Genomic DNA, 114,601 nt, shown 5'->3' on the forward strand with positions numbered 1-114,601 from the left:
CTGCGTATCGATGATCGCCCTGTATCACTGCATGAGCGCACGTTCATTTCGTCCGCTGTGGATGCTGGAAGAATTGCAGGTTGCTTATGAACTGAAAATGCTGCCGTTCCCGCCCCGTGCTCATGCACGGGAGTACCTGGAAATCAATCCGTTGGGGACGGTGCCGGCGCTGATTGACGGTCAACTTCTGATGACCGAATCATCGGCCATGTGTGAATACCTTGCCGTGCGCCATAGCCCGGCAGACCTGCACGTTTCGACTAATGAACCGGACTTTGGGTTGTATCTGAACTGGTTACATTTTGGCGAAGCAACCCTCACCTTTCCGCAAACGCTTGTATTGCGCTACGACCGCTTTGAAACACCGCCACGTCGTATCCCTCAGGTAGCGGAAGATTACACACGCTGGTTTCTTGGCAGGCTCAGAGCCATCGACTCGGCGCTGGCCGGACGCACCTACCTCTGCCAGGAGCGATTCACTGCTGCAGACATATCGGTCGGCTATGCCCTGATGCTGGCCTCGTTCATTGGCCTGAATGAGCAGTTTCCAGAACGGGTTCAACAGTACTGGACTCGATTACAACACAGACCCGGTTATGAGAAGGCCTTGGCAGCGCAGTACCAAGCAGCAAAAGATCAGGGTGTGCCTGATACTCACTCCCCGCTGGTAGGTACATGATGCACCCGTCAAGAACCCTTCCCCCCACCGTGAGCAGGTTCAAAATACCCATCCCCTGTCAGCAATCGAACGAGACAGCCGGCACTGGTTCGGTGAGATGCCCTATTTGAACATGCGAGGGTCGTACATGAAGTCAAACACATCGACCACCTTGATCTGGCTGACCGCCGGATGATTGGGGTTGATCACCACATTACGCTCCAGCACCAACACTGCCGACGGCACGATCAAGCCAAGGTGAGTGTTAGCCTTCAGCCAGGTAGTGCCGAAGTCCATGCCTGGACGGTCAGCGGGAAGACTCGCCCAGCCTTCAGGCAAGGTTTTTGGATCAGGCTCCCAGTAAAGCGCGGCATCGGCGGGCAGCTCGAAGCAGGTGATCTTCATCGGGAAAGTAGGCTCGCCCCCCGCATGGACGAATGTTTCAAGGCAGCAGATAGCCGGTGTCAGTCCCATGTACACAGCTGGTACATCCTGATCGTTCCAACGCCCTCCTTCGATGGCAGCTCCCATACCTGATAGATCGGTCGCACGTTTCGCTTTCGCGATTCGCCAAGCCCGCATCAGGCTGCACCACCCCATTCTAGGGCATGCAAGACACGGCGAACCTGCCTGGCGCCTATCTCGGTTTCGCAGAGCATGATCGGTGCGGCACCGCCGAGCGCTTTATTGGCAGTCGACATCCATTGAGCCGCTTTCTCCTGGCTCTCAAAGACCTCCTCGGCCAGGTGACCCACTGTGGCGATCCGATCCAAGCGTTCGGAGGCAACGGAATCCAGGTTCTTGTGCTCACGCCGACGTCTTTCCAGTGTCGAGAAGGAGGCATTGAGCAGCGTTTCCAGATTGCGCTCATGGAGGTCGAAGGTCTGCCTGACCGCGTAAACGAGATAGGCGGGAAATCCCTCCCTGATCTGATTCAGCCGCTCGGAGTCCTTGAGAAACTCGCGGGCGGAACTGAATCGCCAAAAGGCCGCAATTCCGGCTTCACGAGGCTCTTCTTTGGTTTTGGTCGGACGCGGAGCAACCGTTGAAGCGCTCATCATCACTACCTCCAAATGAATAATTTTTTCAGTCAAATGAACTATACGCCATTTGCTTTCCACAAGGTACTGCCAATGAGCGGCAACTCATGAGGCCTGGTGCTGTGGGGTGCTCAGTCTGCCGGTGATTCGCATACTGCCAGTGCTCATCAGGCTGGCGGGAACCCGTTTCGATCCGAAACCCCGTCGTGTTCCCTGACTCGAACTGGAACAACCGGATTCAAATTTGCAGCGTCCCCCTGACCAAGGCTTCAAGCTTGGGCAAAATACTCGCTTCGTCATTGCCCAGAATGGCAATCGAAGCACCGCGCAAGCCTGCCGCCGAAGTGGCAGCTGCGTCACCGGCCAACGCCACCGGGCACGCGACGCCCATTTGAAGGGCGCGCAGGCGCTGGTGCGCATCGGCCTGCAGAGGCGCCTGGACCCACAGCACCAGCGCGGCGGGCTTCATCGCTTTACACAGCAACGGCAGTTCTTCCAGGGGCTGGCCCGGGCCCAGCACCTCGATGCGCAGCTGGTCATTGCTCATCAACACACCGGCACACAACAGCTCCAGTTCGTGTGCATGACCCGAGCCGTCTGCCAGCAGCACGCACGCACCCTTGCCCGGGTTCATCTGCAGTCGCAATAACAGCCGCGCACGCAGGAAGGCGTCCAGGAACAGCCACTGGCTGCGGCGGCCGAAAGCATTGCCGGCTGCCAGTCTGCGCCAGACCGGCAGCAGGATAGTCTCCAGCACCGTAGCCTTCGGGTAGAGGGTGAGCAGTTGCCCGTGAAGACGCTCCAGCTCGGCGCCATCAAACGCCTGGGTGGCGCGATGAATTGCCTCTTGCCATTGGACCAGGGGCGCTTCGACCGAGCCTGATCCAGCGATACCGGGGGTGTCCTGCTGGCGCACGAGCAAAGCGCCTATCTTGCTGATCGGCAGGCCCCGGCTCGTCCAGAGCATGATACTGCGGATATGTTCGACGTCCTGTTGTGAATACAGGCGATGACCGCCCACCGTGCGTACTGGTCGAATCAGCCCGTGGCGGCGCTCCCAGGCCCGCAGGGTGATCGGGTTGACGCCGGTCAGGCTGGCGACTTCGCGCATGGGGAGCAAGACGTCGTCGGAGGCGGATTCGCTGGGCTCGGTCATTGAAAGGGGGTGCCTGCTGAGTGTGTCGGCATTCTAAACCAGGCCCGGCACTTTTAAACCAGCCTCCATCGAAGACCGGCTCCTGCGCCCTGCCATCTAGGCATCGCTGTCGCTGACGACTACGCTGTGGGGCAAACCCACGAACCACCGCGAGCCCAGACCATGATCGACGCCAAACTCCTGCAACTGATGGTCGAAGCCTCCAATGACGGCATCGTCGTGGCCGAGCAGGAAGGCGATGACAGCATCCTCATCTATGCCAACCCTGCCTTCGAGCGCCTGACCGGCTACAGTGCCGACGACATTCTCTACCAGGATTGCCGGTTCCTGCAGGCCGACGATCATGCCCAGGCAGGCCTTGCGGTCATCCGCGATGCCATCCGCCTCGGTCAGCCCTGCCGCCAGGTGCTGCGTAACTATCACAAGGATGGCAGCCTGTTCTGGAACGAGCTGTCGATCACCCCCGTGCACAATGAAGCCGACCAGTTGACCTACTACATCGGCATACAGCACGACGTCAGCGACAAGATGGCCGCCCTGGAAAAAATCCAGGCACTGGAGAACGAAGTGGCCGATCTTCGCCGTCAACTGGCGAGGCTCGGTGGCTGACACCAGTTACACCACGACCGCCACAAAAAGTGTACAAGCATATTGACTTGTACAATTTTCGCCCTAGGCTACAGATAAACCTGTACAGTTTTGTCGACTTGTACAATTTTGCCTGGAGCCTGTCATGTCTGCCTATCTCCGCCATTTCGCTGACACGTTCGCCACGCTGAACGCTGATAGCCTGCACAGGCTGGGCGAGCTCTACAGCAACGACGTGCAGTTTCGTGATCCCCTGCATCAGGTGGATGGCTTGCCGGCACTGCGCGGTTACTTTGAAAAGTTGTACAGCAACGTCGAGGATATTCGCTACGACATCCTTGACGTGGATGAAACCGCGCCTGGCCACGGTTACCTTCGCTGGAACCTGCACTTTCGTCATCCACGCCTGTCCCGCGGCCGGCCGATCCGCCTGCAAGGGTGCAGCCACCTGAGCTGGGCACAACAGGTCTACCTGCACCACGACTACTTCGATGCCGGCGCCCTGCTCTACGAGCACGTCCCGCTGCTTGGCGGGGTGATCGGCTGGATCAAGGGCAGGCTGGCATGAGCCGCTGCTGGCTGACCGGCGCCAGCAGCGGCCTCGGTGCTGCCCTGGCCGAACGCCTTCTGGATCAAGGCCATGAGGTGGCCTTGGGTGGCCGGCGCGCGGAAGCACTGATGCCGCTGATGCTGCGCTACCCCGGGGCCCTGCTCGCCACAGGCGATGTGACTGAGCCACGCCAGGTCGAGGCGATTTGCGAGAATATCGAGCAGGCGTGGGGCGCGCTGGACCTGGTGATCCTGAATGCCGGCACCTGCGAGTACCTGGTGCCCGGCGGGTTCGAGGCCGAGACCGTCGAGCGTGTGATACGCACCAACCTGCTGGGGGTCAGCTACTGCCTGCAGGCGGCCCTTCCCCTGCTGCGCCGCGGACATCGACCCCACCTGGTCGTGATCGGTAGCTCGGTGACCTGGCTGGCGCTGCCGCGGGCGGGAGCCTATGGCGCGTCCAAGGCGGCCCTGAGGTATCTGGTCGAGTCCCTGCGCCTGGATCTACACGCCGAAGGCATCGATGTAACGCTGGTCAGCCCGGGCTTCATCGACACCCCGCTGACCCGGCGCAACACCTTTGCCATGCCACAAATCTGGAGCGCCGACCGTGCCGCGCGGCATGTGATCGCGCGCCTGACGCGCCGTCCGCTGGAGATCAACTTTCCACGGCTTTTCACTCTCGTCCTGCGCCTGCTCGGCGCCCTGCCAGCGCGTTGGCGCCTGGCCCTGGGCCGTCGCCTGGCGCGAACCGAACAGGAATAGCGGCACATGCGCATCGCCATCATCGGTAGCGGGATCTCTGGGCTGACCTGTGCCTATCTGCTGTCACGTCGTCATGAGGTGACTGTGTTTGAAGCGGCTGACTGGATTGGCGGTCATACCCATACGGTCGACGTCCAATGGCAGGGACAGCGTTATGCCGTGGACACCGGTTTCATCGTCTTCAACGACTGGACCTACCCCAATTTCATTCGCTTGCTGAATCACCTCGGCGTCGCCTCGCGCCCCACCGAGATGAGCTTTTCCGTCAACGATCCGCACAGTGGCCTGGAATACAACGGCAACAACCTCGACACCCTCTTCGCCCAGCGCGGCAATCTGCTGTCGCCGGGCTTCTGGGGCATGTTGCGCGATATCCTGCGCTTCAACCGCCAGGCGGTGGCCGACCTGGACGGCCAGCGCATCGAGCCCGGCATGAGTCTGGGCGATTACCTGCACTCGCGAGGCTACGGGCAGCGTTTCATCCATCACTACATCGTGCCCATGGGCTCGGCCATCTGGTCGGTCTCAAGGGCCGACATGCTGCACTTTCCGCTGCACTTCTTCGTGCGGTTCTTTCGTAACCATGGCCTGCTCTCGATCAGCCAGCGGCCTCAGTGGCGAGTGATCGAGGGTGGCTCGCGCAGCTACGTGCAACCGTTGTGCGAGTCCTTCAGCGAGCGCATTCGGCTAAATTGCCCGGTGCTGAGCGTGCGCCGGGACGACAGCGGGGTGACGATCGACAGCGCCGCAGGCCATGAGCGTTTCGACAAGGTGGTGTTCGCCTGCCATAGCGACCAGGCCCTGGTGTTGCTGGAGCAACCGTCGATCGCCGAGCGCGAGGTGCTCGGCGCCCTCGAGTATGCCGACAACGAAGTTCTGCTGCACACCGACACCCGCCTGCTGCCCAGCCGGCGCAAGGCCTGGGCCAGCTGGAACTATCGCCTCGGCGGACCCGCCCACGCCCCGGCGGCCGTGACCTACAACATGAACATCCTGCAGGGCCTCGACGCCCCGGTGACCTTCTGCACAAGCCTCAACCAGGGCGACAGCGTGGCCCCGTCGAAGGTGCTGGCACGCTTCAATTATGCCCATCCCCAATACAGCCTGGCCGCCATGGCAGCCCAGGCGCGCCAGGGTGAGCTGCAGGGAAACCAGCACAGCTACTTCTCCGGTGCTTATTGGGCAAACGGCTTCCATGAGGATGGCGTGGTCAGCGCACTGGACGTCGCCCAAAGCTTCGGGGAGCGACTGTGAACAGCAGCCTTTGCTACGGTTGGGTGAGCCACCGGCGCCTGGCGCCGCGGTTCCATGGCTTCCGCTATCGCAGCGGCATGTTCTACCTGGACCTGGACGAACAGGAACGGCTGCTGGGCCTGTCCCCGCTGCTCGGTGCTTCTCGCCTGGCGCCGTTGTGCTGGCGGGAAACCGACTACCTGCCGGCCTGGACTCGTCGCGGCATGCCCTTGAAGGATGCCGTGCGCGAAGTGGTGGCCAAGGCCCTGGGCCAGGCTCCGGGCGGCGCCATTCATTTGCTGACCCAGCCGCGCAGCTGGGGGATTTCGTTCAATCCGGTCAGTTTCTACTTTTGCCACGACAACGACGGGCTGCTGGCGGCGATTGTGCTGGAGGTGCGTAACACACCCTGGCGTGAGCGCTTTCACTACGTGTTGTCGGTGCTGCCCGGTCAGCCCCGACAGTTCTCGGTCAACAAGGCCTTCCATGTCTCGCCGTTCCTGCCGCTGGACATGCAGTACCACATGCGCTTTGACATTGACGGCGAGCACCTGCGCATCCACATGGAAAACCGCCGCGAAGGGCAAAAAGTCTTTGAGGCCGACCTGGCCCTGCGCCGCCAGCCACTGGATGCCGCCGCACTTCGACGCCACGTATTGGCCTTCCCCTGGATGAGCCTGCGCACCCTCGGCGCCATTTACTGGCAAGCCCTGCGCCTGTTGCTCAAGCGCACCCCGCTCTACACCCACACGCCCTGTCAGAGCAGCGAAACCCCTGTCATCGAGGAGTCCGAGCATGTCCGATCCAACCCTGAGCGTTAGCAAATCCTTTGGCCTGGCGCCGTTGTTCGGTGGCCTGGCCAGGAGCGCCGTGCTCTCGCAACTTCGCCACCTGCGCCAGGGCCGTCTGCGGCTGATCTGCCAAGGGCGGCAGTGGCTGTTCGGCGACATCGGTAGCACTCTGCATGCAGAGGTCGAGATCGTCGACGAGGCCGCCTGGAGCATGGTGGCTGCCAACGGCTCGATCGGTGCCGGCGAAGCCTATACCCACGGCTACTGGCGCAGTCCGGACCTGGCCGCGGTCACCCGCCTGTTCGTCGCCAACCTGGAGGTGCTCGACGCCCTCGAGGGCGGCCTGGCGCGCCTCGGTCGTCCGATCCTGCGCCTGCTGCACGGGTTCAACCGCAACAGCCGGCGTGGTTCGCGACGCAACATCCTGGCCCATTACGATCTGGGCAATGCCTTGTTCGAGCGGCTGCTGGACCCGACCATGATGTACTCCGCTGCAATGTTCGACAGTCAGGAGCAGAGCCTGGAGCAGGCCCAATTGAACAAGCTCGAGCGTATCTGCGCCAAACTCGCGTTGCGCCCCGACGACCATCTGCTCGAGATCGGCACCGGCTGGGGCAGCCTGGCAATCCACGCCGCCACCCGCCATGGGTGTCGGGTGACCACCACCACGTTGTCCGAGGCGCAGTACGCCCATACCCGGCAACGCGTCCAGGCGCTTGGCCTGCAAGAGCGCATTACCGTCCTGCGCGAAGACTACCGCGACCTCGGCGGGCGCTTCGACAAGCTGGTTTCGATCGAGATGATCGAGGCGGTCGGGCACCGCTATCTGCCGCTCTACTTTCGCCGCTGCGCCTCGCTGCTCAAGGACGACGGCTTGATGCTGCTGCAAGCCATCACCATCCGCGACCAGCGTTATGAGCAGGCCCAGCGCTCGGTGGATTTCATCCAGCGCCATATCTTTCCCGGCGGAGCCCTGCCCTCCTTGAGCGTCATGCTGCAGACAGCCAGTCGCCACACCGCATTGAACCTGGTGCACATGGAGGACTTCGGCCTGGACTACGCGCGCACGCTGCAGCACTGGCGCGACAACTTGCGCCAGTCGCGCAGCGCCTTGGTAGAACTGGGGTATGACGACACTTTCCAGCGCCTCTGGGAGTTCTACCTGTGTTATTGCCAGGGCGGTTTCGAGGAGCGCGCCATCGGTGTCGCGCAACTGCTCTGGGCAGCCCCGGCCGCCCGCCGCGCCTCGCTGCCGGCCGCCTGAATTGAGCCGGGCCTGGTTGATCGGCAACGCGCTGTGGATGCAGGCCGCCTGGTGGGCTTGCGTGCTGAGCGAGCGGCATCCCTGGCTGCTGCTGCCAGTGGTGGCGGGCTTGCTGGTGCATCTGGCTGCTTGCCCACGGCCGCGGGACGAAGCAACCACACTGGTCTGCGTGGGGCTGACAGGCTGGCTGCTGGATGCCGGCCTGGGTGCGCTGGGCGTCTTCGATTTTACCTCGCAACCCCTGCCCCTGTGGCTGGCCCTGTTGTGGCTGGTGCTGGCCAGCGGGCTGCGCAACAGCCTGGCCTGGGCGCGACGCCCGGTGTGGTACGGAGCGTTACTGGGCCTGTGCGGTGGCCCCCTGGCTTACCTCGCCGGCGCAAAGCTGGCCGGTGTCGGCCTGCCTTTGGGCACCCTTGGCACGACCCTGCTGCTCGCGCCGCTGTGGGCAGTGTGGCTGCCGCTGATCCTGCGCATGGCTGCACCCCGCGCGTGAATCCGTTTACGGCTGGCGACGGAAGAACAGCGTCACTTGTCCCACCTCGACGCCAAGCTTGCTCATGCTCGTGCGATTGATCATGGTGTCTTCGTCCATCAGGTACATCCAGTCGTCCATATCCACTTCCCAATGCCTGCCGTCGACCGGCAGGTCAAGGCGATAGCGCCAGCGCAGCGCGTTGCCTGCGGCCTCGCCGCTTGCCTCGCCGATGACGTCGTCCGCACGCCCACGCCAACGCCCGGCGCCGGCGGGCTGCAGCGTCCAGACCCGGCGCTGGCGCGTGCCATCGCTGTAGAGAAAACGCTCGTCGAGAATCAATTGCTGCCCCTCGAGACGGCTCTCGATCTGCACGTGGAAACGCTTGACCACCTCCCCCGAGCGATTCTGGAACATTCCCCAGGCCTGTACCGGCCGGGAGAAGAACGCTACCAGATCCAGCGCCGGTCGCTCCTGGGCGTAATGCTCCACGCCAACGTTGTTGCAGCTGGCCAGCAATAAGCAAACGAGCAGTACCAGTATTCGACGCATCTCAACCTCCTCAATCAGCCGGCCCGGTCATCCCCAGCAGTCGTTGACGCAACGGCTTGTCCCGCGTGCGCGGATCCAGCCAAATGTCGAAGAAGGCGCGGGCAAATACAGGGTCGTCGACCCGCCGGCGCAGCTGGCCGTCGACGTAGAACGTGCAGCCAAAGCCTGGGTGGTAGACCCCGGTAATGCGCATTCCGGGCCGGACATCGACGAAGGCTTCATGCATTTCATCGGACCAGCGCTGCAGGGTGGACTCCTCTGGACGAGCCGGTCCCATGCGACGCATTTCCTTGAGGCTGGCCTCAACCAGCGTGTCCCTGGAAAAGTCACGGTGATAGGTCAGTTCGAGCGCAAAGGGTTGATCCCAGGTCATCGGCAATCCCGGGCTCCACAACCGTGCGGTGTACAGGCTTATGCCGAACCAGGTGAAGTCGCCGCTGCCCACCAGGCGAGCATCAGGCAACGCGGGACGCCAATCCGCCCAAGCCGGTATGGCGAGTACCAGCAGCAACAGCCAGCATCTCGACAGGCAGTGTTTGAGAAAGCGTCTGGGATCGGCCAGGTTCATCAGCATCTCGGCTTTTGGGGAAAATCTATACAAGATTAGCTTAGTGTATAGATTTTACGCCCCTCCCTGTTGCTTACGGACTAACAAGGATCTTCCGTTCGTCGATTGCACCAACAAGCCCGGGAATCCGCTGAGTCCAGGACTCCTCGCCGCCTATCCTTAGTGAATCACTATCGACTTCACTGCTCATGCCTGACGCCCGCGCTTTGCCAGCACATTTCCTCAAGGCCGCGTGCTCTAGCTGAATTGTGATGGAGTTATGCCCATCGGCATGACCAGCCAGGAAGTTGAGCGTTTGGGCACCCGTTGCACAAGCCAGTGCAGGCGCACGCTCGGACGCTGGCGTCAGGGTCATTTCGCTGGGGGCTATCAACAGAATGCGTTTGGGCTTGAGCCTCGCCTGCCTCGCCCTGAAACCTGCATGCCAGAATGCAAACACGACTTCCCGTCAGGGGTTCTCGTTAACATGCAGAAGTACTCTCTAGACCGCCAGGACGGAGCATGGCACCTGATACAGAACATGTTCGGTCGTGCTGCCCAGCAGCTTGTCCATCCCATGGGACTGGATCCGGCCCATCACGATCACATCCACGTTGTGCTCATGGGCAAACTCGCTCAATGCCGTGACCGGATGTCCCTTGATCAAATGTCGACGATCGGCGGGCACCCCGAACTGCTCTGCCAACCTGAGGAACGACTTCTCCAAGTCACTGCGCAACGCTTGGGTAAGGTCGGCAAGCGTCAGGCCTTCCATGTCCGCAAGATAGGCGGCCGTGATATCGCAGGCGTACAGCAAATGCAGCTCGGCATTGCACTGCATGGCAAGGCTGCAAGCCTGCTTGATGATTCGCTCATTGAGTTCGTTGTCGGCTGATTCGCTGTCCGATACTTCGACCGCTGCTACAACCTTGCGGGGTAACACGAAGCCGCTCCCGCCCACCAGATAGACCGGTACCGCACAGTGACGTAGCAAGTGCCAGTCCAACGGGGTGAAGAAGGCCCGCTTGAGCGCGGACTCATGCTCAATCTCTTTGATCAGCATGTCGGGCTGCAGGTCCGTGACGTGATCGATGATGTCCTGCTTCATGTCCTCGGCCCACGTCACCTCGGTGGTCACCTCGATCCCTCTACCGTGCAGATTCTGCGCCTGGGTCTTGAGCCAATCGCGATGGTCCTGCAGGTAATGCCGCCGAGCGAGTTCCCGATCGCCCTCTTCAAGGAGCGACAACCATTTGAGCGAGGGGATCAGCGCCGCAATATGCAAACTCGCGCCGCTGGCCTTGGCCAGCGCTGCGGCATGATTCATGGCGGGGGAATGGCGCAGGACCGGGTTGATGATCAGTAACAGGCGTTGGTACTGGCTCATGATAAATCTCCATTCGATTCCGGCCATCGAGAAACGGCCTGGTTCAAGACTGCGCTCCCTCACCTCGCGCAGCTTGATTTACATCAAGCACACGCCAACCAATGCCGGCAAGCGCTCAGGATTGCAGCATCCTTCCTGGCTTGATCGCCAAGACACTGTACGGCGCCCGATGCAGGAGTCGCTCGGCCGTGGTGCCGAGTAATTTATTCAACCCCTTGCGCTGCACTGTTCCCATGACAATGAACTGGTCATTGAACACCCGATCCTGACCCTCATCGCGCAATACATCAATGATGGCCAGTACGTTGCGTGGGCGGGCATTCAGGAGCGTCGTCACCAAATGCACCGGCACAGGGCAATCGCACAGCAACTGCCAATCCAGCGGCGTGAAAAACACGCGTTGAACGCCGATTCTTCCTGGGCGTCCCTGGTGCAATCAGCGCATTTTGATAATTGAGTATTAGTCGCGCCCCCTCTCTAATGGCCTGAACTATCAACTCTTCGTTCATGCGTTCGAACATCTGGCTCTACTGTGTGCATCAGATCGAATGGGGTTTGTTCTGAGTATCCTTAGGTGAAAATCAACTAACTCAGCCGACCAGCTACCTGAGCTTAATACAGAATAACCACCATAATTAGCCATTGAGTTGAGCGCGCGGAAAACGCCCACAACAGAACAACTCGATTGAATCCGCCAAGGACGGAGGTATTCACTCGAGCGCAGTATTTCGCGAGAAGACAGGCGTATGCAGGCACGGCATTGAACGCAACAAGCAAGAAGAAACGCAGTTCATCCGACACCCAGTGTACCAGCCGCGTTACAACTCAATATAGATGCAATGGAACAACAGCACCAGCGCCATGGCGGCAACTTTCGCAGTTGCAAGAGCGATCAGCTGCTGTTGCGGTTATCAATGGCAGATCATTCAAGGGTTAACAATCGAACTGAGCGGGCGCAATTCGATGTTAGCTGTCGCGTGCGTGATGTCGGTAAGCGAACTTGCGGTTGGCGGGCGGGCAAGAGTTGGCCAGAGACACCTGTGCCAGCCGCCCCACACAAAACTGTACTTACGCACAGGAACACACTCATGCACACCATTCGCAACACCTTGGTGGTGGTGGATTCGCAGCAGTCCGAAGAGCTGATCCTGAACAGAGCCAAAATGATTGCCAGCGCCACCCAGTCGCACCTGCACCTGCTGGCCTGCGACAAGGGCGATCACCATTGCGCCTGCCTGGACGACATGCAAGGCGCCTTGGTACAGGAGGGTTACAGCGTCAGCGCCCAGCAGGCCTGGCATGGGAGTTCACACAAGACCATCATCGCCACCCAACAGGCGCAGGGCTGTGGCCTGGTGATCACGCAGCACCTGTCCGACTCCCCGCTGATGAAGGCCCTTCTCACCCCCGAAGACTGGAAGCTGCTGCGATACTGCCCCTGCCCCGTGCTGATGGTAAAAACCCCAAGACCCTGGACCGGTGGCACCATCCTCGCAGCCATCGATGCGGGGAGCACTGATGTAGAGCATCGCGTCCTGCATTCCGGCGTCGTTAGCCACGGCTACGACATCGCCGCGCTGGCCGGCGGCACGCTGCACATCATGAGCGCCCACCCCTACCCCATGCTGTCGGCGCCAGACCCCGTACTCCAACTCAAAGAGAGCATCGAGGCGCTCTATCGCGAACTTTGCAGGACATACCAGGCCGAATTCGACGTCAGCGACGAGCGCCTGCATATCGAGGAAGGTTCGGCCGACGTGCTGATTCCGTACATGGCGCACAAGCTCGAAGCCGTGCTCACGGTGATCGGTAGCGTCGCGCGTACCGGGCTGTCCGGCGCATTGATCGGCAACACCGTCGAGATGGTTCTGGACACCCTGGACACTGATGTACTGGTGCTCAAACCGGACGACATCATTACCCACCTGGAGGAACTGGCCGCCCGGTCAGCCAGTATCTCGACAGATACTGCCGCATTCTCCTGGCCGTACAAACACCATAACCATCGGCCACATACCTAGGAGCCAGGCTTTCATCAATACATTGGTGCCACGAGCTGAAAAAAGGCTGGGTCGATCCGGACTTCGATCCGGCCCGATGCCATCGGAATGCAACATGTAGGAGGTCATGCCCACGGTGTGGGTGGAGAGCGCCTCACCGTCCTACGAATCATGCGGCGGCCACTCGCTCGGTATTGCTGCTCACCTCGAATTGCCCCACCAGTTTCTGCAGCTTGTTGGCATTGAGCCGCACCGTTTCCGCACTGTTCTGCAGCACCACCACGGTCTGGCGCATTTGCGTGGAGCAGTGATCGACCTTGCTGATCGTCTTGCCGCAGTCGAGGCTGCGCTTGTTGAGCTGCTGAATGATGGCGAACATGCTTTCCACCGCCTGGTGCAACTGCACGTTTTCCGAGGAGGCATCTTCGGCCAGGCGCAGGCTGTTATCGACGTCCTTGACGCCCTCCTCCATGAAGCTGACGGCTTTTTGCGTTTCGTTCTGCAAGCCTTCGACCATGTGCCGAATGTCGTCGGCCGCCCGTGACGTGCGTGAGGCCAGGCTGCGGACCTCGTCGGCAACCACCGCGAAACCTCGCCCGTGTTCACCCGCCCGTGCGGCCTCGATGGCGGCATTGAGCGCCAGCAGATTGGTCTGGTTGGTGATGTCGCTGATCAGGCCGGTGATCTTGCCGATCTCGGTCATTCTGCTATCGAGCAACTGCACGCTCGAAGAAGAACGCTCGACGACATCGCGAATGGACTGCGTCCCTTCCTGCACGGCGAGAAATTGCTCGCGGGCGCGGGTGACCACTTCGTCCATCGCCTGTTTCATTTGTTCAGCGCTGGCAGAGGCCTGCTGGATCTCGCCCAACTGGTCTTCGACGATGATCATCATCCGATGCACCGCTTCGGCCACCTCGGTGGACGTGACACCGGCTTCCTGGCTGCGGCCCAGCATCATCTGGTTGGTGGTGCCGACGTTGCTGCTGGCCTTCACCACTTGCCCGACCACCGAGTCCAGGTTATCGATGAAACTGTTGATCCAGCGTCCCATATCACCGGTCTCATCGTTGGCCATGCGCTTGATGTCCAGACGCTGACGCAGGTTGCCCTCGCCTTCGGCGATGGTCCTGATCACGCTCGTCATCTCGTTGAGCCTTGCCGCGAGACGCTTGGGTCCGAGCCGGCTGAACAGCAGCGTGGCACACAACATGCTGAAGACCTCGACACTATCGATCACGCCCTGGCCCAGGCCGCTGTAATGCTGGACCAGGTAATTGCAGGCAAAGAGTCCGGTCATGGTCGCAACGTAGGGTTTCATCAGGCCGTGGCTGAGCGAGCGCCGGCGGTAGACCTCCTCCAGGTCGGCCTCGCACATCATGCCCCAGCGATCAGGTGAGCCTGGCAGCTGGAAGGTCACGCCCTTGCCGACTACCGGAATGTGCCGGTAGTCCGAGTAGCCGGGGTAAGTCACGAACAGGTTGGAGCCGGCGCGGATGGTTTCGAGTACGCCCGGGTGCAGTTGCTGGGTCGCCGGGTCGGTGAAGCGCAGCTCCAGTTCGGTGTGGCGCTGGATCTGCACGGTCTTCCAGGGGGTGTGTACACCGCTTTTGAGGTTCTCGCCGTGGCTGAAGGTGCCGTCCTCGAAACGCGAACGTGACAAGGCGGTTCCGGGCTCGATGGCCGGATCAAAACGCGATTGCGCCATGAACAGATAGTTGTCACCCGACTCGGCAAAAATGTGCCCGGCCTCGCGCTGGATGAGATCGCCCAACACATCGTTGGGCACGCGCCCGCAGAGGCAGCCCAGGACTTTTCCATTGACGCGCAGGGGCTGATAGAACATCAGCGTGACTTCGTCGTGGAAGCGCGAAGACGAGGGGCCGATTGGCAAGGTCAACGGATCGCTGTAAGGACCATGGAGGAACGGCGCTTTCAAGCCTTCAGCCAAGGCACGGGTGTGCTCGAGCCGGGTTTTGCCGCGGCGACTCCAGGTCGACACGATGACCTGGCCGCTGGCATCAACGACAAATAACTCGGAAAAATCTGCGGCCTGGTCGAGCTTGTCCGTTAGCGCAGTGCTGTCAAGGTTGGCGAAATCACGACCGAGGTTATCCGCCAGTTCCGCCAGGTGCTCCCACTGTTCCCGCGTCCAGTTCTGCAGCAACTGCACCCGGGTTTCAGCGATAGCCTCGAAGGTTTGTTCGATCACCGGGTATGCCGATCGATTGAGCCAGCACGACCAGCCCATCGAGAGTTTTCCGGCCTTGCCGAACCAGGGTAGCCAGCGCTTCTCGCTTGCGGACAACGGCATGAAATGACTTGATAGCGACATCCACTTAATCCACTGCGACATTGAGATGGCAATTGGACAGCAAATACCAAGCCAAGTCGTAAGCACACTAATCAATTCATCTCGCAGGCAAGAAGGTACTGGCTCCCGTGCCAGTCTTCGGCATTCACGTCCTCAAACGCCTGACGATGCTGCAGCCCGGCGTTGTTGATCAGAATGTCTATGGACCCAGGCGGTCTTCCAGCGCATCGATTGCCGTGTTTACAGGTCAGCTCACCAAAACCTGGGCACTGTATGCGAAGTCATATTGAGCCTTGATCACCAACTTCCAGGCACGGCTGGGATTTTCCTGCACTTGTCACCAAATGAAAAGAAACTGTCGCCGAATGCAGGGTCGCCGACCACGAAATCCGCGTAGAACACGTCGCGTATTCCTCTGATTTATATGCTCCACACCATAATAATAATCCGACCAGGGATCGCCCTTAATGCGCGTGAATTTGCCCGTAACCGACCATGAAAGACTGTTTCCCGCCGAACAACGCCTGATCTCCACCACCGACCTTGATAGTCGAATCACTTACTGCAATGACGCGTTTGTCGACATCAGCGGTTTCACCAACGACGAACTGGTCGGCCAGACCCATAACCTGGTCCGGCACCCCGATATGCCGCCTGGGGTGTTCATTCATATGTGGCACACCATCAAGCAAGGCAAACCCTGGATGGGGATTGTGAAAAACCGGGCGAAAAATGGTGATTTCTATTGGGTCAGTGCCTACGTCACGCCTATCTATGAAAACGGCCGCATGAGTGGCTACGAGTCGGTTCGCTCGGTGCCCACCCGCGACCAGGTGCGTCGGGCATCAGCGCTCTATGCAAGGATGCGTGCGGGCAAGCCGATCGTCGCGCTGAGTGCGCGGATTTTCCGGCCACTGCAGCACGGTTGGCCATTGCTGGTGGCAGGCGCGGTTTCGCTGCTGGCTGATCAGTGGCTGCCAAAAGCGTCGGCCCAGGGGGTGCTGGTGGTGAGCCTGGGGATTGCCTGGTACCTGATCGAGTCCCGACAACGCGGCGCTATAAAGCGCACCCTGGCCGAGCATCCGAAGGCATTTTCCGATCGGTTGGTCGCCCTCACCTACAGCGACAACCATGGTCCCCAGGGTCAACTGGACATGGCCATGCTCAGTGAGGAAGCCCGTTTGCAGACAGCCTTGAGCCGGCTCGTCGATGCCGGGGTCAGTGTCAAGGCCAAGGCGGCACAATCGTCCGAGCTGTCGGGATTGCAGGCGCAATCGCTCGATCGCCAGCGCAACGAAACGGATCAGTCCGCCGCCGCGATCTCGCAAATGGCTGCTACCAACCAGGAAGTGACGCAGAACGTCATCAATACCGCCCATGCCGCCTCGGAGGCTGACCAGTTGACGAGGGACGGCAGCGAATTGGCCGGGCAAAGTCTGCGCGCCATGGAGGCCATGAACGCGGCCGTCAATGAAATCGGCCAGGCGGTCAACGCGTTGGCAAGCGAGACGCAATCGATCGGCAGCGTCGTCGACGTGATTACGTCCATTGCCGAACAGACCAACCTGCTGGCGCTGAATGCGGCGATCGAGGCGGCGCGGGCCGGAGAGCAAGGTCGCGGGTTTGCCGTAGTGGCCGACGAGGTGCGATCCCTCGCCCAGCGCACCCGCACCTCCACCGAACAGATCCACGGCATCATTGCTTCGCTGCACGAAGGAGCTGATCGCGCAGTTTCGACGGCCACCCGCGGTGAGCAGATTTCCCGAGAAAGCATGCAGCGTGTCGAGGCGGTGCAGGCTGCCCTCGTCGGCATCAGCCAGGCCGTCAGTCGGATTACCGACATGAGCCAGCAGATGGCATCGGCGTCGGAAGAGCAAAGTCACGTGACTGAAGACATCAATCAACAGATCACGCGCATTGCGCAGCTGTGCGATCACAGTGCCGGACAGGCCAAGCAAGGTGCGGCCATCAGTCAGGACCTTGAAGAGATGGCCGAGTATCTGCACAGCCTGGCGGAGCGTTTTAACCGATAACCGTCAGTTCAGCGGCGGGCTGGCTCAGCCCGTCGCTGGTGCACAGGACTATGCAAATCCAAGGAACGACAGGACGACCACGACGACCACCACCAGCCCAACGATGTAAATAATGCTGTTCATCAGTCCACCTCTCAATCTGAACGGGATTGCGAAACGAGGGTGTGCCAACTTCCAGATTACCCACCTTCGCTTGTCACTCCATTCGACAACGCACAGGGCGCATTGTCCCAATCAGGCGTAGAGACACTATGCTTGTATGCAGCCAACCACTCCGGACATCGAAATGCTCGCCGACGAAACCACCCTTCTCCAAAGCTGGCACCACAACGCCCAGGCCTGGATCGAAGCTATCCGCAGCGGCGCCATAGAAAGCCGTCTGAAGGTCACGGACCAGGCAATCCTGCTGGCAATACTGGGCCGCCAGCCAGAGCGCGTGCTCGACCTCGGCTGTGGCGAGGGTTGGCTGTTGCGGGCACTGGCGGAACGTGGCATCGAGGCGGTCGGTGTGGATGGCGATGAGACGCTGGTCGAGGCGGCGCGGGCGGCGGGTTCTTCACCGGTGCATCTGGCCAGCTATGAACAACTGGTGGAGGCGAGAGTGGATGTTGGCCGCGACTACAACCTGATCTGCGCCAATTTTGCCTTGCTGCACCAGGACATCATCCCCTTGCTCGCGGCCACGGACGCCCTGCTCGCCCCCGACGGCGCGCTGGTGATCCAGACGCTGCATCCATGGACCGTGGCCGCGGGCGACTATCAGGATGGCTGGCGGGAAGAGACGTTCAGTGGATTCGACGGGCAGTGGCAACCCATGCCGTGGTACTTGCGAACCTTGTCCAGTTGGATCAATGCGCTGGACATGGCCGGTTTTCGGCTGGCCGGCCTTCAGGAGCCACAGCACCCGCAAAGTCCCGTGCCGCAGTCGTTGTTGTTGGTGGCCGAGTCGCGGCTGTAGAAGCTGGCTTGCCAGCGATGGCGGCATCACGGCCACCACCGCATCGCCAGCAAGCCGGCTCCTACAAAAGTGTGTGACTCCACAAATTCAACATACCCCCGCAAATCCTGTAGGAGCTGGCTTGCCAGCGATGGCGGCATCACGGCCACCATCGCATCGCCAGCAAGCCGGCTCCTACAGAGGTGTGTCACTCCACAAATTCAACATACCCCGCAAATCCTGTAGGAGCTGGCTTGCCAGCGATGGCGGCATCACGGCCACCATCGCATCGCCAGCAAGCCGGCTCCTACAGAAGTGTGTCACTCCACAAATTCAACATGGACCCGCAAATCCTGTAGGAGCTGGCTTGCCAGCGATGGTGGCATCACAGCCACTACCGCATCGCCAGCAAGCCGGCTCCTACAGAGGTGTGTCACTCCACAAATTCAACATGGACCCGCAAATCCTGTAGGAGCTGGCTTGCCGGCGATGGCGGCATCACGGCCACCATCGCATCGCCAGCAAGCCGGCTCCTACAGAGGTGTGTCACTCCACAAATTCAACATGGACCCGCAAATCCTGTAGGAGCTGGCTTGCCAGCGATGGCGGCATCACAGCCACTACCGCATCGCCAGCAAGCCGGCTCCTACAGAGGTGTGTCACTCCACAAATCCAACATACCCCGCAAATCCTGTAGGAGCTGGCTTGCCAGCGATGGCGATCCCACCGACGCCATCGCCAGCAAGCCGTCCTGTCCAACTTATTATTAATATTTAACGTCCCGGGCCGTGTCGCGGGTGTCCTGTTTGGTGTCGCGCTTGTCCTGGCGACAATCGGCACGGCTCTTTTCATCACCCTCTTTGCATTCTTCCTTGGTTTCCCTTGAGGCTTCGCGCCCTTCCTGCTTGGTGTCACGCGATTCCTGCCGTTGGTCAGCCTGGTCGGTCGCGTAGGCCGGCAACGACACGCCGTATACGCCAGCCGCGAGGGCCAGTGACGCCAGTGCAGCCATGTAAAACCTGCGAATCATGAGCTTTCTCCTGTTCAAGAGTACTCAATCACTGGTTTTTCCCGATCATTGACCGGAAACACACTTTCCAAAAAGATCCTCTGGAGTGGGAGTTTTAACGATAGTCGATACAGGCAACCCCACAAGCTCGGGGGCCTATACGGTCTAGAGCATTTTCTCCAGGCCGATCTTGTCGCTGAGCCAGGCCTTGAAGCTGCGCCATTTGCTGCCGGGCTCCTGGCGCAAGACACGCAGGCGGCCGTCGTCCTCAGCGATCCAGACCACTTCGCCGTTTTCCAGGCGGGCCTGGTAACTCACCGCTGGCGCCATGCCCTCAAGCGCCAGCTTGCGCACGTAGCCGGCCAGTTCAGGGCTGTCGACCAGCACCCCGACTTCAGTGTTCCACAGCACTGAGCGCGGATCGAAATTGAAGGAGCCGATGAACACCTTCTGCTGGTCGAGGATCATGGCCTTGGTGTGCAGGCTGGAGTCCGAGCCACCACTGAGGCCAAAGGAAGAAGAACCACCGCTGGGGTCGTCCGGTTGGCGCCGCAGCTCATAGAGCTTCACCCCATGTTCGAGCAGGCGCTTGCGATAAGGCGCATAGCCGCCATGCACCGCCGGCACATCGGTGGCTTCCAGTGAGTTGGTCAACAGGCGCACATCGACCCCGGCATCGGCACGCCCGAGGAGGTAGCGCATGCCGGATTGTTGTGGGACGAAGTATGCCGAGATCAGGATCAGCTCTTTATTGACTCTATCGAGCTCAGGCCGCAGTTGCGTGGTCATCAATAGCGCGCGAGCCGGTTCGTCGTCGGCCAGGACTTTGCTCGGGGCGTCCCACATCGCCGTGGCATTGGCCCAGATCAGCTCCTGACGCCAAATCGCCAGTTGCGGTTGAGTGCGGTAGGTCATGAGGTGGTCGTACAGGGCCTGGTTTTCGATACGCGTGCTCTGCAGTGATTGTTCCAGGCGTTGCCGACTCTCCTGCAAGTCTTGAGCTGTCGGCTTGACGATCAGGAAGTCACTGATCGACCGGCTCAGGGCGCTGTTCCAGTATTGGTCGAAGCTGTGGCCCAGTTGATCGGCGACCGGACCGAGGCACAGCAGGTCCATGTCGGTGAAGTTGAGATCGGGCTTGGCGTCGAAATACTCATCCCCCAGGTTGCGGCCGCCGACGATCGCCGCGCTGTTGTCGGCCAGCCACAGTTTGTTGTGCATGCGCCGGTGCTGCTGCGACAGATTGAGCAGGCGGCCCATGGTGCGGGTCACCAGTGTGCTGCGCCCCAGATGCAAAGGGTTGAACACGCGGATATGGATGTTAGGGTGCACGGCCAGGGTCGCAATGACTTCTTCCTGGCCATCGCTGGCGGTGTCATCGAGCAATACGCGAATCCGCACGCCGCGATCGGCCGCCAGCAGCAGTTCCCACACCAGCGCCCGGGTGCTCAGGCCGTTGTGCACGATGTAGTACTGCACATCGAGGCTTTTCTGCGCATTGCGGATCAACTCGGCACGCGCCCGGAACGCTTCACTGCTGTTTGGCAGCAGGCGAAAACCCGAGCGTCCCTCATGCTGGGCGGCCGCGGCCTGGATCGAACGCCCGAATGCCGATTCGCTGGCGGGTATGGCCTTACTGAACTCGTGGGGCAAGCGCGTTGGGGTGGCGCAGCCGGCGAGCAGCAGGGTGAGCAACAGCGCGGGGACGAACAAAGACATGGACAAGGGGCTCGTCCTCAACCTCGACGGGATGGGTGTTGACTTACTTCAGTAAAGCCCCGTTCAAGCGCGGTATTGCGATATTTTGCGATAGTTCCCGGCAGTGCCGGTTTTTTTTCATGAAGGCTATTGGCTTCCATGGATGAGCTACCATAGCTAAACCGTTTTTTTTCTTTCGGGAGAAGATTATGCATCGATTGGTTAAACCGTCGGATTATGTTCTTCAGACTGCAATGGACAAAATGGTGTACATCCTGCCTTGGGAACGCCGACATTGCCCTGGTAATCCTACGGATGAGCCTGAGCAAGGCGCCCTGCTCTATAACCAATACATCCTGAACTTCCTTCATGGCCTGGAACCTCGAACGCCGGGTGAACGAATCATTGAAATTGCGCAATGGTGCCTGGCGTTAGCCGGAGAGCCTGCCAGGGCCCTGGCCGATGATTTGTCTGCGGCCTACCTCAGTCGGTACAGCTTTGTGCTGGCTGATATCTCAAGATACGATGATGAATCGAGAGAACTTCGCGGGCACCTGGCGCTCTGGCCTGACGAAATAAAAAAGATGCCAGCCAATCTGGTGATGGCTTTGCGAGCCCGGGCTGCAGGCCTTTTGTTGGGCTGACGCCCGGGATAACCAGAAATTGGGGCAGGCCAGCAAATAGACAGCTGCTGGCGCTCCCCAAGTGGTCAGGTCGTGAGATTCGGGATAGTCTCTGAGCGACATTATTTCGAACAGCCGAGCCATGACCCGCGCAGAGTTTTCGCCAGACGTTGAAGCCATCCGCACCATCGATGCCGTTCCAGTCATCCTGAGCATGGTCAAGCATCTCACCGGCATGCGCTTCGCCGCGGTAGCGAGAGTCACCGAAAGAAGCTGGGTGGCCTGCGCCGTCGATGATTCAATCGATTTCGGCCTCAAGCCCGGCGGCGAGCTGGTCGTCGAGTCAACCATCTGCCACGAGATTCGCCAGCACCGGCAGCCCGTCATCTTCGGCCACGCCAGTGCGCACCCGGTTTTCTCGTTGCACCACACCCCCAGGACCTATGCGTTGGAGAGCTATATCTCCATTCCCATCATCAGGGCCAATGGCGAATTTTTCGGCACCCTGTGTGCCATCGACTCCGTGCCGGCGAATCTCGATGAGCCCGCGATCGCCAAGTCACTCACCCTCTTCGCCCAACTGATCGCGATGAGTCTCGACGCCCAAAGCCATCTGCAGGCGACGCAAACCGCACTGGTCAATGCCCATGAACACGCAAGGCTGCACGAGCAGTTCGTCGCCGTCCTCGGCCATGACCTTCGCACGCCCCTGAGCGCGATCCGGATGAGCGCTGATCTGCTGGAAACCAGGGCAACGGAAAAACGCTCACTGAACCTGATTGCAGCGATCCGCAATAGCTCGACTCGAATGGGTGCACTGATCGAGAACGTGCTGGATTTTGCCCGGGGAAGGATGGGTGGCGGGATTCCGGTCAAGCGCCAACTGGTCGATGACCTGGGTCGCACGCTCAAACTGACGCTGGACGAAGTACAGGCCTCTCACCCCGAAGCGAAATTGACCCACGACCTGGATGTTCCGACCGGCGTCTATTGCGACGCGCTGCGCATCAGCCAGTTGCTTTCAAATCTCCTGGGCAATGCAGTGACCCATGGCTCGACAGCGGAACCTATCCGCGTGCAGGCCCATGCCGAGGGGAATGAGATGGTCATATCGGTGAGCAATCAGGGTGCCCCGATTCCACCGGCGTTGATGCCATTGCTGTTTGAACCCTTTACCCGGTCGCAAGCTGGGCAGCGCGGCGAAGGCCTGGGCTTGGGACTTTACATCGCTGCCCAGATCGCCACCGCGCACAAAGGTAGCTTGAGCGTTACCTCGACGCTGGAAGCAGGCACCTGTTTCGTCGCAAGATTCCCGGCTGACTTCAAATGGATCAGTTGAATTTTTCTGAACTAACCTCCGTCTGCACTCCTCTCCCGCTTACCATCAAACCCATGAGAGGGGCAGGACGTCATGAGAGCACTCACCTATCACGGCGCGCATAGCGTCAAAGTCGACACCGTCCCCGATCCGGTTATCGAGGACAGCGACGACATCATCCTTCGCGTCACCGCCACGGCAATCTGTGGTTCGGACCTGCATCTGTATCGCGGGAAGATCCCGACCGTCGAGCATGGCGATATCTTCGGTCATGAGTTCATGGGCATCGTTGAAGAAACGGGCTCGGCCGTCACTGCCGTGCAACCCGGCGACCGAGTGGTGATCCCCTTCGTTATCGCTTGCGGCAGCTGCTTTTTCTGCCAGATGGACCTGTTCGCCGCCTGTGAAAAGACCAACACGGGGCGTGGCGCGATCCTCAACAAGAAAGCCATTCCATCGGGTGCCGCGCTGTTTGGGTTCAGCCACATGTATGGCGGCATCCCTGGCGGCCAGTCGGAATACGTGCGTGTGCCCAAAGCCAACACCGGGCCGTTCAAAGTCCCGGGCACCCTGTCCGACGAGAAGGTGCTGTTCCTTTCGGACATCTTGCCTACCGCCTTCCAGGCCGTGACCAACACCGGCATCGGCAACGGCTCGAGCATCGCCATCTATGGCGCAGGTCCGGTCGGCCTGTTGAGTGCAGCCTGCGCCAGAATGCTCGGTGCAGAACAGATTTTCATGGTCGATCACCACCCTTACCGCCTGGCTTACGCGCAGAAGACCTATGGCGTGATACCGATCAACTTCGATGAAGATGCCGACCCCGCCGACACCATCGTGCGCCAGACCAAAGGCATGCGCGGCGTGGATGGCGTGGTCGATGCGGTGGGTTTCGAAGCCAAGGGCAGCACCACCGAGACCGTGCTCGCCACGCTAAAGCTCGAAGGCAGCAGCGGCAAGGCATTGCGTCAGTGCATTGCAGCGGTACGACGTGGCGGGGTGGTGAGCGTGCCGGGTGTGTACTCCGGGTTCATCCATGGCTTCCTGTTTGGCGACGCCTTCGATAAAGGGCTGACCTTCAGGATGGGCCAGACCCATGTACAGCGTTATCTGCCGGAGCTTCTCGAACACATAGAGATGGGGCGCCTTAGCCCTGAGGTCATTATCAGCCATCGACTGTCGCTGGAGCAGGCCGCCGAGGGCTACAGGATGTTCGACAAGAAGGAAGACGATTGCAGGAAGGTCATCCTGACACCGGACGATAACCGGATTGCGTTGCCCGAGAGCGACGACACCGCCGCAGTCCTGGCGACCTGAGAATGCTCCCCGAAAAAGAGGACGAGATTTTCGTCCTCTTTCCAACTGTTGCTCAGGTTTCACACACCGCGGGTTGCAGGTCATCGCTTTTGCATGGCTCTTGCGACGTTTCCAGCAGCAACTGATCCACTACTTCGGCCAGGGCGGCATGAACATCCCCAGTGCTACGCAGGGCTCGTTGGTAAAGGTCTCGCTGCCGGTCTGCACTGGTGCCGTTGCGCAGAATTAGCCGGGCCTGGGCGAAGACGTTTTCCACACGCAGCTTGCGCGCCGTATCGCCAAGGATCTGCTGCGCCAGAAAAAGCCACTGCTCGGCCGAGAAGGTTCGATCGTACCCCTCAACAATGAATGACGCCTGTGTTCCATGGCGTTTCGCGCGCCAACGATTTTCCTTGAGGATCAAGCGGGACGTTTGCGAATAGGCCAACCCTGGTCGAGGTTGATCAATCGCATAGGCAACCAGCAAGCGAAACAATGAGGCAATGCACAAGGCATCTTCCAGCCGTGGGCAGGCATCCGTCATGCGCAATTCCAGGGTCGGATAGCGGCAAGCGGGCCGTAATCCCCACCAGCATTCGCTGGCCTGGGTGATGGTGCCGGTACGTATCAGCAAGGCGACGTAGGCGTCATAGGCAGGCGTATCCTCGAAGAACTCCGGAATGCCCATCCTCGGCCACTCGTCACAGGCTGTTTGCCGGTAGCTCATGAAGCCGCTGTCGGCACCGTCCCAAAAGGGCGACGAGCTGCTCAGTGCGAGCAAAAGCGGCGTCCACGGCAAGACTTCGTTCATGACCTGTATACGATCAAGGTGACTCGGAATTTCAACGTGTACATGCAGACCGCAAAGCAGACTACGCCGAGCGACCCGTTGATAGTCTGCAAACAGTTGAAGAAAGTGATGTTGCTCAGTGGGCTGTTGCACGCGCCAGTCAGCCAGAGGATGACTCCCTGCACAGAGCAGTCCCAGGTCATAAGACTCGAGCGAACGCCGCAGGCTTTTGCGAGCAGCCACAAGGTAGTCCCCTGCTTCATCCATGCAGGTGAAGATCGGCGAAGCCACTTCGATCTGGCCCTGGAACATCTCATAGGCGAAACAAGCCCCCATCGCCGCCTCGCACGCTTCAATCGAAGCCTTGGGTGGCTTATCGGTCATGCGCCGGGTGTCCAGATCGGTGATGAAGTATTCCTCTTCAATGCCGAACCTCAGCTGTCTGTCCATGGATGGGCCCTCAGTGATAGTCCTCTCCCGCTACGGCGCGCAGAAACGCCTCGTCCGCCTTAATTCGCAAATCGCGCCACTCTTGCCAACTGACAATGCGCTGGCGATCCATCTCATCCGATTGGCGCAGCAGTTCTTCGTGATAGGCATCGGGAGATTCCATGCGTAGCGCGATGTCATCGAGTGCTCGATGCCAGGCGTCCAGTGCACACAATCTTCGTTCCTGGGACGGCGTCAGCTGGTTCTTGAAGGCGTTCATGGCAGTGCAATCCCGGAGTCATTTCTGAATGGATCAACAGGGTTCGAGCCAGGTTCACGAGGGCCGACCAGAGGTGCCTGCTGCAAAAAGGGAGGCCGGCATTCGACCTCCCGCTTTGCATTTGACGCCTTAAGACGTGCCCAATCCGCGGGACAGATCCGCCGGTGGACTGGAGGCTGTGTGGCCATTCCCTTGCGGCTTCTCCACCTCTGTATGTTCCGTGGTTTTGGTTACCGTATCGCGCACCGCTTCGTAGCCCTCCCGCGCCTGCTGCTTGACCTTGTCGGCCAGCCCGGCGCTGGTCTTGCCCATGTAGCGCTGCTCGGTGGCCGTCGAGGGTAACGCCGCCCCCAGCATGGCTCCCAAGGCGATGCCCGCGGCGGCAACCATCAGCGGCTGTTCCTTGAGCAACTGGCTGACTTGATTGCTCATCACCTGCGTACTGCGCACCAGGCGGTCGCTGGCGTCATGTACGGCATGGCTGATGTTTTCGCCGGCAGCGCCCAGGTTGTCGCCCAGGTGCGCCGCTTTGTCTTTCACACTCTGGTAGCCCTCCTTCAAGGTGTCCGCCGTCTCGTGCAAATGCTCGCGCGCACTGTCGATGCCCTCGCCCAGGCCTTCGGTCCACTCCCCGACCTTGTTCCGTGTGGGGGCTACGGGATAAGCCGGACGAGGAGTCGGCGGACGGTTCTGGCTCATCATCAGCCATAACAGACCCACCGACGTCACTACCGCCGGGACGGGATTGTTGCGAACGCTGGTGCCCAGGTTGCTCAGGAACGTCGTGCCGTTGCTCTGCATGAAAGACAGCGCCTGGTCGAAAAACTGTCCCGGGGTGAATTTGCTTTCCAGCGCGTCGACGATGTTGCCGATGCTGGCACGCTGGGCATCGATTTCCCGCTCGATGGTCTCGGGGCTTTTCTGCGACTCGATGTCGAATTCAGTGGTCATGAGACTTTCCTCCGCAGCGCTTCCTGGTCTTTGTTCAAGGCGTCCAGCGTGCGATCAGGCTTGAAGTGGGACGGCTCGAACTGTTTTTTTCCGGACTGCAGCATGGCGAACCCCACGATCATCACCACGACACCAACGATGAGCGCAGCCAACCACGGCGCCATGAACATGCTCAAGGCGTAGACAGCGGACATCAGCAGGATGATGAACCCCGCCAGCAGCACGATCGCACCACCGGCGACACCGGCAATGCCGGCCTTCAGCGTCGTGAGGCTCTCCTGCAGCTCGGCCTTGGCCAACGCCAGTTCCTTGGTGAACAGCGCCGGCACTTCGCGAGTCAGCTGACGCAGCAGGCCGACGACCGAAGCGTCAGGCTCCGGGGTGGGCACCGGTCTGACGCCCGGCAAATCTTGATCTTCTCTGTTCATCACAGCGCTCCTTTATAGGGTGTGGAAGCGGGTGTCGAGTTCGTTGCGAAGTCTGATGGATGATCCTGTGCATTCGGCGAGGCCGGCGTGATGCCGGTGGCCAGGCCAGGGTTTTCATCAGTACGTGATGGAACGGAGGTTTCGTAGGGGCGTTGCGCGCCGAATCCACCTGACGGCGGCATTGAATGCCCTGCTGCCGGGTCGCCCGCATCGTTGAGCGTCGCTGCCGGCGCGGCCCCGGCCTTGAGAAAACGCGACAGGCCAAAGCCCAGCGCAATGCTGCCGGCAATGAACAGGGCCGGGTTGTTGCGCGCCAGCTCGGCGCCGTCATGCAGCAGCTGTTCCGCACTTTTCCCGCGCAGATTGCCCGCCAGCCCGCTCATGGACTCCGCCATGTCCGCGAGGTAGTCGGACATGCCCAGCCTGTCCTTGTCCTGCAGTTCTGAAACGAAGGATTTTGCCCCTTCGGCCAGTGCCTCTATCTGGTCTGCTGCCGTGTCACGGTATTGACCAAACTGTTCATCCGCCTGCTGTCTTGCTCCGCCAAGCGCCTCCGTTACGTTTTCCTTGAGGTGTTGAAAGTCTGGGGAGTCGGGTTTGTCTGCCTGGCTCCCGGTCGTGCTGTCTGCAGTATTCATGTCGTCCCTCGCCTTCTGATTGAAGAAAAAGCGTTAGCAGGGTTCGCCACGAATCAGCCGCAGCCCCCCCTACTGCTGATGACGGAGCGACGTCATGGGGAGTTCCAACAGAATGATGAGTGAGGGGTATATCTCGATCGGGCAGCAAATTTCCTGAACTGTTGCGCGCCGCAGGCTTCTATCGGTAGACCGCGTTGGTCATCCATCCCAGAACCTACTCCGGAGCGCTTGATCATGACGGATCAACCACAGAGCGACAGTGCATCAAGCCAAGAACGTCCCGCCAGCCGTGTCAGCGAGGGGCTGCCCTATCCGTTGGGCGCAACGTGGGACGGCTCGGGCGTCAACTTCGCGATTTTTTCCGCGAATGCCACGAAGGTCGAACTGTGCCTGTTCGACGCCGACGGCCAGGCAGAAATCGAGCGCATCGCCCTGCCGGAATTCACCAACGAGATCTGGCACGGCTACCTGCCCGACGCCCGGCCTGGAACACTGTATGGCTATCGGGTGCATGGCCCCTACGATCCGGCCAATGGTCACCGCTTCAACCCCAACAAATTGCTGATCGACCCCTACGCCAAGCAGATCTCGGGTGAACTGCAATGGGACGATGCGCTGTTTGGCTACACCGTCGGCCATGCAGACGGCGACCTGTCATTCGATGAACGCGACAGCGCACCTTTCATGCCCCGCTGCAGGGTCATCGACCCGGCCTTCACCTGGGGCAATAGCGCAAAACCCAACGTGCCTTGGGAAAATACGGTTTTCTACGAAACCCACGTACGCGGCTTCAGCAAACGTCATCCTTCGGTGCCAGAGCCTGATCGTGGCACCTTCGCCGCTTTCCACCAGAACGACGTGGTGGAATATATCCGCTCACTCGGTGTGACCTCCGTGGAACTGATGCCCGTGCATTACTTCCTCGATGACAACCACCTGCTGGAAAAAGGCCTGCGCAATTACTGGGGCTACAACACCCTGGGCTTCTTTGCCCCCCATGCGCGCTACATGGCGGGTCAGTCGATCGGCGAGTTCAAGATCATGGTCTCGCGCTTTCACAAGGCCGGGCTGGAGGTGATCCTCGATGTGGTCTACAACCACACGGCCGAAGGCAACGAGATGGGGCCGACCCTGTCGCTCAAGGGCATCGACAACGCCAGCTACTATCGACTGATGCCCGACGATGCGCGCTACTACATCAACGACACCGGTACCGGCAACACACTCAACATGAGCCACCCTTGCGTATTGCAGATGGTGACTGACTCCTTGAGATACTGGAGCTCGGAGATGGGCGTGGACGGATTCAGGTTCGATCTGGCGACCATCCTCGGTCGCGAGCCTGAAGGGTTCAGTGAGGGCGGTGGCTTTCTCGACGCCTGTCGCCAGGATCCGGTCCTGGCCAAGGTCAAGCTGGTCGCCGAACCTTGGGACTGTGGCCCTGGCGGTTATCAGGTGGGCAACTTCCCACCCGGGTGGATGGAGTGGAACGACAAGTTCCGGGACGTCTCCCGTGCCTTCTGGAAGGGCGACGATGACATGCTGGGCGACTTCGCCAAGATCTTTCTCGGCTCGGGCGAGCAGTTCAATCGGCGTGGTCGCAAGCCGGCTTCATCGGTCAATTTCATCACCGCCCATGACGGCTTTACCCTCAATGACCTGGTCTCCTACAACGAAAAGCACAACGAGGCCAACGGCGAAGACAACCGCGATGGGCACTCCGATAACAGGTCGTGGAACTGCGGTGTCGAGGGGCCGACCGAGGACCCTGAGATCATCGAACTGCGCTATCGGCAGATGCGCAACCTACTCGCCACGTTGTTCCTTGCACAGGGTACGCCCATGCTCCTGGCGGGAGACGAGTTTGCCCGGACCCAGGGCGGCAGCAACAATGCCTACTGCCAGGACAGCGAGATCGGCTGGATAGACTGGAATGTGAGTGAACAAAGCAGCGAGCTGCAAGAGTTTGTCCGCTACCTCATCGAGCTGCGCAACCGCCACCCATTGCTGCGGCGAAATCGTTTCTTCACGGGCGAGTATGACGAAAGCCTGGGCGTCAAGGACGTCAGTTGGTTGCAGCCGGGTGGCGAGGAAATGGGTGTGGAACAGTGGCATGACGGCAGCAACCGCTGCATGGGAATCCTGCTCGATGGACGTACCCAGACCAGCGGCATTCGCCGCGAAGGCGTGGATAAATCGCTGCTGATCATCGTCAACGCCCATCACGACGTGGTGAATTTCACCCTGCCGGAAGTGCCACAGGGCCAACAGTGGATTTTGCAGCTGGACACCAACCAGGCGCAGCTCGACCCTGGGGAATCGTTTTCGTTTGGCGATGAGTATCAGGTAACGGGCCGCTCGATGCTGATGTTCGAGCTGAAGAAACCTTCGACGAAAAAACGCAAGTAGGACGCCCCAGACAGGGGGATGTCCAGGCACGGCATTTGTGTACAACGCCGATAAACTGTAGGAGCTGGCTTGCCAGCGAAGGCGCCGGGTCAGTCGACATCGATGTTGAATGTCAGACCGCTTTCGCTGGCAAGCCAGCTCCTACAGGGGATCTTCGTCAGACCCGAGATCTTCGCAAAGCACGGAATTTGTGAACGACGCCGACCAATTGTGGGAGCCGGCCTGCCGGCGATGGCAGTAGGATGCCCCAGACAAGGGGATGTGCCAGGCACGGCATTTGCGTACAACGCCGATCAACTGTAGGAGCTGGCTTGCCAGCGAAGGCGCCGGGTCAGTCGACATCGATGTTGAATGTCAGACCGCTTTCGCTGGCAAGCCAGCTCCTACAGGGGATTTTTGCCAGGCATGGCATTTGTGTACGACGCCAATTGCCGTCACCCAATCACTCGCGCATACACTGATCTGTCGATGTTCCCCCCGGACAGAATCACACCCACCCTTTTGCCCCCCATCGTTTCACGCTCCTGTATAAGCGCTGCCAGGGCCGCCGCGCCTGCCCCTTCGGCGAGATTGTGGGTGTCGGTGTAATACACGCGCATGGCCTCGGCAATCTGCGCGTCTGTGACCGACACGATCCGCGCCGCACCTGCCGCATAGACGGCAAAGGCTTCAGCAATGGGCTTGCGCACGGCCAGGCCGTCGGCAAAGGTATCGGCTGACGCGGTTTCGCATATTGCACCCGCTTCAAACGACAACTTCGCGGCCGCCGCTTTACTTGAAACCACGCCCACCACCTCGGTTTTCAGGCCCAGCGCATCGCGGGCGGCGATGACCGCGCAGATGCCCGAGCCACAGCCAATCGGCACGTAGACGGTATCCAGGTCCGGCGCGGCCTTGAACAGCTCGAGCGCATAGGTCGCCACGCCTTTGACCAGCTCGGTGTGGAACGGCGGCACCAGGTAGAGGCCATGGGCGCTCGCCAGGCGGGCGGCCTCTTCCCGGGCCTCATCGAAATCGCGACCATACTCGACCACTTCACCGCCAAAGCCGCGCATGGCATTGTTCTTCTCCAGTGAGTTTCCCTGCGGCACGACAATCAGCGAGCGCAAACCCAGTGCGGTCGCCGCCAGCGCCAGGCTCTGGCCATGGTTGCCGCGGGTAGCGGTGACAATGCCCTGCGCCTCGGGATGGGTGCGCTTGAGCCAGTGCATGAAAGTAATGCCGCCTCGCACCTTGAAGGCACCGGTAGGCGTGTGGTTTTCGTGCTTGACCCACACCGTGCAACCCAAGCGCTCTGCCAGCAAGGGCCAGGCGTACTGCGCGGTGGCAGGCATTACCTGGTAGACCAGGCCGGCAGCTTGTTCGATATCGTCGCGAGTCAGTCTGTACATGAGGCGTCTCCCTGAGGTGTTGCCCAGTGTAGACACGGGCGCCACTGGCCGGCTTTCAGAAAACCGACCTGACTTTTGCGGCCTCTTTTCTCTACTATGGTGTTCATGAACCGTCACAACCGCCAGCAACCGCCCTTCCCGTCTGAACCGGTGCGCCGCATCGAGGCCGGGCCCTGGGCGATCGAACTACTGCCCGGCAGCGCCTACGCGACCCGCTATGTAGCGACTCAGTCGGCAATTGGCTTCGCTTTCGACAGCCAGCAAGGCCTGCACGCCATCGGCAGCGATCGGGTGTTGCCCTTCGTCGCGATGCCGAACGGCCTGGCGTTTGTCCCTGCGGGGTGTGATGTGTTGTCCGAATCCCCCACGGGCGGTGAGTACCTACGGGTGCTGCGCACCGACGGGTTGGCGCTGCCGGGGCATCGTGCCTTCAACAATCGCATCGATCCGCAAGCGACCGCCCTCGCCCTGCGCATGCGTGGCGCGCTTTTGCAGCCCAGAGTGGCGGACGATTGGGAGGCCTGGGCCCTCGCATTGGCTGAACGGGCCCAGGATGACGACGCGTTGTCGGCACCGCTGCAGGGCTCGATAACCGCCAGCCGCATGCGCTTGCTCGATGAATTCATCGACGCCGGCCTCGGCGGTCCGCTGGGTGTACAGGCGATGGCGCAACTGCTCGGATTGTCCGAAGGCTATTTCATGCGGGCCTTCAAGACCGCGACGGGTAGAAGCCCCCACAGTTACCTGATCGACCGCCGCCTCGCCAAGGCGCGGACCCTGATGCGCGACTCGACCGCGCGGCTGGCGGAGATCGCCCACGCCTGCGGTTTCAACTCCCAGGCGCACATGACGACCGCTTTCAAGCAGCGCCTTGGCGTGAGTCCGGCGCAGTTGCGTGAAAGCACGCGGTACTAGGCTCAAGCCAGCAGCTCGGTGATCCACCGGGCCTGCCGTGCAATCTCCTGCACCTTGTCCTCAGGCACCGCCTGCCGCGCCCGGCCGAAATGGCTCAGGGTCTTTTGCTTCACGCGCAGCATTCGCTGCCACTTGACCAGGAACGCCGGGCTGCGGGCCTGTATCTGCAGCGGGCCGAAGTACAGCTCCTCGGCGCTATACACCACCGGTCCGGTACGCTCGGCGACGATGATTTCGTAGTCGAAGCGATTTTCTCGCAGCACATCCTCCCAGAGGATGCGATAGCCATTGTCCATCAGCCATTGCCGCAGGGGCTGTTCGCCGCCATTGGGTTGCAGGATCAGGCGTTCCTGGCCGCTCAGGTGTGCCTTGCCGCTGTCGAGGATGTCGCGGATCGTCTCGCCACCCATGCCGCACAGGGTGATCGCCGTGATCCCGTCTCCCGGCTCGATCGCCGCCAGGCCATTGGCCAGGCGTACGGTGATCCGTTGCGCCTGGCCACTCTCGCGCACGGTGCGTTCGGCCGCGTGGAACGGCGTCAACGCCACCTCGCCGGCCACCGCCGCTGCGATGAGACCACGGCGCATCAACGCCACCGGCAGGTAGCCGTGATCCGAGCCGATATCGGCCAGGCGCGCCCCGACGGGCACATGCGCCGCCACGCGCTCCAGGCGCATGGACAATGTCTGTTCGTTCAACTGCAGCCCCTTTTTCACCGCGAACGTCCGGCACCTTTGGCCGAAACGGAGGCGATTCTGTCGGGTAATGCCGTGCATTTCAAATCCATGCGACAAGGGCGCCATGACTGTTGATCGGCCGCACGCCCGCCGGGGCCCCGGCCGTCTAGACTGATCAGGCACACCACAGGTTTCCAGCCGCCTGATCCAGGGGAAACGGGATGACCGCAATCACCGCGAGCCAATGCATGTCATGGGTCCTGCCCTCCCTTATCGCCATCAACCTGGTGCTGACGGCGGGATGTTCAGGCAAGTCGTCCACGGCCCGCTACTCGGCCTCGAACATGGGCTCAAGCTGCTATGCCAAGGCACTGCCCACTGCCGGCGAGGGTGGTCTCGCCTGGGGCAACACCTTGAGCATCGCGCGGCAGAAATCCTTGAATAACTGCATACGTTATGCCGGCCGGTCGGGTGGCACACCCCGTACCTGCCAGGTGGTATTGTCGGAGTGCAGGCATTGATCTGGCGGTGTTCGCTCCTGTAGGAGCGAGCTTGCTCGCGAAAAACGTCTGGACAACGCAGTCATTCAGACAGTTTGCGTCATCGTTGACGACCATCGCTGGCAAGCCAGGTTCTACAGCTTGACCGGGGTGCACCCGTGGAAGGCCGCCTTCGCTGGCAAGCCAGCTCTTACAGGGCCCTGGTCACGGCAATGCCCTTTCGTCCCAGTTGCTTGACCCCATACATCGCCTGGTCAGCCGCCTTGAGCAAGGTGTCGAGCGTCTGCCCATGCAACGGACACAGGGCAATGCCGATACTGCACGAGAGTGAAATCTCCCCCGCACTGGTAACGATTGACTGACCAATCGCCTCGAACATCTTCGAAGCCTTGACCTCGGCCATATCCGGGTCGGCCAGGTCGGTAACCAGCACCACGAACTCATCGCCGCCATAGCGGGCAACCGTGTCCCCCGTACGCGTGGCCCCCAGCATGCGACTGGCCAGCGCGCGCAAGACCTGATCGCCGACCTCATGGCCATACCGATCATTGATGTCCTTGAAATGATCCAGGTCGATCAACAGCACGGCAAACGGCACCCGGTCGCCCTTCCAGCGGGACAGCGCCTGCTCGAAACGTTCGGCAAACAGGTAGCGGTTGGGCAGATCGGTGAGCACATCATGGGTGGCCAGGTAGGCCGAGCGCAGGTGCTCGGCGTCTGCCCGCTCGAGCGCCTTGAAATGCCGGATCAGCAGCAGCGGGATCAGCACGAACGCCGCACCCAGTATCGCCAGGAGTGCCAAGGCTTGCCCGGTCAGGACGTCGGCCAGGCGCAACTGACGCTCGAACAGCAACGTCATCGGCTGCGAGGCACTGTGAATCTCCACCCGTTCTTCAAGCAGGGGCAGGAAAAAACCATCGATCAATCCGGCATCCGAGGTCCCCGTGGCGAAGACATGGCTTTCCGTGCCGGCGGCGGTCTGCAGCACCGCGCGGATGTGCACCCGCGAGTCGACGTTGGCATGAATCACGGCATCCAGCAGCGAGCCGGTCCTGATCAACAGCAAGGCGACCATGGTGCTGCCAAAGAAATTCGGTCGGGAGCTTTCGCGCACCCGTTCAGGCCGGTTGACCGATTGCATCAGAATGAACGCATCGCCGCCCTCGTACATGGAGAACACCGGCGAGACCACCGGCTTGGGATTGTTGTACGTGCGGGCCAGCGCATGGGACAGATAACCGACGGTTTCCAGCCTGACGCCGTAGATCGCATTGGCCTCCGACAGCACCGGGTACATGAACAGCACCGGCCAGGTCTCGCGCAGAAAGGCCTGGTGCCGGGCGGGTTGCCGAGTCAGGGTGGGAAAATCCTTGAGGGTGAAGTCCGGTCGCCAGGTGCGGCGCAGCAGCGCTTCGAAGGCTGCCTGTTCGGCCACCGGCACCGCGCGTGCCGCTTCGAGCATGTACAGATGCGGGTACGCCGACATCACCGCAGCGGCATAACGCGCCGCCGCTTCGGTATCGCTCTGGTCGACCGCCTGGAGAAAAGCGGAAAACCCGGCCAGTACCGCTTCGTTTGTGTCGAGCTGATTGCGCACGATGCCGGAAATGTTCTGCACGTATTCGGAAAAACGCGTTTCCCGCCGTTGCGTCTCGGACTTGAGCAACAACAGCGCAGACATGCCCATCAGGCCTACGGCCAGGAGAATGAAACCGGCGAAAGCACGGTGGCGTCTGGTCACTCGCGGCCCACCTCAGCGCTGCCCTTCTTTCTGCGCCGGGGCGGCATACCACTGGTCCCTGGGCACCCGCTTCTCAAAGTCCGGGTCGCCCAGATAGTGCGGCGACATGATCTGCACCTCGTACTCATTGAACACATCCTGGATATTGGCGTGCAACATGCTCAACAACACCGCGCGCGGGCGTGGCTGGCTGGGGATGGCCTGGGCCACGAGGCGGTATTCGGGATAGAAATCCGACAGGGCCGTCTGGAACACCTGCGCCGGTGGTTCAGTGAGGACGCCGGGAGTGCGCCGGGCCGCTTCCAGCAGCATCGCTTCGACCTGGCGCCACGGCGTGTCGTAGCCGATGGTCACCACAGTGTCGACCACGTAACCCGGGCCTTGCACGGTGCGCGAATAGTTCTTGGTGACCGTGGCGGTGATCATTGAATTGGGCAGCGTCAGCACCTCGCCCAGGCCGGTACGAATGCGCGTGGTGAACATGCCCAGTTCAGTCACCGTGCCTTCGTATTCGCCAATGCGCACGAACTCGCCGGGGCGCAAGGTGCGGGTGTAGGTCAGGATCAAACCGGCCGCCGCCTGCCCGACCACGCTGGTAGCACCCAGGGAAATCATCAGGCCGATCAGCACCGACAAGCCTTTAAACGCATCGGTGCCAGCGCCCGGCAGGTAGGGATAGGCCATCGCCAGGGCGAACAGCCAGATCGCCAGCGACGTCAGGCGTTGGGTCGGTTGCAAGGTTTCCTGGTTCAACCAGCTGAAGGTGCCGGGCGTGGCCATGCGCCGCAGGATCCGTCGGGCAAAGGCCGTGGTGCCCCGGGCAATGAAGAAGATTGCCAGGGCCACGCCCAGTCCCGGTATGGCGCCGACGATACCCTCGAACAAGTAACCTGCGACTTCCAGCAGGTAGTTGTTGAGGCTTTCACCCCAGGGCCGGGTGTAAGGAAACCGCGACAGGACAAAACCCAGCCATTCGTAGGTCAGCAGCAGCACGACCAGCCAGCGCAGTAACCCCAGCAAGCGGCTGACCAGCGGATACAGGTAGTTGGCATCGATCACCTGCACCCGCCCGACTTTCAGGGCCTGGGTGTGCCGGTGCATCAGGTCCGGCAGTTTCTTCAGCAAGCGGCGGCGCAGGTAGGCCATGCCCCAGAGCAAGGCGACATAAATACCGGTGGCAATCGCTGCGCCCGCCAGTGACCGGAAAATCAGATGCAGGCTGCGGGCTTCCCCGGTTTCGGCCACCACCTGGCGCAGCTTGTCGGCGGCACTTTCTGCCGCCTGCCTGACCGATTCGAACTCGCTGGCATCGACATCCTTTGGGGACACGATAAAAGCGCGCTTGGCACCCAGCAGCACCAGGTAGCTGTCCTGGACAGCATCGAGGGTGACCCGCAGGTCGTCCTCGTCATCCAGTGCTTCGTTGATCGCTGTCCTGGCCCGCTTGACCCGGGTCTGCGGCGTTTCACCCAGCAGCGCGCCACGAAACACCATGATGCTGCGATTGGCGATTTTCAGTTCCGCTGGCGTAGGTGCAGGATCCAGCGGTTTCGCCGCGTCCTCGGCCCACAGCAGTACCGACCAACACATCGCGAACATGACGATCAATGGGGTGAGCAGCCTGCTCCGCATGCATCGGTTTCCTTACGTCACAGGTTCTGGACAAGGGTACGTATCGCAGCGTAGTCCAGCGATGAGCGGTTGTCAGATAGGCGCCACTCAGTTGGGGTCGAGTAACCCACCGCTCCAGTTGCGCGACGGGCGGCTGCCGGTGAACTTCGCCACCCCCATGCCCTGGGCGATCAGGCGATCGCGATAGCGTGTGACCAGGCGCCCGGTCTGCTCGGCATACAGCACCACTTCGGAGGACGGATCGCCGGGGCGGCGCAGGATGCGTGCGAAGCGCTGACCTTGCTCGACCCGATCGCCCAGCTCCTTCTCGAAGATCAGCACCCCGGGCTGCGGCGCGAGAACGGTCTCCATGTGGCCCATCTCCAACGCCTCGACCGGCCAGTCGGCGGGCACCACCGTATCCTCAATGACCCCCTGGCCACAGAGCCAGGCGTAAAGCCCCTGGGCATCCTGTTCGGCGAAACGGTCGCTGACGTCGCCCTGCCCGCGCAGCTCCAGGGTCGCGGCCATGCGTTGCGCGGTCGTGCCCTCGCGCAGCCACGGGGCAATGATGGTTTCCTCGAAGGAGCCATCGTCGCCGTCATCCCAGATGATCGCCACGTCCATGCGCAGCGCCGCCGCCAGTTCACGGCCACGGGGCCAGAAACTGCGGTGCACATAAAGGTAGGGCAGCGCCTCGTCATCGGTGTGCAGGTCCAGCACCACATCCGCCGGCGCCGCCAGTTGCACCAGTTTCTGTTGCCACGCCTGGACGGCTGTAGAAGGTCGCTGCATCGCGGCCGACTGGTCGAAACCCCGGTTGAAGTTATGCCCGGTCGCATCGTGATAGCGCCCAAGAATCCGCCCCTGGCGAAACTGGTCGATGCCCAGCGGGTTGGCCTGTGGCACCACCGTCACACTGCCCTTGAGCCGGCCTTGCGACTCAGCCGCTTCAAGGCGTTGCATCAACAGATGCAGCACCAGCATGCCGGCGATTTCATCGGCATGCACCCCGGCCTGCAAGTGCACCTTCGGTCCACCTTTGGAACCCTCGAAGCGCCAGACTCCGACCTGCACCGGATCGCCATTGTTGTTGCGAACGCTGAACGAAATATCCTGCGCCATCCGTTTGTCCTCCTGTCATTGATCCGCGACACCCGTCCGGCCGCCATCGGGTTTGATCTCGTCCGCTTCGGGATAAAGGGGTTGCGACACGGAACATTCGGCGCCGACGACGTCCTGCGACGGGTGCCGACCGAAAATCATCGCCAGGGTGCCGCTGACTGCGATCAACCCGGCGCCGATCATCAACGACACATCCATCAGCGTGCCCCAGATCAGGCTCGACAGCAGGAAGGCCCAGATCAGCCCGGTGTATTCGAACGGCGCCAGCACGGTCGCGGTGGCGCGCTGGAAACTGGCGAACAGCAGGAATTGGCCGATGCCGCCCATCAGGCCGGCGCCGAGCATGCCCAGCCAGGCTGGAACCGGTGCCGGGGTATGGGTCCAAGGCAACGCCAGCGCCATGCAAATCACAAACACCACATTGGTGATCAGCATCTGCTCCAGCACCGAGGTCTGCTCGTCCACCTGGCGCAACTGGATATAGGTGAACGCCCAGCACATCGCCGCCAGCAGCGTCAGCACAATGGGCAGCGGATCGGCCATGTTGCTCGGGCGACAGGCGATCACCACCCCGATAAACCCGATGATCAGGGTGAACCACTGCCAACCGTTGACCCGTTCCTTGAGAATCGCCGTCGCCAGCACCGTGACCATGATCGGTGCCGAGAAATACAGGGTGGTCATCTCCGCCAGGGTCAGGTCGCGGGCCGCCGTGTAGTACAGCAGCCAGGCCGCGATCGACAGCAGGCCGCGCACCACCAGCAGCCGCCGGCTGGACGAGCGCCAGGCACGCCGCACCAGTTGCAGACGCCCGATCAGCAAACAGGCGAGCACCACCACCAGGGCGCGCCAGAACAGAATGGTGAACACCGAATAATCGGCCACCAGCCACTTGATGCCGGCGTCCTGCAAGGACAGGAACGCGTAGCCCAGGGTGCACAGGCCAATGCCTTGCAAGGAGCGGTCAACCATTGGCGTGCTTTTCATCAGGCGGACCTGCGAACCGGGGTGCCACGGCGCTCGAAGAAGGCGAACAGCGCCTCGATCAGGAACGTCAGGCACACGTAGACACCGGCCACCAGCAGCAACGGCTCATACACTTGCAGGGTTTGCGCGCGCACCACGTTGGCCGCGCCCAACAGATCGATCACGGCAATGGTCGAGGCCAGGGCCGTGGATTTGAGCAGCATCACGGTTTCCCCGGCCAGCGTCGGCAACAGCAGGCGCAGTGCCCGGGGCAAGCGCACCCGCAACAGGGTCTGGCGCGGGGTCATGCCAAACGCCGAAGCCGCTTCCATTTCGCCTTTGGGCACCGCCAGCAGGCCACCGCGGATCACTTCGCCGACATAGGCCCCCACCGACACCACCAGGGCGAACACGATGTACCAATAGCCGTCACGCAGGTACGGCCAGAGGAAACTGCCGCGAATCAGCGGGAACTGCGCAAACAGGCTGCCCAGGCCGTAGTAGAAAATGTAGATCTGGATCAGCAAGGGGGTGCCGCGGGTCACGCTGGTGTAGAACAGGCTGAGCTTGGCGATGACCTTGTTCTTCGAGATCCGCGCCAGCGCCACCAGCACCGCCAGGACAAAACCGAACACACTGGAAATCACCAGGATCAAAAGGGTCGTCTGCAGCCCTCGGACCAGCAGCGACGCGTATTCAACTATCCACGCTGGAATCATTTCATTCTCTCTGCCGATTTAGTCAGCAAGAGGCATCCAGCGACGAATGCGTCGCTCGAGCCGTCCCGACAGGTAGTTGGACGCCAGCGTCACCGCGTAGTACAGCGCCGCGGCCGTGAGGTAGAACAACAGGTAATGACGCGTCGAACCCGCCCCTTGCCGGGCGGTGTACAACAGCTCGTTGGTGCCGACCACGCTGATCAGGGCGCTGTCCTTGATCAGATTGATCCACAGGTTGGCCATGCCCGCCATCGCATAGGGCGCCATGATCGGCAGCGTGACGCGGCGGAACAAGCCGAAACCGTGCAGGCCGAAGGCTTTCGCCGCTTCGATCTGGCCGAAGGGAATGGCCTGGATCGCCGCCCGGAAAATCTCCGAGGCGTAAGCGCCCTGCACCAGGCCCAGCACCACGATCGCCGCCAGCGGCCCGCTGACATTCACCGCGTCGTAACCCAGGGTTGCCATCAGCGAGTTGAGCAGCATGGAGCCGACGTAGTACAGCAACAGGATCAGCAACAGCTCCGGCACCGCGCGGAACAAGGTCGTGTAGCCGCGAGCCAGCGCTGCAACGGGTCTTGGCCCACCCAACTTGAGGCAGGCCACCACCAGGCCGATGGCCAGCCCGACCACGAAGGCCCCGGCGGAGATCTGCAGGGTCATCCACAGGCCCTTGAGCAGCGCCGTGCCCCATCCCTGCTCGCTGAAACTGATCAAATCGAACATTGCTGGCATTTGAGTCTCCAGTCAGTGACCTCGAAGGCGCCACTTGCCCCCTGTGGGAGCGGGCTTGCTCGCGAAGGCGGTGTGTCAGTCGACATCATTGTTGAATGCCAATCCGCCTTCGCGAGCAAGCCGCCCCACAGGGGATATGTGTTCCGCCAGAGCTTCTATTCCAGGTCAGAACGCCGGCTTCACGCTCGTGCCGAAGTAGCTCTGGGACAAATCGTCATAGTCCTTGCTCGCCAGCAGCTCCTGGATGGCCTTGTCGAGTTTGGCCTTGAGCTCGGTGTCATCCTTGCGCAGGCCGGCACCCACGCCCTTGCCGAAGATCGGGTCGTACGGCACGGCGCCGAGGTAGGCCAGGTCCTTGGCGTCGGGGGTCTTGACGAAGGCGGCCATGGCGGTGCCGTCGGCCATCATCAGGTCGAGGCGCCCGGCAATCAGGTCGGCGTTGGCCGAGTCCTGGGTGTCGTAGTACTTCACGTCGGCGATTTTTTCGTAGTAGGTCTTCAGGTAGCTGGCGCTGACCGTGGAGTTCTGCACACCGATGGTCTTGCCCTTGAGGTCGTCCGGGTACTTCTTCACCGAAGCGTCCTTGGGCCCGACCACGGCGATGACCGAGTCGTAGTACGCCTTGCTGAAGGCAATCTGTTTTTCCCGCTCCTGGGTCACCGACATCGAGGAAAAGATCACGTCGATCTTCTTCGCCAGCAGCGACGGAATGATCCCGTCCCACGCCACTTCCTTGATCTCGCACTCGGCTTTCATTTCGCTGCACAGCTTGTGGATCAGGTCCACTTCAAAGCCCTTCCACTCGCCGTTGGCCTGTTTCTCGGTGTACGGCGGATAGGGTTCGGCGGCGACCGCGAAGCGGATCGGCTGGGCTTGTGCCGAACTCATGGCGGCCAGCAGCAAACAGCCGGCGCCGGTCAACCAGTGTGCAAAACGTCGATTTCCCATGGTGTTTTCCCGTCTTTTTATTGGTGTTAGCGAGTTTGATGAGCGTTGACGAATTGCCGGCAACGCTCGCTGCGTGGGTGTACGAACACTTCGTCCGGCGAACCGGTTTCCTCGATCAGCCCTTGATGCAGAAAGGCGACTTTGGACGAGACATCGCGGGCGAAGGCCATTTCATGGGTTACCAGGATCATGGTCCGACCTTCTTCGGCGAGAGAGCGGATCACCCGCAGCACTTCCCCGACCAGTTCCGGGTCGAGTGCCGAGGTGGGTTCATCGAACAGCATGACCTTGGGCCGCATGGCCAGGGCCCGGGCGATGGCCACCCGTTGTTGCTGTCCCCCGGAGAGAAACGCCGGGTACTCGTTGCGCTTGGCCGCAAGGCCCACCCGTTCGAGCAAGGCTTCGGCACGTTCGGTGGCCTCCGCCTTGCTCTCACGAAGGACCTGGGTCGGCGCTTCGATGAGGTTTTCCAGCACCGTGCGATGGGGCCAGAGGTTGAAATTCTGGAACACCATGCCCAGGCTCGAGCGGATGCGCACCAGCTGTTTGGCGTCAGCCACCAGCGGTGCGCCGGGTCGGGTGTGGTTCAGGTGAATGCTTTCGCCGTCCACCAGGATGCGCCCCTGGTCCGGCACTTCGAGCATGTTGATGCAGCGCAGCAAGGTGCTTTTGCCCGAGCCGCTGGCGCCGATCAGCGAGATTACCTCGCCTTCGCGGGCCGTCAGGGACACGCCCTTGAGCACCTCGATGTTGCCAAAACGTTTGTGCAGGCGGTCGACTTCGATCATGGTTCGCGCAGTGACCGGCTCCCTGACTGGTTCGCTCGACACGCGGCTGATCACAGGCTTGGGTGCTGGCGCTTGCAACGCCTGGACAAAATCGCGGATACGCTGGGAGGCCTTGGCCAATACCAGGGACTCGGCATGCGCGACCAGGGCGGGATCAGCGACGATCCAGGCCATGGCCCAATCGGCCATCGGGTGGGATTTCGCCAGGCTGCCGATCACCACGCAACGCTCGGCCATGCCCGGCGCTGCTGCAAGGCTAAGGTGTGGATGCTGCAGCGTCAGGTCGTCATGGACCTCGTCGATCACCACCCACAGGTCATGGGCGATGGCGAGTCCGGCGATGGCTTGCAAGGCTTCAGGGTTGCGCTTCGGGCCGGACAGGTAAATTGCCCGGGTCCGCGGGGTAATCGCCTTGGCCAGCGCTGTGGCATCCGCCGAGATCGCCACCTGCACCAGCTTGACGCCGCAGGCCTTGAGCGACGCCTCACAGGTCAGGACCATCGGATCGAGGACAATCACCTCGTCACCTGCGGCCAGCAGGCACATCGACGTGACAAACAAGGCGTTCTGCGCCCCGTCCAGCGTGATCACGCTCGCGGTCTTCGGCTCTCGATTGAGCTGCTTGCCGTAGTGGTCGGCAAGCGCTTCGCGCAAGGCAAGTCGGTCGGTAGATTCGCTGTTGTGTGTGTCACCTTCAGCAGGCACATCAAGAGCGGCATCGGTGATGAAATCCGCGGTGCCAACACCGGGCGTCCGCTCAACAAAGGGTGAAAACCGCATGCCAGTGCCTCGTTCAATATGAAGAAACGCAAGCCCGCAACCAGCCGGGAGAGAAGGTGGAACGAACATAGTCCAAGCTGAACACTCGTTCAACAGAAAACTGTCGAGGGTTCGCGTTCAGCGTAAACAGGTCGTTTTTGCGACAGTCGCGACGTTTTTGCGTACCGACTCTCCAGGCCCATGCAGAAGGCATACAGACGGCTATGCTGCTGTGATGTCCTTTGGTTGGAAAACACCCAATGCAATCAGGTACATCCACACGGATGCGGCATGGTCGACTGCTGCTGCTTGGGGTAGCGGTCCTTGGCGGGTGCGTTCGGCTGGGTCCGGACTTCCAGCCGCCCGGCGAACCCTGGGTCGACCACTGGAACACCCCGGCCCTTGAACACGCCAGTCAACGCGCGCAGTACCCGGACATCCGCCAGTGGTGGCAGATCTTCGCCGACCCGGTGCTCGACCGCCTGATTGCCGAGTCGGACGCGCACAACTCCAGCCTGAAGATCGCCGGCCTGCGGGTGATGGAAGCCCGCGCACAATTGGGCATCGCCGAGAGCGGGCGCTACCCGCAGCTGCAACAGATCGCCGCTGACAGCGTGTACATCGACCGCCATCAGTCCGGCGGGGATAACCCGGTGGACAGCCATTTATGGCAACACAGCGCCGGGTTCGATGTCGGTTGGGAGCTGGACTTCTGGGGTCGCTTCGCCCGTGCCATCGAGGCCGCCGATGCCAGCTATTTCGCGTCTGAAGCCAACTACGACGACGTGCTGGTCCTGCTGCGGGCGCAAGTCGCCGACAGCTATTTTTTCCTGCGCACCACCGAGGCGCGCCTGCGCGTCGCCAATGCAAACGCCAAGCAGCAACATCGCAACTACGAGATCACCGAGAAGCTGTTCAACAGCGGCCAGACCGCCGAACTCGACCTGCAACAAGCCAAGACCCAATACCTGGGCACGTTGAGCACCATCCCCCTTCTGGAAGATCAGCTCCATCGCACCCGCAATGCGTTGGCCGTGTTGATCGGCCAGGCACCCGGTGCGCTGCCACTGGTGGTCGACAACACCCGGTTGATCCCGCTGGTGGATCGCGCCGTGCTGCAGGATGTGCCGGCCAACCTGCTGCTGCGCCGGCCCGATGTGCGCGCCGCCGAGCTGAATGTCGCGGCGCAGTCGGCGCTGGTCGGGGTGGCCGAAACCGATTACTACCCGGCCCTGACGTTGCTGGGCAGCATCGTCTGGTCCACCGATTCCTTGAGCGCAACCTCGCGCAGCCTCGACCTGATTGGCGGGCCGAGCCTGCGCTGGAACGTGTTCGACTATGGCCGCATCGCCAACAACATACGCGTGCAGGATGCGCGCTTGCAGCAGTTGATCGAAGCCTATCGCGACAAGGTTCGCCAGGCTGCACGCGAAGCGGATGACGCCGCCAACGGCCTGACCCGCTCCCTGCAGCGCGAACGCATCCTGCGCGAGGCCGAAAGCGCCGCACAACGTTCGCTGGCCCTGGCCAACACGCTGTACCGCGAAGGTTACTCGGACTTCCAGCGGGTGCTGGACGCCCAGCGCGCGCTGCTCGAACTCCAGGACAATTACCTGGTCAGCCGTGGCGATGCGGTGAGCAATGTGATTGCCCTGTACAAGGCGTTGGGCGGCGGTTGGTACAGCGCCCAGCCCAGGGTCGATGCCGCCACGCGCCAGCAAATGGAACAACGGACTGACTGGGGCGACCTGCTCAACGATCCACCGGCTGAGCAGCCTGCCTCCCCCTTGCCCAATCAGGTGAAAAAACCATGACTGAAGCCGCGCCCTCCCCTCAGCCAGCGCAGCCTGCCGCCGATCCCGCGAAAAAAGGCATCAAGTGGGTGTTACTGCTGATCGTTTTCAGCCTGGCCTGGTACCTGTTGGCTGACCGTTTCACACCGTACACCCAGCAGGCACGGATGGGCGCGTTCGTGATTCCGGTGGCGGCGGAAGTCGCCGGCCGGGTGATCCGCGTCAATGTGCGCAATAACCAGGACGTGAAGGCTGGCGAGGTGATTTTCGAGGTGGACCCGCAGCCCTACCAGATCGCCGTTGACCGTGCGCGTGCCGATCTGGAATCGACTCGCCGGCAGATCGGCGCCAGCACCGCCGGTATCGCCTCGGCCCAAGCCAGCCTGCGCGCGGCACAAGCCAACGAACTCAAGGCAAAACAGGATAACCAGCGGTTGGAAGGCTTGTACCGTGAAGACCCCGGGACCGTTTCCGTGCGCCTGCTGGAGGTTTCCCGCGCCGCCCGCGAAGCGGCGACCAGCCAGGTCGCCGCTGCCCGCGCTGAAGTCCAGCGTGCGAAGGAGCAGGAAGGTGGCAAAGAGGAAGACAACGCCCTGCTGCGCAGCGCCGCCACCGCCCTGTCAAAAGCCGAACTGGATCTTTCCAACACGCAGATCCGCGCCCGTTCGGCCGGGTTGATCACCGACCTGCGCACCGACGTCGGCCAGTTCGCCGCGGCCGGCAACCCGGTCATGACCCTGATTGCAATCCACGATGTCTGGATCAGCGCCGACATGACCGAGAACAACCTCGCCCTGGTCAGGCCCGAGACCCCGGTGTCCATTGCCCTCGATGCGCTGCCCGGCGAAGTGTTCCAGGGCCGGGTGCGCAGCGTCGGCTACGGCGTCAGCGTGGGCACCCCGGCTGCGCCCGGCAGCCTGCCGACGGTGCAGAACAGCCGTGACTGGCTGCGCCCCGCCCAGCGTTTTCCGGTGATCATCGAGTTCTCGGCCGAATCCTTGTCGATGCTCAAGGACAACCGCGCGATCCGCTCCGGTGGCCAGGCCGAAGTCATGGCCTTCCCTACCGAAGGCAACGTGCTCAATCCACTGGGCCGGTTGTTCCTGTGGCTGATGAGCTGGCTGTCGTATGCCTACTAAGCGTTCGCCGAGGGTGCAGCGCGCGCTGCGCCTGGCCAGTGGCACTGCGCTGTGCCTGGCAGTGAGTTTTGGCCTGGGGATGCCGATCCCGTTCCTGGCGCCGGTGCTGGGAGCCTTGTTGCTGGTCAGCATCAATCGTCCGCTGCCATTCAAGGCCACCCTGGTGCTGGCGCTGACCGCCATGCTGACCACCGGCATCGGCCTGCTGCTGATCCCGCTGCTGCGTTACTACGCCTTCAGCGGCGTGCTGCTGATCGGCCTCGGCCTGCTGATGGTTTTCCGGTATGGCCAACGGGGCGGCAACAACCTGGTGGTGACCTTCCTGGTGATCGGCCTGACCATGATCCCCGCGGCCGGCGTCGCCGACTTCGGCCTGGCGGCGACGGTGATCAAGGCGCTGACCAGCGGCTTGCTCCTGGCGGTCCTGATCGGCCGAGTCAGTCACTGGCTATTCCCCGAACCGGCCAATACCCCGACGCCCCCCACCCGCCCCGGCTCTATCCACCGAAAACGTCGACCGGGTGGCGTTGCGCGCAACCCTGATCGTAATGCCGACGTTTCTGCTGGCCCTGATCGACCCCGCCAGCTACATGCCGATCGTGCTCAAGGCCGTGAGCCTGGGACAGCAGAGCTCCACCACCAACGCCCGCGACGCCGCCCGCGAGCTGATAGGCTCGACCTTGCTCGGCGGCCTGTTGGCCATTGCGTTCTGGAGCGCACTGACGGTCTTTGTGCACCTGTGGATGTTCTTCCTGTGGATGCTGCTGTTCGCCCTGATCCTGGCGCGCAAGCTCTATGGCCTGAGCCCGGGGCGGTTCAGTCCGGGTTTCTGGCTCAACACCTTGGTCACCCTGATTATCCTGCTCGGGCAATCGGTGCAGGACAGCCTGGCGGGCAAGGACGTCTACACCGCTTTTGCGGTGCGCATGGGGCTGTTCATCGCCGTGACGCTGTATGCCTGCCTGATGGTGTATTTGCTGGATCAGCGGCAAAACACCAGCCTCGCCTCTACAGATTTAGTTTGATCATGGATTAACCTGATACCCCTTGCCCTGCAAGCAACTGGTATACGCCGTCGAAGTGGTCGCGGCGTTGGTTTTCTCCTGCTCCCGGCGCTCCTGGCGCTGGCGCGAACCGCCGACCACAACACCTGCCGCCGCCGTTTGCTTGGCGCGGTCCTGTCGGTAGTCCTGCTTGTTATCGTCATCGACACGATCATAAAACTCGTCATGCTGACGCCCGCGCACCTGGGCCCCGGCCGCACCGGCCGCAGCGCCCACCGCGGCGCCCTTCAACCGTCCGCCCGACGGTGTCGACGTGGTCGATGCACTACTGGCGGCGATGCTGTTGCATTCATTGATATCCAGTTGGGTCTGTTGCGAAGTCTGGCCCTTCAGCGGTACTACCGTCTGGGCCCAGCCCTGGGCACTGACAAACGCCAGTGCGACGCACAGGCCGATGGGTGACAACCTTTTCATGATGATCTCCTGATGGGCATGATTCACCCGAAAGAGTGTAGTTCAGCCCTCCTCGCCTAACTGCTCCAGTTCGGGGGGGTTAAGGAATTCGAGGTTTGGGGGAGTCAAGCGCTCGTTCGGGTGGCTGAAGGAGAACCGCCATATTGTTACGCGCATCGACTAACTCCTACATTATCCAACCAGACAGTTGAATCGAGCACGTATTCTGTAGGATTTATCTCTCCCGGCAAGTGGAAAACGGAATGAAAAAGCAGGACGAATCTGACTTAACAATTTCTCTACAGTCGTGAATAGTAGCCCCAGCCTACGAACAATTAAGTTGCTAAGGGGACCATTATGAACAGCACCGATCTACTTTCCCTAAAAAACCACATACGCACCGTTATCCGTGGCAGCGAAACAATCGAAGACTTATGGATCACATGCCTTGAAGTGATAAAAAAAATGAATTTTGAGTATTTCTCCTACCGTATTCAGCATCCGACCCCTTTTTCAAACCCAAAAACGTATACTTATGGCAATTATCCCCTTGATACATCATGCATTTTTACTAGAAATATCCATCAGAGAACTATAGGGCAATTCCAAGTCAGCCCAGAACACTTAGCAAGCCTTAGCCAAACACCAAATCAAAAAGTAAAACATACGATAAATCTAAATGATTCGATTTTCTTCATGACTCAATCAACTCAAAGAGCAGAAGGTGTACGAGAGAATTTTCTTTTAGCAAGAGCAAATCATGAAATTGAAAGCCTCGAACTAAAAATCTCACGCACACTAACAAAAATCATGACAGAAGAAATGTATAATAAGCTTTTCTTGCACAATAAACCTATTCCACAAAAACCAATTTTATCACCAAGAGAGAGAGAAATACTACTCTGGGGTGCAGATGGGAAAACTTCAGAGGAAATCGCAACAATCCTCGGGCTTTCGCAAGACTCGATAAACTTCCACCATAAAACAATACAAAAGAAGTTGGGCACAACCAACAGAGCACAGGCCATTGCCCATGCAATAGTCAAAGGCTACATATGAGACGTGCAAGCTGAAGTTCATGTAAAAATGAACATAGCTTCAGTGTGATTAAGGCAATACCATGAGTACATAGCCTTATAGCTACTATAAAATCAATTCGGTGACTCCAGATTTAAAATCACTGTAATCCAGAATATCAATGGATGGTTGCACCGGCACTCAGGTTCATTATCGTCCCAGTCATTGCAGTGCAATGTTCAAGAAAAATCACCGCCTGCGCAATCTCTTCTGGCTTTACCCAGCGATTGAGTGCGCTATTTTTTGCTGCCAAGGCGATCAACTCCTTCACATCAGTGCCCGTTTTGTTCGATCTTGTTTTCAGGCTCTTTTCTTCTCCGGGTGTCATGACATCCCCAGGAGCGATGCAGTTTATCCTGATCGTCTGGCCACACTCCCAAGCCAAGGGACCGATGATGGCGTGCAATGCACCTTTGGCGGCAGTGTATAGGGAGTTGCCTGTCTGCTTTGCACCGGGCAAAGCTGCCTGTGAACCGATGAAAACGATATGTCCTGCCCTTTGTTCCTCCTGCCACCGGCGTATAGCCAGCCGTGCCAATAAGAGAGGGCTGAATACATTAAGCGCAAAGATCGCCTGCAGTCCGGGTAAATGAGTGTTTATGAACTCATCATCAACACAGGCTCCTGCATTTAAAACGAGCAGATCGGGCATACCTTTGATTTTTTCAGCCGCTTGCCAAACCTGCTCTATCTTCTTTGTTTTATAAAGATCGCAGGCAACATCTCCGCCACCCCGCTGCAAGGTAACAACTGCATATCCTGCCTCCCTGAGCGCGTCAGCAATAGCCCGACCAATGCCATAGCTGGCGCCCGTCACCCATGCTGTTTTACTCTCCAGAGACCTCATCGGACGTCTCCTTGTCGTACTCTAATACAGCAGAAGCGATTCTCTGCGCTTCAACGAAAGGTGTGGATTTGCCGTTTATCGTAGGGACATACCAGTTGTAGTAGGTGCTGCCCTCGCTCATGACCCCTGTAATGAACAAATGTTCTTGTACTACACCATGCGTCGACACGGCCTTTGATTCAGCATTCACGGCGAACCCTGGTGTCGCGAGCCAATCAATATAACGAGCATGAATTCGCCCTCCGTCAACCAGTGCGCCCAGTAACACAGAGGTGTTTTTCTGCAACGTCGGTTGAGAGGTATAGCCTTGCAGAAGGTGATTGAGATCAAAAGATACTGGGGTGTCAAATACGGTTGACTTCACATTCCAGCATCGCCTCTTTGGCGCCCATTGCAATTCGGGAGCGGGACCGAGTGGCGTTGAAACAATCCCCGCATGGAGCAACATTAACAACTCTTCATGGCGGTCATGCTGCGGACCGATTGCAGTGCGATTAATTGCTGAAGCAAAGTGGTTGTAGAACCAACTATGGGAGGATGGCGTCAGTCCCCCGTAATTCACAACGGTCCTGATGGAATCCCTTGCGCTCATCAAGACTTCAACTGCACGTTTCATGGCACTTCCTGATAGCCCCAAATGAGCCTCATACAGATCTTGTTTTACGAATTCAACGACCGAAGCACTGTATTCCTCGCTGTTTTTTTATGACAAATCAGGCCAAAGCAAGCCATTCATCAACTCCATGGAGGCCTGCGTCGGCACCTCCCGGTCCAGCATGGCTTGTGCAACATCCTGGGCGAGCAGCGGATAAATTTCCGTCATGAAGTTGATAGCTGCCTGCCCCCGCTGCTTGCGCAACGCCATTGCGGCTTGCTCATTGAAGTGGAGCGTCGGAGCAAAGGCAGCGCGACCATCATCGACAGGACGTGCCCGTGAGGGCAGTCCGCTACGAGAGAAAAGGATGATATTTGGCTCGTTACCTGACGGCTTATAGACGCCATCGGAAAAAACACCTCCCCTACCCCGGGTCAATTCAGCGATAGCATCCATGGCCGTCAAACCAAAACCTTGTATCCCGACAGTGCTGCCTGCAGGGATGTTCAGGCTACTGAGTTCAGCGGTGTAGATATCAGCGATCGTTTCTTGGCTGTTGGCCACTGGAAACATATGACCGATAGCAACCACTACATGGTCACTGACAATCTTGCGCCGCGTAAGCAAACAGGTGACTTCTTTCCGCCCGGCCTGTTGTATATCGATAGCCTCGTCTTCGATATATTCCACTTGGCAATTCAACGGACAACGTTCCAACAAGTGCAGATACAGCTCATGGCAGTAAGCCCCAAACAGGCGTCTGGGCACGTAAGAGCCGGCATCCGCCGCGATCCCATTTTGCTTCAGCCAGGGCAAGAAATCCGCAAACGTGCCTTTGAGCAATGATGGCTGAAATTCACCCCCGGGGATCAGGGTCAATAAGCCTGCCACAGTATTCAGAAGAAACCTGTCGGAGAGGGACTGCCCATGAACGCCCCGCCCCGGCATGCCTTTATTAACGACAACGATCTGTACCTGTTGCTCAGGCTGTTGCGCGGCCAGCGACAAAATACGCTCCAGCACGCAAAGCCCTCGAGGACCCAGTCCGATAATGGTGATACTCACGGCTTTCATGGCATGTGACCTTATGAGTGACGTTAAAACGCGTCGGATGTCGGTGCCTGGCGAGCGGAGAGGACCTTACGCGGCTGAGCAACCAATGTTCTCAAGGCCTGGGCAATGGTTTGCGCCGCGTCGGCGCCTCCCAGCAAAACCCAGTTTGGCAGCGTGATGTGATGACGCCTTGCTGAGTCAGCTTGGGGTAGTTGATAACGCGTCGGCTCGAAATCGCCCTTATTGCTAAAGTTCTTTATTCTTGGGCTCGAGAGTGGGTTGTACAACGTGAATGAACGAGCCCCATGAAAGACAGGACACCGTTTCCCCCTTACGATAAGGGATAGGCAAACGGTTATGTTTATGACTAACAGCAACGATAAGAGTGGGGAGCTTTTGGGCCAGGAGCGGCGGCGCCGCTGGAGCCCGGAGCAGAAGCTGGCGATGGTTCGCGAGAGCCTTGAGCCAGGACAAAGTGTGTCGGTCGTCGCTCGGCGCAACGGCATCAATGCCAACCAGTTGTTCCTGTGGCGCAAGCTCTATCAGGACGGCAGCCTGTCGGCGGTCAGTGCTGGTGAAGCCGTGGTGCCGGCCTCTGAGCTGAGCGATGCACTCAAGCAGATCCGTGAACTGCAACGGATGCTGGGCAAGAAGACGATGGAAGCAGAAATCCTCAAAGAGGCCGTGGAGATCGCCCGGTCGCGAAAATGGATTGCGCACTCACCCTTGTTGCCGGGGGACGACCAGTGAAGCTGGTCAGCGAATGTCTCGGTGTGGCGCGCTCGCAATTAACGGTTCGAATCAAGCAATCGGTATCGCCCAAGACACGGCGAAGCAGGCCTGTGAACGATGTAGAGCTGGTCGCTGAAATCCAGCAAGAGGTCAGCGAACTGCCCAGCTATGGATACCGTCGCGTCTGGGGACTGCTGCGTCGCGCACGTGAAAAGCGGTCGCTGCCCGCGATCAACGTGAAACGGGTTTACCGGGTCATGCGTGATCACAATCTGCTGCTTGAACGCCGGATCAAACAGCCCGGCGTGCCGCGTCGGCACGAAGGCCGTATTGCGGTGGAAACCAGCGATACGCGTTGGTGCTCGGACGGCTTTGAGTTCCGTTGTGAGGACGGCGCCAAACTGAGCGTGACCTTCGCCCTCGATTGCTGTGATCGCGAAGCCATCGGCTGGGTTGCGAGCCCGACCGGGTACAGCGGCGATGATATTCGCGACCTGATGTTGGAAAGCGTGGAGAAGCGTTTTGGTGATCGACTGCCCGCCACGCCAGTTCAATGGCTAAGCGACAACGGCTCGGCGTACACCGCTGAACAGACACGCCTGTTTGCTCGACAGATCGGCTTGCAGCCATTGACCACACCGGTGCGCAGCCCGCAGAGCAACGGCATGGCCGAGAGCTTCGTGAAGACGATCAAGCGGGATTATGTGGCGCACATGCCCAAGCCAGATCGAGAAACGGCGCTACGTAACCTGGCAATTGCCTTTGAGCATTACAACGAGCAGCATCCGCACAGCGCTTTGAACTATCGCTCACCGAGGGAGTTCAGGCGCTTGGCAGCTGCATCAATTTAACGGGGAGTTGGTGTCCGGTTTTGTAGGGGCAAGTCCAGTGAACTTATTCATCGGTTGATAAAGCGGGCTGACTTGAACATTCAACTCTTCGGTCATTGCCTGGGCCAAGGCGTCTATCGTGCATCCAGGAAAGTACTTTTCGAGCCCTACTTTCATTACCAGGTTGTAATAGGTACACCGTGTATTACGTGGATCACGTCGCAAGAAGGTGACGAAGTCCCCCTCTCCTTCGAACAACGCCTGCAAGGTCTCTGCGCACTCTTCACGCTGCGCATTCTGCCGATCCAGGTGCTGCAGCCGGTCGAGCAATATGGCGGATTGAAATTCCGTGAGGCAAAAATTCTGCCCTTGAACCGTTCCTCGCTCTACCAGTTCCAAACGTCTCACTCCAGGCGCCCCCGAAAACAGCCGGCCGTCAGCCCTCAGTTGCTCAAGCTTCTGCGCCAGTACGGGATCCGATGTCACAACGGCTCCCCCCTCTCCTGAGGTCAGCACCTTGGCTTGTTGCATGCTGAAACATCCCAGGGCACCAAATGCCCCTACCTTACGGCCACGCCACATTGCCCCGTGAGCCTGCGAGCAATCCTCAATCAGCGGGATTGTGTAACGCTCGCAAATGTCCAGGAACGCGTCGATGTCCGCCGTTCGGCAGTAGGGATGTACGAGTAAGATCGCCTTTGTTTTCGCGTTAATCCGTGATTCGGCCGCTTGCGGTGACATCGCCATGGACTCGGGATCAATATCAACCAGCACCGGGACTGCGCCCACGCTGCAGGTAGCGGAAGCGCAGGCAACCCAGGTCAGGCCAGGGACCAATACTTCGTCACCCGCCCCTACGCCCAATGCCAGCAGGGAAATCGTCAGCGCAGAGGTTCCGCTAGTGACAGGCGTGCAATATCGAGTGCCGCAGTACTCGGCAAAAGCCCTTGCAAATCGTCTCTCATAGGCCTCCTGGCCGCTATAAGCTCCACTTATCGTCCACCGTGTCGATTCCAGCACCTCTGTAATCACTTTCAGAGTACCGCTGTCGTGGGAAGGCCATTTTGGCCAAGCCTGCGTTGTCACAGGTGTGTTGGAGCCAATTGAAGTTGTCGTATCAGTAGTATGAATATTCATGACTGTTTCCTGATGACAGGTTGTGGTTTGGATAAAAGAAATGGTTCAAGAAATCAGATCCCAAAAGGGTTCGGAGCGATCGGACTTACCCGGTGTGGTATGGGCACGATTGGTACAGTTTGTGCACATCTCGCACGCACCTTTTCGATTGCCGATTTCCAACTCTCCTCGAATACGCGAGTAGTTATCACTGTTCCAAATCTCGGCAATGGACTGGTCGCATATATTGCCCATGACATGGCTTCGATAAGCGTCCTCGTAACACAGAACAACATCTCCAGTGATCGTGACGATCAACATTTCGGTAGGGGCAAAACACCGTTGAGAGATGTCCAGTTCCGTGGCTTTGGGCAGCTCCATCATTTTTCCGCCACGATTGGTCAGCACCAGATCGTCAGAGAACTGGACAACTTGTTTGGGCCTGGGTGGGTGTGATTTTCCGCTGTGGGAAGTGATAACTATCATTTGCATGCCGGCATCGACCAGCGAGTCATACCGCTGCTGAGTAAGCAAATCACCGTTTGTAAACAGTACAGGGCGGCATTTTGGCACCGCCTGTAAAATACGCCTGACAATATCTTCCAAACCCGGATGTATTAACGGCTCATTATATAAATGAAATGAGATTCTCCCATCGAAGTCTATTGCCTCCAGCCGAAAAATAAACGACGACAGCACATTCTCCTGAATTAATCGGGGCACATGAGGGAGAGGCATAATCGACACAGGACAATAGCTGCACTTTCGATTGCACCGAGAATTGATTTCAATTTCAACATTCAAAAGCTTCATAAACCTTGCCTCGCAATGTTTAAATGACAGGATTTACTACGACCCTGGAGATGCCTCATCCTTTGACGATGGTTTCGATAGTGCGACAAATCGCCAATACATGCTGATGATCAATAGCCGGGGAGCACAACATTTCAATACCGACCGGTAACGCGTCTGGGCCCATCACGGAGAAATTCATTGCGACAGTTTTAGCGCAAGTGGCAACCGAAACATGGCGGGCCAGCACCAACTGATCAGTTGAAAATTCATTTCGATGATTTATCGCAGGCGGTGTTATTCCCACAGTGGGATGTATTAGCACTTGGCACTTACTTGTATTGAAATAATCCACAACGTCTTGCTTTATTTTCCCCGCGACCGCCTGAGCGCGTTCATACACGGGTAAGCTTGGTCTGCCTGGTGGAAAAGCCAGCACCTTGATTTTATTGGCTGCCGAGGTATCACGATTTTGAAGTAGATCTTCCAGTGTCGCGGGCCCCTGTGATCGAGAACCGAGATAACGATTAAACGCTGTTAACAACTCATGGTTGACGATCGTTGCTAATGCATGGGCAGCCAATTCGAATGAAGCAGGCACCTCTTGCATGACAATATGGGCACCTGCGGCGGAAAGTTTAAATATTGCCTCGTACATGCTCTCTTCAATACTCGGCATCAATGCCGCCAGAGAAAAGTTTGCCGCAACAGCAATATGCAAATTGATAGGCTCTACGGCGGGCAATTCTTCGTACTCATGGATGAGACTGTCCAACAACGAAATATCGTCAAGGGTGTTGGCGATCAGCCCTAACTGATCGTAACCGGAAGATGTCAGCGGACAAACTCCATCTGTGGCAAACCCTGGGTGAGGTGCTCGATAAGCAGAAACGCCACAGAACGCCGCCGGAATACGTAAAGAACCCACTGTATCTTCGCCGACGGCGAAATAGGCAGCACCGCCCGCTACTCCTGCCGCGCATCCGCCGCTGCTGCCACCCGGCGAGTGATGAGGGTAAGCAGGATTGACCACGCGCCCGAAGTAGGGGTTATCGGATGACCAGCCATAACTCATTTCATCCAGATTAGCTTTGCCGATACACATGGCACCCAGGGATCTCAAGCGGGCAACCAATGAATTATCAACTGACGGGTAATTGCTGTTCAGGGCTAGAGTACCGTTAGTTGTCGGGAACCCAGCCACGTCAATGCTATCCTTGACAATATAATTTATGCCGGACAGTACTCCGCCCCAACGTTTCAACGCTGCATGAACAGGAAAATCACTTTCCGGCCCAACAGGTATCCGATTGACAAAGACGTGATAGTTGTCCGCCCAGTCGATCTCTTTATAAAACGGATGCGATGCACCCATTCTGATTGACGCCGATTGCTCCAACGTTTGGCGCAGATTTTTCTTGCTAAACATTTGCTACATCCTCTGATATTTACCCTTGCGTACCGGAAATACATGAGCGCAGAAAAGCGATATCGGCGTTCATCTCCTCCATGGAAAGTTTGGAGTAGTCATTTTCAAGGATGTAGGCTTCACAAAATCCCAGTTGCTCTATTCGTTCAATAATGGCAGAAACATTTCCTTCGCCATGCCCCAGGAGGGCATTATCATAACCGGGCAACACACCATCCTTTACATGGACTTGGGAGAGTAAGTAGGGATGAACTGAAGAAATAATCTCTTCAACTGAGTGGCCCCAGCGAAGTGGATTAAAGATATCCAGAAGCACTCTGAAACTGGGTTCGCCAACCTGACACACCAGCGCTAACTGTTTTTCCGCCGACAAACTGTTTTCACTGGCAATCAAGACCGAGTGTCGTTGCGCCGCCTGACATAATTCTTTGAAGAACGTTGCCGTTTCGGCAAGGTCATCAGCCCCCACTATTTCATTTTTATTGAAGCTTGGGATATACACGACGGGTACATCCAAAAACTCTGCTGCGCGGACAACATGTAGGCAGAATTGAAAAAATTCAGTTCTGAATTTTTTCCCGACATAACTATTCAGGCCAAAATCCTCAACTAGGTTCAATCCTATGGCACTGATTTTTTGACGACTATCGCTACACCCCAGACATTGACGTAGTTGTTGCTCATTGGCGAAACGGCACTCCCTCAACATACGCATTTGGGTGAGCGTCTGGATGCCCACGTGCATCATCATTCCGTCAGGCAACGTGCCAGGCAGGCCGGATTCGGGCAAGCTCCAGGCCGCGCAACCGACATTAGTCATCGTAGGATTCCAGGTAAGTAACCGCCTGCTGTAACTGCCCACAAGAAAGCTCACGCCAGTGTTCAATATAAGCAACCGTGCCAATCGTTACAGGGATAACCAGGTTCAGCGCTCCGGCACGATGCGCAACAATCGCCACTAAGGATTCATACAGGGCTGCTGTCTCGACCTCTCCGGGGACGGTCACTCTCAAGCCTGCACTTTTCAGCGTATTAACAATGACATGGCAGGTATCCCACGCCAGCAGATTGCGTTGGGCACTGATGACGGCAGATAAGGCAATATCGATAGCCACGGCTTCACCATGACTCACTTTATAGTTCGTCGCCGATTCAATGTGAGGGCTAAAGGTATGACCAAAATCGACATACCGCTGATAACTATCAAGCTCATACAAATTCTCAGACAATTCCGTCAGCATGCCAGCCACAGAGCGGTCAATAATCTCCCAGCCGATTGCGCCTTGGAGATTCTCCTCATTTATATGAGCCGAGACGTTGACCAGTTGCCTGAAAAGTACCGCATCCTTGATGACCGCTATCTTGATCGCTTCCGCAAAACCGGATCTTAAATGCTCTACGGCGAGGGTCTTTAAAAAACAAGGGCAAACAAAGGTATACTCCGCCGGGTAAAATGACCTCAGGACATTTTTTTTACCCTCATAGTTAATTCCGTTCTTTATGCCGACCGCAGCATCAATCATGCCAATGAGTGTGGTCGGAACCTTTATGCACTTTACACCGCGCCTGTATATCGATGCTGCAAACCCGACAATGTCCAGACATACGCCGCCACCGACGGCAATAATCTGGCCATTTCTTGGCAAGTTGACTTCCTTCGCCAGGCGACACACTTCCAGCGACATCTCAATTTCTTTATTTTCCTCGGTTACGGCAAGCTCAAAAAAATTGACACGCTCGCCTCCTTTCAACAGAGAGAACTTTCTGCGAATCGCTTCTCCATATAGAGCATTTACGGTCGGGGTGTAAATGACCATGGCAGAGCCGGTGTCGACGGTAGATTCCAGCAAATCAGAGTTTTCTGAAAATATATTGTCAGAAAGCAAAATTTTGTACTCTCTTAATAGAGTGGTACGGATTGCGTAGCGATGATCGCTCTGTTTTAGCTCAGATGCTGAACGCCACCTGTTTGAAAAACCCATTAAGCTGCTCATGATTCACGTCCCTCTTTGTTCATTAACAAAGTATCAAATCCCAGCGAAGCAGCGGCTACAGGCTCTGGTGTAATCTGCATAAGTCGCTTTATGACAAGGTTCACCGCATAAATGCTAACTATCGCCTGAGATAGAAATGCAAAATTCGAGAGTAAGCATAACCATTGAAGGGTGACTTTGTTCAGGTTAACCAGGAATAACAGAGGGATGACAAATGTTGCCAAGCGAGTACAAATTGCCAGCAGCGACCAGATCGTTCGCCCAGACGCCTGCAATATTGAGCCATTGATATGTATTAGGCCTGACGTCACAAAGTTCAACGACATGCATACCAGGAAGTAGGCGGCCTTACCTTCTACTTGGCTGTCGTTGGAAAAAAAAGACACCATGGAGCTTCCCCACAAAAAGCACCCTGCCGTCAAGCACAGCATAGTACTCACTACCATCGCCAACGAAACAGCATATATTTTTTTGACTTTTCCAATGTCGTTGGCGCCAAAATAGTATGCAGCTATTGGGACGCATCCATAAGCAACCGAAACGGATGGGATAAAAAGTGCTTGGATTAACATTAACCCAATCCCGACTGCCGCCTGCACTTGCGCGCCCAGTTTTGCAGCTGCCCAATACATCAGTCCGGTGTACACATAAATCACAAACGTTTCCAATCCTGCTGGCAGGCCGACTGTGATGATTCGTCGTGCGATAATGCTTTCCCAGCGAAACGTTATTCTCGGTTGTGCAAAATGACGATAACAATCAACGGCTCTATATAGGATAATCGCCGCTGTAACCGAGGTTGCCAGGGTTGTAGCCAATCCAGCGCCCAACGTGCCATGCCCCGTGACACCCGGTACACCGAAGATCAGTACCGGCGCCAAAACCAAGTTGATTGGAACGGAAATACATTGAGCAACCAACGGCCCATAGGGCTCGCCAGCTGCACGCAGCCCGAACGTTCCCACGGTGATAATAATTTGCAGCGCTAATCCAGGCATATAGCCATATAAATAGGATTCGCCCATCTCTTGTGCGGCCTCACCCGAGGCTAACACTGACAAGGCGCGCCCGCCGCCCATATAGCCCACAACGACAACACATATGCTGCAGGCGATAGCCATCAGCCCTGCATGAATAAAAAATATACGCGCCTGTGCATACTTCCCCGCCCCCAACGCCTGTCCAATCAAGGACACAACACCTATCCCCAGTAGTTGGCCAAGCATGCCGGTAAGCAAAGCAGCGGTGGCTGTTGAGGTGACCCCTGCTATAGCATCAGCGCCCAACCGACTGACAAAGAATAAATCAATAACCAGATATAGGGATTGAATAACAATTCCCACCCCGATGGGAATTGACATGCGCGAAATACTCTTTGCGACCTTTATATAATCAGCAAACATAGCCTTTCACTCTAACGGCATTACTGCGCTACGCAGGAGTGCCTTGCTGCAGTGCGAATGGACAGCAGAATAGTACCTGTGTGGAGGCGTGCAACTACCAATTTTGGTAGTTGCACATTGATTTTGCAGTCAGCAGGATAACTGCGAGCCATCGTTCATCTGCCTGCCGAGGGAAAAGTTTGATATGAACAATTGTACTTACGACAGTATTATAAACATGATCCTATACCACGTAAGCGCTTCCCCTGATCGCGTCGCCGTTAAATGCGGGGCACAGCGGTTAACCTATCGACAACTGAACGAACAATCGGATCGAGTGGCTGCGTATCTGGAGCAAAAGGGTGCCGTAAGCCACGGCATTATCGCTGTTGCCATGGAGAGAACAGTCCAACTGGTAAGCGTCTGCCTGGGAATCATGAAGCATGGCAGTGCCTATCTTCCAATAGACATCGAATACCCCGAGGAAAGAATCCAGAGCTTGTTGAATAACGCCAAGATAGAGCATATTTTTTGCGACGCCCCTGTATCTATTCCTCAGCAATTTTCTGAGGGGATCATAAATCCGCAAGACATTATCAATAGTTGCTATCAACGGAAAAGTTCGAATCTGCCAAATAAGGAGACGCCGGCTTACTGCATTTATACGTCTGGCTCGACAGGCGAACCTAAAGGCGTGCTAATAAGCCATGATGGGCTATTGAATCATACTCAATGGTTTATAGATGAATTTGGCGTTACCGAAGCTGACGTTCTATTGCAACGAACCTCTATCGCTTTTGACGCGTCTGTATGGGAGCTATGGACTGGGCTGGCGGCTGGCGCCTGTACGGTCATCCTCCCTACGGCTTATGCTAAACATCCGCTTGGCATACTGTTGACACTGCAACAAGAGCACATATCGATTGCGCAATTTGTTCCTACACTGTTACGTGAATTAGTGCGATTAAGGCAATTCGAGCATATGCCCTGCCGCTTGGTATTTTGCGGCGGCGAGTCATTAACCTGGGAGTTGGTCGATCAGTTCTTTTCAAAGACTCGAAGTCAGCTGGTCAATCTCTATGGGCCTACCGAGACGACCATTGACGTGACTTTTTGGCGCGTGGAACAGGGTGGCGGCAGAGATTTGCCTCCGCCCATTGGTAAACCCATTCGCGGAATGCAAGTTTATTTGCTGGATGAACACGGTGCTCCCGTCAAACAGGAGCAAGAGGGCGAAATAGCGATCGCTGGTCCAGGCGTAGCGATAGGGTATGTGAATACGCCTAGCGAGAACGCGCTGCGTTTTTCGACGCTCAACGTCGATGGAAAGCCAGTACGGATCTATAAAACAGGGGACATCGGGATTGTTTCAGCCTCCGGAGAACTCTCCTTCTTGGGCCGGCGAGACAGCCAGCACAAGGTGAATGGGCACAGAGTCGAGCTATTGGCCATTGAGCAAGTCGTCCAACAAACACCTGGAGTGCATTGCGCCGCCGTCTATCTCGACATCCTCGCCAGCGGAGAAAAACAGATTTGTGCGTGTTACGTAGTTGAGGCCAATGTTGAGACTCACTTGCTTGAGCAAAGGATCAAACAGGCAGTCTCAGCCCAACTCCCCGCCTATATGCACCCCAGCCAGCTGTATTCGCTTGCCAATCTGCCTCTTTTGCCTAACGGCAAGGTCAATCACAACGCGCTGCGTGAGATGAATGCAAATCCCAGTGTCATCACGCCGTCAGTCGCCGGCGACGCTTCGACATTGGATCGATTACAAGCTATCTGGAAGGAAATCCTCAGCCATCAGGCGATCTCGGCCGACAGCCATTTTTTTGAATGCGGCGCGACTTCCCTTTCGGTGATGATGCTGCTTGGCAGAATTGCCAACCTCTTCAATGTTGACCTTACCCCCAAAGATATTTTCGACCATCCGATACTGGCTCAGCAGGCGGAGTTGCTCAACGGCAGCGCACGCCAGTGTGGTGAAAACAGCCTATTGCTGGACGCCCATGCATGGCGCAAGCGCGAAAGTGAAGATACACCCGGACTAGCCCAACGCGAAATCCTTGAAAAGCCCCCCGAAACCCCAGCCTATCTGGAAAATGTGGTGATGGCGTTTTACATTCGAGGCGAGTGTTCAGTGGCCAGGGTTCGCGAAGCCTTCGGCGCCGTACTTGAACAGCAACCGGCGTTACGTTGCAGTTTCGAATTCAACTCACACGGCCAGTGGCGTCGTTTACAACACGCCTTTGATGAGTTTCCGTTGCCTTTTCACCTGATAAACCTGGCGCTTGATAGCAATATCAGCCGAACCGTGGCCGATCTGATCGTTGAAGAATCATCGACCGCTTTTGACCTGAGGCATCCACTGTTGATTCGGGCAACCTACCTTGAATGCCAAGGGACGGATGACGTGCTGATCATCACCGCCCATCACATTGCATTTGATGGTTGGTCAGGTGCGATTCTGGTGGACCAGCTTTGCGCGCACTATCAGTCGTTACTCGCTACCGGCGTGCCTGACGAAGCCAAATACTGCCTGCAATACGCAGATTATACCGATGCCCAACATCAACGTTTGGCTGAAAACCTGCTGGATAAACATAGCGTTTTTTGGCAAGAGACACTGAAACAGCTGCCCGAACCCTTTCCATTGCGCGGCGCTATTCAGCGGCCCCAGCAATTTACCTATCGCAGTGCCGTTCTACCGCTCAACCTGGATGCGCAATACCCCGCAATCGCGCAATTGTGCAGCCGAACGGGCTTCAGCCTTTATACCGTTATCCTCACTGCGTTCTTGGTTTCTCTCGCCAGAAACACAGGCATGACCGACCTTTACGTACGCTCTCCGGTAGCCAACCGGACCGACGCGGCCCTGGAGCCGGTAGTGGGGTATTTTGTTCACCCCATGGTGATTCGACCCCGGCTTTCTGATTGGTCTCCTTCTCTGCGGCTGTTGGAGCAGGTCAATCATTGTGTGTTGGATGCCTATGGTCACGCCATGCTGCCGCCGCATATTTTTGAGGCCAACTGTTCGCCCCGCGATGTCGCTTACGGCTCCCGATTTCCCTATTGGTATAACCACCATAACTATCCTTCACGGCAGCGCCAATTAGGCACATCACAGCTCCACGGTATCGGGGTTCCGTCGAGCGGGATTAAGACCGATGTTTCGCTTAACACACTACGTACCGAAAGCGGATTGGTCGGTAGTCTTTCCTACTATCGCGACGCCATTCCTGACGATTGCGTGGAAGCCCTGTTGGTCAGCTTCAAGCAGGCATTGAATGAGTTACTTGCCATCGGGAAGTGATAGCAAGTAGTTGTGCAGTGTTAAGGCACACTCTTTACAGGAGACTATCATTGTGATGGACCAGCTCACTCAAACACCTGAAAACAGTGATACATCGTTACTTCTGCATTTAGATGAACTGCCTGAGCTTGTAGAGAAGATAGTGAAATTCAGTGGCCGCTGCGAGGCTGTCCGGCAACTGGGGGGCCTCACGTTCCTGCGAGTGGCCAGCCAATATTTTTCGTTGCAGGTCATTGTTCTGGATTCGACACTCAGAAACGCCACGGCCGAGATTCGCCAGGGAGACATCGTCTCGGTGAGCGGCCTGTTAAGATCAAGGCCGGATGCCCATGAGCGTCCAGCCAGCCCGCGAATAGATCCGAATAAATACGAGGTCGTTCTCCAGCAATTCTCCATCATTCTTCAATCGCAAAAGATTGATCTCTTGACGGAGAAGGATGCAAAAAGTCGGCAATCCCTCAGGCATCGCCATCATCAGGCTAGCCAACTCATATCGTTGGTCAGGCTTCACCTTGAGCAGCAAGGCTTTGTGCAGCTTCAGGCTCCGTTGTCGACGGACTTCCATGAGCAGCAACGAGTACGTGAGTTAACGGCTCTAAGCGATAACTGCTTTTTCAGTTCTCCCCTGTTCAGCGCTTACACGACCGAACAGTTGATGCATGGCACGCAGCGATTTTATTTTTTTGTCGAGGGAGCAGGCGCCCTGCCCGACTTGCTGCATATCGTGATTGCTCATCATGAACCTGGTCTCCACGCGCATGAGGACTTACTGACCGCCATCATTGGACATATTATCGAGCTGCTCGCGCCTGATATTCATTGGGAACCGGATGAGGCCACGGCTCGCTGGCAAGACTTGATTCTTCATACCTTTCCGTCGCTTCGAATAGCCAGCAGTTACACCGGGTCGACAGTCACACTGCCCCTTATCAGCACGAATAATGGCAAACGGATTGCAATACGTCGGTGCCTGCGAGGCGCGCAAGAAGCGTCGGGCAGTATCGCTACTGCCATGAGTTTGGTTCTGGGGCCGCTCAAAGAAGAGCTGGATGCAATCAAAGCCGCTAAGCAGCTCAAGCCACCCGCACAGCAGGTCCTGGCAGACATGGACACTGAAAACGGTACAGCTTACGAAGCTTATTCAAAGCTGGAGTCTGAGCATCAGATGCTATTGGTCGAACGATCCTTACAGGCGTTCAACCCAGCAAAAGACTTTGATGCGGCCCGACTCTCCTCCCTGGCAGCACTGCATTACATGGAACCTGCCCTGCATCACTACGGAATTGATCCGGCCATGGCGCATCGATTTCTCTCGCTCCAGGCCCAGCTACATGGGGACTCCAGCAGTGCTGTTTGCCCCATCGCGTTGTTCCAACTGCTGTGGACGGTGCTGGGCAACCCTTCGGCCAAATTATTACTGCAGAGCGACACAAACCGAGACCGCTTGGTGTTCACGTTTGTCAATAAACGGATACTCACCGATATTCGCCAATTGGTGTTTATCCATCCCTCCGCGATTGACGCCTTGGAGTTGTTACTGGACCGCATACGTGACAAAGAAACGCTGGGACGCCTTCGCACACTTTTGCGCAACGTGATCGCCAGAACTCCAACCGAGCTTGCGACGTTACTTACCACTCTAGCCGCGATGGAGCCCGCCAGCATAAACGCCGCAATCGCAGAACCAAAGAAACTCGAAAGTGCCGTGAAGCACGGTCTTACCACGCCTTATTGGATGTCTCTCTGTTTAGGTTGCGAAGACCTCACCCCACTCATCAATTCGCTACGCATCAGCAATCTGCAGTTCAGTCAGCGGATACTCGGCAACAGCCCTGTTTTTTCTCCACTATCAGAAAATAGCTTCGATATGGATGATGACGAAATTGCCGGTGACCACGAGAGCTTGCCACTCGCCGAAATTATTTACACGCTCTTCAGACCAGTCACCGCGGGCATTAGCGAGTTGAAACACGCGCTGTCTGAATTGCAAGACCATTGCGCCCACATAGAGCGCGCAGGATTCAGGAAATTCAACTTGGAATTTAATCCACACCTGCATTGCTATCGCTACATTATCGGTCAACGGCGGCAAATCCATGATTACATCCGTATTTACTTATCTAAAAATGCAGCTTCTTTTTTTGCAAAGTCAACGACCGGAATTTGCACCGATACTAATCTGGAGCTCTTCAAAAGAGCTGATCACTTTCATTTGAATGTATTCAGTGAGCATTTAGGGAGAGTCATAGGCAATGTACAGTTACACACCGTATACATCCATAATGAAAAAGCGCTGCTTATTCGCGGCATAAACCCGATAAAAAACTATGCGACCGCTTGTTTGGTCGATGAGCTGCTGAATTGTGTCATTGCCTGTGCAAAGGATCTTGCGATCGAAAACGATTTTTCTCTGGTTTGTGTGGCTGAACAAAATGGTCTTTGGAACTCTAACTCCAATCGCCCAGAGATGCGTGCCGCTCTAGCAAAGCGGACTGCGCATCTGGACCCAATCGTCTTGGATCGACCCTTTCATCTTTATAACTATTACACTACAAAAATAAATCTTTCTTCTGTCTATCCACTATGGCGTAACCCCCGCTGAAAAGCACCCGCCACACTTCTCACAGCAAGCTCTTCTAGACACGGTTACACGATTAATCAGATCGGACTCGACAGGCAGTAAAGGTGTGGGCTGTTACGTTCTGGACTAAGTCCACTGAAATTTTATTCGCTCCCCATCGTCGGGACTTAGTTGAGGCCGCGTCCATCAAAGGTAGGAGCCCACGATGGTCAAACGGTACGAACGCCCTGACGCAGCATTGGATTTGGTTGCAGTCATATTTAATGAAATCCGCCGCAACGGACGCATTACCGGATGCAACCGGTAACGCGCCCGTTGCTCAGAATAAAGCGCAAGACGAGGCCGAACTTAGCAATACTATTTGATCGCTCCAGGTACCAGCAGCAAAACTTCATTGAGCACATGTTTGATTGGCTGAAGGAAAACCGTCGCATCGTGCCAGCAACCCACCCACCCACCGAGGTAGTTTTTTTGCGCTCGGCATTGTGAAAAACTGTAGATCACCCCTCCTCCGGGACCTCCATGACCAGGCTGTTTTCCACCCACCGCACCGGTACAGGCTCAAGCCTCGCGCCTTTGCACGGTCCATCGATGCAGTGCCCGTCTTCGAAGCGAAACATCGCGCTGTGATGCGCGCACATCAGCACCTTGCCGCGATAGGTGCAGAACTCCTGCGGGCGATAGTCCAGCGGCACGGAAAAATGCGGGCAGCGGTTGATGTACACCCACACCTGCTCGCCCTGGCGCACCGCAACGAGGCCGGCGGGATGCAGGTGCTGGTGCTGAGGCAGGCCCAGGGCGCCACAGTCGGCGATGTCTTCCCGTTGGCACAAGGTGATGAGGGTCATGGTCAGCCCCGCAGTTCCGGGTTGCCGAGGCTCCAGTGCCAGGCGCGTATCTGGATGCTGGCAAACAGCCCGGCCTGGACGTAGGGGTCGTCCTCGATGAAGGCTTCCACCTCCGCCAGGCTGCCGGCTTCGATCACCAGCAGCGTGCCGTTCATTGCCGCGCCGACATCATCGAGGGTCGGACCGCCCAGGCGTACCACCACCCGGTGGGTATCGGTCGCCCGCAGATGCGCCTGGTGGCTGGGCCGCAGGCGCTGGCGCAAGGCCAGGGAATCCGGGTGGTCGGTGGCGAATACCGCAAAAAACTGGCCCATGCTTCACCCGGCTTCCATGACGAATTCATAACACGCGCGCTTGAACGGCAATGGCATACCCAGGCGTGCGGACACTTCATCGTGAGCGGTGCGGTCTTCATAGATCACTTGCAACGACTGCTTCACGCCGAACACCGCGTCGGACCCCAAGTACGGATCGTCGTGATTGAAGAGGTGGGTCACCAGTTTGCGATACCCCGGCACCTCGACCATGAAATGCAGGTGCGCCGGTCGCCAGGCATGCCGATTAGCGGCATTGAGCATGCGTCCAACCGGGCCATCGGTGGGGATCGGGTAGGCCACCGGGACAATGGTGCGAATCGCAAAGCAGCCGTCAGCGTCGGTACGATAACGACCGCGCAGGTTGCCGAACGGCTGTTCGCTGTCCTGGCCCGAATACATGCCGTTTTCGGCGGTCTGCCACACGTCCAGCACCGCACCGGCCAAGGCATTGCCCTGGGTGTCGACCACCCGGCCGCGCACCAGCGCCGTCTCGCCCGGGGTGAAGGCCATGTTTTCGCCGAATGCGCGCTCGGGCATGCCTTCGATGTAGAACGGCCCGAACACCGTGGTTTCGGTGGCAGTGGCGCTGTGTCGATGGTTGATCGCGTCGACCAGCATCGACACGCCGAGGGTGTCCGACAGCAGGATGAATTCCTGGCGCACAAGGCCGTCGCACGTGTGGCCGGTGTCGGTCAGGAAGCGGATGCCCTCGAACCACTCCTGTTCGGTCAGTTCGACCTCGCTGACAAATGCGTGCAGGTGCCGAACCAGGCTTTGCATGATCTGTTTGTAGCGGGCATCCGGGGCGTCGGCGAAGCTGTTCACGGCCTGCTCGGAAATCAGTTTTTCTACCACTTTGTCTTGATCGGTCATTGTTCTTGTTCCGACATGGGCTGGCTGCGCTGCCGGGGTCGGGCTGGCGCCTGGCCATTCATGGCACGGGTCAGCAGTGCTTCGATCGGGCCTTGTTCAAACGGCCGTGGATTGTAATAAGGGCTGGCACAGGCGATTTTTGCCGCCTCGGCCGGACCGTTTGAAGGCAAGCCGATGTCCGCCAGTGCCAATGGAATACCCAGCTTCTGGTTGAGTGCATACAACAATGCACCGACCTCAGTGGCCGAGCTACCACCCAGGGCGCGCGCGGCGCGTTGCAACGGCTCGGCGGCGGCTTCGCGGTTATAATGCGCGGCATGGGGCAGCACGATGGCGTGGGCCTGGGCGTGGGGCAGATTGAAGGTTCCGCCCAGGGTGTGGCAGAGCTTGTGGTGCAAGGCCATGCCCACCGAGCCCAGGCAAATGCCCGCCAGCCAGGCGCCATACAAGGCTTGGCTGCGAGCGTGAGGATCGTTGGGATCATTGACCACGCCGGGCAAGGCCTGGGCCAGCGAGCGGATGGACTCCTCGGCCATGAAACCGACGATCGGATTGGCGTCCTCGGCGTACAGCGCCTCCACCGCGTGGGCCATGGCGTTCATGCCCGAACAGGCGGAGATCTGCGCCGGCAGGGTCAGGGTCAATTGCGGGTCGTAGATCACGGTTTTCGGCAGGACCCGAGGGTCGCGTCCGGTTTTCTTCAGGCGATTTTCGGTCAGCCCGTAGATCGGCGTCATCTCCGAACCTGCATAAGTGGTCGGCACCGCCACGATCGGCAACCCCGAATCCATGGCAATCGCCTTGCCCAGGCCAATGGTCGAGCCACCGCCAATGGCCACGCAGCAATCGGCATCCAGGCGCGCCGCTTCGACGCGTGCCGCTTGCGCCACTTCCAGCGGCACGTGCATCACCGCATGCGGATAAACACCCGCGGCGCGATCACCGAGCAACGCCGCGACGCGCTCGCCCAGGCCGTGCTGTTCCGGCGTGGTGAGGATCAGCGCCCGACGGGCTCCCAGCCGTTCGATTTCTTCAGCCAGCGCCGAGAGCTTGCCCCAGCCGAACACCACACGGGTCGGCAGGCTTTGGTAGACAAAAGGATTCATGGCCGGCCTCAACGCTTGAAATGTGGCGGGATTTTTGCGTCGACGTTGACCCATACCGAGCGTGCTTCGGTGTAGTCGTGGATCGCTTCGAAACCCATTTCCCGGCCATAACCGGATTGGCCGACGCCGCCGAACGGGCTGCCCGGGCTGACGCGTTTGTAGCAGTTGATCCAGCACATGCCGGCATGGATGGCGTCGGCCATCTTGTGCGCACGGCTCAGGTTCTGTGTCCACAGGCCACTGCCCAGTCCGTACTCGGTGCTGTTGGCGATGGCCAGCGCTTCTTCGTCGGTGCTGAAACGCACCACGGTAACGAACGGGCCGAAGACTTCTTCCTGGCACACGCGATCACCAGGCTTGGCCTCGACCACGGTCGGCTCGACATAAAAGCCCTTGGCCAGCGCCGGGTCGTCCGGTGCCTTGCCGCCAGCGAGAACCTTGCCGCCCTGTTCGATGGCGATGTCGATGTACGCCATGACACGGTCGCGGTGCAGGGCCGAAGTCAGAGGGCCCATTTCGGTGTCCGGGTCCATCGGGTCGCCCAGGCGAATCGACTTGGCCAGGGCGATGAAACGCTCGAGGAACTGGTCCGCGATGTCTTTGTGCAGAATCAGCCGCGAACCGGCGATGCAGGCCTGGCCCTGGTTGTGGAAGATCGCCCAGGCAGCGCCGTTGACCGCCGCTTCCAGATTGGCGTCTGCAAACACAATGTTCGCCCCCTTGCCGCCCAGCTCCAACTGGATGCGCTTGAGGTTGCCTTTGGAGGCTTCGACAATGCGCCGACCGGTCGCGGTCGAGCCGGTAAAGGCAATCTTGCCGACGTCGAGGTGTTCCGCCAACGCCTGGCCCGCGGTATGGCCGTAGCCCGGCACGACGTTGACCACGCCTGTGGGGAAGCCGACCTCGGTCATCAACTCGACAATGCGCAAGGTCGACAGCGGTGTGATTTCCGAGGGCTTGATGACGACGGTGTTCCCCGCCGCCAGCGCCGGGCCCATCTTCCAGCTGGTGAACATCAGCGGAAAGTTCCACGGCACGATCTGCCCGACCACGCCAATCGGCTTGCGCTGCACGTAATTGAGGAACCCGGCTTCGACCGGAATCACCGTGCCTTCGATCTTGTCGGCCATGCCGCCGAAGTAGCGGAAGCACGCAGCGGTGCGCGGGACATCGAGGCCACGGGAATCGCGGATCGGGTGCCCAGTGTTGAGGGATTCCAGCTGCGCCAGTTCTTCGCTGCATTCCTCGATCCTGTCCGCCAGTTTCAGCAACAGGCGTCCACGCTCGGCAGCGCCCAGCGCCGACCATGCCGGGAACGCGCGTTTGGCGGCGGCAACCGCGAGGTCGACGTCGGCGGCTTCGGCGGCGGCGATGCGGGTGATCAACGAGCCGTCATGGGGCGACACGACGTCGATGGTGCCGCCGGCGAGCGCATCAACGAAGCGGCCATCGATATAGAGCTGATTTTGCATAATGGTTTCCTCACACCGCGCCTTAGGCGCAGTGGCTGACTGGATAGCTGAGTGCGTGGCCCGACACGATGCCGGGCAAGACCGGAGTTCTTAGAACTCGATCGGGTACGGCTTGAGCTCGCCGCTTTCGTAGCGTTGCGGCAGGTTCGGCGTGGCGTTTTCCCAGACCAGCAGCATCGAGCGCTTGGTCGAATAGCCCTGATGGCGAATGTCGGCGGGCATGGCGCAGATGTCGCCGGCCCGCATGGTGATGCGCGCACGCGGATTGCCGTCGTCCTTGTCGCCGACATCCCAGATGATCTCGTCCGACAGCTGCAGGAACCACTCGATCCGGTCGTTCCCATGGAACACCGGCAGGATGAATTCTTCGGTGGTCGGGCAGAACAGGCTGGCCTTGCACACCGAGGTCACCGAGGGGTTCCAGGTCACGTCGGAGCGCGACAGGTACTTGTGCAGGTTGAAGGCATGCAGCTGGCCTTCGAAACCTTCGGCGGCGTGGATTTCCGGCTCGTCCTGGGGCACGTCGATGAACTGGCGGTTGACCGGCAGATCGTTGCGCAGCGGCGAGTCATCCGGCAGGCCGGGCATGCGTTTGGTGGCGATGCGAAAGCGTTCGATGGCTTCGATGTTGTTGCCGTTCTTGCGACCGAAGGCGCTGCCGGTTTCTTCCGGGGCGGCGAACGGGTCGAAGGTGGCGTTGGTCCAGTCGCGCAGGATCGCCTTGAACGTCGCCATGATCAGCGGCGTCTCGAAGTTTTCGGTGTAGTTGACCCCTGCCGCCTTGAGCGTTCCATTGAAGGTGCCGGCGTACAGGTCGACCTTGCCGTAGTAGTTGCGGGTGCCGATGACGTGGTCGAAGTTGACCCAACCGTAGAAAAAGCCCCAGGCCACGTCGCGCATCAAGGCTCGCAGGAAGGCATCCACCGGGATCAGATGGGAACGGGTCTGACCTTTGGCGGGCCAGGTGATACGGGCGAAATACTCGTCGCGCGACAGCTCGAAGGCGCCGAGTTTGAAAGCGCGGTAGCCGGTGACGACGTCGGCGGCGCTGGCCTGGACGTCTTCATCGGCAAACAGTGGGGTAAGGGCTGCGGTTTCAAGCATGGCCATGACAGAGTTCCTCTTGTTTTTGTTGGCGGGGTCGGCTGGGCAGATCACTTCAGGCAGATGTCGGCCCACTTCTCGACCGACAACGGGCCCTTGATCGTCTGCTGCAGGATCACGCCCGGGCGACTGGCTTCGAAGCGATAGGCCGTGCCCACCGGCAGCAGGCACTGATGGCCGCGCTTGAGCAGGACGTAACCCATGGGTTTGCCCGCCGGCACATCACCGGCCAGTTGCGTGCCCTCGCCTGCCATCAATGGCGCATCGAGCTTGAGGAAATCCACCCGCACTTCACCGTCCATGACGACGGCGAATTCGTCGTGCGCAGCGGTGTACCAGGGCGACTGGCCTTCCGCGCGCAGGGTTTCGATGACGTAGCCGAGGTTGAGACCCACCACGACCTTTTCATAAGGCCGGGATTGTTCCGCCACTTCGAACACGTTGGAAAAGGCGTAGTGACTGGCCTGGCCGCTGATGATTTCAACCGAGCCCTTGGTGTACTTGTCCAGCGAGCCGAAGACCGTTTCGATTGCCGCGCTACTCATGGTTTTCACCGTTTTGTTGTTGTAGTAACAGTGAGGCAACAGTACGTCTGAGGCCTTGCGGGAACAATTAGAGAGTCAGCGACAACAGTGTTCGCGAAACGCAAACACTGGGGTCATTGTGGGAGCAAGCTCGCTCCTACAGGTTTGGTGTGACTCAACGGATCCAGCCGCGTTCGAGCAAGGGCTTGTCCCAGCATGGCTCATCGCCGAAGTTCTCCACCAGGAAGTCGATCAACGTACGGACTTTCAAGGCCCGGCGTTGGGTGGCGGGATACACCGCGGAGAAATTGAAGGAGGACAACGCGTATTCGGGCAGCACCGGAATCAGCCGCCCGCTGAGCAGGTCGTCACTGGCCACCAGCGTCGGCAAGCAGACAATACACACGCCAGTCTGGGCGTAATCACGCAACAGATGCACCGAGTTTGAGCGCACCTGACCCGGCAGGCTCAGTTCCACCTGCTCGTCTTCGCGGTTGAACAGCCAGCGGTTGCGCGACGGATAACCCTCATACAGGGCGATCTTGTGTTGCAGCAGTTCCTGGGGATGGGTCGGCACGCCGAACTCGCTGGCGTAATCGGGGGACATGCAGAACAAGCGGCGAACGCTGAACAATTTGCGCTCGATCAGGGTTTCCGCCATCGGCGGGAACATCTGGAACGCCACATCAAAGCCTTCTTCGATCGGGTCCACCACCCGGTCGTTGACGATGACGTCTACTTCAATGTCCGGGTAAAGCCGCGTGAACTCGGCCAGCATGCGGCCAAAATGGCCGATGGCAAAACCGGGCAGCATCTGCACCCGCAGCTTGCCGGTGGGTTTGGCGCGCAGTTCGCGCATGTGCTCGGTCAGCGAGTTGAAACTCGCGACCATGTCCGCGCACTCCTTGTAGTACGTCTCCCCCACTTCGGAGAGCCGTACATGGCGGGTGCTGCGATGGAACAGCGGCGCATTGATGAACTGCTCCAGCTGCTGGATGCGATGGGTGATGACCGAACGGGTCACGCCCAGCTGCTGGGCCGCCCTGGCGAAGTTGCCGGTTTCGGCAACCCGCACGAAGGCTTCGACACTGAGTAAACGATCCATGGGGGCAGGTTCCTGGGAATTGCCATTGAGTGTAGAACCTGCATGGCCCAGGCCAGGGTGTTTCGCCGACGATCAGCGATTGAGCCAGGGATAACGCGCAGTGTCCTGGCTGCCGTAGTCAGGGTCCAGGTAGATGAAGCAGCGCTGGATCTTGAAATCACGGATCTCGAAAACGTCGGCCCAGTAGCCGGCGCCGGCCGGTGACGGCACGCCCGCACGCCAGTGGCCGTCGACGTGCTCTCCAAAACTCGTGCCTTCGCAGACCAGCGTGTCGGTGCCCGTGAGAATCCAGTTGAAGTGCGCGTAGTCGTGGGTAATCGACTTCAAGCGGCTGCCCAGGTCACCGAACATCTGGCCGATCTGGTCGCGGCCGGTGGCCAGTCCCCACTTGGGAAACAGGACCTGCGCATCCTCGGCGAAAAGCTCGAGAATGCTGCCACCGGTGGAGGTGACACCGCCGTTGTCGAAGGCCTTGAGGTATTCCAGGGCGACCGATTTGCGTTGCTCGTCGGTCATTGTCAGGGTGCTGATCATGGTTGTCTCCGGAGTATTGGGGATAATGAAAATCCCTGTAGGAGCTGCCGCAGGCTGCTCCTACAGGGGCATTGCCGGGTTTATTGCAAGGACTTGATGTAGGTGATGATCTTCTGCCGCTTGGCCGGGTCGCCCTGGGAATACACCATGGCACTGCCCGGCGCCACGCCCTGGGCATCGGTCAGCCAGGCGTCGAGCATTTGCTCATCCCAGACCTTGCCGGACATGGCTTTGGCGTAGCCGTCGCTGTAGGTGAAGTTGGATTCGCTGGCAGCCTTGCGCCCCAACAGCCCGAACAGGTTCGGTCCCTGCCCCGGCGGGCCGCCCTTGTCGAAGGTGTGGCAGACCGCGCAGTGCTTGGTCGCCAGTTTCTGTGCCACTGCCAGGTCATCGGCCAAAGCGCTGCCGGTCAGGCCAAAACCTGCTGCCAGCATCAACAGCGCCGGAGCTCGCGGGAAAAATGTGAAGTGCGTCATATCGTCGTTCTCGTGCAGTCGAGGGTTAAGCAATCATCAGCTTCGGCTCGGTTCTTTATGCGCCTGGTTCGCCGCGCGATAGGCGAAGGCGATGATCGGGCCCAGCGTTGATCCACCGGCCCAATAGGCGCGACCGGAGGCCGACGCCACGCAGTTGCCGACGCCATACAAACCCGGGATTGGTGCATTGGCGTTGTTCAACACCTGGCCGACCGAGTTGGTTTTCGGCCCGCCCTTGGTGTCGAGGTTGCCGCCCGTGATCAGCGCCGCGTAATACGGACCTTTCGCCGCCAGCGGGTACATCGTCAGGTTGCCGCTGCGGTCGGGTTTGACCGGGCCTGTGAACACGCCCTGGATCACCAGTTCGCCGCGATGGAAGTCCAGGTCCTTGCCCGTCTTCGCCAGGTCGTTGAAACGCTTGAGCGTGGCTTTCAGGTTCAGATTGAAATCCGCGCTGAGCTTCATCCCGCCAATGTCGGCGGCGTGTTTATCCAGGCGTTCGGCGATGTTCTTTGCCAGCTCTTCCAGGGTTTCGCCCTTGACCACATGGCGGTCGTTGCCGCCCTTGGGCACGATCGGCGAGCCGTATTCGTCGCTGCTGCAGAAGTCCTGGGCGCGCTGGTCCCAGATCGAGAACATCACCAGATTAGGGTATTCGGCCTTGTCGCCGTCCCACTGGAAGAAGGTCGGGACCAGTTCGTTGTAGACGGTCTTTTCGTTGACGACGCGCTTGCCGTACTTGTTCACCATCAGCATCGAATCGCCGTTCATGGTGAAGATGCCGGACATCGAACCGTCCTTGGCCAGTGCTTTTTCCAGCAGGATCGGGCACGACCAGGCGTAGTTCATGTTGCGCAACTCCACCCCCAGTTCACTGGAGATACGGATAAAATCGCCCTCGTTGGTCAGGGCCGCGCAGCCGCCGTAGACCGGCGCGTTGAGGAAGTTGCGGCGCAGTTCCGGATCGTGGGTGAAACCACCCGTGGCGAAGATCACCGCCTTGCGCGCCTTGACCCGTTGCAGCGTGCCCTCTTCGGTTTCGACTTCAACACCGACCGCTTCGCCTTTGCCGTTGAGGATCACTTTCACCACGCGTTCACCGGTGCGGATCTGCACGCCGTCGCGCTTGGCGGCGGCGGTCAGCGTACGAATCGCCACACGACCGCCGTCCGACATGCTTGGCCGGGCTTCCTTGGGCACCAGTACCCGGCCTTTCTTGGCCTTGTCTTCGGGCAACTCGGCCCAATAGTCCGGCACGTCCGGGCAATGGCGGTAAGGCAGCGCGTCGCGCTCGGCCAACAGTTCGGCAGCCGGCGAGGCGCTCTCGTAGATCGCTTCGCACATCTCGTATTCCCAATCCGACAGACCCAGTTTCGGCGACGAGGCGTCGTAGGATTGCGGGCGAGTCAGGCGCGCGACGTAGCGCATGTAGTCGGTTTTGTCGTCGACGATGCCGGCGTCACGCATCGGCTTGTTGTTCGGCACCCAGTACCAGAACGCCGCTTTGGCCGCAGTGCCGCCGGGGCTGCCGGCCTTTTCCAGGATGACCACGTCATTGCCCAGCCAGCGTGAGAACAGCGCGGTAGGCAAACCGCTGCCGCCACCGCCGACGACGACTATGTCGTGTTCCCGGTCAAAGGGCAGTTCGTCGCTGGCCATGGCCCGTGCCGCGACGCCCGACAAGGCGGCGACAGCCGTACCGGCGGCGCCGGCCTTGATGAAGTTGCGGCGTGACAGTGCAAGTTTCTGGTGTTCTTCGTTCACTTTTTATTCTCCGGAATGAGTAGCGGCGACACAGGTCAATCAACGGACGCAGGCAGGCGTCGGTGACTCACCAGTAATGCCAGAGCTGCACAAACAAGCCGTCCGTGACGGTGGTGTTGCGCCCTTCCACGCCTTTGGAATAGTGGATGGACACCTGGTCCCACATTTTCTGGGCGAACACCTTCTGCACGCCGGGCTTGAGCTGGAACAGCACACCGGCGCCCAGCGCGGTTTCGTTGGATTCAGAGAACGCGATGGAATCGTTGTTGCGATCATCGGAGCTGAAGGTTTTCTGGTAATCGGCACTGACGAAGGGCGTGATCTGGTAGGTCGGGCGATCGACGATGTTGTAGCCCAGGCGCAGGTTGGCGTGGCCGGTGTCGCCAGGTTCGGTGTGGTGCGGACCATCACCGCGCAGGATCGCGCCGACCAGCAGATCGATGTTCACCTTGCCCAGCCATTCGTTGTAGAACAACGAAGGCCACAAGGCGTAGGTGTCGCTGCTGACCGAGTCCGCGCCGGTCGGCAGTTGCACATAGGCTTGCGCACCGATGGTGCGCAGCGGCGTCGGGTTGTACCAGACCAGGGCGCCAACCAACGGATCGCCCAACCCGCTGACCCGCGTGCCGTTACCGCGCACCGCGATTTCCGGGAGGGTAATGCTGGCGATGAAGCCGGTATTGGGCAGGCCGTCCATCTTCCAGTAGTGCAACAACGACGTCAGGCCAACGTAGGTCTCGGTGTTGCTGCCGGCGACCTTGTTGCCGTGATCGTCAAAGCGCTTGCGGTCGTCGTTGTATTCAAACTCCTGGCCCACGGAGTTGTAGGGCTCGGTGAAGTCCGAACTGAACTGGAAGCTTTGCGGCCGGTTGCTGGCATAAGGAATGCCTGATGCTTGCGCCATCATGGGAAACAAAATGCCAGCCCCCAGAACGGGAGCGAACAGGGTCACAGCGCAACCCCATGCACGAATACTCATACCTGCCTTCCTTATTTTTATAGGAGCCAAACCCCCGAAGGGGCGTAAGGCCGAAAGCAAGGTATGACGTCTTGATGAGCCCTGGCTGGAGCTCCACCGGATCGTTGGCCGATCCTGGTGTTCGGCGTGATGGAGGCTACAAGCCCGCCACTGCACCAACAATTCCATTCTCGGCGACTTCAGTGTTTGCGTATTCAGAACAATGGCGCTGGGATTTGAACGTGCTGAAGATCATCTGTGAGCCAGCCTGCTGGCGATGGCGCAGTTCCAGTCAGCCTGGATGTGAAGCTGTATCCCCCATCGCCAGCAGGCTGGCTCCCACCGTATTTTCTGGTCTACACAGGTTTTCACCTATCAGTTCTGCTAGTTCCCCACTCCGACAAACTCCTTGATACTCAAGCTCTCCCAGTCCTTGAAAGCTCGGAGCGCCCAATGTCCAACCCACAGCAACCCTGGCTCATCCGCTATAGCTACGATCCACTGGACCAACTGACCAGCCACACTCAGTTAGGCAACCCGGAACGTCATCGCTTTTACTGCAAAAATCGACTAGTTACCGAGGTTCAGGGTGCAATCGGGCACTCTATAGTCCAGCACGATGAATGGCTGCTGGCCCAGCAACTGCGCCACAACACTGGGCTCGATACCACCCTGTTGGCCACAGACCTGCAACGCTCGGTGCTGCACACGCTCACGAGGAACCAGCAACCGCAACACATTGCCTATTCTCCTTACGGACATCGCCTTGCAGAAAACGCACTGACCAGTTTGCTGGGATTCAACGGAGAACGGCCGGATGCGGTGACCGAGAACTATTTTTTGGGTAACGGTTATCGCGTATTTAATACGAAGTTAATGCGGTTTAATAGTCCGGATGGTTGGAGCCCGTTCGGAGAAGGTGGATTGAACTCTTATGGGTATTGTTCGGGAGATCCTGCAAACAAAATCGATCGAAATGGGAGATCGGCTACTGCTTTTTTAAGAGCGTTCTTCAAAAAGAAAGTTAAAATCCAGGGCCACTCCTTTAAAATGTTCTCTCGAACAAAAGCTTCAAAAGCTCTACGCGCGAAAAAAATCATAGAAAAAAATCTGCTAGAAGAAGTCGAAATCAAAACAAGACTGTCTAAATCCCTTGATGCAGATGCCGAGATGAATTTTTATGCACCATTATCAAAGCATGCAAGTTTAAAACAGCGAGCGATGAGTGTTATCCTGAAAACTACACAACTCAAGGTCACCAAGTTCCCTATTGGGTTTCGCCCACCAAAGATCCGTAGTATAACCGCAGATGGCCTTTATCAGGACGTTATTACGGGGCGAAGACAATTCTCTGGGAGAGGCATTAACACGGAAGGTTTAAACCCTGAACAGCTAACAATGGTAGCTAATTTCAAAATTCGTAGACAGGTCGATTTAGATCGCCTCGGTGAAGTACGTTCGGCTAGTGCAGAGCTTATGAATAAATACTTTAAAATGTCCGCGAACGATAACCCAAGAGCAAGAGAATTTTTCGTTTATTGGTAAACTTATTAAGGTCGAGTAAAAACCTGTCGATCGTTCCCAGGCGTGGGAGCGATCGACAGATCGATTAGATCAGGCATTGGCATCTGTAGCGGTAGTCTTACACATTGCATGAAACAACCCGTCAAACTGCGAAAGCTTCGGAAACACCAGCGGCGGATCATCACTCAGCTGTTGCAACCGCTGGTCGTAATCGACCAGAAATTGCTGGCGCGCCTCATCGCTGATGTACGGCACATGCCACGCCACAAACGGCTACAGTGCGTTGAATCCGACATACACCAACGTCCCGCGCAAAATCGGCCGAAACATGTCCTCCAACGGACCACACCGAAAGGGCGGCCTAAAGCAAGGTATGCGTCTTGGTGAGCCCACGCTGGTGCTCCGCCCGGTCGGATCTGGGGTGGCCGCAGAATTGGTGTGCGCTGGAGATCAAACTGTGGGAGCCAGCCTGCTGGCGACGGCGGCGGGTCAGTCAGCTCAGGTGGTGAAGCTGATGGCCTCATCGCGAGCAAGCTTGCTCCTACAGGTATTGTGGCGCTGATCAGGCTTTCGACGGCAGCGGATAAAGCTGTTCGTCGAACTGCGACAGTTTCGGAAACACCAGGGGCTGGTCGTCGCTCAGTTGTTGCAGGCGCTGGTCGTAATCGGCAAGGAATTGCTGGCGCGCCTCGTCGCTGATGTACGGCACATGCCAGGCCACGAACGGTTCCAGCACGTCGAAGCCAACATAGGCCAACGTCCCGCGCAGGATCGGCCGCAGCATGTCCTCCAACGGACCATGGATCGCCTCTTCACCGAACATGTGTTCACGGCCACCCAAGGTCACTGTGACCAACGCTTTTTTGCCGGCGAGCCCGCCCTGATCATAGAAACGCTTGCCGCCATAGCAAATCCCGGATACCAGTACCCGGTCAATCCAGCCCTTGAGTATCGCCGGGGTGGAGAACCAGAAGATCGGGAAGTTGAGGATCAGCAGGTCGGCCCACAGCAGCTTGTCCAGTTCCGCCTGGATGTCCGCGGCCAGGGACTGGCTTTTTACCCCCAGGCGTTGTTCCAGGGCGTAGACCAGGTACTCGGGATTTTCCCGCGAGGAGAAGTCATCGGCGCTGGCCACCGGGTTCCAGTTCATCTTGTACAGATCGCTGACCTGCACTTCGTGGCCCTGGGCTTGGAGGGTGGCAATCGCCTGGTCGCGCAAGGCGGCGGTGAACGATTGGGGCTCTGGGTGAGCGTGGACAATCAGTACTTTCATGGTAATTCCTTAGACTTTTTCCAGCGTAGGGTTTGAATTCGGGGTAGCACGGCTGGCCAGCAAGCGGTCGAGCCAGTCGGGGTCCATTTGCGGTTCGGAGGAAAACAGCAATCCGGTGTAGTCCTGATGCGGTGGCGTAAAAATAGCACTGCGCGAGCCATGATCCACCACCCTGCCCCGTTGCATCACCAGCACTTCGTCGGCGATCGCCCGCACGGTGGCGACGTCATGGGTGATGAACAGGTAGGCCACGCCGAGCTGTTGCTGAATGCGGTTGAGCAGCTTGAGCACGCCTTCGGCCACCAGCTGATCGAGGGCCGAGGTGACTTCGTCGCAGATGATCAGCTGCGGATCGGCCGCCAGCGCCCGGGCGATGCAGATCCGCTGTTTCTGCCCACCGGACAATTCACGGGGCTGACGCTCCATGAAGGTCGCAGGATCCAGTTCGATCATCTCCAGCAGCTCGGCGACCCGCGCACGCATGGCCTTGCCCTTGAGCCCGAGATAAAAGGTCAACGGCCGACCGATGATGTCGACGATGCGCTGGCGTGGGTTCAGCGCCGTGTCGGGGATCTGATAAATCATCTGGATGCGCCGCAGTTGCTCCTTGCTGCGTTGGCGGAAGTCCGCTGGCAGCGGTTGGCCGTCATACAGCACCTCGCCGTAACTAGGCGGCAGCAAGCCGGTAATCAGGCGCGCGGTGGAGCTTTTGCCACTGCCGGATTCGCCGATCACCGCCAGGGTCTGGCCACGGTACAACTTCAACGAAACGTCGTGCAGCACCGGTTGATGGCCGTAACTGGCGCAACTCTTGCGCAATTCCAGAAGCGGTTGCTCCTGCTGCGGCAACGCCTTGGGTTCGGTACGGAAACTGCGCACCGCCCACAACGACTTGGTGTAGTCCTCCTGCGGGTCACCGAGCATCTTGCGGGTCTCGGCCTCTTCCACCAGCTTGCCATGGCGCAGCACCATGATGCGGTCGGCCATCTGCGCCACCACCGCGAGGTCGTGGCTGATGTAGATCGCCGCACTGCCGTAGGTCTTCACCGCATCGCGAATCGCTGCCAGCACCTCGATCTGGGTCGTGACGTCGAGGGCGGTGGTCGGTTCGTCGAAGATGATCAGGTCCGGGTGGCAGGCCATCGCCATGGCAGTCATGACCCGCTGCAACTGGCCGCCGGAGACCTGATGCGGGTAACGCTGGCCGATCTGTTCGGGGTTGGGCAAGCGCAGCACGCGATACAACTCCACAGCCTCGCGCATGGCCTGTTCGCGGCTGATGCCGCCGTTTTTCACCGCCGTTTCCACATGCTGGTCGATCAGGCGGTGAGCCGGATTGAACGAAGCCGCGGCACTTTGCGCGACGTAGGCGATGCGCAAACCGCGCAACTTGCGCAGGGCTTCGGGCTTGGCCTTGAGCAGGTCGATGCCGTCGAAATGCACGGTACCGCCGGTGATCTTGCAGCCGTCGCGGGTATAACCCATGGCGGACAGGCCGAGGGTCGATTTGCCCGCCCCCGATTCGCCGATCAGCCCCAGCACCTCACCGCGTTGCAGGGTCAGGTCGATGCCCTTGATCAGCGGATGCCAGGCGTCCTCGTAATGGCCTTCGATGTGCAGGTTGCGGATTTCCAGCAAGGGTTTGGAGGTCGTCATGTTCAGCATTCCTTGAGGCCGCTGGATTTGTGCAGCATCCAGTCGACGACGAAGTTGACGCTGACCGTGATCAAGGCCACGGCCAGGGCAGGCAGTAAGGGACTGATGTCGCCGAAGGTGATCAGCACCGCGTTATCGCGCACCATGCTGCCCCAGTCGGCGGTGGGCGGCTGGATGCCCAGGCCGAGGAACGACAGCGCACTGATGAACAGGAACACGAAGCAGAACCGCAGGCCGAACTCGGCAATCAGCGGCGCCGCCGCATTCGGCAGTACCTCGCGGGTCACCAGCCAGTACAGGCCTTCACCGCGCAGGCGCGCAGCCTCGACGAAGTCCTGCACCACCACGTTCATCGCTACCGCCCGGGACAGGCGAAACACCCGGGTCGCATCCAGCAGCGCGATCACCAGCACCAGCGACGTCGCGTTGGTGCCGACCACACTGAGAATCAGCAAGGCAAAAATCAGTTGTGGAATGGCCATCAGGATGTCCACCACCCGCGACAGCCCCTGGTCGATCGCACCGCCCTTGATCGCCGCAATCAGGCCGCAGGTGCCGCCCAACAGGAACGCCAGCACCGTGGTCAGGAAGGCGATGCCCAAGGTGTTGCGCGCGCCATAGACCAGGCGGCTGAACATGTCGCGTCCCAGGTTATCGGTGCCCAGCAGGAACTGCCCACCCCACGGTGCGAAGCCCTCGCCCACCACCTGGGTTTCGCCAAACGGTGCGAGGACCGGGGCAAACAACGCCACCAGGATGTACACAACGATCACCAGCAAGCCGAACTGCGCACTCAGCGGAGCCCGGAGCAAAGTTTTAAGCAGGCTCATGGTCTACCCCTTTGGATGCATCAGACGTGGGTTGCTGGCAATCGACAGCACGTCGGCGCTGGTATTGAGCAGGATGTAAGTCGCGGCAAAGATCAGGCTGCAGGCCTGCACCACCGGGATGTCGCGCTTGGCCACCGAGTCCACCAGCAACTGGCCGAGGCCCGGATAGACAAACACCACCTCGACCACCACCACGCCGACCACCAGGTACGCCAGGTTCAGCGCCACCACGTTGACGATCGGTGCCAGCGCATTGGGCAAGGCATGGCGGAAAATGATCCGCGACTGGCTGATGCCCTTGAGCCGGGCCATTTCGATGTAGGGGCTGGCCAGCAGGTTGATCAGCGAGGCGCGGGTCATGCGCATCATCTGCGCGATCACCACCAGGCTCAGGGTCGCCACCGGCAGCACCGAGCGCTCCAGTACCTCGCCCAGCGAGGCGTTCGGCGAGAGATTGGAAATGCTCGGGAACCAGTTGAGCTTCACCGCGAACACCAGGATCAGGATGTAGGCGACGAAGAACTCGGGGAACGACACCGCGCTCAGGGCCGAGGTGTTGAGCAGGCGGTCGAACCAGCTGTTGCGATACAAGGCCGCGAGCATCCCCAGCAACAACGCTAGCGGCACCGAGACCATGGCCGCCAGCAAGGCCAGGCTGAAGGTGTTGCCCAGGCGATTGCCGACCAGATCGGCGATCGGCCGCTGGTTGGCCAGCGACACGCCCAGGTCACCGTGCAGCAATTGCCAGATCCAGTGGCCGAAACGGGTCAGGGGCGGCAGGTCCAGGCCCAGTTGCGCACGGTAGGCCGCCACGGTTTCCGGGGTGGCGGACTGGCCGAGCATGGCCTGGGCGATATCGCCCGGGAGCAGTCCTACGGCGAGGAAGATGATGACTGAAACGGCAAACAGCGATAACAGGCCTAATGCCAGGCGCTGCCCTAATAGCTTGAAAATACTTCTCATCGTGCGGTTCCTTGAAATGGGCACGTCTTCGAATTCTGCGAATTCCCCCTGTAGGAGCTGGCTTGCCAGCGAAAGCGGTAGGTCATCCAACATCAATTGTTGCCTGTGCCGACGCCTTCGCTGGCAAGCCAGCTCCTACAGGGATCTCCAGCGTTGCCGGAACTACGCCTGCCACCAGCGCTCGATGACGCGCAAACCGTCGAGTTCACCGTAAGGCGCGGTCTGTCCGCCGTGTGCCACCTTGTTGGAACGCGCCGCCACCGAACTGGCGAACAGCGGCACGATCGCCCCGCCGTCATCGCGGCACAGCGCCTGCATTTCGTTGTACATCTCGCGGCGCAGCGGCTCGTTCATTTCGCCCCGGGCGGCGTTGAGCAGTTGGTTGAAACGCGGGTTGTCCCAATGGGTTTCGTTCCACGCCGCGCCCTTGGCGTAGCCGATGCTGAACATGCGGTCGGCGGTCAGGCTGCTGTACCAGAACGAGGTGGTGAAGGGTTGCTTCATCCAGACGTTGGAGAAGAAACCGTCGGCCGGCTCGCGCACCACGTCGATGTCGATCCCCGCCGCCCGCGCCTGCTCCTTGAACAGCACCGAGGCATCCACAGCCCCGGTGTACGCCGCGTCGGAGGCCTGCAGGCGGACCTTGAGCGAATCCAGGCCGGCCTGCTTCAGGTGAAAGCGCGCCTTGTCCGGATCGTAGGTACGTTGCTCCAGCGCCGTGTTGATGAAGCGGCTGCCGGGCTGGATCGGGTGATCGTTGCCCACCAGGCCATAGCCGTACAGCACCGACGCCAGCAAGGTTTCGCGATTGATCGCGTGCTTCATCGCCAGGCGCACGTCGTTGTTCTGGAACACCTGGCTGTCGGTGAGCATCGGGAAGGTGTAGTGCTGGGCGCCTTTGGTTTCTTCGATCACCAGGTTCGGGTTGCGCTTGAGCAGGGCCACGGTCTTGAGGTCGACCTTGTTGATCACGTCTACCTGGCCCGTGACCAACGCGTTGATTCGCGCGGCGCCATCGCCGATCGCGACCAGTTCGGCGCCAGCGAAGTGCGCCCGCCCCGCCTTCCAGTAATCCGGGCTGCGCTCCAGGGTCATGCGCACACCCGGCTCGAAGTCCTTGAGACGATAACCGCCGGTGCCGACGCCGGCTTGCCAGTCCGGCACGCCGTCCTTGCTCGGCATGATCACCAGATGGTAATCGGCGACCACGTAGGTGAAGTCGGCATTGCCCGAATGCAGCTCGAACACCACGCTGTCGCTGCCGTTGGCGCTGACCTTGGCCACATCGCCCAACACGGTCTTGGCCGCCGAGCTGGATTTTTCTCCGAGGTGATGCTGGATCGAGGCGACCACATCGTCGGCGGTCAGGGTCTTGCCGTTGTGGAAGGTCACACCCTGGCGCAACTTGAAGGTCCAGACGCGGGCGTCGGGGGTCGAGGTCCAGCTTTCAGCCAGTTCGGGGATGGCCGAGCCGTCTACGGCGATTTCAGTCAGGGTGTTATAGATCGCCGAGAAGCCGACAAAGGTGAAGGTGTCGACCCAGGAGCCGGGGTCTTTCGAGTCGGTGGTGCTGGCACCCGCCAGGCCCAGGCGCAGCACGCCGCCGGGTTTCGGTGTCGCCTCTGCAGCCATGGCGCCAAACGGCAGGCCCATGGAGAACGCTCCGGCCACCGCCGCAGCTGCCGCGCTGTACTTCAGGAAGTCTCTGCGCGGGAAACTGAATTCTTGGTTCGCTTGAGTAATCTTGTTTTTGTTATCGCTCATTGCATTGCCCCTGATCAAAAACTAATGGAATACCGGTTCAACACCACGCAAGACACCGGGCCAGGGCCCGGTGCGCATAACCTTTGAATCGCCAACAGTCACACCTGGATCGCCTTCACTTCGACGAATTCGTTGAGCCCCTCTTCCCCCCATTCACGTCCGTTACCGGATTGTTTGTAGCCGCCGAAAGGCGCCTGGTAATTGAATGCCGCGCCATTGACAAAGCACTGGCCCGCCCGCAGTTGCCGGCCCAATTGCAGGGCTCGTTCGGCACTGCCGGCCCAGACGCCGCTGGACAGGCCGAACGGCGAGTCGTTGGCGAGCTGGATCGCCTGCACCTCATCGGCATAGGGGATCAGGCACAGCACCGGGCCGAAGATCTCTTCCTGGGCGATGCGCATGCGGTTGTCGACATCGGCGAACAGCGTCGGGCTGACGTAATAACCCCGTTCGAACGCCGCGGACGAATCGCCGCCGCACAGCAGCCGCGCGCCTTCCTCCTGGCCGACCTTGATGTAATCGAGCACGGTACGGCGCTGGCCGGCCGAACACATCGGGCCGAGAAAACTTTGCGGGTCGAGGGGATCGCCCATGCGCAGGCTCAAGGTTTCTGCCAACGCCAGTTCCACGGCCTCGGCATACCGACTGGCCGGCAGCAGCATGCGCGTCAGCGCCGTGCAGGTCTGGCCGGAGTTGATCATCACGTCCTGCACGCCATAACGCACGGCGGCAGCCAGGTCGGCGTCCTCGGCGATCAGCAGCGGCGACTTGCCGCCCAGTTCCAGGCACACCCGCTTGACCGACGGCGCCGCCGCTTGCGCGACCCGCACCCCGGCGCCGGTGGAGCCGGTGAACGACACCATGTCCACATCCGGGTGTTTGGCCAACGCTTCGCCAACTTTCGAACCGGGCCCGCTGACCAGGTTGAACACCCCGGCCGGCAGGCCGATGGCCTCGATCATCTGCGCCAGCAGGAAGGCGTGCAGCGGGGTTTCCTGACTCGGCTTGACCACCACCGTGCACCCGGCCGCCAGGGCCGGAGCGAGTTTGCCGATCAACTGGTGCAGCGGGTAATTCCACGGATTGATGAACGCGCAGACGCCCACCGCCTCGCGAATCACCAGCGAGTTGCCGACTTCGCGCACTTCGTCCAACAGGCCGGCGAGTTCGACGTACTGCTCCAGGCCAACGATCGGCCCGTCCACCTGCACTGAACGGCACCATTGCACCGGCATGCCCAGCTCAGTGGTGATCACCGCGGCCATTTCATCGGCGCGGGCGCGCAGTTGTTCTGCCAGTGCGCGGATGTAGCCGGCACGCACGCTCGACGGCGTGCGCGACCATGGACCAAAGGCCCTGCGGGCAGCAGCCACGGCGTTGTCGACATCGCGTTCGTCGCCCAGGGGCACGCTGCCGGCGACTTCTTCGGTGGCCGGGTTGATCACCTCGGCGATGCCCTGGCCCGACGGGGTCAACCAGCGTCCATCGATAAACAGTGCCTTGTGGTTAAGCATGCAGCTGGGCCTCCATCAGTTCATGGGCACAACGGGCGATGCGCTGACAGGCATCGCGCAGCGGACCGGCGCCGACCACCAGGCCGAGGCGAATGTGCCCGGCCGCACTCGGGCCGAAGGCTTCACCGGCCAGTACCGACACACCGTGGCGATCGAGCAGGCGATCGGCGAACGCCTGGGCGCTGAGCCCGGTTTCGCGGATATCGACCATCACGAACATCCCGCCATCGGGCTTCAGGGCGCGCACGCCCGGGCAATCGGCCAGGGATTCACACACCAGGTCGCGGCGCTGGCGATAGGCTTCGCGCATGGCGTCCAGTTCCGGCAAGTTGCTTTCCAGCGCCACCACGGCGGCGTCCTGAACGAAGTCCGGCGAGCCGTAGAGCATGCACAGCGCGAGGTTTTCCAGGTGCGCGGTCAGGGACGGCGACGCCACCACCCAACCGACGCGCCAACCGGTCATGGCGTGGGATTTCGACAGGCTGTTGAGGGTCGCGGTGCGCTCGGCCATGCCCGGCAGGCTCGCCGGGCTGACGTGCTCGCCCTCGAACAGCAGCTCGCTGTAGACCTCATCGGAAATCAGCCACAGGTCGTGGGCGATGCACAGTTCCGCCAGGGCTTGCCAGGTGCTGCGCGGCAGGCTCGCGCCCGACGGGTTGTGCGGACTGTTCAGCGCCAGTGCACGGGTACGCGGTGTGATGCGGGCGGCGACGTCTTCGGGCAGGACACGGAAACCGTTCTCGGAACGCACCGGCACCGGCACGACCTTGGCGCCGCATGCGCCGAACACCGCTTCGTAGGTGACGTACATCGGCTCGGCGACTATCACTTCATCACCGGGATTGAGCACGCATTGGGCGACGCAGAACAACGCGCATTGCGCCCCGGCCAGCACCGTGACCTCATCGGCCGAAACGGCCTGGCCGCTGCGCTGCTGATGACGCTTGGCGATGGCTTCGCGCAAGGCGCGCTTGCCGCGTACATCAGCGTAATGGGTGTTGCCGGCCAGCAGGCTATCGATCGCCCCCTGGACGATGGGTTGTGGCGTGTCGAAATCCGGGTCGCCCACGGACAGCAGCAGGATGTCTTCGCCCTGCTCGCGCAATGCCAGCGCGCGGTAGTGAATATCCCAGGCGGCGGCGCCGTCACCGGCGATTCGTTGCGTCAGATCGGAAAAGCGCATGGCCCTACTCCCTCTTGAAAGTTGAACGTCAACGAACGCAGGCGTGCTTGAGTTCGATCAGGGTGACGCCGTTGCGCTTGAAGCCCAGGCGCAGGTCGGTTTGCAGTTCGGCGAGGTTCTGCGGCTGGGTCACGGTGCAACCGAAGGCACGGCCAAGGGCGGCGAAATCCGGATTGCGCGGCAGTACGCCGATCGGCTCGATGTCCAGGCCAAGCATGTCGTCGCGGATCTGCCCCAGGGCGTCGTTGTTCCACAGCAGCACCACCAGCGGGCTATCCAGCTCCTCGACCGCGGTGGCCAGTTCCTGCGCGGTGTAGAGGAAACCGCCATCGCCCACCAGCACCAGGCCTGGCCGTTGCGGTGCACCGAACTTGGCGCCGATACCGGCCGGCAAGCCGTAGCCCAAGGTGCCGTAACCGGTCGGGTGCAACCAGCTGCGGGTGGCCTGGCTGGCGAAGGCGTAGTTGCCGGTGTAGGCCAGCTGGGTCATGTCGGTACTGATGAAGGCGTCTTGCGGCAGTTCGGCAGCGATGCGATCAAGGATGGCTTGATGGATCGACTGCAACGAGCCATGGCTGGCCTTGACCGCTTCATGCAATGCGGCGACCGAGGCAACCGCTGCGCTGGCATCCCGTACATCGTTTGGCAGACGCTCCAGCAAACCGCTGAGGGTTTGTTGTGCATCACCCTGCAACGCCACCGTACAGGGGTAGAAATCGTTGAATTTGCGCGGATCGATATCCACACGCAGGAGTTCAGCGTTGAGCGGCAGGCGCTCGCGCCAGTAATCGGTATCGGCCATTTCGGTGCCGACCGCCAGCACCACGTCGGCTTCGGCGATCAAGTTCCAGCCCGGCTCTACGCACAGGGACGAACCGGCATTGAGCGGCGCGTCGGGAGGCAACAGGCCCTTGCCGGCAACGCTGGTGAACAGCGGCGCGGCCAGTCGAGTGCTGAGTTCATTCAGTTCTTTCGCCGCATTCAATGCGCCACCACCGGCGATGATCATCGGACGCTTTGCGCCGTTGAGCTTGGCCACGGCTTGATCCAGTGCAGTGGCGGACGCCGGACCACGCCCCGGACGACGCACCACGTCATTGCTCCAGTCTCGCGCCACGGGTGCCGACAACACGTCCAGCGGCACCGAAATGTGCACCGGCCGTGGACGCTCGCTGTCGAACACCGCATAGGCACGGGCGATCAATTGCGGCAGGTCTTCGGCGGTCAAGGCGACGGCGGAGAACGCGGTGATCGGCGCGGTCATGGCGCGCTGGTCCTGGCACTCGTGCAGAATGCCCCAGCCCTTGCCGAGGCTGGCGGTGTGGTTGACGCTGGAAATCACCAGCATCGGAATCGAGTCGGCATAGGCCTGGCCGATACCGGTGGCGGCGTTGGTCACGCCGGGGCCGGTGATGACGAAGCACACCCCGGGTTTGCCACTGACCCGGGCATAGCCGTCGGCCATGAAACTGGCGCCCTGTTCATGGCGGGTCAGCACGTGGCGAATGCCGCTACCGGGCAGGCCGCGATACAGCTCAAGGGTGTGCACGCCGGGAATGCCGAACACGGTATCGACACCGTAGTTGGCCAGCAGACGCACCAGCGCCTGGCCACCGGTCAAGGTTTTGTCTTGCATGTTCAGGTCCTCACGCATGAGCGATGCGAATCAACGCATCGACCGCGGTCGTGCCATGGGCGCCGACCAACAATGGGTTCACATCGAGTTCGAGCAACTGCGCGGCGTTTTCGCAGGCGTAGTCGGCCACGGCGCGGATCGCCGCCACCAGTGCGTCCAGGTCCGCCACTTCGCGCCCGCGAAAACCTTGCAGCAACGGGGCGCTGCGCAGGCTCAGCAAGGCTTGGCGAATCGCGCCGTCGCTGGTCGGCAGCAACAGGCTGCGACTGTCCTTGAGCAACTCCACCAGAATCCCGCCCGCGCCAATCACCAGCGCCAGGCCAAAATCGTTTTCGCGCTTGATGCCGACGATCATTTCGGCCAGCGGTGGCTTGGCCATCGGCTCCAGCAGCACTTGATCGAAGGGCACGCCCGGCGCGTACGCGGCAATGTTCGCCCGCATGTTGTCCAGGGCAGCGCTCAGGGCGGCGCTGTCCTTGAGGTTCAGGGCCACGGCACCGGCTTCGGTTTTGTGCGGCAACTGTGCACTCACGGCTTTCAATACCAGCGGATAACCCAGTGCCTGGGCATCGTTCAGCGCGTTGTCCGGGTTGCTCAATACACCATTGGGTGTCGGTAGACCGAACGCACGCAACGCCTGTTTCGAGTCCCACTCATTGAGCAGATGGCCTTCGCCTTCCAGCGCCTGCGGACACAGCGGCACCAGGGCCGATTCGCCGAGCGCCAGCAACGCCTGGCGGTTTCGCTGATAACCGGCGATGCGGCCCCAGGCAGCCAAGCCGTCTTCCACGCCTTGCAATGCCGCCACACCCTGGGCATGCAGCTGCTCGCGGGCGTGGGCCGGCAACAGTTCCGGGAATGCCGAGGTGACGAATCCGGTCTTGCCATGCCGCACCAGCGCCTTGCAGTACAGGTCCAGCAGCAGGTCGCACTCCTTGCGCTCGCCGGTAAATTCCGCCGGATAGTCGAGCACCAGCATCGCCGCATCGGCTTCGGTGCGCAGGGCGCTGTCGAGCATGCGGTTCAGCGCCTCGCCGTCGCCCCAGATCGCCGTGGTGAAATCCAGCGGGTTGACCAGGTTGGCGTAGCTGGGCAGGACCTCGGCCAGTTCGCCGACTTGCCCGGCATCGAGCTTGGGCAAAGCCAGTTCATTGCGTTCCGCGTAGTCGGCGATCAAACCAGCATCGCCACCGGAACAGGCCAGCGCGATCAGGCTGTTGCCCGCCGGCAAGTTGCCGCAGGCGGCGGCTTTCAGGGTTTCGACGAAGCTCACCGGGCCGCTGACGCGAATCACCCCGAGGCGATCGAACAGCGCGTCGTACAACGCATCTGAACCGGACAGCGAACTGGTGTGACTCAGGGCCAGTTCAGCGCCGATCTGCGACACGCCGGTTTTCAGCGCAATGATCGGAATACCCTTCTCCAGCGCCTTGTGCGCGGCGCGGGCGAATCCCGGGACGTTCTTCAGGCCTTCCAGGTGCAGGCCGATGGCGGTGACACGCGGCTCGTCGAGCAGCACGTCCATCAGTTCGGCCACGCCCAGTTGCGCCTGGTTGCCCACCGAGGCCATGTAGGCCACCGGCAGCGAGCGGTCGCTCATGGACAGGTTGTAGGCGAAGTTGCCGCTCTGGGTCAGCACCGCCACGCCCTTCTCCACCGCTTTGCCGCCATGGGCCACCGGCCACAGCGCGCTGCTGTGCAGATAGTCGAGCAGGCCGTAGCAGTTGGGGCCGAGCAAGGCCATGTCGCCCGCGGCTTCGAGCAATTGCTGTTGCAGGGCCTGGCCTTCGGCGCCGGTCTCGGCGAAACCCGAGGCGTAGCAGATCGCGCCGCCGGTGCCGATGGCGGCAAGCTCCGCGACGCAGGTCAGGGTCAGGTCGCGGTTGGTGGCAATGAACACCGCGTCGGGCCCGCACGGCAGGTCGGCAACGCTGCGCACGCACGGCACGCCTTCGAGGCTGTCGTGCTGCGGGTTGACCAGCCACATCTGTCCTGGGTAGCCGCCCTCGGCGCAGCGTTTGAGCGCGCGGGCCATGCTGCGGCCGCCGACAAAGGCCACATGGCGGGGCGCGAGCATGCGCTTGAGGTTGTCACGAATGGTCTGGGACATGGGAATTCTCCGGGCCGATCAGCGCAGCAGCGGCCGCAGCAGTTCGCGGGAAATGATGTGCCGCTGGATTTCCGAGGTGCCTTCCCAGACCCGCTCGATCCGCGCGTTACGCCAGATGCGTTCCACCGGACTTTCGTCCATCAGGCCCATGCCACCGAAAATCTGCACCGCCTCGTCAGCCGCGCGACCGAGCACTTCGCTGGCGAACAGCTTGGCCATGCCGGCCTCGCCGTCGGTCATGGTGCCCTGGTCCATTTTCCAGGCGGTGTGCAGGGTCAGCAGCTCGGCAGCGCGAATCTGCGTGGCCATGTCGGCCAGCTTGAACGACACGCCCTGGAAGTTGCCGATGGCCTGGCCGAACTGTTTGCGATCCGCCGCCCATTGCAGCGACACGTCCAGTGCCCGTTGCGCCTGGCCTACGCAGTTGGCGGCGACCATGACCCGGCCGGCGGTGAGCCAGGCGTTGGCCACGTCCCAACCCTTGCCGACTTCGCCCAGCACTTTATTGGCCGGAACGCGGCAGTCGTCGAAGAACATTTCGAAGGTGTGGTAACCGCGGTTGCTCACACACTTGGGACCCCGGCGGATGGTCATGCCCGGGGTGTTGCGGTCGACCAGGAACGAGGTCACGGCGTTGCGCTTGCGGCCGTTGTGTTCGTAGGTGTCGGTGACGGCGAAGACGATGGCGAAATCGGCGTGGCCGGCGTGGCTGATGAAGTGCTTGCTGCCGTTGAGCACGAAGTCGTCACCCTCACGCACAGCGCGGGTCTTGATCGCGTTGGCGTCGGAGCCGGCGCCCGGTTCGGTCAGGGCGAAGCAGTCGATTTTCTCGCCCTGGATGCACGGCAACAGGTAGTCGTTGATCTGCTCGCCGGTGCAGGCCATGAGGATTTTCGACGGCCGCGCAACGAAAACGTGCAGCGCCCAGGAGACCTTGGACAGCTCACGTTCGATCAGTGCCTGGGACAGGTAGTCCAGGCCACCACCGCCCACCTCCTCCGGCATGTTGAAAGCATAGAAACCGGCGGCGATCGCCTTGCCGCGGATCTGCGCGGCCAGCTGCGGGGAGACTTCGTCGGCGCGGTCGACCTCGGTTTCATAGGGCAGCAGTTCCTTCTCGACGAAGCTGCGTACCGAGTCCACCAACATTTCTTGTTCTTGGGTCAGTTGGAAATTCATGCTGCTACCTGTTGTTCGTGTGCAATGAGAGGTTTGCCGAGGTTTAGCGACCGATAAAACGTGCCGGGCGTTTTTCCGTGGCGGCGCGCAGGGCTTCGTTGCCGTCTTCACTGCGCCCACAAAGCAGGCCGGCGGCCAGTTCCGCTTGCAGTTGCTCGGGCAAGCTGCGCTCGGCGCCTTCGCGCATGAGCTTTTTGGTCTGGGCGAAAGCAAAGGTCGGCCCGGCGGCCAGGCGTGCGGCGAGTTCGCCAGTGACGCTCAGCAGTTGCTCGTCGGCGCAGACTTCGCCGACCAGCCCGGCGGCCAAGGCGCGGTCGGCGCCCCACAATTCGTCGAGGAACAGCAGCCGCTTGGCTTGTTCGGTGCCGATCAGCCGTGGCAGGTGCCAGCTGGCGCCGGCGTCGGGCGAATAGGCCATGCTGGTGTAGCCGGCCTTGAACCGAGCCGACTGCCCGGCGATGCGCAGGTCGCAGCATAGGGTCAGGTCCATCCCGGCGCCGACGGCGGTGCCGTTGATCGCGGCGATGGTCGGTTTTTCCAGGCTGTGCAGGCGGGTCATCAGGGCGTGGGCGGTTTCGGTCCAGCCGTAGGTTTCCAGGGCACCACGGGCTTCGGCTTCAGCCCATTCCGCCAGGTCGGCGCCGGCGCAGAAGCTGCGACCGCTGCCGGTCAAGACCACCACGCGCACCGCCGGATCGGCGTTGAAGGTGTCGAGCAAGGCGTGCAGGTTTTGCAGGGTCGGAATGTCCAGCGCGTTGCGCTGGGCCGTGCGATTGAGGGTGATCCAGGCAACGCCGGCTTCGACCTGACTGAGCAGCGAATCATGAGTAGTCATGCGAGTCCTCGAATTATTGTGATTGGTCTGAGGTGATGCGACTTGAGGCCATACTAAACGAGTGTTCAGTAAGGCGGCAATCGGTGGAGAAATGGGCTGTAACACGCTCGAATATTCAATAACACATTGGTTTTATTAGTTTTTTTTCAGATTTCGAGGGATGCGCCTCTGCTGCTGTTACAACTTCGAACAACTGGCGACAGGACGCAGATCTATTGCCCACCACAAAACCAATGTGGGAGCGGGCTTGCTCGCGAAGAGGCCCCTGTCAGTCAACATTATTGGTGACTGACACAGCGCTTTCGCGAGCAAGCCCGCTCCCACAGGGAATGTGTGTGATAGAAGGAATTAAACAGTCGGCAGGCTCGGCGCCAGCACCGCCCCGCGCTTGCGATGGATCAGGAAGTACGCGCCATAACACAGCGCAATGAATCCAAAGCCCCAATACAGCGACGGGCGCTGGGTTTCATCCAGCGCCAGGAACACGAACAGCGAGCAGCACAGTGCGATGCACATCAGCGGCAACACCGGGAACCACGGTGCGCGGTATTTCAGGTCGCTGAGTTGGCCGCCGTCACGCAGGTAGGCCTTGCGGAACTTGTACTGCGCCAGTGCGATGACAATCCAGGTCACGGTGCCCGACATCCCGCTCACCGCCATCAGCACCATGAACAAGGTGTCGGCGGCGACGAAACTGGTCATCAGCGACACCAGCGCAAAGCACAGGGTGATGCTCAAGGCGCGCAACGGCACGCCGCGCTTGCTTAGTGGCGAAAGACTTTTCGGCGCCATGCCGGTTTTCGACATGGCCCACAGGATGCGCGTCGAGGCATACAGGCCGGAGTTGCCCACCGACAGGATCGCCGTGAGGATCACGAAGTTCATCAGGTCGGCGGCGTAGGGAATGCCGACCATGTCGAACACCTGCACGAACGGGCTTTCCATCAGCCCCGCCTGCTGCCACGGCACGATCGCCGACAAGACGATAATAGCCAGCACGTAAAAGATCAGTACACGGAACACCACGTTGCGCACTGCACGGGGAATGCTTTTTTCCGGCTGATCGGTTTCACCCGCCGCCACACCCATGATCTCGCAGCCCTGGAAGGCATAGACCACGGTCATCATCACCGCGAACACCGCGGACAGGCCGTTGGGGAACAGCGAATCACCGATCAGATTGGTTGCCATCGGCGCCGGTGCGCCACTGCTCAGCGGCATCACACCGAAGATCACCAGCACGCCGACCACGATGAACCCGAGAATCGCCGCGACCTTTATCCCGGAGAACCAGTATTCCGCTTCACCGAAGGCACGGGTCGCCAGGGCATTGATACCGAACAGCACCACCACGAACAGCGCCGACCAGTACCAGATCGGCACCGCCGGGAACCAGCGGGTCATCAGCATCCCGGCGGCGGTGAATTCCAGGCCCACGGTGGTGGCCCAGCTCATCCAGTACACCCAGCCGATCATGAAGCCGGTGGCCGGGCCGATGAATTTGGTGGCGTGGGTCTGGAACGAACCGGACACCGGCATCTGCACCGACAGTTCGCCCAGGCAGACCATCACCAGATACATCAGGAAACCGGCAACCAGGTACGCCAGGATCGCCCCCACCGGCCCGCCCTGGTTGATGGTCACGCCGGAACCCATGAACAGCCCGGTGCCGATCACGCCGCCCAGGGACAGCATGAAAATGTGCCGGCTTTTCAGGGCGCGGGTCAGTTGGATGCCTTTACGATCAGTGGATTCGCTCATGCCCGGCACCTCGAGTCGGTGGCACGGACAGCGCATGACAGCTCGTCACGGCGCAGGGAGGAAGGAGCTTTACGGCAATTCATTATTATTATCTCCAATAAGCTTCGAAGACCGCGCTGCGGCGGTTGCGTCGATTATTGGAAAGCCATGTAAGGTCGCGTTGTACGTAAAGATCGAAGTTGTAGAAAGTCGTAACAAAAATGTACGTCAGCTCTGCAACAGGCCTTTGAGGGTATGCAGTGAACGTTGCAGTTGTACTTCGACGGCGGGCACCATCGCTCGAATCGTCGGTTCATCATTGCCCAGCGCCGCCTCTTCCAATGTGCGTAATACCAAGGCCAATGCACGAAACCCCAGGGAATCGCTGCTGCCGGCCAAACGGTGGGCAAGCTGTGCAACTTCGGTGCAATCGTCGGCTTCGATGGCTTCGCTCAGTGCCTCACGGTGTTGCAGGATCGAATCGCGCAGCACGGCCAGCAGGCCCTGTACTTTCTGATCGCCGAGCAAGGTGCGATGGGTTTGCAGCAAGGGCCAGTCCATCGCTTCATCGTCTACCGGCGACGGGGCGGGAGTGGCCTGCCCCGCCAGCACCTGTCGCAGGTTCTCCAGCTTCAAGGGTTTGGCCAGGATGCCATCCATGCCGGCATCCAGGTAACCGCGCACCAGCGCCGGTTGCACGCTGGCGGTCAGGGCAAAGATACGTGTTTGCCGGTTCGGTCCGTCGTCGCTACGGATCTGTTGGCACAACTGGACGCCACTCATCCCCGGCAGGTGCACATCCAGCAAAATCAGGTCAAACGTCCGCGCCGCGCATTGCACCAAAGCCTGTTCAGCATCGATAGCCAGCCAGACCCCATGCCCGTCCCGTCGCAGCAGGCCCTCGGCGACTTCACGATTGAGCGCCACGTCCTCGACCACCAGGATGTCCAGCGCCGGGCCCGCCATCTGGGTCGGCGCCGGGTTCACAGCAGCGATCGCCGGCTGCAGCGTCACTTCGAACCAGAAACAACTGCCGCGCCCGATTTCGCTGCTGACGCCGATGCAACCGCCGATCTTCTCCACCAGGTGTTTGCAGATGGCCAAGCCCAATCCCGTGCCGCCATAACGCTGGGCGACTTCTTCGCTGGCCTGGGTGAAGCGTTCGAAGATCTTCGCCTGCATCGCCGGGGCAATGCCAATGCCATTGTCCGTGACACTCACCCGCAAACGTTGTCCGGGCGCAAGCAACGCCACTTCGACACTGACGTCGCCGCCTTCAGTGAACTTGATCGCGTTGGCCAACAGGTTGCTCAACACCTGCCGCAAGTACTGCTCAGCGCCGTGGTGATGCTCGGCGACCTGCTGATCGACCCGGCAATTGAGGACCGTGTCGTTGTCCAGCGCCTTGGGTTCGAGCAACGTGAGGACTTCGTCGAGCAATTGGCGAATGGAGAAATTCACCGGTTCAGGCAGGCTGGTCCCCTCCTCCAGCTTGGCGAAATACAGCACTTCGTTGAGGATGGTCAGCAGCCCCTCGCCAGCCTTGTGCAGCGCATCCAGGCGCTTGCCGTCCTGCGGGTCGAGACGGGCACCACGCAATAATTCGGCCATGCCCAGGATGCCGTTGAGCGGCGTGCGCAACTCGTGGCTCATGGTCGCCAGGAACCGCGATTTGGCGAGGTTGGCCGCTTCGGCTTCGTCCTTGGCGCGCATCAGGCTGGCGGTGCGGCGCTCGACCATTCGTAGCAATTCATCGCGGTTGTCCTGCAGGGCCAGGCGGTCGGTTTCCCGGCGGTCGATGTCACTGAGGATCGCCCTGCGCATGTCGTCGAGGGCATGGGCCACGGTGTCGATCTCGTCGTTCTGCGCGCTGCGCCGCTTGTCCAGGCGCAACGGCTCGTGCCATTGCCCGGCGGCAATGCGCCGGGCAAATTCGGCCATGACTTTCAGGTGGCGGGTCACCAGCCGATAGAACAGGCCCGACAGCGCCACCGACAGGCCGCAGAAAAACACCGCCATCCACAACAGGTTGGTCAGGCCGGTGGCATACAGGCGTTGATACACCGCCCCCAAATCGGTGCTGACCTGCAGTTCGCCGAGATGACGCAACGGGCCCGAAGGCGGTTGGTAATCCAGGGCAAAACGCTCGATACGCAACGGCCCTGCAGGCGCGGGGTTGCCTTGCACCAGGTCGAAATCGGCCCCGGTCAAATGCACCCTGGCGACGTCGGAGAAATCCACCAGACCGCGCAACTGCACCTTCAACTGCTCCTCGTCCAGATCCCAGAGGCTGCGCTCCAGGCTGGCCAGGTAACCGGCGCGGATCAGCTCCATGCGCGAGTCGATCTCGCGCATTTCCCGGCGATACTCGATGTACAGCTGCACGCTGCTGGCCAGCACGGTAAAACACAGGCTGAACAGCAGAATGAACAGCAGCAGGCGCCGCAACAGTCCGCCGGGACGCGCGCGAATCATTGCGCGTCCGCCGGCAGGTTGATCATGTCGCGGTAGGTGACTTCGCTTTCATTGAGCAGGCGCTCGACATCACCGGCATCGACCATGCGCTGCAACTGCGCATCGATCTGCGGCATCTGTGCGGCCAGTGGCGAGCGGCGGGAAACGGCGACCCGCAGGTAGTCCACGCTCAGGGCCTTGGGCAAGGCGACGATGTCCTCGGCGCCGGGCAGGTTTTCCACGTACAGCTCGCCGGTGCGGCGCTCCTGAGTGATGAAATCGATGCGCCCGCGAATCAGCTTGCCGAAGTTCTGCCGGCTGCTGGCGACCCATTCGATGTTGTTGTGCTGCGCGACCATGCGATCGAACGCCACGCCGTAGCTTTCACCGAACAGCAGGCCGCCACGGTAATGGGCCAGGTCCTGCAAGTGTTCGAACTTTACCGGATGCTGGCGATTGATGAACAACGCCACTTCTTCGCGCAGCACCGGTACGCTGGAAAACAGCATGCTCTGTTCCCGTTGCGCGGTGCTGTAGGCCAGCACCACATCGACCCGGCCTTCGGCGGCGTCGAGCAGGCAGCGCTTCCAGTTGCCCAACACCACGACCTCGACCTCGTAGCCGAGCTGGCCGAACAACTGCTTGACCACGCTCGGCGCCAGGCCGCGGACCTGCTTGCCGTCGCTCCAGGAAATCGGCGGATACACCGGGTAATCGCAGTAGCGGATTTTTTCCGCGGCCTGCACCGTGCCCGCCAACAACACCAGCACCACCCAGAGCCAGCGCCCCACTGCCGTCACGCCGCCAGGCTGGCAGTGAACAGGTAACCGGCGCCGTGGATGGTGATGATCAGCTGCGGTTCGGCGGGATCGTCGTGCAACTTGCGGCGCAGGCGCCCGACCAGCACGTCGATCGAGCGGTCGTTGGGCACCCATTCGCGGTTGCGGATCTGGTCCATCAACTGGTCGCGGCTGAGGGTGTGGCCGCTGTTGCGCAAGAACACGCTGAGCAACTGGTATTCGCCGTGGGTCAGCAAAGTCTCGCAGCCGGCCGGGTCAATCAGGCGCCGACGGTCGGTGTCCAGCGCCCAATCGGCGAACTGCTTGACCGGTTTGGCGACGGCGGCGACCGGCTGTGGCGTTTGCGCATGGCGGACCCGGCGAATCAGGTTTTTTGCCCGGGACACCAGTTCCCGCGGGTTGAGGGGCTTGATCACGTAGTCGTCAGCGCCGCATTCGAGGCCGACGATGCGGTCGATTTCGTCGTTGCGACCGGTGATCAGGATGATCCCGACTTCCGAGCGCACCCGCAGTTCGCGGGTCAGGGTCAAGCCGTCCTTGCCCGGCAGGCGGATATCGAGCATGACCAGGTCGACGGCCTGGCTGGCCAGGAAGGTTTCGGCCAGTTCCGCCGTGGCGGCGCAATGCACGTCGTAGCCTTCCTGGGACAGGTAGGCATGCAACAGTTCGCGAATCAGCGGATCGTCATCGACGATCAGTACCCGAGGAGTCATTGCTGGGTGTCCTGCTTGTTTCTTATTAGGGGGACTGCATCAGCGGCAGAGAGTAGCCACTGCTGAACGGGTGATCAACAGCTGCTCGTCTGCACGCAAAAACGCTGGCGGCCGCCGGCCTGCAAACCATCGACCCAGGCCTCGCAAATCTGCATGCCCTGCTCGGGGGTAAAGGTCCCGGGGTTGAGCCCGGACTCCAGCCACAGGCCATCGAGCAGTGCGCTGAGGCTGATCGCGGCCAGGTCGGCATCGAAATTCTCCCAGCCCTCCTCCTGCGCCAATTCCCTGAGCACCTTGCCCAGGATCGCGCGGTACTCGCCATAGGAATGATCGTGGGCCTGATTGATCGCCTCGGCGGTTTTCACCGCGCCCCAGAAGGCGAGCCAGGCGTCGATCAGCTGCGGGTCGAGCAATTCGGCGGAGAACGAACCGCGGAAAAACGCCGACAGGCGCTCGCGGGCATTGGGGGCCGCTTGCTCCATGGCATCGCGCAGCAGGGTCATGACGCGCCCGGTGATCGCCATGTAGGCCTCGGCCACCAGTTCGTCCTTGCCCGAATAGTGATGGCTGATCAGCCCCACCGACACACCCGCCTCGGCGGAAATCTTGCGGATCGACGCGCCCTGGAAGCCATGGCGCTTGAGGCACACCAGCGTCGCCTCGATCAGGTTGGCTTTGCGCAACTCCGGTTCCATGCGAGAAAAACGGGCTTCCTGGTTCATGGGCGACGCTCCTGGTTTGTCCATCGTTGAACGACTGTACAGCAAGAGGCGGTTTGGCTGCCACATCGTGTAATCGTTCTTCGCAGGCAAGCCTGGCTCCTACATTAGATTGCGTATTACCCTCACCGTCCGCCTCGCCATTTAATACACCTTCATGATTTGCTCACTTCGCAATACCGCATTGGCTGCCCTGTGCCTGTCACCCTTCGCCGCTGCCGGGATCGAGGTGATCCAACAGGTGCACCCGGTGTGGTTGCTGGAACAACCCTACGCCGAGAGTGCCCTGCTCACCGCACGGACCTTCGGGGACAGTGCCTATGGGGATAATCGCGTCAATGCCACGTTGCAGATCAGTTGTTCCCAAACAGCCCGTTTGACCCTGCAGATCGCACCGGCATCCCTGGGTTTTGACAGCGATCCCTTTGAAGGTCCCGATGCAACCGCCGATGGGCCCCTGCAGATCACGACGGGAACACGTCCCAGCGTCGAGCATCGGGTTTCCGGCAGCTGGACCGCTGGCGGGGCTTTCCAGGTGGGTAACGTGTTTTCGATCAGTACGGACATGCCAGCGCCTGAGCTGGAGTATTGGCTGAGCGATGCTTCGCGGGGTCAACCGCTGAAACTTGCGTTGGCCCCTGCAGAAACCGGTGGCAAGCCATTGACCGCTACATTTTCGTTGCCGCAAGACAATCAAGGGTTGAAACACGCGTGCCTTGGGGCCAGGCCAGGGTTGTGAAGTTGGCAGGTCCGCCGCCATCGCTGGCAAGCCAGCTCCTACAGGTTACGCGTTGGTCACGGATTCTGCGTACACCCATAACCCCGTAGGAGCTGGCTTGCCAGCGATGAGGCCAGCCCGTACAACCGAGCATTCAGATCAATCCCGATAACCCGGCGCCACCCGCTCCAGCAACCTCAACAACGCCGCCCAAGCCAATTGCATCGCATCCGGATCGCTCAACTCCCCCTCCTCAAGCGGCCGCCCCGGATCATTGAACTGCCGCTCGGTATGCGCACAAACCTCATCCGGTGGCAACACCACCTCGCCAGCCGCCTGCGCCGCCAGCTGGATTTCGCAGGCCTTTTCCAGGTAATACATGCGCAAAAATGCCTGGCTGACGGTTTCGCCCACGGTCAGCAGGCCATGGTTACGCAGCATCAATACCGGCTTGTCGCCCATGTCCGCCACCAACCGTTGCTGCTCACTCATGTCCAGCGCCACGCCTTCGTAGTCGTGGTAGGCAACCCGGCCATAGAACTCCATGGAAATCTGGTTCACCGGCAACAACCCGCACTTGAGCGCCGCCACCGCACAACCGGACTTGGTGTGGGTGTGCAGCACGCACTGCGCATCTTCCCGGGCGCCGTGAATGGCGCTGTGGATCACGAACCCGGCCGGGTTCACCGGGTACGGCGACGGCTCGACGGCGCGGCCATCGAGGTCGATCTTGACCAGGTTGGACGCGGTGATTTCGTCGAACATCAGCCCGTAGGGATTGATCAGGAAGTGATGCTCAGGTCCCGGAATACGCACCGAGATGTGGGTGAAGATCAGGTCGGTCATGCGAAAGTGCGCAATCAGGCGATAACAGGCCGCCAGTTCTTCGCGCAGGCGCTGTTCGGTCACGCTGCGTTCAGGGGTGGTCAGGGGTGTGGCGATGTTGTTCATCGGGCGGATTCTCCAGGCAGTTCGGCTGGGCAGACAGAAAGACTGGACGCTTCGACACGTCCAGCCATCCTCGCGACTTATTTGCTGGCCCAGGCGTTGAAGCGCTCTTCCAGTTCTTCGCCATGGTCGACCCAGAATTCGACGTTCATCGACAACGCGCCCTTGAGGTTCTGCGGCGCCGTGGGCACCCACTGCGCCAGTTTGTCATCGAGCCGCGCGGCGGCCTGGATGTTGGTCGGGCCGTAGGGGATCTGCTCGACGTATTTCACCTGTGCATCCGGCTGGTTGGCGAAGGCGATGAAGCGCTTGGCCTGGTCGACGTGCCGGGAGCCCTTGATGATCGCCCAGTAGTCCATGCCGTACAGGCTGCCGGGCCAGACCAGACCCAGGTGGCTGCCTTTCTGCGCGGCGTCGGCAATGCGCCCGCTGTAGGTCGAGGTCATCACCACATCGCCAGCGGTCAGCCATTGCGGCGGTTGCGCGCCCGCCTCCCACCACTGGATGTAAGGCTTGAGCTCAGTGAGTTTGGCGAATGCCCGGTCCACGCCCTGCGGGGTGCCAAGCACCTTGTAGACGTCATCGACCTTGACACCGTCGGCCAGCAAGGCGAATTCAAGGTTGTACACCGCACGTTTACGCAGCCCACGCTTGCCGGGGGTTTTCTTCACGTCCCAGAAGTCTGCCCAGGAGGTCGGGGCCTGGGCCAGTTTGTCGGTGTCGTAGGCAATGGCCACGCTCCACACCAGCGCGGCGGAACCGCATTCCTGCGCCGCGTCGGGGATCAACTGGTCGGCGTGCCCCACACGGGTCCAGTCCAGCCGCTCGTACATGCCTTCCTCGCAACCGCGCATCAGGTCCGGGCCTTCGATCTGCACCACGTCCCAGTCGACGTTGCCGGTGTCGACCATGACTTTGATTTTCGCCATCTCGCCGTTGTATTCACTCTGGATCACCTTGCTCTGATCCACGGCGGCAAAAGGCTGGAAGAACGCCACGTCCTGGGCTTTTTGTCCGGCGCCGCCGTAACCGACCACCACCATCTCCGATGCTGCCTGTGCGCTGCCCAGGCCCATGGCCAAGGTCAACGCCAAGGGATAAAAACCGTGCTTGAGCGTATTCGATTTCATCAGTGATTCCTCGTGCAGGTGCCAGGCGACTGCAGGTCGGCATGGCCCTTTTTTATTGTTGGTGAGGGTGGCCCCAGGAGCGGGCTCGAGACGAAACTACTCAAGGCCCAGTAAAAAAACAAGTTGATTTTTTACTGAAGGTAAATTTCTATAGACCAAACAACAACAACGAAAACCTGATGCCTCTGTAGGAGCGAGCTTGCTCGCGATGGACCTGAGGGCGACGCGTTTATCCAGACAACACGCGTCATCGTTAACGTCCATCGCGAGCAAGCTTGCTCCTACAGGTCAGCCGCCGGAGTAACCGCACCATGCCGAGCCCGACCCCTGCCTTCGCGCACCTGTTCGAACCCTTGCAGATCCGTGGCAAGCGCCTGAAAAACCGCATCATGTCCAGCGGTCACGACACTTCGATGCCCACCGACAACCTGGTCAACGAGCAACTGATTGCCTATCACAAGGCGCGTGCCGAAGGCGGTGCCGGGCTGATCGTGTTGCAAGTGGCCGGGGTGCATGACAGTGCGCGCTACACCTCCCATGTGCTGATGGCCACCGACGATGAATGCATCGAGGGCTACCGCAAACTCGCGCAAACCTGCCATGCCCACGGTACGGTGGTGCTGTCGCAAGTGTTCCATCCGGGGCGGGAAATCATGGAGTCCAGCGATGGCCTGCTGGCGGTGGCCTACTCGGCGTCGGCGGTGCCCAACGAGCGTTTCCGGGTGATGCCACGGGCGCTGGACCAGGCGATGATCGACGAGATCGTCGCCGGTTATGCCGCTGCTGCCCGACGCCTGCACCAGGCCGGCATCGATGGCGTGGAAGTGGTCGCCAGTCACGGTTACCTGCCGGCGCAATTCATCAACCCGCGGGTCAACCGCCGTACCGATGGCTACAACGGTGAGCTGGAACAGCGTTTGCGTTTCCTGCGCGAAGTCATTGCCGCCGTGCGCGTGGCGACTGATGAGCAATTCATCATCGGGCTGCGCATCTCCGCCGATGAGCGCGATCCTGAAGGGCTGACCGAAGACGAATCATTGACCGCCGTACAATCGCTGCAAGGGCAGCTGGATTACGTTCACATCGTCGCCGGCACCTCGGCATCGCTCGGTGGTGCGGTGCACATCGTGCCGCCGATGGCGATCGAAGCGGCGTACCTGGCCAAGGAGGCTGGCACCTTCAAGGCTGGCTTGAACATTCCCTTGTTCGTCACCGGGCGCATCAACCAACCCCAGGAGGCCGAGTTGATTCTCGCTCGGGGCCAGGCCGATGTGTGCGGCATGACCCGGGCGCTGATCTGCGACCCGCAGATGCCCAACAAGACCGACACCGGCCACGTCGAAGATGTGCGCGCCTGCATTGCCTGCAATCAGGCGTGCATCGGGCACTTCCACAAGGGCTTGCCGATCTCCTGCATCCAGCACCCGGAAACCGGCCGTGAACTGATTTTTGGTCAGCGCCAACCAACTGCAAAACGCAAACGCATCATGATCGCCGGCGGTGGCCCGGCTGGCATGAAGGCCGCCGCCGTCGCGGCCCAGCGCGGGCATGACGTGACATTGTACGAGGCCAGTTCGCAACTGGGCGGCCAGGTGTTGCTGGCGCAATTGCTGCCACGGCGCAGCGAGTTCGGCGGCGCCAGCACCAACCTGCAGCGGGAAATGGAACTGGCCGGGGTGCGTGTGGTGCGCAATACCCGCGTCGACCGCGCCCTGGTGGAGCAGGAAAAACCGGACATGGTGATCGTCGCCACCGGTGCCGAGCCCTATTGGCCGCCCTTCGAACGCGGCGGTGAATTGCAGGTGGTGGACGCCTGGCAAGTGCTGCGCGACGAGGTGCAGATCGGCCGTTCCGTGGTGGTGGTCGACTGGCGCTGCGACTGGATCGGCCCCGGCATTGCCGAGCGCCTGACCCGGGCCGGGCATCAGGTGCAACTGGCGGTGAACGGTACCCATTGCGGGGAGAACCTGCCGCTGTACGTGCGCGATCAACTGGCTGGCGAGCTGCACAAGCTCGCCATTCCCATCATCCCCTACGCCCGGTTGTACGGCTGCGACGACAACACGGTCTACCTGCAACACACCGCCAGCGGCGAGCCGATGTTGCTGGAAAATATCGACACGCTGGTGCTGTGTCAGGGCCATCAACCGGTGGATACCCTGGGTGCAGAGTTGCAAGGCCTGGTGGAATTTCGCCGCATCGGCGACTGCCTGGCGCCGCGTACCGCCGAAGAAGCGATTTACGAAGGGTTGAAAGTCGCGTGGGAGCTTTAAGCCTGTTTATACTCCGGGGCTTTGAAACACCCTTGTAGGAGCTGGCTTGCCAGCGATGGTCGTGAACGATAACGCGTGCTTACCGGATAATCGCGGTTTTATCGAGTCCATCGCTGGCAAGCCAGCTCCTACAAGGGTTCACGTTCTACCCGGTTTGGAATTCGCCATGAGCAACAGCAGCAAGACCCAGGCCGCATCAGGTAGCGCCGAACCGCATTTCCTCGGCACGCGCATCCGCGGCCTGCGCAAACGTCGGGGCATGACCCTGGCGGAACTGGCGCAACAGAGCGAACTGACCGCCGGCTACATCAGCCAGCTGGAACGCAACCTCGCCTATCCGTCGATCCCGGCGCTGTTCAACATCGCCCGCAGTCTCGGCGTGACTATCCAGTGGTTCTTCGCCAGCGAGGCGATCACCGATCCTGAAGACGACGGTATTGTCGTGCGCAAGCACAGCCGCCTGAACGTGCATTACGAAGACGGCATCGTCGACCAGCTGTTGACCCCGCAAGTCAACCGCCAGCTGGAAATGCTCCACTCGCGTTTCCCGCCCGGCACCTACAGCCAGCAAAGCTACAGCCACGACGGCGAAGAAGCCGGTTACCTGCTGTCGGGCAGCTTCGAGTTGTGGGTCGGCGAGCGCTACTTCCAGCTCAATGAAGGCGACAGTTTCAGTTTCTCCAGCCAGGAGCCGCACCGCTACGGTAACCCTGGCGAGGTGGATGCCGTGGTGATCTGGGTGATCACCCCGCCGACCTTCTAACGCCGGCCGCGCCCGCTTGCCTGAGCGACACATGCACGCTTGAGGGTGTCGCTCGGCAGTTCCTTGAACAGCGCGCGATAACTGCTGGAAAACCGTCCCAAATGCCAGAACGACCAGTGCATGGCCACTTCGGCCACGGTGGTTTGCGTCGGCGTGCGGCTGAGCAGTTCGCGGCGGGCACTGTTGAGGCGGCGCAGGCGCAGCCATTGGGTCGGCGCCATGCCGGTGTAGGTCTTGAACGCGTGTTGCAGCTGGCGCAGCGAAACCCCGGCGACCCGGGACAACTCCAGCAGGTTGAGCTGTTCCTCCGGGCTGTCCGCCGCCCATTCCCCTACCCGTTGCATGATCGCCCGCTCCCCGGCCCGACGCTGCAGGGCGCCTTGGTCGAGGCGCACGCAGGCGTTATCGAGGATGAACAGACAGTCCTCCAGCAACTGTTGGGTCAAGGCTTCGCGGCTGGGCGGGTCGTAGGTCTGCGACAGCTGGGTGAGGGTTGCGCTGAGCCAGCGACTGAACAAGGCATTCTGCTGCGAGTTTAGCGGCGCCAGGAACAACCCCTCCAGCCGCGCGACGTCCAGCCCATGGCGCTTGACGAAGTCCGGGCCGAACACCACGGCGATTTCCTGGTAGTTCTCCGGAGTGATCCAGATGTTGCGGCTTTCACCGTTCAACACGTACAGCGCGTTGTCGCTGCGGTCGAAGCAGAACGCCAGCGAGCCTTGTGGCGCGCTGAAATTCTGCTCGACCCGGGTGTTCATCTGTTCCTCGTAGATCTCCACGCCCTGTAGATCCAGATAGCGCACCAATCCTGCGAAATGTCCCGGCGACATCTGTTGGTAATGCTGGACCCAGCCCGGCGTGGCGCGGATTTGCTCGGCGACATCAACGGTACTGAATGCTTGGACCTGTAACGAATTGCAAGCTGTCATGGGTGACCTTACGCACTCTTTTGGTGCGTTTTGTGTTGCTAAAAGTGGATAGATGGAACCGTAAGCCTCGCCCAAGATAGACGTCAACGCGCTACAGGGGAAGCGTCCTACAGATGAATCGACTTTCTCCCGCGTTAACAAAACCAATAACGAGGTCTTTATGAATGCCCCTTTCGATCAGCTGTTGACTTGGCTGAAAGATCACAAGATTACCGAAGTCGAGTGCGTCGTCAGCGACCTGACCGGCATTGCACGCGGCAAAATCGCACCCACCAACAAGTTCCTGCATGAGCGAGGCATGCGCCTGCCGGAAAGTGTGCTGTTGCAAACGGTAACCGGGGACTTTGTCGACGACGACATCTACTACGACCTGCTCGATCCTGCCGATATCGACATGGTCTGCAAGCCGGTGTCCGACGCGGTGTACGTAGTGCCTTGGGCGATCGAGCCGACCGCCATCGTGATTCACGACACCTTTGACAAGTTCGGCAACCCGATCGAATTGTCGCCGCGCAACGTGCTCAAGAAAGTCCTGCAGCTGTACACCGACAAAGGCTGGCGGCCGATTGTAGCGCCGGAAATGGAGTTTTACCTGACCCAGCGCTGCGAAGACCCGGACTTGCCACTCAAGGCCCCGATGGGCCGCTCCGGTCGCGCCGAAAGCGGTCGCCAGTCGTTCTCCATCGACGCCGCCAACGAATTCGACCCGCTGTTCGAAGACGTCTATGACTGGTGCGAACTCCAGGGCCTGGACCTCGACACGCTGATCCACGAAGACGGCCCGGCGCAGATGGAAATCAACTTCCGCCATGGCGATGCCCTGGACCTGGCCGACCAGATCACCGTGTTCAAGCGCACCATGCGCGAGGCGGCGCTCAAGCACAACGTCGCGGCGACCTTCATGGCCAAGCCGGTCGGCGATGAGCCGGGCAGCGCCATGCACATTCACCAGAGCGTGGTGGACATCGCCACCGGCCAGCCGATCTTTGCCGATGCCGACGGCAACATGAGCGAGTTGTTCCTGCACCACATCGGTGGCTTGCAGAAGTACATCCCCAAAGTGCTGCCGATGTTCGCACCGAACGTCAACTCGTTCCGCCGCTTCCTGCCGGACACCTCGGCACCGGTGAACGTCGAATGGGGCGAAGAAAACCGTACCGTCGGCCTGCGCGTGCCGACCTCGAGCCCCGATGCCATGCGCGTGGAAAACCGCTTGCCGGGGGCCGATGCCAACCCTTACCTGGCCATCGCCGCCAGCCTGCTGTGTGGGTACCTGGGCATGGTCGAGCGCATTGAACCGAGCGCCGCGGTACAGGGTCGGGCTTATGAGCGGCGCAACCTGCGGTTGCCGATCACCATCGAAGACGCGCTGACGCAGATGGAAGAATGCGACACCGTGAGCCGCTACCTGGGCGACAAGTTCGTGCGTGGCTATGTCGCAGTCAAGCGTGCCGAGCACGAGAACTTCAAGCGCGTCATCAGTTCGTGGGAGCGCGAGTTCCTGTTGCTGAGCGTCTGACAACCATCTCCCTGCATGAGTCCACGTCCCCCTGTGGGAGCGGGCTTGCTCGCGAAAGCGGTGTGTCATTCAACATTAAGGGTGACTGACCTGACGCCTTCGCGAGCAAGCCCGCTCCCACAAGGGGAACGCCAACGCCTGAAGAATCCAATAATTCCAAGAAGGTATCGTTATGCGTCTGTTGAAATCCATGGTCCCGGCCGCGCTCGCGGTCTTGTTCAGCGCCGTTGCCCAGGCTCAGCCACAGGTCAGTGTCTACAACTGGACCGACTACATCGGCGAGACCACCCTCGCCGACTTCCAGGCCAAAACCGGGATCAAGGTGATCTACGACGTTTTCGACTCCAACGAAACCCTGGAAGGCAAACTGCTTGCCGGGCGTACCGGGTATGACGTGGTCGTGCCGTCCAACCACTTCCTCGCCCGCCAGGTGAAGGCCGGCGCGTTCCTCAAGCTCGACCGCGAGCAACTGACGAACTTCAAGAACCTGGACCCGAAACTGCTGGCCCTGCTGGAAAAAAACGACCCGGGTAACGCGCACTCGGTGCCATACCTGTGGGGTACCAATGGCATCGGCTACAACGTCGACAAGGTCAAGCAGGTGCTGGGCATTGACCACATCGATTCCTGGGCCGTGCTGTTCGAGCCGGAAAACATCAAGAAGCTGAGCGCCTGCGGCGTGTCGATGATGGACTCGGCGGATGAAGTGTTCCCCGCGGTGCTCAACTACATGGGCATGGATCCGCGCAGCGAGAATCCCGAAGACTTCAAAAAGGCCGAAGCCAAGCTGCTGAGCATCCGTCCGTACATCACCTATTTCCACTCCTCCAAGTATGTCTCGGACCTGGCCAACGGCGACATCTGCGTGGCGTTCGGTTACTCCGGTGACGTGTTCCAGGCCGCCAACCGCGCCAAGGAAGCCAAGAACAACGTGAACATCGCCTATGCCATTCCCAAGGAAGGCGCGAACCTGTGGTTCGACCTGCTGGCCATCCCGGCGGACGCTGGCAATACGAAAGAAGCCCACGCCTTCATCAATTACCTGCTCGACCCGCAAGTGATCGCCAAGGTCAGCGCCTCGGTCGGTTATGCCAACCCGAACCCGGCCGCCAAGCAGTACATGGACCCGGAATTGGTCAACAACCCTGAAATTTACCCGCCGCAGGAAGTGCTCGACAAGCTCTACATCTCAACCACGCCGCCGCAGTCGATCATGCGCTTGATGACGCGCTCCTGGAGCAAAGTGAAGTCCAACCAATGAACCAGTACACCCACGAACACGCCCATTCCTATTACGCCGCGTCGGCCAATGGCATGGTGCCCTACCCCACGCTGACCGAAGACCTGGTGGCCGATGTCTGCGTGATTGGCGGCGGTTTTACCGGCGTCAACACGGCCATCGAACTGGCCCAACGCGGGCTCTCGGTGATCCTGCTGGAAGGCCGGCGGATCGGCTGGGGTGCCAGCGGGCGCAACGGCGGGCAGCTGATTCGCGGCATCGGCCATGACGTCAGCGGTTTCGCCAAGCATGTCGGGGTTGAAGGTGTGCGCTACCTGGAGCATGCCGGGACTGAATCGGTGCAACTGGTGGGCAATCGAATCCGTGAACACAGCATCGATTGCGACTTGCGCTGGGGTTTCTGCGAGCTGGCCAACACCCCGTCGCAGTTCGCCGGCTTGCAGGCTGAACACGCTGCGCTCAAGGAATCGGGTTACGCCCATGAAACCCGTCTGGTCGAATCTGCGCAGATCCGTGAGCAGGTGGTGAATTCCGGCGTGTATGCCGGCGGCCTGGTCGACATGGGCTCGGGGCACCTGCACCCGCTGAACCTGGTGCTTGGCGAAGCGAAACTCGCGTTATCCCTTGGTGTGCGGATTTTCGAGCAAAGCCCGGTACTGGAGTTGATCCATGGCAGTACTGTTCAAATTCGTTGTGCAGGTGGCACGGTACGCGCCAGCAGTCTGGTCCTGGGCTGCAATGCGCATTTGGAAGAACTTGAACCGAAACTCAGCGGAAAAGTGCTCCCGGCGGGCAGCTACATCATCGCCACCGAACCCTTGTCGGCGGAGCTTGCCGCACAGTTGATCCCGCACAACCTGGCGCTGTGCGACCAGAAAGTCGGCCTGGATTACTACCGACTCTCGGCGGACCGGCGCCTGCTGTTCGGCGGAGCCTGCCATTATTCCGGGCGTGATCCGGCGGATATCAGCGCCTACATGCGCCCGCAGATGCTCAAGGTGTTCCCGCAACTGGCGAATGTGCGCATCGACTACCAATGGGGCGGCAAGATCGGCATCACCGCCAATCGCTTCCCCCAGGTCGGGCGCCTGAGCCAATACCCGAACGTGTTCTACGCCCAGGGTTACTCCGGTCATGGCGTCAACGTGACCCACTGGTGCGCGAAATTGTTGGGCGAAGCGATCCATGCCGGTCACAGCAAAGGCTTCGACGTATTCAGTGCCGTGCCGCACATGACCTTTCCTGGTGGCCGCGCCCTGCGTTCGCCGCTGCTGGCCCTGGGCATGCTCTGGTACCGCATGCGCGAACTCCTCGGCTGACCACGCCCCTTGTAGGAGCTGGCTTGCCAGCGAAGGCGTCCTCGAGATCACCAACATCCACAAGGACCCATCGCCGGCAAGCCGGCTCCTACAAGGTTATTTCCCATCTCTTTGTTCAGCCTTTCGATTTGCTCAATTGCGAGTCACTTCTATATTGAGGGGGTGCTCTGAATTTCCTGCCTCCTGTTGAGCCTGGCCCATGGCAATTACTGATCAGCTGATCATCTGCGAGCACTGCGACAGCGTGTACGAAAAAGTGACGCTCGCCAAACACCAGAAAACCCTGTGCACCCGCTGCGGCGGCGTGCTTCAGCGTTATAACGGCCTGACCGTGGAGCAACGCCTGGCGTTGACTTTCGCCGCGTTGATGCTGTGGATTTTCGCCAACTTCTATCCGGTCATGAGCATCAGCCTCAAAGGCCTGAAAAACAGTGCAACGCTTTGGGATTCGGTGGTGGCGCTGAGCCTGGGGCCCATCACCTTCATTGCCCTGGTGGCGGCGATCGCCATGATCATCGCACCGATCTTTCAGTTGTTGCTGCTGATCTGGGTGCTGGGCTTCGCCCTCAGGCACCAGCGCGCGCCGGGTTTCAGCTTCTGCATGCGCTGGCTGGAAACCCTGCGGCCCTGGAGCATGCTGGAGGTCTGCCTGCTGGGCGCGATGGTTGCGGTGATCAAGCTCGCCGGGTTGCTGGATGTGCTGCCCGGCATCGGTCTGTTCGCCCTGGCCGTCCTCAGCCTGATGATGATCCGCATTGCCGGTCGCGATATTCGTGAACTGTGGGACCTCGTATGACCATGCCTCCCTTTGCCCGCGACCTCAACCTGTGCCTGTGCCACAGCTGCGGCCTGGCCTGCGACATGACCGGTGATCCCCACGAATGCGAGCGCTGCGGTGCCCCTCTGCATCGGCGTAAAACCAACTCACTGACCCGAACCTGGGCTTACATGATCACCGCCCTGGTGTTTTATGTGCCGGCCAACCTGTTGCCGGTGATGAACACCAAGATGGTCGGCGACGGTGCCGACAGCACGATCATGAGCGGCGTGATCGAGTTCTGGCAGCACGGCGCCTGGGACATTGCCCTGATCATTTTCATCGCCAGTATTGCGGTACCGGGCGTCAAGTTCGTCGCCCTGACGCTGCTGCTGGTGACCGTTCAACGCGACAGTCAATGGGCGCTCAGGCAGCGCTCGCAAATGTATCGGTTCGTCGAACTTATCGGTTATTGGTCGATGCTGGACGTCATCGTGGTCGCCCTGGTGGCCTCGCTGGTGAAATTCCAGGCCCTGGCCGATATCGAACCGCGCCCGGGCATCCTGTTCTTTGGTCTGGTGGTGGTGTTCACCATGCTCGCGGCGATGAGTTTCGATCCGCGACTGATCTGGGATAAAGAGCGGCAACAACCACAAAATGAGGAGGTCACGGATGAAGTCACAAGCCACTGACGGGCCGCTGGTCCCGGGGCAGGCTCCGATCAAGACCCGCCGTTTCAGCTTTTCGATGGTGTGGATCGTGCCGATTGTCGCGGTGCTGGTGGGGATATCGCTGGTGGTCCACAGCATATTGCAGGAGGGGCCGACCATTACCGTCAAGTTCAAGACCGGCAGCGGCCTGACCGCCAACAAGACCGAGGTGAAATACCGCAACGTAGTGATCGGCCATGTGTCGGACGTGGCGTTGAGCAACGACCAGAAGAGCGTCGATGCGACGATCAAGCTGGTGAAACAGGCTGAAAGCTTTACCCGCAAGGACTCGCAGTTCTGGGTGGTCCGGCCGCGGATCGGCGCTGGCGGGGTTTCGGGAATCGATACCCTGTTGTCAGGGGATTACATCGGCGCCGATATCGGCCAGGACAATGCCCGCGCGAAGAACTTCGAAGGCCTGGAAAACCCGCCTGCCATCACCTATGGCGAACCGGGCAAACGCTTCACCTTGCATACCCAGGACCTCGGTTCACTGGATATCGGCTCGCCGGTCTACTACCGCAAGATTCCGGTCGGCCAGGTCGTGGCCTACGCGCTGGACCCCGATGGCAAGGGGGTGAACATCGAACTGTTCATCCACGCACCCAACGACAAGTACGTCACCGAGAACACCCGATTCTGGAACGCCAGCGGTGTTGACGTGAGCGTCGGCGCCAATGGTTTTGCGGTCAAGACCGAGTCCCTGTCGTCCTTGCTGGTGGGCGGCGTTGCGTTCCGTGCGCCGGAATACAGCCCCGACGACAAACCGGCCCCGGAGGAATATGCCTACGAACTGTTCCAGGACCAGCAAACGGCCCTCGCCCCGCCCAGTGGCAAGGGACAGTTCATGACCTTGCGTTTCGACCAGGCCTTGCGCGGCCTCAAGGTCGATGCCCCGGTGGAATTCCTCGGCATCGAAATCGGCAAGGTGGTGTCGGTCAATCTGGATTTCGACGCGAAAAAACGCACCTTCCCGGTCAACGTCGGCATCATGATTTATCCGCAGCGCCTGGGCCGAGCGCACACGAAGATGCTCCAGACCCTCAATCACGATCCCAAGGATGAAGCCGCCGCCGTACGCGTAATCGGTACCTTTATCGACAACGGCCTGCGCGCCCAGGCTCGCACCGGCAACCTGCTGACAGGCCAGCTGTACATATCCCTGGATTTCTACCCTAAGGCGGAGAAAGTCGCGTTTGATCCAAGTGCCCGTCCGGTCAGTATTCCGACCGTTCCTGGCAGCCTCGAACAATTGCAGGAAAAACTCGAAGCCATGGTCAACAAGATCAACCAACTGCCTATCGACCGCATTGCCGCCAATCTGGACAGCAACCTCGTCGAACTGCGCAAAGGCCTGGTGCAATTTAATGCCAAGACCCTGCCTGGCGTGTCAACCACCTTGACCGATGTGAGCAAGACCCTGCAATCGGCCAACTCGACTCTGGCCGAAGACTCGCCGCAGCGGGAAAAACTCGGGCAGACCCTGGACGAACTCGGGCGCACCTCGCGTTCGCTGCGTGACCTGGCGGATTACCTTGGCCGGCATCCGGAATCGCTGATTCGCGGTCGTCCGGACAATGCCGCACCGATGGATATGCAAGGGCCGCCGAGCAAATGACCACAGGAGCAACATTCATGGCTTTTCCGCTGAAAATCACGTTGGTTGCCGCGTTGTCGTTGCTCGCCGCCTGCCGCAGCGACCCGATCCAGTTTCACACCCTGACCCCGGCCCAGCCGGCGGTCAATTCACGCAGTACCGCCGGTATCCAGATTGAAATGCTCACCGTACCGCCCCAGGTCGATCGCCCGCAGATCGTCGTGCGCGAGGGCAATACCGGCATGGCGATCCTGGAAACCGAGTGGTGGGGGGCCAGCCTGGTGGATGAGTTGCGCAGTGCCCTGACCGACCAGATGATCAACAACAATCCGCAACGCAGGGTATCGGTGCGGCTGGAGGTGCAGCGCTTCGATTCGATTCCCGGCCAGTATGGTTTGCTCGACGTGAAATGGCGCCTGCGCACCAACAATGGCAGTGAAAGCCTCACGGACACCTGCCGCAGTACCCTGCAGACACCGTCGGGACCGTCCATCGATGAGCTGGTGGCGGCGCAGCAGAACAACGTCAGGCGCCTGGCCGCACTGATCAGCCAGACAGCGGCCTCCACGCAAAAAGGTTGCCCATCCGCAAGTACCAGCCCATAACACCATCCCCCTGTGGGAGCGAGCTTGCTCGCGATGGTGTGTCAGGCGACATCAATGTGTCTGATACACCATCGCGAGCAAACTCGCTCCCACAGGCTGCAAATGATTCGTATTGATCTAGAATAATTGACGACCTTCTTTTGTCGATTCGCTCGTATCAGCCTGCAAGACCAACAATAACAGGAGCTGACGCCGCATGAAGTCAACGATCCCTTCGTTCCTCAAAAAAGCCTTGCTGGTCACCGCCCTGGTGAGCGCAGGTCACGTATACGCCGCCGATACCGTCGGCATCGTGGTCTACAACGCCCAGCACGAAAGCCTGACCAAATCCTGGGTCGAAGGGTTTACCCAGGAAACCGGCATTCCGGTGACGATGCGCAACGGCGACGACACCGAAATGGGCAACCAGATCGTACAGGAAGGGACCGACTCGCCGGCGGATGTGTTCCTCACCGAAAACTCCCCGGCGATGGTCCTGGTCGACGGCGCAGGCTTGTTTGCCCCCGTGGACAAGGCCACCCTGGAGCAGGTCGACCCGGCCTACCGCCCGGCCCACGGCAAATGGGTGGGGATCGCGGCGCGTTCCACGGTGTTCGTCTACAACCCGAGCAAACTGCCCCAGGACAAGTTGCCCAAGTCGATCATGGACCTCGCCGCGCCAGAGTGGAAAGGCCGCTGGGGCGCCTCGCCCGGTGGTGCCGACTTCCAGGCCATCGTCGCCGCCATCCTCGAACAGAAAGGCGAAGCCGCGACCCTGGACTGGCTGAAGGCGATGAAGACTAACTTCACGGCGTACCGGGGCAACAGTTCGGTGCTCAAGGCGGTGAATGCCGGGCAGATCGACAGCGGCGTGATCTACCACTATTACAGCTTCGTCGATCAGGCCAAGACCGGCGAAAACAGCAAGAACACCGCCCTGCACTACTTCAAGCACAAGGATCCGGGGGCGTTTGTCAGCATTTCCG

100 protein-coding genes and 5 pseudogenes (1 of these 105 cut by a window edge) are annotated in these 114,601 nt (G+C 59.9%); 37 read left to right on the plus strand and 68 right to left on the minus strand.

Annotated elements, in window-relative coordinates:
• Window positions 1-10: 10 nt before the first annotated feature.
• Entirely contained in the window at window positions 11-679 is a 669-nt protein-coding gene (locus tag DKB71_RS16945; RefSeq protein WP_323628715.1) for a glutathione S-transferase family protein, read from the plus strand.
• Window positions 680-781: 102 nt separating this feature from the next.
• Here DKB71_RS16945 and DKB71_RS16950 read toward each other — a convergent pair whose 3' ends face one another.
• The 3 genes from DKB71_RS16950 to DKB71_RS16960 all read right to left on the minus strand — a co-directional run bounded on the left by DKB71_RS16950 (window position 782) and on the right by DKB71_RS16960 (window position 2,854).
• Complete coding sequence (locus DKB71_RS16950; protein WP_274075189.1) at window positions 782-1,240, minus strand: RES family NAD+ phosphorylase; 459 nt, start codon at window positions 1,238-1,240, stop codon at window positions 782-784.
• On the minus strand, window positions 1,240-1,752 hold the full coding sequence (locus tag DKB71_RS16955; protein WP_408596047.1) for an antitoxin Xre/MbcA/ParS toxin-binding domain-containing protein: 513 nt from the start codon (window positions 1,750-1,752) through the stop codon (window positions 1,240-1,242). The genes DKB71_RS16950 and DKB71_RS16955 overlap by 1 nt, the downstream gene beginning before the upstream one ends.
• A gap of 184 nt (window positions 1,753-1,936) precedes the next feature.
• On the minus strand, window positions 1,937-2,854 hold the full coding sequence (locus tag DKB71_RS16960) for a MerR family transcriptional regulator (protein ID WP_408596049.1): 918 nt from the start codon (window positions 2,852-2,854) through the stop codon (window positions 1,937-1,939).
• A gap of 162 nt (window positions 2,855-3,016) precedes the next feature.
• Here DKB71_RS16960 and DKB71_RS16965 point away from each other — a divergent pair, with 162 nt between their 5' ends.
• The 7 genes from DKB71_RS16965 (at window position 3,017) to DKB71_RS16995 (ending at window position 8,537) form a co-directional block, all read left to right on the plus strand.
• The gene (locus DKB71_RS16965) at window positions 3,017-3,463 is read left to right on the plus strand and encodes a PAS domain-containing protein (protein ID WP_274075187.1); all 447 of its coding nucleotides are present in this window, start codon (window positions 3,017-3,019) and stop codon (window positions 3,461-3,463) included.
• Window positions 3,464-3,587: 124 nt separating this feature from the next.
• Window positions 3,588-4,010, plus strand: a complete 423-nt coding sequence (locus DKB71_RS16970; protein ID WP_408596051.1) for a nuclear transport factor 2 family protein — start codon at window positions 3,588-3,590, stop codon at window positions 4,008-4,010.
• Window positions 4,007-4,756: an SDR family NAD(P)-dependent oxidoreductase gene (locus DKB71_RS16975; protein WP_323608628.1), complete on the plus strand. Its 750-nt coding sequence runs from the start codon at window positions 4,007-4,009 to the stop codon at window positions 4,754-4,756. The genes DKB71_RS16970 and DKB71_RS16975 overlap by 4 nt, the downstream gene beginning before the upstream one ends.
• Window positions 4,757-4,762: 6 nt before the next feature.
• Complete coding sequence (locus tag DKB71_RS16980) at window positions 4,763-6,010, plus strand: NAD(P)/FAD-dependent oxidoreductase (protein WP_408596054.1); 1,248 nt, start codon at window positions 4,763-4,765, stop codon at window positions 6,008-6,010.
• Entirely contained in the window at window positions 6,007-6,810 is an 804-nt protein-coding gene (locus tag DKB71_RS16985; protein WP_408596056.1) for a DUF1365 domain-containing protein, read from the plus strand. Before DKB71_RS16980 ends, DKB71_RS16985 begins: the two co-directional genes overlap by 4 nt.
• Window positions 6,785-8,044, plus strand: a complete 1,260-nt coding sequence (locus tag DKB71_RS16990) for a class I SAM-dependent methyltransferase (protein ID WP_406590782.1) — start codon at window positions 6,785-6,787, stop codon at window positions 8,042-8,044. The genes DKB71_RS16985 and DKB71_RS16990 overlap by 26 nt, the downstream gene beginning before the upstream one ends.
• 1 nt (window position 8,045) lies before the next feature.
• Window positions 8,046-8,537 (plus strand): DUF2878 domain-containing protein, encoded by a 492-nt coding sequence (locus tag DKB71_RS16995; RefSeq protein WP_408596058.1) that lies wholly within the window; start codon window positions 8,046-8,048, stop codon window positions 8,535-8,537.
• Window positions 8,538-8,543: 6 nt separating this feature from the next.
• On the opposite strand, the gene DKB71_RS17000 is transcribed toward DKB71_RS16995, so the two are convergent.
• The 4 genes and pseudogenes from DKB71_RS17000 to DKB71_RS17015 all read right to left on the minus strand — a co-directional run.
• Window positions 8,544-9,068, minus strand: a complete 525-nt coding sequence (locus tag DKB71_RS17000; RefSeq protein WP_274075180.1) for a DUF3833 domain-containing protein — start codon at window positions 9,066-9,068, stop codon at window positions 8,544-8,546.
• 10 nt (window positions 9,069-9,078) lie between these two features.
• Window positions 9,079-9,636 carry a chalcone isomerase family protein gene (locus DKB71_RS17005; RefSeq protein WP_408596061.1) on the minus strand — a complete coding sequence of 186 codons (558 nt, stop codon included), beginning with the start codon at window positions 9,634-9,636 and terminating at the stop codon, window positions 9,079-9,081.
• Between the two features lie 481 nt (window positions 9,637-10,117).
• Window positions 10,118-11,002 (minus strand): universal stress protein, encoded by an 885-nt coding sequence (locus DKB71_RS17010; RefSeq protein ID WP_408601114.1) that lies wholly within the window; start codon window positions 11,000-11,002, stop codon window positions 10,118-10,120.
• 115 nt (window positions 11,003-11,117) lie between these two features.
• Window positions 11,118-11,431 (minus strand): annotated as a pseudogene (locus DKB71_RS17015) (universal stress protein); the annotation flags it as partial.
• Window positions 11,432-12,090: 659 nt separating this feature from the next.
• Here DKB71_RS17015 and DKB71_RS17020 point away from each other — a divergent pair.
• Window positions 12,091-13,023, plus strand: coding sequence for a universal stress protein (locus DKB71_RS17020; protein ID WP_408596063.1), 933 nt, complete (start codon window positions 12,091-12,093; stop codon window positions 13,021-13,023).
• A gap of 148 nt (window positions 13,024-13,171) precedes the next feature.
• Here DKB71_RS17020 and DKB71_RS17025 read toward each other — a convergent pair whose 3' ends face one another.
• Window positions 13,172-15,358, minus strand: a complete 2,187-nt coding sequence (locus DKB71_RS17025; RefSeq protein WP_408596065.1) for a methyl-accepting chemotaxis protein — start codon at window positions 15,356-15,358, stop codon at window positions 13,172-13,174.
• Between the two features lie 425 nt (window positions 15,359-15,783).
• Between DKB71_RS17025 and DKB71_RS17030 the strand changes: the two are divergent.
• The 3 genes and pseudogenes from DKB71_RS17030 to DKB71_RS17040 all read left to right on the plus strand — a co-directional run.
• Window positions 15,784-16,074 (plus strand): annotated as a pseudogene (locus DKB71_RS17030) (PAS domain-containing protein); the annotation flags it as partial.
• 132 nt (window positions 16,075-16,206) lie between these two features.
• A complete protein-coding gene (locus DKB71_RS17035; protein ID WP_408601115.1) occupies window positions 16,207-17,349 on the plus strand; it encodes a methyl-accepting chemotaxis protein in 1,143 nt (380 codons plus the stop codon).
• 286 nt (window positions 17,350-17,635) lie between these two features.
• On the plus strand, window positions 17,636-18,307 hold the full coding sequence (locus tag DKB71_RS17040; protein ID WP_408601116.1) for a class I SAM-dependent methyltransferase: 672 nt from the start codon (window positions 17,636-17,638) through the stop codon (window positions 18,305-18,307).
• A gap of 745 nt (window positions 18,308-19,052) precedes the next feature.
• On the opposite strand, the gene DKB71_RS17045 is transcribed toward DKB71_RS17040, so the two are convergent.
• Together DKB71_RS17045 and DKB71_RS17050 are read right to left on the minus strand one after the other, a co-directional pair.
• Window positions 19,053-19,316: a hypothetical protein gene (locus DKB71_RS17045; RefSeq protein WP_274075709.1), complete on the minus strand. Its 264-nt coding sequence runs from the start codon at window positions 19,314-19,316 to the stop codon at window positions 19,053-19,055.
• Between the two features lie 144 nt (window positions 19,317-19,460).
• Window positions 19,461-21,014 carry a phospholipase D family protein gene (locus DKB71_RS17050; protein ID WP_408596067.1) on the minus strand — a complete coding sequence of 518 codons (1,554 nt, stop codon included), beginning with the start codon at window positions 21,012-21,014 and terminating at the stop codon, window positions 19,461-19,463.
• 188 nt (window positions 21,015-21,202) lie between these two features.
• Here DKB71_RS17050 and DKB71_RS17055 point away from each other — a divergent pair, with 188 nt between their 5' ends.
• The 3 genes from DKB71_RS17055 (at window position 21,203) to DKB71_RS17065 (ending at window position 24,251) form a co-directional block, all read left to right on the plus strand.
• Complete coding sequence (locus DKB71_RS17055; protein WP_274075711.1) at window positions 21,203-21,637, plus strand: hypothetical protein; 435 nt, start codon at window positions 21,203-21,205, stop codon at window positions 21,635-21,637.
• A 121-nt stretch (window positions 21,638-21,758) separates the two neighbouring features.
• On the plus strand, window positions 21,759-22,955 hold the full coding sequence (locus DKB71_RS17060) for an ATP-binding protein (protein ID WP_408596070.1): 1,197 nt from the start codon (window positions 21,759-21,761) through the stop codon (window positions 22,953-22,955).
• A gap of 72 nt (window positions 22,956-23,027) precedes the next feature.
• Window positions 23,028-24,251 (plus strand): zinc-dependent alcohol dehydrogenase, encoded by a 1,224-nt coding sequence (locus DKB71_RS17065; RefSeq protein WP_408596072.1) that lies wholly within the window; start codon window positions 23,028-23,030, stop codon window positions 24,249-24,251.
• A gap of 52 nt (window positions 24,252-24,303) precedes the next feature.
• Here the strand turns inward: DKB71_RS17065 and DKB71_RS17070 are convergent, their stop codons facing one another.
• The 5 genes from DKB71_RS17070 to DKB71_RS17090 all read right to left on the minus strand — a co-directional run bounded on the left by DKB71_RS17070 (window position 24,304) and on the right by DKB71_RS17090 (window position 27,746).
• Window positions 24,304-25,470: a carboxylate-amine ligase gene (locus tag DKB71_RS17070; RefSeq protein ID WP_323608987.1), complete on the minus strand. Its 1,167-nt coding sequence runs from the start codon at window positions 25,468-25,470 to the stop codon at window positions 24,304-24,306.
• A gap of 10 nt (window positions 25,471-25,480) precedes the next feature.
• Window positions 25,481-25,729 carry a hypothetical protein gene (locus DKB71_RS17075; RefSeq protein WP_274075715.1) on the minus strand — a complete coding sequence of 83 codons (249 nt, stop codon included), beginning with the start codon at window positions 25,727-25,729 and terminating at the stop codon, window positions 25,481-25,483.
• Window positions 25,730-25,858: 129 nt separating this feature from the next.
• Window positions 25,859-26,680: a DUF3618 domain-containing protein gene (locus tag DKB71_RS17080; protein ID WP_408596075.1), complete on the minus strand. Its 822-nt coding sequence runs from the start codon at window positions 26,678-26,680 to the stop codon at window positions 25,859-25,861.
• Window positions 26,677-27,108, minus strand: coding sequence for a phage holin family protein (locus DKB71_RS17085; RefSeq protein ID WP_274075717.1), 432 nt, complete (start codon window positions 27,106-27,108; stop codon window positions 26,677-26,679). Before DKB71_RS17085 ends, DKB71_RS17080 begins: the two co-directional genes overlap by 4 nt.
• Window positions 27,108-27,746 (minus strand): hypothetical protein, encoded by a 639-nt coding sequence (locus DKB71_RS17090; RefSeq protein WP_408596077.1) that lies wholly within the window; start codon window positions 27,744-27,746, stop codon window positions 27,108-27,110. The genes DKB71_RS17085 and DKB71_RS17090 overlap by 1 nt, the downstream gene beginning before the upstream one ends.
• Window positions 27,747-27,980: 234 nt before the next feature.
• On the opposite strand from DKB71_RS17090, the gene glgX reads away from it, so the two are divergent.
• Entirely contained in the window at window positions 27,981-30,155 is a 2,175-nt protein-coding gene (gene glgX, locus DKB71_RS17095; protein ID WP_274075719.1) for a glycogen debranching protein GlgX, read from the plus strand.
• Between the two features lie 434 nt (window positions 30,156-30,589).
• On the opposite strand, the gene DKB71_RS17100 is transcribed toward glgX, so the two are convergent.
• A complete protein-coding gene (locus DKB71_RS17100) occupies window positions 30,590-31,546 on the minus strand; it encodes a threonine dehydratase (RefSeq protein ID WP_408596079.1) in 957 nt (318 codons plus the stop codon).
• Between the two features lie 96 nt (window positions 31,547-31,642).
• Between DKB71_RS17100 and DKB71_RS17105 the strand changes: the two genes are divergently transcribed.
• Window positions 31,643-32,461, plus strand: coding sequence for a helix-turn-helix transcriptional regulator (locus DKB71_RS17105; RefSeq protein WP_408601117.1), 819 nt, complete (start codon window positions 31,643-31,645; stop codon window positions 32,459-32,461).
• 2 nt (window positions 32,462-32,463) lie between these two features.
• On the opposite strand, the gene DKB71_RS17110 is transcribed toward DKB71_RS17105, so the two are convergent.
• Window positions 32,464-33,159, minus strand: a complete 696-nt coding sequence (locus tag DKB71_RS17110) for a tRNA (adenine(22)-N(1))-methyltransferase (RefSeq protein ID WP_408596081.1) — start codon at window positions 33,157-33,159, stop codon at window positions 32,464-32,466.
• A 200-nt stretch (window positions 33,160-33,359) separates the two neighbouring features.
• On the opposite strand from DKB71_RS17110, the gene DKB71_RS17115 reads away from it, so the two are divergent.
• Entirely contained in the window at window positions 33,360-33,659 is a 300-nt protein-coding gene (locus tag DKB71_RS17115) for a hypothetical protein (protein ID WP_274075723.1), read from the plus strand.
• 169 nt (window positions 33,660-33,828) lie between these two features.
• On the opposite strand, the gene DKB71_RS17120 is transcribed toward DKB71_RS17115, so the two are convergent.
• From DKB71_RS17120 to DKB71_RS17160, 9 genes and pseudogenes are all read right to left on the minus strand, one after another.
• Window positions 33,829-35,325: a diguanylate cyclase domain-containing protein gene (locus tag DKB71_RS17120; protein ID WP_408601118.1), complete on the minus strand. Its 1,497-nt coding sequence runs from the start codon at window positions 35,323-35,325 to the stop codon at window positions 33,829-33,831.
• Between the two features lie 66 nt (window positions 35,326-35,391).
• On the minus strand, window positions 35,392-37,011 hold the full coding sequence (locus tag DKB71_RS17125; RefSeq protein ID WP_408596083.1) for a mechanosensitive ion channel family protein: 1,620 nt from the start codon (window positions 37,009-37,011) through the stop codon (window positions 35,392-35,394).
• A gap of 87 nt (window positions 37,012-37,098) precedes the next feature.
• On the minus strand, window positions 37,099-38,115 hold the full coding sequence (locus DKB71_RS17130) for a succinylglutamate desuccinylase/aspartoacylase family protein (RefSeq protein WP_408596085.1): 1,017 nt from the start codon (window positions 38,113-38,115) through the stop codon (window positions 37,099-37,101).
• Between the two features lie 15 nt (window positions 38,116-38,130).
• A complete protein-coding gene (locus tag DKB71_RS17135; protein WP_274075727.1) occupies window positions 38,131-39,102 on the minus strand; it encodes a DMT family transporter in 972 nt (323 codons plus the stop codon).
• Window positions 39,102-39,800 (minus strand): ABC transporter permease subunit, encoded by a 699-nt coding sequence (locus DKB71_RS17140; RefSeq protein ID WP_323608995.1) that lies wholly within the window; start codon window positions 39,798-39,800, stop codon window positions 39,102-39,104. The genes DKB71_RS17135 and DKB71_RS17140 overlap by 1 nt, the downstream gene beginning before the upstream one ends.
• 18 nt (window positions 39,801-39,818) lie before the next feature.
• The gene (locus DKB71_RS17145) at window positions 39,819-40,532 is read right to left on the minus strand and encodes an ABC transporter permease (protein WP_274075729.1); all 714 of its coding nucleotides are present in this window, start codon (window positions 40,530-40,532) and stop codon (window positions 39,819-39,821) included.
• Window positions 40,533-40,697: 165 nt separating this feature from the next.
• Window positions 40,698-41,480 (minus strand): transporter substrate-binding domain-containing protein, encoded by a 783-nt coding sequence (locus DKB71_RS17150; protein ID WP_274075730.1) that lies wholly within the window; start codon window positions 41,478-41,480, stop codon window positions 40,698-40,700.
• A gap of 26 nt (window positions 41,481-41,506) precedes the next feature.
• Window positions 41,507-42,268, minus strand: coding sequence for an ATP-binding cassette domain-containing protein (locus DKB71_RS17155; RefSeq protein ID WP_235431873.1), 762 nt, complete (start codon window positions 42,266-42,268; stop codon window positions 41,507-41,509).
• A 132-nt stretch (window positions 42,269-42,400) separates the two neighbouring features.
• A pseudogene (locus DKB71_RS17160) lies at window positions 42,401-43,117 on the minus strand (aminotransferase class I/II-fold pyridoxal phosphate-dependent enzyme); the annotation flags it as partial.
• 170 nt (window positions 43,118-43,287) lie between these two features.
• Here DKB71_RS17160 and DKB71_RS17165 point away from each other — a divergent pair.
• The 3 genes and pseudogenes from DKB71_RS17165 (at window position 43,288) to DKB71_RS17175 (ending at window position 46,984) form a co-directional block, all read left to right on the plus strand.
• A complete protein-coding gene (locus DKB71_RS17165) occupies window positions 43,288-44,841 on the plus strand; it encodes a TolC family protein (protein WP_323608997.1) in 1,554 nt (517 codons plus the stop codon).
• Window positions 44,838-45,959 (plus strand): HlyD family secretion protein, encoded by a 1,122-nt coding sequence (locus DKB71_RS17170; protein WP_408596089.1) that lies wholly within the window; start codon window positions 44,838-44,840, stop codon window positions 45,957-45,959. The genes DKB71_RS17165 and DKB71_RS17170 overlap by 4 nt, the downstream gene beginning before the upstream one ends.
• Window positions 45,949-46,984: pseudogene (locus DKB71_RS17175) on the plus strand (DUF2955 domain-containing protein). Before DKB71_RS17170 ends, DKB71_RS17175 begins: the two are co-directional and overlap by 11 nt.
• On the opposite strand, the gene DKB71_RS17180 reads toward DKB71_RS17175, so the two are convergent.
• Window positions 46,985-47,437 carry a hypothetical protein gene (locus DKB71_RS17180; protein WP_408596091.1) on the minus strand — a complete coding sequence of 151 codons (453 nt, stop codon included), beginning with the start codon at window positions 47,435-47,437 and terminating at the stop codon, window positions 46,985-46,987. It lies immediately after the preceding pseudogene.
• A gap of 336 nt (window positions 47,438-47,773) precedes the next feature.
• Here DKB71_RS17180 and DKB71_RS17185 point away from each other — a divergent pair, with 336 nt between their 5' ends.
• Window positions 47,774-48,475, plus strand: a complete 702-nt coding sequence (locus DKB71_RS17185) for a LuxR C-terminal-related transcriptional regulator (RefSeq protein WP_408596093.1) — start codon at window positions 47,774-47,776, stop codon at window positions 48,473-48,475.
• A 136-nt stretch (window positions 48,476-48,611) separates the two neighbouring features.
• Here the strand turns inward: DKB71_RS17185 and DKB71_RS17190 are convergent, their stop codons facing one another.
• The 3 genes from DKB71_RS17190 to DKB71_RS17200 all read right to left on the minus strand — a co-directional run bounded on the left by DKB71_RS17190 (window position 48,612) and on the right by DKB71_RS17200 (window position 51,009).
• On the minus strand, window positions 48,612-49,340 hold the full coding sequence (locus DKB71_RS17190; protein ID WP_323626824.1) for an SDR family oxidoreductase: 729 nt from the start codon (window positions 49,338-49,340) through the stop codon (window positions 48,612-48,614).
• Window positions 49,321-49,956, minus strand: coding sequence for a hypothetical protein (locus tag DKB71_RS17195; RefSeq protein ID WP_408596095.1), 636 nt, complete (start codon window positions 49,954-49,956; stop codon window positions 49,321-49,323). The genes DKB71_RS17190 and DKB71_RS17195 overlap by 20 nt, the downstream gene beginning before the upstream one ends.
• Before the next feature lie 87 nt (window positions 49,957-50,043).
• Window positions 50,044-51,009, minus strand: coding sequence for an FAD/NAD(P)-binding protein (locus DKB71_RS17200; protein WP_408596097.1), 966 nt, complete (start codon window positions 51,007-51,009; stop codon window positions 50,044-50,046).
• Window positions 51,010-51,351: 342 nt separating this feature from the next.
• On the opposite strand from DKB71_RS17200, the gene DKB71_RS17205 reads away from it, so the two are divergent.
• A protein-coding gene (locus DKB71_RS17205; RefSeq protein WP_408596099.1) for an IS3 family transposase occupies window positions 51,352-52,571 on the plus strand; the annotation gives its coding sequence in 2 pieces (ribosomal slippage) (window positions 51,352-51,697 and window positions 51,697-52,571; 1,221 coding nt in all).
• Here the strand turns inward: DKB71_RS17205 and DKB71_RS17210 are convergent.
• The 6 genes from DKB71_RS17210 to DKB71_RS17235 are packed head-to-tail and all read right to left on the minus strand — an operon-like array spanning window position 52,563 to window position 59,242.
• The gene (locus DKB71_RS17210; RefSeq protein WP_408596101.1) at window positions 52,563-53,687 is read right to left on the minus strand and encodes a DegT/DnrJ/EryC1/StrS family aminotransferase; all 1,125 of its coding nucleotides are present in this window, start codon (window positions 53,685-53,687) and stop codon (window positions 52,563-52,565) included. The two genes, DKB71_RS17205 and DKB71_RS17210, sit on opposite strands and share 9 nt — an antisense overlap.
• 45 nt (window positions 53,688-53,732) lie before the next feature.
• Window positions 53,733-54,479 carry a radical SAM/SPASM domain-containing protein gene (locus DKB71_RS17215; protein ID WP_408596103.1) on the minus strand — a complete coding sequence of 249 codons (747 nt, stop codon included), beginning with the start codon at window positions 54,477-54,479 and terminating at the stop codon, window positions 53,733-53,735.
• Window positions 54,480-54,534: 55 nt separating this feature from the next.
• Complete coding sequence (locus tag DKB71_RS17220; RefSeq protein WP_408596105.1) at window positions 54,535-55,887, minus strand: amidase family protein; 1,353 nt, start codon at window positions 55,885-55,887, stop codon at window positions 54,535-54,537.
• 19 nt (window positions 55,888-55,906) lie between these two features.
• The gene (locus tag DKB71_RS17225) at window positions 55,907-56,707 is read right to left on the minus strand and encodes a sugar phosphate isomerase/epimerase family protein (protein WP_408596107.1); all 801 of its coding nucleotides are present in this window, start codon (window positions 56,705-56,707) and stop codon (window positions 55,907-55,909) included.
• Window positions 56,700-57,881: a hypothetical protein gene (locus DKB71_RS17230; protein ID WP_408596108.1), complete on the minus strand. Its 1,182-nt coding sequence runs from the start codon at window positions 57,879-57,881 to the stop codon at window positions 56,700-56,702. The genes DKB71_RS17225 and DKB71_RS17230 overlap by 8 nt, the downstream gene beginning before the upstream one ends.
• Window positions 57,878-59,242: an MATE family efflux transporter gene (locus DKB71_RS17235; RefSeq protein ID WP_408596110.1), complete on the minus strand. Its 1,365-nt coding sequence runs from the start codon at window positions 59,240-59,242 to the stop codon at window positions 57,878-57,880. Before DKB71_RS17235 ends, DKB71_RS17230 begins: the two co-directional genes overlap by 4 nt.
• 226 nt (window positions 59,243-59,468) lie before the next feature.
• Between DKB71_RS17235 and DKB71_RS17240 the strand changes: the two genes are divergently transcribed.
• The gene (locus DKB71_RS17240) at window positions 59,469-62,573 is read left to right on the plus strand and encodes an amino acid adenylation domain-containing protein (protein WP_408596112.1); all 3,105 of its coding nucleotides are present in this window, start codon (window positions 59,469-59,471) and stop codon (window positions 62,571-62,573) included.
• Window positions 62,574-62,628: 55 nt separating this feature from the next.
• The gene (locus DKB71_RS17245) at window positions 62,629-65,175 is read left to right on the plus strand and encodes a hypothetical protein (protein WP_408596114.1); all 2,547 of its coding nucleotides are present in this window, start codon (window positions 62,629-62,631) and stop codon (window positions 65,173-65,175) included.
• Window positions 65,176-65,654: 479 nt separating this feature from the next.
• Here DKB71_RS17245 and DKB71_RS17250 read toward each other — a convergent pair whose 3' ends face one another.
• From DKB71_RS17250 to DKB71_RS17305, 12 genes are all read right to left on the minus strand, one after another.
• The gene (locus DKB71_RS17250) at window positions 65,655-66,002 is read right to left on the minus strand and encodes a Rieske (2Fe-2S) protein (RefSeq protein WP_408596116.1); all 348 of its coding nucleotides are present in this window, start codon (window positions 66,000-66,002) and stop codon (window positions 65,655-65,657) included.
• A gap of 2 nt (window positions 66,003-66,004) precedes the next feature.
• Window positions 66,005-66,316 (minus strand): YciI family protein, encoded by a 312-nt coding sequence (locus DKB71_RS17255; protein WP_408596118.1) that lies wholly within the window; start codon window positions 66,314-66,316, stop codon window positions 66,005-66,007.
• Window positions 66,317-66,319: 3 nt separating this feature from the next.
• On the minus strand, window positions 66,320-67,192 hold the full coding sequence (locus tag DKB71_RS17260) for a dioxygenase (protein WP_408596120.1): 873 nt from the start codon (window positions 67,190-67,192) through the stop codon (window positions 66,320-66,322).
• The gene (locus DKB71_RS17265; protein ID WP_408596122.1) at window positions 67,189-68,298 is read right to left on the minus strand and encodes a maleylacetate reductase; all 1,110 of its coding nucleotides are present in this window, start codon (window positions 68,296-68,298) and stop codon (window positions 67,189-67,191) included. Before DKB71_RS17265 ends, DKB71_RS17260 begins: the two co-directional genes overlap by 4 nt.
• 8 nt (window positions 68,299-68,306) lie before the next feature.
• A complete protein-coding gene (locus DKB71_RS17270; RefSeq protein ID WP_408596124.1) occupies window positions 68,307-69,770 on the minus strand; it encodes an aldehyde dehydrogenase family protein in 1,464 nt (487 codons plus the stop codon).
• A 90-nt stretch (window positions 69,771-69,860) separates the two neighbouring features.
• Window positions 69,861-70,880 carry a hydroxyquinol 1,2-dioxygenase gene (locus DKB71_RS17275; protein WP_323609005.1) on the minus strand — a complete coding sequence of 340 codons (1,020 nt, stop codon included), beginning with the start codon at window positions 70,878-70,880 and terminating at the stop codon, window positions 69,861-69,863.
• 44 nt (window positions 70,881-70,924) lie between these two features.
• Window positions 70,925-71,419 carry a hydroxyquinol 1,2-dioxygenase gene (locus DKB71_RS17280; protein WP_408596126.1) on the minus strand — a complete coding sequence of 165 codons (495 nt, stop codon included), beginning with the start codon at window positions 71,417-71,419 and terminating at the stop codon, window positions 70,925-70,927.
• Window positions 71,420-71,573: 154 nt separating this feature from the next.
• Window positions 71,574-72,503 carry a LysR family transcriptional regulator gene (locus DKB71_RS17285; RefSeq protein ID WP_323609007.1) on the minus strand — a complete coding sequence of 310 codons (930 nt, stop codon included), beginning with the start codon at window positions 72,501-72,503 and terminating at the stop codon, window positions 71,574-71,576.
• Window positions 72,504-72,575: 72 nt separating this feature from the next.
• A complete protein-coding gene (locus DKB71_RS17290; protein ID WP_408596128.1) occupies window positions 72,576-73,037 on the minus strand; it encodes a nuclear transport factor 2 family protein in 462 nt (153 codons plus the stop codon).
• An 80-nt stretch (window positions 73,038-73,117) separates the two neighbouring features.
• Complete coding sequence (locus tag DKB71_RS17295) at window positions 73,118-73,513, minus strand: c-type cytochrome (protein WP_408596130.1); 396 nt, start codon at window positions 73,511-73,513, stop codon at window positions 73,118-73,120.
• Between the two features lie 36 nt (window positions 73,514-73,549).
• The gene (locus tag DKB71_RS17300) at window positions 73,550-75,277 is read right to left on the minus strand and encodes an FAD-dependent oxidoreductase (RefSeq protein WP_408596132.1); all 1,728 of its coding nucleotides are present in this window, start codon (window positions 75,275-75,277) and stop codon (window positions 73,550-73,552) included.
• 67 nt (window positions 75,278-75,344) lie between these two features.
• Complete coding sequence (locus tag DKB71_RS17305) at window positions 75,345-76,256, minus strand: transporter (protein ID WP_408596134.1); 912 nt, start codon at window positions 76,254-76,256, stop codon at window positions 75,345-75,347.
• Window positions 76,257-76,688: 432 nt separating this feature from the next.
• On the opposite strand from DKB71_RS17305, the gene DKB71_RS17310 reads away from it, so the two are divergent.
• A complete protein-coding gene (locus tag DKB71_RS17310) occupies window positions 76,689-77,780 on the plus strand; it encodes an RHS repeat-associated core domain-containing protein (RefSeq protein WP_408596136.1) in 1,092 nt (363 codons plus the stop codon).
• A 69-nt stretch (window positions 77,781-77,849) separates the two neighbouring features.
• Here the strand turns inward: DKB71_RS17310 and DKB71_RS17315 are convergent.
• The 17 genes and pseudogenes from DKB71_RS17315 to DKB71_RS17395 all read right to left on the minus strand — a co-directional run.
• Window positions 77,850-78,104 (minus strand): annotated as a pseudogene (locus tag DKB71_RS17315) (flavodoxin family protein); the annotation flags it as partial.
• Window positions 78,105-78,321: 217 nt separating this feature from the next.
• Window positions 78,322-79,032 (minus strand): NAD(P)H-dependent oxidoreductase, encoded by a 711-nt coding sequence (locus DKB71_RS17320; RefSeq protein ID WP_274075737.1) that lies wholly within the window; start codon window positions 79,030-79,032, stop codon window positions 78,322-78,324.
• A gap of 9 nt (window positions 79,033-79,041) precedes the next feature.
• Window positions 79,042-80,688 carry an ABC transporter ATP-binding protein gene (locus tag DKB71_RS17325; RefSeq protein ID WP_408596138.1) on the minus strand — a complete coding sequence of 549 codons (1,647 nt, stop codon included), beginning with the start codon at window positions 80,686-80,688 and terminating at the stop codon, window positions 79,042-79,044.
• Between the two features lie 2 nt (window positions 80,689-80,690).
• Entirely contained in the window at window positions 80,691-81,518 is an 828-nt protein-coding gene (locus tag DKB71_RS17330) for an ABC transporter permease (RefSeq protein WP_274075739.1), read from the minus strand.
• Between the two features lie 3 nt (window positions 81,519-81,521).
• On the minus strand, window positions 81,522-82,481 hold the full coding sequence (locus tag DKB71_RS17335) for an ABC transporter permease (RefSeq protein WP_274075740.1): 960 nt from the start codon (window positions 82,479-82,481) through the stop codon (window positions 81,522-81,524).
• A 162-nt stretch (window positions 82,482-82,643) separates the two neighbouring features.
• A complete protein-coding gene (locus tag DKB71_RS17340) occupies window positions 82,644-84,245 on the minus strand; it encodes an ABC transporter substrate-binding protein (RefSeq protein WP_408596141.1) in 1,602 nt (533 codons plus the stop codon).
• A 98-nt stretch (window positions 84,246-84,343) separates the two neighbouring features.
• Entirely contained in the window at window positions 84,344-85,759 is a 1,416-nt protein-coding gene (locus DKB71_RS17345) for an aldehyde dehydrogenase family protein (protein WP_408596143.1), read from the minus strand.
• Window positions 85,752-86,942 carry a pyridoxal phosphate-dependent aminotransferase gene (locus tag DKB71_RS17350; protein ID WP_406590803.1) on the minus strand — a complete coding sequence of 397 codons (1,191 nt, stop codon included), beginning with the start codon at window positions 86,940-86,942 and terminating at the stop codon, window positions 85,752-85,754. The genes DKB71_RS17345 and DKB71_RS17350 overlap by 8 nt, the downstream gene beginning before the upstream one ends.
• A 28-nt stretch (window positions 86,943-86,970) precedes the next feature.
• Window positions 86,971-88,578 carry a 5-guanidino-2-oxopentanoate decarboxylase gene (locus tag DKB71_RS17355; RefSeq protein WP_408596145.1) on the minus strand — a complete coding sequence of 536 codons (1,608 nt, stop codon included), beginning with the start codon at window positions 88,576-88,578 and terminating at the stop codon, window positions 86,971-86,973.
• A 10-nt stretch (window positions 88,579-88,588) separates the two neighbouring features.
• Window positions 88,589-90,688: an acetate--CoA ligase family protein gene (locus DKB71_RS17360; RefSeq protein ID WP_408596147.1), complete on the minus strand. Its 2,100-nt coding sequence runs from the start codon at window positions 90,686-90,688 to the stop codon at window positions 88,589-88,591.
• 18 nt (window positions 90,689-90,706) lie between these two features.
• On the minus strand, window positions 90,707-91,867 hold the full coding sequence (locus tag DKB71_RS17365; protein ID WP_274075746.1) for an acyl-CoA dehydrogenase family protein: 1,161 nt from the start codon (window positions 91,865-91,867) through the stop codon (window positions 90,707-90,709).
• Window positions 91,868-91,910: 43 nt separating this feature from the next.
• Complete coding sequence (locus DKB71_RS17370; protein ID WP_408596149.1) at window positions 91,911-92,702, minus strand: enoyl-CoA hydratase/isomerase family protein; 792 nt, start codon at window positions 92,700-92,702, stop codon at window positions 91,911-91,913.
• Between the two features lie 348 nt (window positions 92,703-93,050).
• Window positions 93,051-94,463, minus strand: coding sequence for an amino acid permease (locus DKB71_RS17375; protein WP_408596151.1), 1,413 nt, complete (start codon window positions 94,461-94,463; stop codon window positions 93,051-93,053).
• A gap of 207 nt (window positions 94,464-94,670) precedes the next feature.
• The gene (locus DKB71_RS17380) at window positions 94,671-96,917 is read right to left on the minus strand and encodes an ATP-binding protein (RefSeq protein WP_408596153.1); all 2,247 of its coding nucleotides are present in this window, start codon (window positions 96,915-96,917) and stop codon (window positions 94,671-94,673) included.
• The gene (locus tag DKB71_RS17385) at window positions 96,914-97,687 is read right to left on the minus strand and encodes a substrate-binding periplasmic protein (protein WP_408596155.1); all 774 of its coding nucleotides are present in this window, start codon (window positions 97,685-97,687) and stop codon (window positions 96,914-96,916) included. Before DKB71_RS17385 ends, DKB71_RS17380 begins: the two co-directional genes overlap by 4 nt.
• Window positions 97,688-97,692: 5 nt before the next feature.
• Entirely contained in the window at window positions 97,693-98,409 is a 717-nt protein-coding gene (locus tag DKB71_RS17390; protein ID WP_408596157.1) for a response regulator, read from the minus strand.
• A gap of 74 nt (window positions 98,410-98,483) precedes the next feature.
• Window positions 98,484-99,131 carry a TetR family transcriptional regulator C-terminal domain-containing protein gene (locus tag DKB71_RS17395; RefSeq protein ID WP_274075752.1) on the minus strand — a complete coding sequence of 216 codons (648 nt, stop codon included), beginning with the start codon at window positions 99,129-99,131 and terminating at the stop codon, window positions 98,484-98,486.
• 154 nt (window positions 99,132-99,285) lie between these two features.
• Between DKB71_RS17395 and DKB71_RS17400 the strand changes: the two genes are divergently transcribed.
• Entirely contained in the window at window positions 99,286-99,867 is a 582-nt protein-coding gene (locus tag DKB71_RS17400; protein ID WP_408596160.1) for a hypothetical protein, read from the plus strand.
• 138 nt (window positions 99,868-100,005) lie between these two features.
• Here the strand turns inward: DKB71_RS17400 and DKB71_RS17405 are convergent, their stop codons facing one another.
• Together DKB71_RS17405 and DKB71_RS17410 are read right to left on the minus strand one after the other, a co-directional pair.
• Window positions 100,006-100,797, minus strand: coding sequence for a class II aldolase/adducin family protein (locus DKB71_RS17405; RefSeq protein WP_408596162.1), 792 nt, complete (start codon window positions 100,795-100,797; stop codon window positions 100,006-100,008).
• Between the two features lie 77 nt (window positions 100,798-100,874).
• Complete coding sequence (locus tag DKB71_RS17410) at window positions 100,875-101,924, minus strand: ABC transporter substrate-binding protein (RefSeq protein WP_408596164.1); 1,050 nt, start codon at window positions 101,922-101,924, stop codon at window positions 100,875-100,877.
• A gap of 311 nt (window positions 101,925-102,235) precedes the next feature.
• Here DKB71_RS17410 and DKB71_RS17415 point away from each other — a divergent pair, with 311 nt between their 5' ends.
• Both DKB71_RS17415 and DKB71_RS17420 read left to right on the plus strand, forming a co-directional pair.
• Complete coding sequence (locus DKB71_RS17415; protein ID WP_408596166.1) at window positions 102,236-104,197, plus strand: FAD-dependent oxidoreductase; 1,962 nt, start codon at window positions 102,236-102,238, stop codon at window positions 104,195-104,197.
• Between the two features lie 166 nt (window positions 104,198-104,363).
• The gene (locus DKB71_RS17420) at window positions 104,364-104,960 is read left to right on the plus strand and encodes a cupin domain-containing protein (protein WP_274075757.1); all 597 of its coding nucleotides are present in this window, start codon (window positions 104,364-104,366) and stop codon (window positions 104,958-104,960) included.
• Here DKB71_RS17420 and DKB71_RS17425 read toward each other — a convergent pair.
• Window positions 104,957-105,889, minus strand: a complete 933-nt coding sequence (locus tag DKB71_RS17425) for a helix-turn-helix domain-containing protein (protein WP_274075758.1) — start codon at window positions 105,887-105,889, stop codon at window positions 104,957-104,959. The genes DKB71_RS17420 and DKB71_RS17425 overlap by 4 nt on opposite strands.
• 160 nt (window positions 105,890-106,049) lie before the next feature.
• On the opposite strand from DKB71_RS17425, the gene DKB71_RS17430 reads away from it, so the two are divergent.
• From DKB71_RS17430 to DKB71_RS17465, 8 genes are all read left to right on the plus strand, one after another.
• Complete coding sequence (locus DKB71_RS17430) at window positions 106,050-107,408, plus strand: glutamine synthetase family protein (RefSeq protein WP_408596169.1); 1,359 nt, start codon at window positions 106,050-106,052, stop codon at window positions 107,406-107,408.
• Between the two features lie 172 nt (window positions 107,409-107,580).
• Entirely contained in the window at window positions 107,581-108,669 is a 1,089-nt protein-coding gene (locus tag DKB71_RS17435) for a polyamine ABC transporter substrate-binding protein (RefSeq protein WP_408596171.1), read from the plus strand.
• Window positions 108,666-109,967, plus strand: coding sequence for an NAD(P)/FAD-dependent oxidoreductase (locus DKB71_RS17440; protein WP_408596173.1), 1,302 nt, complete (start codon window positions 108,666-108,668; stop codon window positions 109,965-109,967). Before DKB71_RS17435 ends, DKB71_RS17440 begins: the two co-directional genes overlap by 4 nt.
• Window positions 109,968-110,166: 199 nt before the next feature.
• The gene (locus DKB71_RS17445; protein WP_323626866.1) at window positions 110,167-110,763 is read left to right on the plus strand and encodes a paraquat-inducible protein A; all 597 of its coding nucleotides are present in this window, start codon (window positions 110,167-110,169) and stop codon (window positions 110,761-110,763) included.
• Window positions 110,760-111,416 carry a paraquat-inducible protein A gene (locus tag DKB71_RS17450; protein ID WP_274075763.1) on the plus strand — a complete coding sequence of 219 codons (657 nt, stop codon included), beginning with the start codon at window positions 110,760-110,762 and terminating at the stop codon, window positions 111,414-111,416. Before DKB71_RS17445 ends, DKB71_RS17450 begins: the two co-directional genes overlap by 4 nt.
• Complete coding sequence (locus DKB71_RS17455; protein WP_408596176.1) at window positions 111,397-113,052, plus strand: intermembrane transport protein PqiB; 1,656 nt, start codon at window positions 111,397-111,399, stop codon at window positions 113,050-113,052. The genes DKB71_RS17450 and DKB71_RS17455 overlap by 20 nt, the downstream gene beginning before the upstream one ends.
• Before the next feature lie 17 nt (window positions 113,053-113,069).
• On the plus strand, window positions 113,070-113,636 hold the full coding sequence (locus DKB71_RS17460) for a membrane integrity-associated transporter subunit PqiC (protein ID WP_408596178.1): 567 nt from the start codon (window positions 113,070-113,072) through the stop codon (window positions 113,634-113,636).
• Between the two features lie 196 nt (window positions 113,637-113,832).
• On the plus strand, window positions 113,833-114,601 hold the 5' portion of the coding sequence (locus tag DKB71_RS17465; protein WP_408596180.1) for an iron ABC transporter substrate-binding protein. 245 nt of this gene lie beyond the right edge of the window; the window shows 769 of its 1,014 coding nt (coding positions 1-769); the start codon lies at window positions 113,833-113,835; its stop codon lies off the right edge, out of view.

Source organism: Pseudomonas sp. PLMAX, from assembly GCF_046042685.1.
In the GTDB taxonomy this organism is placed as follows: Bacteria; Pseudomonadota; Gammaproteobacteria; order Pseudomonadales; family Pseudomonadaceae; genus Aquipseudomonas; species Aquipseudomonas putida_AE.

What these genes read in the sequence shown, in the direction of transcription:
- DKB71_RS16945 (WP_323628715.1), top strand. Translation starts at nt 11, where the DNA reads ATGATCGCCCTGTATCACTGCATGAGCGCACGTTCATTTCGTCCGCTG.
- DKB71_RS16950 (WP_274075189.1), bottom strand. Translation starts at nt 1,240, where the DNA reads ATGCGGGCTTGGCGAATCGCGAAAGCGAAACGTGCGACCGATCTATCA.
- DKB71_RS16960 (WP_408596049.1), bottom strand. Translation starts at nt 2,854, where the DNA reads ATGACCGAGCCCAGCGAATCCGCCTCCGACGACGTCTTGCTCCCCATG.
- DKB71_RS16965 (WP_274075187.1), top strand. Translation starts at nt 3,017, where the DNA reads ATGATCGACGCCAAACTCCTGCAACTGATGGTCGAAGCCTCCAATGAC.
- DKB71_RS16970 (WP_408596051.1), top strand. Translation starts at nt 3,588, where the DNA reads ATGTCTGCCTATCTCCGCCATTTCGCTGACACGTTCGCCACGCTGAAC.
- DKB71_RS16975 (WP_323608628.1), top strand. Translation starts at nt 4,007, where the DNA reads ATGAGCCGCTGCTGGCTGACCGGCGCCAGCAGCGGCCTCGGTGCTGCC.
- DKB71_RS16980 (WP_408596054.1), top strand. Translation starts at nt 4,763, where the DNA reads ATGCGCATCGCCATCATCGGTAGCGGGATCTCTGGGCTGACCTGTGCC.
- DKB71_RS16990 (WP_406590782.1), top strand. Translation starts at nt 6,785, where the DNA reads ATGTCCGATCCAACCCTGAGCGTTAGCAAATCCTTTGGCCTGGCGCCG.
- DKB71_RS17000 (WP_274075180.1), bottom strand. Translation starts at nt 9,068, where the DNA reads ATGCGTCGAATACTGGTACTGCTCGTTTGCTTATTGCTGGCCAGCTGC.
- DKB71_RS17005 (WP_408596061.1), bottom strand. Translation starts at nt 9,636, where the DNA reads ATGAACCTGGCCGATCCCAGACGCTTTCTCAAACACTGCCTGTCGAGA.
- DKB71_RS17010 (WP_408601114.1), bottom strand. Translation starts at nt 11,002, where the DNA reads ATGAGCCAGTACCAACGCCTGTTACTGATCATCAACCCGGTCCTGCGC.
- DKB71_RS17020 (WP_408596063.1), top strand. Translation starts at nt 12,091, where the DNA reads ATGCACACCATTCGCAACACCTTGGTGGTGGTGGATTCGCAGCAGTCC.
- DKB71_RS17025 (WP_408596065.1), bottom strand. Translation starts at nt 15,358, where the DNA reads ATGTCGCAGTGGATTAAGTGGATGTCGCTATCAAGTCATTTCATGCCG.
- DKB71_RS17040 (WP_408601116.1), top strand. Translation starts at nt 17,636, where the DNA reads ATGCTCGCCGACGAAACCACCCTTCTCCAAAGCTGGCACCACAACGCC.
- DKB71_RS17045 (WP_274075709.1), bottom strand. Translation starts at nt 19,316, where the DNA reads ATGATTCGCAGGTTTTACATGGCTGCACTGGCGTCACTGGCCCTCGCG.
- DKB71_RS17050 (WP_408596067.1), bottom strand. Translation starts at nt 21,014, where the DNA reads ATGTCTTTGTTCGTCCCCGCGCTGTTGCTCACCCTGCTGCTCGCCGGC.
- DKB71_RS17055 (WP_274075711.1), top strand. Translation starts at nt 21,203, where the DNA reads ATGCATCGATTGGTTAAACCGTCGGATTATGTTCTTCAGACTGCAATG.
- DKB71_RS17060 (WP_408596070.1), top strand. Translation starts at nt 21,759, where the DNA reads ATGACCCGCGCAGAGTTTTCGCCAGACGTTGAAGCCATCCGCACCATC.
- DKB71_RS17065 (WP_408596072.1), top strand. Translation starts at nt 23,028, where the DNA reads ATGAGAGCACTCACCTATCACGGCGCGCATAGCGTCAAAGTCGACACC.
- DKB71_RS17070 (WP_323608987.1), bottom strand. Translation starts at nt 25,470, where the DNA reads ATGGACAGACAGCTGAGGTTCGGCATTGAAGAGGAATACTTCATCACC.
- DKB71_RS17075 (WP_274075715.1), bottom strand. Translation starts at nt 25,729, where the DNA reads ATGAACGCCTTCAAGAACCAGCTGACGCCGTCCCAGGAACGAAGATTG.
- DKB71_RS17080 (WP_408596075.1), bottom strand. Translation starts at nt 26,680, where the DNA reads ATGACCACTGAATTCGACATCGAGTCGCAGAAAAGCCCCGAGACCATC.
- DKB71_RS17085 (WP_274075717.1), bottom strand. Translation starts at nt 27,108, where the DNA reads ATGAACAGAGAAGATCAAGATTTGCCGGGCGTCAGACCGGTGCCCACC.
- DKB71_RS17090 (WP_408596077.1), bottom strand. Translation starts at nt 27,746, where the DNA reads ATGAATACTGCAGACAGCACGACCGGGAGCCAGGCAGACAAACCCGAC.
- glgX (WP_274075719.1), top strand. Translation starts at nt 27,981, where the DNA reads ATGACGGATCAACCACAGAGCGACAGTGCATCAAGCCAAGAACGTCCC.
- DKB71_RS17100 (WP_408596079.1), bottom strand. Translation starts at nt 31,546, where the DNA reads ATGTACAGACTGACTCGCGACGATATCGAACAAGCTGCCGGCCTGGTC.
- DKB71_RS17105 (WP_408601117.1), top strand. Translation starts at nt 31,643, where the DNA reads ATGGTGTTCATGAACCGTCACAACCGCCAGCAACCGCCCTTCCCGTCT.
- DKB71_RS17115 (WP_274075723.1), top strand. Translation starts at nt 33,360, where the DNA reads ATGACCGCAATCACCGCGAGCCAATGCATGTCATGGGTCCTGCCCTCC.
- DKB71_RS17120 (WP_408601118.1), bottom strand. Translation starts at nt 35,325, where the DNA reads ATGGGCATGTCTGCGCTGTTGTTGCTCAAGTCCGAGACGCAACGGCGG.
- DKB71_RS17125 (WP_408596083.1), bottom strand. Translation starts at nt 37,011, where the DNA reads ATGCGGAGCAGGCTGCTCACCCCATTGATCGTCATGTTCGCGATGTGT.
- DKB71_RS17130 (WP_408596085.1), bottom strand. Translation starts at nt 38,115, where the DNA reads ATGGCGCAGGATATTTCGTTCAGCGTTCGCAACAACAATGGCGATCCG.
- DKB71_RS17135 (WP_274075727.1), bottom strand. Translation starts at nt 39,102, where the DNA reads ATGAAAAGCACGCCAATGGTTGACCGCTCCTTGCAAGGCATTGGCCTG.
- DKB71_RS17140 (WP_323608995.1), bottom strand. Translation starts at nt 39,800, where the DNA reads ATGATTCCAGCGTGGATAGTTGAATACGCGTCGCTGCTGGTCCGAGGG.
- DKB71_RS17145 (WP_274075729.1), bottom strand. Translation starts at nt 40,532, where the DNA reads ATGCCAGCAATGTTCGATTTGATCAGTTTCAGCGAGCAGGGATGGGGC.
- DKB71_RS17150 (WP_274075730.1), bottom strand. Translation starts at nt 41,480, where the DNA reads ATGGGAAATCGACGTTTTGCACACTGGTTGACCGGCGCCGGCTGTTTG.
- DKB71_RS17155 (WP_235431873.1), bottom strand. Translation starts at nt 42,268, where the DNA reads ATGATCGAAGTCGACCGCCTGCACAAACGTTTTGGCAACATCGAGGTG.
- DKB71_RS17165 (WP_323608997.1), top strand. Translation starts at nt 43,288, where the DNA reads ATGCAATCAGGTACATCCACACGGATGCGGCATGGTCGACTGCTGCTG.
- DKB71_RS17170 (WP_408596089.1), top strand. Translation starts at nt 44,838, where the DNA reads ATGACTGAAGCCGCGCCCTCCCCTCAGCCAGCGCAGCCTGCCGCCGAT.
- DKB71_RS17180 (WP_408596091.1), bottom strand. Translation starts at nt 47,437, where the DNA reads ATGAAAAGGTTGTCACCCATCGGCCTGTGCGTCGCACTGGCGTTTGTC.
- DKB71_RS17185 (WP_408596093.1), top strand. Translation starts at nt 47,774, where the DNA reads ATGAACAGCACCGATCTACTTTCCCTAAAAAACCACATACGCACCGTT.
- DKB71_RS17190 (WP_323626824.1), bottom strand. Translation starts at nt 49,340, where the DNA reads ATGAGGTCTCTGGAGAGTAAAACAGCATGGGTGACGGGCGCCAGCTAT.
- DKB71_RS17195 (WP_408596095.1), bottom strand. Translation starts at nt 49,956, where the DNA reads ATGAAACGTGCAGTTGAAGTCTTGATGAGCGCAAGGGATTCCATCAGG.
- DKB71_RS17200 (WP_408596097.1), bottom strand. Translation starts at nt 51,009, where the DNA reads ATGAAAGCCGTGAGTATCACCATTATCGGACTGGGTCCTCGAGGGCTT.
- DKB71_RS17210 (WP_408596101.1), bottom strand. Translation starts at nt 53,687, where the DNA reads ATGAATATTCATACTACTGATACGACAACTTCAATTGGCTCCAACACA.
- DKB71_RS17215 (WP_408596103.1), bottom strand. Translation starts at nt 54,479, where the DNA reads ATGAAGCTTTTGAATGTTGAAATTGAAATCAATTCTCGGTGCAATCGA.
- DKB71_RS17220 (WP_408596105.1), bottom strand. Translation starts at nt 55,887, where the DNA reads ATGTTTAGCAAGAAAAATCTGCGCCAAACGTTGGAGCAATCGGCGTCA.
- DKB71_RS17225 (WP_408596107.1), bottom strand. Translation starts at nt 56,707, where the DNA reads ATGACTAATGTCGGTTGCGCGGCCTGGAGCTTGCCCGAATCCGGCCTG.
- DKB71_RS17230 (WP_408596108.1), bottom strand. Translation starts at nt 57,881, where the DNA reads ATGAGCAGCTTAATGGGTTTTTCAAACAGGTGGCGTTCAGCATCTGAG.
- DKB71_RS17235 (WP_408596110.1), bottom strand. Translation starts at nt 59,242, where the DNA reads ATGTCAATTCCCATCGGGGTGGGAATTGTTATTCAATCCCTATATCTG.
- DKB71_RS17240 (WP_408596112.1), top strand. Translation starts at nt 59,469, where the DNA reads ATGAACAATTGTACTTACGACAGTATTATAAACATGATCCTATACCAC.
- DKB71_RS17245 (WP_408596114.1), top strand. Translation starts at nt 62,629, where the DNA reads ATGGACCAGCTCACTCAAACACCTGAAAACAGTGATACATCGTTACTT.
- DKB71_RS17250 (WP_408596116.1), bottom strand. Translation starts at nt 66,002, where the DNA reads ATGACCCTCATCACCTTGTGCCAACGGGAAGACATCGCCGACTGTGGC.
- DKB71_RS17255 (WP_408596118.1), bottom strand. Translation starts at nt 66,316, where the DNA reads ATGGGCCAGTTTTTTGCGGTATTCGCCACCGACCACCCGGATTCCCTG.
- DKB71_RS17260 (WP_408596120.1), bottom strand. Translation starts at nt 67,192, where the DNA reads ATGACCGATCAAGACAAAGTGGTAGAAAAACTGATTTCCGAGCAGGCC.
- DKB71_RS17265 (WP_408596122.1), bottom strand. Translation starts at nt 68,298, where the DNA reads ATGAATCCTTTTGTCTACCAAAGCCTGCCGACCCGTGTGGTGTTCGGC.
- DKB71_RS17270 (WP_408596124.1), bottom strand. Translation starts at nt 69,770, where the DNA reads ATGCAAAATCAGCTCTATATCGATGGCCGCTTCGTTGATGCGCTCGCC.
- DKB71_RS17275 (WP_323609005.1), bottom strand. Translation starts at nt 70,880, where the DNA reads ATGGCCATGCTTGAAACCGCAGCCCTTACCCCACTGTTTGCCGATGAA.
- DKB71_RS17280 (WP_408596126.1), bottom strand. Translation starts at nt 71,419, where the DNA reads ATGAGTAGCGCGGCAATCGAAACGGTCTTCGGCTCGCTGGACAAGTAC.
- DKB71_RS17285 (WP_323609007.1), bottom strand. Translation starts at nt 72,503, where the DNA reads ATGGATCGTTTACTCAGTGTCGAAGCCTTCGTGCGGGTTGCCGAAACC.
- DKB71_RS17290 (WP_408596128.1), bottom strand. Translation starts at nt 73,037, where the DNA reads ATGATCAGCACCCTGACAATGACCGACGAGCAACGCAAATCGGTCGCC.
- DKB71_RS17295 (WP_408596130.1), bottom strand. Translation starts at nt 73,513, where the DNA reads ATGACGCACTTCACATTTTTCCCGCGAGCTCCGGCGCTGTTGATGCTG.
- DKB71_RS17305 (WP_408596134.1), bottom strand. Translation starts at nt 76,256, where the DNA reads ATGAGTATTCGTGCATGGGGTTGCGCTGTGACCCTGTTCGCTCCCGTT.
- DKB71_RS17310 (WP_408596136.1), top strand. Translation starts at nt 76,689, where the DNA reads ATGTCCAACCCACAGCAACCCTGGCTCATCCGCTATAGCTACGATCCA.
- DKB71_RS17320 (WP_274075737.1), bottom strand. Translation starts at nt 79,032, where the DNA reads ATGAAAGTACTGATTGTCCACGCTCACCCAGAGCCCCAATCGTTCACC.
- DKB71_RS17325 (WP_408596138.1), bottom strand. Translation starts at nt 80,688, where the DNA reads ATGACGACCTCCAAACCCTTGCTGGAAATCCGCAACCTGCACATCGAA.
- DKB71_RS17330 (WP_274075739.1), bottom strand. Translation starts at nt 81,518, where the DNA reads ATGAGCCTGCTTAAAACTTTGCTCCGGGCTCCGCTGAGTGCGCAGTTC.
- DKB71_RS17335 (WP_274075740.1), bottom strand. Translation starts at nt 82,481, where the DNA reads ATGAGAAGTATTTTCAAGCTATTAGGGCAGCGCCTGGCATTAGGCCTG.
- DKB71_RS17340 (WP_408596141.1), bottom strand. Translation starts at nt 84,245, where the DNA reads ATGAGCGATAACAAAAACAAGATTACTCAAGCGAACCAAGAATTCAGT.
- DKB71_RS17345 (WP_408596143.1), bottom strand. Translation starts at nt 85,759, where the DNA reads ATGCTTAACCACAAGGCACTGTTTATCGATGGACGCTGGTTGACCCCG.
- DKB71_RS17350 (WP_406590803.1), bottom strand. Translation starts at nt 86,942, where the DNA reads ATGCGCTTTTCCGATCTGACGCAACGAATCGCCGGTGACGGCGCCGCC.
- DKB71_RS17355 (WP_408596145.1), bottom strand. Translation starts at nt 88,578, where the DNA reads ATGCAAGACAAAACCTTGACCGGTGGCCAGGCGCTGGTGCGTCTGCTG.
- DKB71_RS17360 (WP_408596147.1), bottom strand. Translation starts at nt 90,688, where the DNA reads ATGTCCCAGACCATTCGTGACAACCTCAAGCGCATGCTCGCGCCCCGC.
- DKB71_RS17365 (WP_274075746.1), bottom strand. Translation starts at nt 91,867, where the DNA reads ATGAATTTCCAACTGACCCAAGAACAAGAAATGTTGGTGGACTCGGTA.
- DKB71_RS17370 (WP_408596149.1), bottom strand. Translation starts at nt 92,702, where the DNA reads ATGACTACTCATGATTCGCTGCTCAGTCAGGTCGAAGCCGGCGTTGCC.
- DKB71_RS17375 (WP_408596151.1), bottom strand. Translation starts at nt 94,463, where the DNA reads ATGAGCGAATCCACTGATCGTAAAGGCATCCAACTGACCCGCGCCCTG.
- DKB71_RS17380 (WP_408596153.1), bottom strand. Translation starts at nt 96,917, where the DNA reads ATGATTCGCGCGCGTCCCGGCGGACTGTTGCGGCGCCTGCTGCTGTTC.
- DKB71_RS17390 (WP_408596157.1), bottom strand. Translation starts at nt 98,409, where the DNA reads ATGACTCCTCGGGTACTGATCGTCGATGACGATCCGCTGATTCGCGAA.
- DKB71_RS17395 (WP_274075752.1), bottom strand. Translation starts at nt 99,131, where the DNA reads ATGAACCAGGAAGCCCGTTTTTCTCGCATGGAACCGGAGTTGCGCAAA.
- DKB71_RS17400 (WP_408596160.1), top strand. Translation starts at nt 99,286, where the DNA reads ATGATTTGCTCACTTCGCAATACCGCATTGGCTGCCCTGTGCCTGTCA.
- DKB71_RS17405 (WP_408596162.1), bottom strand. Translation starts at nt 100,797, where the DNA reads ATGAACAACATCGCCACACCCCTGACCACCCCTGAACGCAGCGTGACC.
- DKB71_RS17410 (WP_408596164.1), bottom strand. Translation starts at nt 101,924, where the DNA reads ATGAAATCGAATACGCTCAAGCACGGTTTTTATCCCTTGGCGTTGACC.
- DKB71_RS17415 (WP_408596166.1), top strand. Translation starts at nt 102,236, where the DNA reads ATGCCGAGCCCGACCCCTGCCTTCGCGCACCTGTTCGAACCCTTGCAG.
- DKB71_RS17420 (WP_274075757.1), top strand. Translation starts at nt 104,364, where the DNA reads ATGAGCAACAGCAGCAAGACCCAGGCCGCATCAGGTAGCGCCGAACCG.
- DKB71_RS17425 (WP_274075758.1), bottom strand. Translation starts at nt 105,889, where the DNA reads ATGACAGCTTGCAATTCGTTACAGGTCCAAGCATTCAGTACCGTTGAT.
- DKB71_RS17430 (WP_408596169.1), top strand. Translation starts at nt 106,050, where the DNA reads ATGAATGCCCCTTTCGATCAGCTGTTGACTTGGCTGAAAGATCACAAG.
- DKB71_RS17435 (WP_408596171.1), top strand. Translation starts at nt 107,581, where the DNA reads ATGCGTCTGTTGAAATCCATGGTCCCGGCCGCGCTCGCGGTCTTGTTC.
- DKB71_RS17440 (WP_408596173.1), top strand. Translation starts at nt 108,666, where the DNA reads ATGAACCAGTACACCCACGAACACGCCCATTCCTATTACGCCGCGTCG.
- DKB71_RS17445 (WP_323626866.1), top strand. Translation starts at nt 110,167, where the DNA reads ATGGCAATTACTGATCAGCTGATCATCTGCGAGCACTGCGACAGCGTG.
- DKB71_RS17450 (WP_274075763.1), top strand. Translation starts at nt 110,760, where the DNA reads ATGACCATGCCTCCCTTTGCCCGCGACCTCAACCTGTGCCTGTGCCAC.
- DKB71_RS17455 (WP_408596176.1), top strand. Translation starts at nt 111,397, where the DNA reads ATGAAGTCACAAGCCACTGACGGGCCGCTGGTCCCGGGGCAGGCTCCG.
- DKB71_RS17460 (WP_408596178.1), top strand. Translation starts at nt 113,070, where the DNA reads ATGGCTTTTCCGCTGAAAATCACGTTGGTTGCCGCGTTGTCGTTGCTC.